The following is a 115,343-nucleotide window of genomic DNA, read 5'->3' on the forward strand; positions in this document are numbered from 1 at the left end:
TCTTGCGGATCAGATCGGTACGCATGGTGGCGTGCTCCTCTGCATCGGGGGTGCCCGCACGGCTCTCAACGGGGGGTCAGTGCGACCGTGCGGGGGGAAGTTCGTGGCGACGCCGGCGATCCGGGGGGACCTGCTCGGGCGTTGCGGGGGATGTAACCGGGGCGGCCTGGCGGATGTTCCCGGCGGCTGCCGCGCCCCACGACCCGAGAGTCGCGGTGGCATGCCAGGTACAACGACCCGGCCCGGCCGCCGATTCCGCCGTCGGGGTGGCCCGGACCACCCGACAGTCGGGGTCAAAACCGACAACCCTCCCACCCCCGCCCGGCCGGAGAAACGGACACGGCGGACGAGATGGCGTGATCGACTCGGGTTCACCGAAGTCGCGGGGTCCCGGTGCCGGGGATACCCCGACGTCAAGTACCTGGTCCACGACGCGCTGCCACCAGGCAACATCTAGGCTCTGACCGAGAGGGGTGGATCATGGACGCTGCAACGTGCCGGGCTCTGGCTCCTTCCCCGCCCGGGGTCGGCCGATGAGCGCAGTGGCATTCCTGAACATCACGATGAACGGGCACATCAACCCGACGCTGCCCGTTGTGGGTGAGCTTGTTCGACGTGGTCACTCCGTCACCTATCACACGACGCCGGCCTACGCCGAGCAGATCGGGGCCACCGGGGCGCGGGTGTTCCTCTACCCCGGGGACGACGTACCGCTCTCCGGCCCGCCGACGCCCGTCACGGTGATGGAGCAGCTTGCGCGTACCGCCGTACGCGTGCTGCCCGCCGTCCTCACCGACCTGCGGGGCGTCCGGCCCGATCTGATCGTGCACGACTCCCTCTGCCCGTGGGGGCCGGTGGTAGCCCGGGAACTCGGCGTGCCGCCGGCATCGTCGTTCACCACGTTCGCCTTCAACCGGCACGTGCCCAGCCCGACTCGCGGCTCCTGGGAGCTGTTCAGCGCGGCCGCGGCCCTTCCCCGCTCCACCGTCGGGTACCTGAGGTCGCGCTGGGAGCTGCGCCGCCGGTACGACACACGCGCCTTGCCCCTGATCGACCTGGCCAACATCCGTCAGCCGCTCAACCTGGTCTACACCTCGCGGGCGTTCCACCCCGATGCGGACAGTTTCGATCAGTCCTACCAGTTCGTCGGACCGAGCATCGGTGACCGCCCAGCGGACTCGTCGTTCCCGGTCGATCGATTGCGGGACCCGGTGATGTACGCCTCGATGGGCACGGTGTTCGACGCCCCGCAGTTGCTGCGCACCTTCGCCGACGCGCTGGCCCCGCTGGGTGGCACCGTGATCATTTCCACCGGACACACCGATCCCGCCGTGCTTGGCCCGCTACCGGGCAACGTGCTCGTCTACCGTTCCGTACCGCAGTTGGAGGTGCTGGCCAGCGCGGCGCTGTTCATCACCCACGGCGGGGTGAACAGCGTCAACGAGGCCCTGTACGCCGGCACCCCGATGCTGGTGGTCCCGCAGGGCGCTGACCAACTGCTGGTGGCTTCCCGCATCGTCGAGCTCGATGCCGGCCTGTCGATCCGCACCGAGGACGTCACGGCGGAGGTTGTGCGGGCCCTCGCTCAGCGTCTGCTCGACGAGCCTCGATTCCGGGCCGCCGCGAGCGCCCTGCAGGTCGCCCAGCGTCAGGCGGGCGGCTACGCGCGTGCCGCCGACGTACTCGAGCACTTCGTGCAGCAGACCGGCTCGGTCGCTCAGCCGGGCTCTGGCGATCTGCCGCCACCGGACTGACCGATGTCTCCCATTGTCGCCATCCTGCTGCTGGTCGCCGGGCTGTCCGAGGCCGCCGGGCGTCTCCTGCCGGTGGTGGCACGCCTGTCCGGCGTGTCGCACGCGAGGGTGGTTGGGTTGTTGTTCGCGGGCGCGATCGTCGACGGCGCGGTGTTCGCGCTTTGGCCGCTGTCCGCGTGGGCCGTCGCCGGTCTGGTGTTGCCCACCAGACCGTCCGACGCGCTGGTCTGGACGCCAGGCCTGGCCGTTCCGCTGGTGCTTGCCGGGGTCCTCGCGTTCCCGCTGCTCGGGCCACTGCTGCACCTGTTGCTCATGGTGGGAGTGGGGGCCGGCCTCGCCGGTGCTCTCGCCACGGTGGCCGGAGTTGGCTGGTGGGAGGCCGCCGGCTGCGTAGCGATCGCGGGAGTCGGGCTCGGTGTCTCCGTCGAGGCCGTCCGCCGCCTTGTCGTGAAGCTCAACACCAGACGAGCACCGGAGCCAGCCGCGTGATCGGACTGGCGCTCCTGCTGCTGCTCGGGGGGCTGGGACTGGTGCTGATCGCCGAGGCCCTGCTCGCCCGCTACGAGGTGCTGGTCTACGCCGCCGGCTGGCGCCCACCCGTCATCTCCCGCCCCGAGGGCATGTCCTACGCCCGGGGGGCCGATCCGGACCGCCCTCCGGACGCCTACCTGGTCTATCTGGACGGCATCGGGAAGCGCCGTTTCCACGACACCCGCGATGGTGGCCGACTGGTCAAGGCCCTGATCAACCGAGCGCCGGAGCTCCGGGTACTGGGCCAGGTGCAGCCCTACTCCCCGCTCGCCGTGCCGCTCGCCGATCGGCCGGTCTGGACCTGGGTACGCCGCCGCATCGGGCTACTGCTCTTCCTGCACAACGTGATGCAGATCTTCGTCGCCGCCGACCGCCGCTACCGTCCCCTGTACAACCGTGCCGTCGGTGCGCAGATCGCCACCGAACTCCAGGTCGCCGGTTACCGGCCGGACAGCGGCATACCCGTTGTGTTGCTCAGCTACAGCGGTGGCGCCCAGGTCGCCAGCGGTGCGGTGAACGAACTGTGGTCCCAACTGCGTACCCCGCTCTGGCTGATCACTCTCGGTGGGTTCCACAACGGTGCCAACGACATCACCCATGCTCAGCACCTCTACCAGCTCACCAGTGCCGGCGACTGGATCGAGCGAGTCGGCACCTGGATCTTCCCGCAGCGGTGGCGGCTGTTCCGCTGGAGCGGGTGGAACCGGGCCGACCGCGAAGGCAAGATCACCGTGCACCGGCTCGACCCTGCCACGCATATCGGCCCCCGCAGCTACATCGCCCCGGAGGCCCGCCTGCCCGATGGGCGCAGCCACCTCGACCGGACCACCGACACCGTGCTCGCGCTGATCCGGGATCGCCTCGACCTGACGGCGGAGACCGACGGCCCGCTGCCCTGAACGCTCACACGTCGGCGTTCAAACCGGCCTGCTGATTCGCCTCCTTCTGGGGAAGCCCGGAGATCTGGAGCAGTTGACTGACGACAACCCGCAGTTGCGAGACGACGACAGCCCCGGAGGACCCGACACCCTCGGCGCAAGCCTCGTTGATGTCACCGATCACCTGTAGCGCTCGCTCCCGCGCGCGGTCCGGCTCCCGTCCGGCCAGGAAGTCACGATGCAGGAGCCTGAACGCCTGGCCGAAGTGCTCGATCGCCGTGGAGAGGCCGGCCGGCAGCGTCTCCCCGGCGTGTAGTGCCGACACCGTCCACTGCACCATCTCGCGGCTGCTGGTGTAGGCGAGTTCCAGGTGTTCGGCCGCCCGCGCGTACCGACGCATGATGCCCAGCCGTCTCCTCCGCCACGGTGAGAGGATCGCGACTTCGCATGCTGCGGCGACCACGTCGGCCGTGTTTTGTCTTGACGCCTCCGTTGCTCGCAGTCGCTGTAGGGCATCCTCGGCCTGCCGCACGTCGCGGTGAGCCAGCGCATTGGCGATGGCGGTCATTTCCCGGGCGATGGAATCGACTGTCGGACCAGCGGCGCGGTGCACGATCCGCACCGGATTGAGCGGCAGAATCAGCAAGGCCACCACGATGGCCACCACTACACCGACCAGCGCATTCGCCGTCCGGGGCACGGCCAGGTCCGGCCGGTCCGGAGACACTGTGCCGAGCAGGACGGCGGTGCTTCCCGCCTGCACCATGACGGCTCCCGTGCCCCGAAAGACGGCTGCCGCCGAAATGGCCAGTGCCACGACCACACCGGTCTGTATTGGCCCCGCCCCGATGAACCGTATGATCCCGTTTCCGACCAGCACCCCCAGGAACACCCCGGCGAGAAGTTCGAGAGTTCGACGGGCCCGATTACCGATGGCCGCCGCGATGGTGCCGACCGCGGCGGCGGGTGCGAACAGCGGCTGCGGATTGTGCAGCACGTCGCTGGCAACAAACCAGGCCAATCCGGCGGCCAACCCCGCCTGCACCGCGAGAATGAGGTAGGTGCGAAGCCGTTCATAGGCCTCCCGGCCCTCGCGCAGCGCACTCTCCGCCGGTCGGGCACCCCGACGTCTGCCGCGCACCTCTCACCCCCCACCACCGATCGGCTCTCTGACGATCGTCGTACGGCGGCGAACGTCAGGGGCGAGAGATCCCCAATCTGATGCGGCACCGACGGAGGCCTGCGCATCCGCGCGCGGAGGGGTATTGGGCCGGCGGAGTCGGTCAGCCGGCGTCGAGCAGCTCCAGGACCGCTTCGCGGGCGGCCAGGACGGCCGCCTCCGACTGCGGGCCGTGGTTGAGAATGTCGAAGGAGTGCTGGCCGCCCGGCACCTCGATCACCCGCATCGGCCAGCCCTGCGCGGTCGCCGCAGGCAGGAACGCGTCGATGCCGGCCAGAACCGGTGGGATGTCCTGGCCGGCGCGGGTCAGGACCAGCGGCACGCCAGTGCCGGAGCTGAGGGCTTCGACCGGCAGGAACCGGGCGTCGACCTCCCAGCCGGGGAACACTGACGATCCACAGGGGACGGTGGGTCAGGCCGGGTCGCCGGATTTCACGGCGTCGCCGGCCTGGGCGTGCCGCTCCAGCAGCCGCTGCCGGATCTCCTCAGGGGTGTACGCGCGCCGCCGCCGTTCGGCTCGCGCGATGACCACACCGGAGGCCGCGACGCCGGCGAGCCCGGCCAGCCCGAGAACCTTCCACCACCGCATTCGTTGCCGCATCGGCCTAGGCTAGACCCTCATGAGCATCAGCCTGGATGAGGCCGTCGAGTTGACCCGTACCGGTGACGTGTGGGTGTTCCGGGGTCGCAGCGTGCCGGACCGGGCGATCCAGTTCACCACCAACAGCCCGGTGAACCACGTCGGGATGGCGGTGGTGCTGGACGACATGCCGCCGCTGATGTGGCATGCGGAGTTGGGCAGGTCGTTGCCGGACCTGTGGTCGGGCACCCACCAGCGCGGTGTCCAGCTGCACGACCTGCGGGACGCGGTCTGCGTGTGGGCCAACCGGTACGGCCAACGGGCCTGGCTGCGGCAGCTCGACCCGCCGGCCGACGCGGAGATGGAGCGGGCGGTGCTGCGGACGATCGCGCGGTTGGACGGTACGCCGTTCCCGTCGACCGCCCAGTTGGCGTGGCGCTGGGTGCGGGGTCGGGTGCCGACGCTGCCGCACCCCGGTCGGCTACCCGCGTTGCCGCACCTCGGTCGGCTGTCGGCGCTGTCACGCCTCGGCCAGCCGACACCTCGACCGACCCAGGCCGACCGCCCCAACCAGGCCGACCCGGCCGACCGCCCCAACCTGGCCGACCGCCCCAACCAGGCCGACCGTCCCAACCCGGCCGAACGCGCCACCCAGGGCGACCGCGCCAACCCCTCCGGCCCGGTCAACTCGGCCCGGTCAGCGGGGGAGCGGGACCGGGCGCTGGAGACGGCGTACTGCGCCGAGGTGGTGGCGGTGACCTATGAGGCCATGGGGTTGCTGCCGGCGGGCCGGCGTCCGAACTGGTATGACCCGGGGCGGTTCTGGAGTGGGGACGACCTGGGTCTGGCCGCCGACGCCCGGTTGGGTTCGGAGATCGAGGTGCGGGTAGCGCCGCGCTGAAGGTTTGACCTGGGCGGTGACCGGCAATTGCTGTGACCGTGAACGCCTCCACGGATCTTGACACGTTGGCCGACTTCTTCGACCGGTACGGCGTGGCGTTGACCTCCGGCGACCTGCCGGCCATCGCCGGCTGTTACGCCCTGCCGGGGTTGGTGGTGGCGGACACCTACAGCTTCTCGTTCACGTCCGCGGCAGCGGTGGCGCTCTCCTTCGTGGGCGCCGCGCCCGACTACCAGGACCGGGAACTGGTCGCGGCCCATGCCCTGATCGAGGACGTGCAGCAGGTGTCCGCGCTGTTGACGATGGTGGCGGTGGAGTGGGAATTCCTGGACAGTCGAGGGCAGGCGGTGCCGGGTGAGCGTTACCGCTACCTGCTTCGTATCTCGGATGACGGACCACTGATCTGCACGGTCGTCCGGACGGGCTGACCGACCGGGGCCGGTCGGCCCGATCCGTACCCGCCCGGTTCCCGGTCCGTGCGGCGCTGGCTACGCTGTCGCGTCGGTGGGGACGAGGGGAGACCTGATGGCGGTGCGGCCGGACGGTGCGGCAGATTCGCGGGCGGCGCGGGTGTTGGCATCGGTGCCGTGGATCGTGGTGCTGCTCGGTGTGTGCGCGCTGGTGGTGCTCCTGGTGATCGCGCTGCTGTCGTTCCGGACCAGGGAGCGGGAGGCGCCGCCGCAGGCCGCGCCTCCGGCGTTCCTGCCGACCGTGCCGGCCGCCGCGTCGGCCACCGGTGGGCCGACTCCGGCCGCTGTGGAGCGGCGCTCGGTGTCGCCGCGACCGTCGCGCAGTAGTCGGACGCCGTCGCCGCGGGCCACAGTGACCGGCTCGCCGACTCCGGGGCGGACGAACGTCCTGGCGGCGCCGCCGGCATCGGCGGACGACACGGTCAGCGCCCGCTACCAGGTCGGTACGAACGGCTGGGACGGGGACTCGGCGGTGCTGTCGCTCGACAACAAGTCGGGTCGGTCGGTTGACTGGCAGGTGGAGTTGGTGTTCGACGACGACACCTGGACTCTGCGGTTGAGTGATGACTCGGGCGTCTCGGTGCGGGGGCGCGGGCACGGGGAGTTCGTGTTGCGCGGCACCCGTTCGCTGGATGCGGGTGACTCTCGGACGCTGCGGCTGCGCGTCGGCTGGGGTCACTCGGCGCAGCGACCGCTCAGGTGCACGATCAACGGAGTCGACTGCCGGATCGGTTGAGCCGGAGCCGGTCGTGGTGCGGTGACGCTGCGCGGCCAAGGCTTTCCGGGCCGGGCCGCCGATCGCTACGCTGCGCGGACGGTCCGCTGAAGGAGGTACATGTCCGGCATGCGCCGTGTTCCGCGCCCGCCACACGGTCCGGTCGCGATCGCCACGTCGCCCTGGATCGTGGTGGGCGCCGGTGTCGTCGTGATGGTGGTCCTGCTCATCGTGGCCCTGGGCGCGTACCGGGGACGTAGCCCCGCGCCGGACGGCGCGCAGCCGCCCGCGCTGCCGGTGCCGTCCGCTGTGGTGGCGCCGAGCGTGCCCACGTCGGTGCCGTCTCCGGCGCCGGTGCTGCCGGGGATATCCGGGCGTGCGAGTGGGCTGCCGCCGAGCGCAGCGGCCGGGTCCGTCGCACCGTCCGCCGACCCGACGGTAGGTCCGACCGGAAAGCCGTCGGCGACACGGTCGCCGAGCCGGGCCGCTCCGGGGCAGCCGGCGATGACCGGCCGGTACCGGGTGGTCCAGAGCTTCGACGGCGGTTTCATCGGCGAGGTGGCGATGGTCAACACGTCCACCCGGAGCCGTGGTTGGACGGTGCGGTTGGAGTTCTCCGGTGGACGGCTGGTGACCACCTGGGTGGAGGGCGTCCCACAGGGGACGATTCGCCAGTCCGACGACGGCTTCACGTACGTCAGCGGGGTCGAGGTGTCGCCCGGCGGTTCGGTGTCGTTGCGGTTCCACATGGAGCGGGCGTCCCACACACCACGGGGGTGCACTGTGGACGGGGCGCGCTGCCTCGGGCTCTGACCGGCCCTTCTGCAAGGATGCTGCTTTGTTGCGACCATTTTTGCAAGGTATTGCAGAATGTTTCGGCAAGGGTTAGCGTGCGGCCAATCAGCGACCAGAGGAAGGCGTCGATGAAACCCCCGCCGATACCGCGCACCGCCCTGCTGGCCCTTGCCTCCCTGCTCACCGTCACGCTCGTCGGCGCTCCGGTCGCCGTGCAGCCCGCCGCCGCGGGCCCCCGCCCGTCCGACGGCGCCCCACTCTCGATCGGCGGTGCGACCCAGTGGCGTGCCGAACCCACCGCCGACGCGCTGTCGAAGGCCGGCGGCAACTCCGCCCGAGCCGAGCAGTTCTACTTCGTCCTGCCGGACCGGTTCGCCAACGGAGACCCCCGCAACGACCGGGGCGGCCTCACCGGCGACCGGCTGCGGACCGGCCTCGACCCGACCGACAAGGGCTTCTATCACGGCGGCGACCTCAAGGGCGTCATCGACAAGTTGGACTACATCCAGGGGATGGGCACCACTGCCATCTGGCTCGCCCCGATCTTCAAGAACCGGCCGGTGCAGGGTGCCGGCAACGACATCTCGGCCGGCTACCACGGCTACTGGATCACCGACTTCACCCAGGTGGACCCGCACTTCGGCACGATGGAAGAGATGAAGCGTCTGGTCAAGCTCGCCCACCAGCGCGGCCTCAAGATCTACCTCGATGTGATCGTCAACCACACCGCCGACGTGATCAAGTACGCCGAGGACAAGTACGCGTACGTGGACAAGGCGACCTCGCCGTACACCGACGCGCAGGGCCGGGCGTTCGAGGACCGCAACTACGCCGACGGCTCCCGGGCGTTCCCGCCGGTCGACAAGGAGTCCTTCCCGTACACGCCGACGTTCGCCGAACCGACTGACGCGAGCGTCAAGGTGCCGGCCTGGCTCAACGACGCCACCATGTACCACAACCGGGGTGACTCCACCTTCGCCGGCGAGAACAGCGAATACGGCGACTTCTTCGGCCTCGACGACCTGTGGACCGAGCGTCCCGAGGTGGTCCGGGGCCTGACCAAGGCGTACGGGGACTGGATCGGCGCGACCGGCGTCGACGGCTTCCGACTGGACACCGTGAAGCACGTCAACATGGACTTCTGGCCGCAGTTCAGCCAGGGCATCGAGCGGGCCGCCGAGAAGGCCGGCAAGAAGGACTTCTTCATGTTCGGCGAGGTGTACAGCGCCGACCCGGAGATCAGCTCCAGCTACGTCCGACAGGGTGGCCTGCCGGCCACCCTCGACTTCGCCTTCCAGGAGGCCGCGCGGGGCTTCACCGCCGGCGCCGGATCCGCGAAGGCGCTCGCCGACGTGTACGCCCGCGACGACCTCTACGCGGCCCGGGACACCGACGCGGGCCGGTTGACCACCTTTCTCGGCAACCACGACATGGGCCGGATCGGATCGTTCATCGCCGGTGGCGGCAGCGACCCGGCCAGCCACCTGCGTCGTGACCAACTCGCGCACCAGTTGATGTTCCTGACCCGTGGCCAGCCGGTGGTCTACTCCGGCGACGAACAGGGCTTCACCGGCCCGGGCGGGGACAAGGACGCCCGGCAGGACATGTTCGCGTCGAAGGTTCCCGACTACCTCGACGACGACCTGCTCGGCACCGACAGCACCCACGCCAGCGACCAGTTCGACAGGACCCACCCGCTGTACCGGACCATCGCGGACCTGGGCCGGCTGCGCCAGGCCCACCCGGCGTTGCGCGACGGTGTGCAGGTCACCCGGTACGCGGACGACGGGCCGGGCGTCTTCGCCGCCTCCCGGATCGCTACTGCCGACCGCACCGAGTACGTGGTGGCCGTGAACAACGCCGACACCGCGCAGACTGTCACGGTGGACACCTGGTCGGCCGGCGCCACCTTCACCGGCATCTACGGCGGCTCAGGCGCAGTGCCAGCCAGCGGTGACGGTGAGCTGACCCTCACCGTGCCGCCGCTGTCGGCGGCGGTGTACCGGGCCGGCAGCCCCATCGCACGGGCGGCCGACAAGCCGACCATCACCATCACCAGCCCGGTTCCGGACGCGCCGGTCGCCACCCGGGCGGCGGTCACCGCCCGGGTGACCGGCGACCCGCTGGCCACCGTCACCGTCGCGGCGCGGGTGGCCGGCGGCCGGTGGACGCTGCTGGGCAGCGCCGACCACGCCCCGTACACCGTTCAACACGACCTGACCGGCCTGGCCGGCGGTACCCCTGTCGAGTACAAGGCGGTGGTCCGCGACGGCCGGGGCCGTACCGCCACCGCCCGGTCCACAGCCGTCGTGGGGACCCCGGCACAGGGCAGCTCCCGGGAGTGGGCGGTGGTGCACTACCAGCGCCCGGCCGGGGGGTACGACGACTGGGGGCTGTACGCCTGGGGGGACATCGACCCGGCGTACGTCACCGAGTGGCCGAAGGGGCAGCCGTTCGCCGGGGAGGACTCCTACGGCCGGTTCGCCTGGGTGAAACTCAAGCCGGGCGCGACGTCGGTGAACTTCCTGGTTGTCGACAAGGCTGGTACGAAGGATGTCGCCCAGGACCGCAGCATCGACGTCAGCCAGACCGGCGAGATCTGGCTCAAGCAGGGCGACCCGGCGATCTACCCGAGCAGGCAGGCGGCAGCCGGTGAACCGGACCCGCCGGTCGAGGAGGGCACCGCCGTGCTGCACTACCGGCGGGCCGACGGCAACTACGACGGCTGGGGCCTGCACCTGTGGGACGGTGCGGCCAACCCGACCGAGTGGTCCGCCCCGCTGCGACCGACCTCCATCGACGCGTTCGGGGCGGTGTTCCGGGTGCCGCTGGCGGCCGGCGCCACCGGCCTGAACTACATCATCCACCAGGGCGACACCAAGGACCTGCCCGACGACCAGCGGCTCGACTTCGCCAGCGCCAGCCGGGAGGTGTGGCTCCTCGCCGCCACACCGGGCCGCCTGCTGCCGTCCACGGCCACCACCGCCAGCGGAGACACCGACATCAGCAAGCAGAAGGCGCACTGGATCGACAGGTCCACAGTGGCGTGGCAGACACCGCCGACCGACGGCAGGACGTACGCGCTGGTCACCGCGCCCACCGGCGGGGTCAGCGTGGTCGACGGCGAGCTGACCGGCACGTACACCACAGTGCCGCTGCGAGCGCAGCGCAACGGGCTCACCGAGGCCCAACGCGACAGGTTCCCGCACCTGTGGTCGTACCGTAGCTTCGCCCTGGAACGGGCGGACCTGGCCAGGGTCCCGGCGGCGCTGCGGGGGCAGCTGCTGGTCACCGAACGCGACGCCGAAGGTGCGCTGCTCGCCGCGACCGGCGTGCAGATCCCCGGCGTGCTCGACGACGTGTACCCCCGGGCGGCCGACGCCACCCTCGGGCCCACGTTCGCGGGCCGGACGCCGAGCCTCGCGCTGTGGGCGCCGACCGCCCACAGCGTGCGTCTGCACCTGTTCGACTCGCCCACCACGGCGCCGAAGACGGTGCCGATGCGCCGCGACGACCGCACCGGCGTCTGGTCGGTGCGCGGCGACCACACCTGGACCGGCAAGTTCTACCGGTACGAGGTGCGGGCGTGGCAGCCGGCGGCGCAGCGGGTGGTGACCGCGGCGGTCACCGACCCGTATTCGGTGGCCCTCGCCGCCGACTCCACGCACAGCCAGCTCGTCGACCTGTTCGACGGGGCGCTGGCACCCCCGGGGTGGCGCACGCTGCGCAAACCGGCACCGGTGCCGGCCGCGAAGGCGCAGATCACCGAGCTGTCCGTGCGGGACTTCTCCATCGCCGACGACACGGTGCCGGCCGAGCGCCGGGGAACCTTCCTCGCGTTCACCGACCCGAAAACCGCCGGCATGACCCACCTGCGGGCGCTCGGCGACGCCGGGGTCACCCACCTGCACCTGCTGCCGGCGTTCGACTTCGCGACGATCCCCGAGAAGCGGGCCGACCAGCGGCGGCCGGCCTGCGACCTGGCGGCGCTGCCGCCGGACTCGGCCGAGCAGCAGAAGTGCGTGGCGGCGGTCGCCGAAAACGACGGCTACAACTGGGGGTACGACCCGCTGCACTACACGGTGCCCGAGGGCGGCTACGCCGTCGACCCGGTCGGCGCGGCGCGGACCACCGAGTTCCGGCGGATGGTCGCCGGGGCGAACGACGCCGGGCTGCGAGTGGTCATGGACGTGGTCTACAACCACACGTCGGCGGCCGGCACCGACGCGAAGTCGGTGCTCGACCAGATCGTGCCCGGCTACTACCACCGGCTCCTGGAGGACGGCGCCGTGGCCAACTCCACCTGCTGCGCCAACACCGCCCCCGAGCACGCCATGATGGGCAAGCTGGTGGTCGACTCGCTGGTCACCTGGGCCCGGCAGTACAAGGTGGACGGCTTCCGCTTCGACCTGATGGGTCACCACCCGAAGGCGAACATCCTGGCCGTCCGGGCAGCCCTTGACCGGTTGACCGTCGCCCGCGACGGCGTGGACGGCAAGGCGATCATGCTCTACGGCGAGGGCTGGAACTTCGGCGAGGTCGCCAACGACGCCCGTTTCGTCCAGGCCACCCAGGCCAACATGGCCGGCACCGGCATCGGCACCTTCAACGACCGGCTGCGCGACGCGGTGCGCGGCGGCGGACCGTTCGACACCAACCCCCGGGTGCAGGGTTTCGCCTCCGGGCTCTACACCGACCCGAACGGCGACGCGGTCAACGGGTCACCGGCCGAGCAGAAAGCCCGGCTCCTGCACGCCCACGACCTGATCAAGGTGGGGCTCACCGGCAACCTGCGCGGGTACCGGTTCACCGACACGGCCGGGCGTGAGGTCACCGGGGCGCAGGTGGACTACAACGGCTCCCCGGCCGGCTACACCGCCGCGCCGGGGGAGGCCGTCACCTACGCCGACGCGCACGACAACGAGATCCTGTACGACGCGTTGGCGTACAAACTGCCGCAGGCCACGACGGCGGCGGACCGCTCACGGATGCAGGTGCTGGCGCTGGGCACCGTGGTGCTGGGACAGGGCACCGGGTTCGTCACCGCCGGCACCGAGAGGTTGCGGTCGAAGTCGCTGGACCGCAACTCGTACAACTCCGGTGACTGGTTCAACCAGATCCGCTGGGGCTGTGAACGGGGCAACGGGTTCGGCGCCGGTCTGCCGCCCGCGCCCGACAACGAGGACAAGTGGTCGTACGCGAAGCCGCTGCTGGCCGACCCGGCGCTCGTGCCGGACTGCGCGGCGATCACCACCACCGACGCCCGGTACGCCGAGCTGCTGCGCATCCGGGCGTCGTCGCCGGTGTTCGGGCTGGCCACCGCCGAGCAGGTACAGCGGCGGGTGGCATTCCCGCTGTCCGGTGCGCAGGAGACGCCGGGGGTGCTGACCATGACCCTGGACGCCCGGGGGTTGGGCGGGCCGTGGACGTCGCTGACAGTCGTCTTCAACAGCACCCCGTCGGCGGCCAACCAGACGGTGACCGGACTGCGCGGAGCGGACATGGCACTGCACCCGGTGCTTGTCGATTCGGCCGACCCGGTGCTGCGTACCGCCTCGTTCGACCGGGCGGCCGGCACGTTCGCCGTACCGGCGCGCAGCGTGGCGGTCTTCGTCCAGAAATGACGTGAACCGGCCCCCTTCCGCGTCTCGCGGAAGGGGGCCGGCCCGTTGTGCGGGTGCTCCGTGATCGATCAGGCGAAGCAGTTGTCGATCGTGCCGCCCGGGATGGCCAGGCAGTTGGTCGGACGGTTCGCGGTGATGGCGGACTTGTCGTCCAGGTTCACGTCTCCGAAGAAGCTGAAGACACCGCCCGGCTCGAAGGTGGAGAAGTTGTAGGCGACCTTCGTCTTCGACAGGTTGACCTCGCCGAAGATGTTGAAGATGCCGCCGCCGACTCCGATCGGGCCGATGGCTCGGTTGCCGACGACCTCGCTGTCGCGCAGCGTGGTGACGCTGTCGGCGTTGAAGAGCCCGCCGCCGAAGAAGCCGGCGGTGTTGTCCTTGATGCTGCTCTTCTCGAACGTGACCACGCTGTCGAAGGCGATGGCCACACCGCCACCGACACCGGCGGTGCTGTTGCGCTCCACGGTGACGTTGTGCAGGTTCAGCTGGCTGTCCGCCGCAGCGAGGCCGCCACCGGCGAGGACCGCGGTGTTCGAGACGAACTTGGTCTCGTACGCAGTGGTGTTGCCCTCGATGTCGAGGTAGCCACCACCGAAGCCGAGCGTCTCGTTGTCGGTGATCTCGGTCTTCTTGAGCTCGACCGTTCCGCCGTCGACGTCCTCGGTGAAGATCTCCGCGGCGCCGTTGGAGATACCGCCACCACCGATGATGGCGGTGTTGTCCTTGATCTTCGACTCCTCGACCTTGAGCAGTCCGGCGTTGAAGACGCCGCCACCGAAGAAGAAGGCGGTGTTACGGGTGACGGTGCTGTGCCAGATCTTCGTGGTGCCGAAGTTGGCCACACCACCACCGTTGCCGCCCGACTGGTTCAGAACGACCTCGGACTCCAGGATCTCGGCGGTGCCACCCGGCTGAACCAGGATTCCGGCACCGTCGTTCTCCTCCGGCTGCTCGACGAGCGGCGTGACGACGCCCGGCGTGGCCTTCGGAGTGACCTTCGGCGCCGCCTTCAGGCCCGCCTTCGGGTTGGCCTGCCGCGCGGTGAGCGCCTGGGCCAACGGGGTGCCCGCCTTCACCTGCGCGGCGAGCGCCTCGGAGTCCGAGTAGGCCGCCCAGACCGCGGCCGGCTCGACACCGTTCTCCAGTTCGAGGGTCTGGCCACCCTTGATGGTCAGGCCCTTGATGGTGAGGTGACCACCGGCGCCGACGTTGAGGATGCGGAAGTAGTCCGCCGTGGCTTCCCGAGAGATCGTGGTGTGCTCGCCCTTGAGCGTGATCCGCTCGGTGATGACCGGCAGGCCGTTGCCCTCGTAGTCGTTGCGGGTCAGGTTGTAGGTGCAGCCCTTGGCCAGCTCCAGCACACCGCCGTGCTTGTTGTTGGCGAACACGATCGCCTGAATCAGCTTGTCGGTGTCGCAGGGCACCTCCTTCCCGCGCTCGTGGTCCTTGTCCCGGTCCTTGTCCTTGTCCCGGTCCTTGTTCCGGTCCTCGTCCTTGTCCCAGTCGCGCGCCTCGTCACCCCGCTGGTCACCGTCCTTGCTGACCTGCGCGGTGTTCCAGTTCAAGCCGACCGCTCCGGCGCTGCCCGCGACGCCCACCGCCGCGAGACTGATCACGCCCGTCAAACCGGCCACGCCACTGGCGAGCCAGAGCTTGCGGCGGCTCTTGGCCGTCGCCCGCCCGGAGGCTTCGTTGTTCGTTCGGTAGTTGGACATCGGAGCTCTCTGCCCTCTCCTCGTACCAGACAGGGTCGCCGCCGTCAGACGGGTGTCCCCTGCTACAAATCGGTTGTAGCTCCCAAAACCACCGTATGAGAAGCTTCCTCGCCTCGCGGGCTTATCCGAGAGAAGCCCACATTAGGTTCATGTTGCCCCCAGCGGGGCCTGGACCGACACACCGTCGCCCAAGCCGGCCTGCACGCGCCTGACCTGCCCAAATGGGTACGCCCCTCCGAGCCGGTCACGGCTCGGAGGGGCGCGCCTCTTCTATGTGGTTCAGCCCCACCCGATCAGGCGAAGCAGTCCAGAACGTTGAAGCAGTTGGTCGGGCGGTTGGCAGTGACGGCAGACTCGTCGTCCAACGTCACGGTGCCGCCGATGCTGTTGAAGATGCCCCCCGGCTCAAGGGTGGAGAAGTTGTACGCCACCTTCGTCCGGTGGAGCGTGACCTCGCTCCCCTCGCCGTTGACGATGCCGCCGCCACGGCCGAACGGACCAACGGCCCGGTTGCCCACCACCTCGCTGTCGCGCAGCGTGGTGACGCTGTCGTCGTTGAAGAGGCCGGCGCCGGAGAAGCCCGCGGTGTTGTCAGTGATCCTGCTGTTCTCGATCGTCGCGACGCTGTCGGAGGTCACGGCCAGGCCGCCACCGTCGCGACCGGCGCTGTTCTTGACCACCGTGGCGTCCTTGAGGGTGAGCTGGCTGTCGGCCACCGCGACGCCACCACCGTCGAGCACCGCGGTGTTGTCACTGACAGTCGTCTGGTGCAACGTCGTGGTGCCCTCGACATCCAGGACGCCGCCGCCGAAGCCGAGCGTCTCGTTGTCGGTGATCTCGCTCTTGTAGACCCAGACCGAGCCGCCTTCGACGTCCTCGGTGAAGATGTCGGCAGCGCCGTTGGAGATGCCACCGCCGCCGATGATCCCGGTGTTGTCCTTGATCTTCGACTCGTCGACCTGGAGTACGCCGGCGTTGAAGATGCCGCCGCCGAAGAAGAAGGCGGTGTTGTGCGCAACCGTCGTCTTGCTGAGCCTGGTGCTGCCGAAGTTGGCCAGCCCGCCGCCGTTGCCGCCGGACTGGTTGTAGAGCACCTCGCTGTCCAGGATCTCCGCGCGACCACCGGGCTGCACCAGCACCCCGGCACCGTCGGTGAACCCGGGCTGCTCGACCAGCGGTACGACCGCCGTACCGGCACCCACCGGCTTCGCTGGCGCGGCTACCGGCTTGGCCGGGGCCGCCTTGGTCGCTGCCGCTGCTCTCGCGGCGGGCTTGGCGGGTGCCGCCTTCGCGGGTGCTGCCTTGGCGGGTGCTGCCTTCGCGGCGGCCTTCGCGGCGGGCTTGGCGGCGGTTGCTGCGGGCTTCGCTGCTGCTGCCGCCGCTGGCTTGGCGCCGGGTGCGGCTGCGGCCGCCGGCTTCGGGGCGGGCGCCGCCGCTGCCGGTGTGGCCACGGTCGGGCGGACCGGGGCCGAGTACGGCGCCCAGACCGTCGCCGGGTCGGCGGTTACCGGGGACTGAAGGGTCTGGCCACCCCTGATGCTCAGGCCCTTGAGAGTGAGGTGCCCGCCAGCGCCCACATTGAGGATGCGGAAGTAGTCGGCTGTGGCCTCGCGGCCGATGGTGGTGTGCTCACCCTTGAGGGTGATGTGTTCGGTGATCACCGGGAGGCCGTTGCCGCCCTGGTTGCGGGTCAGGTTGTAGGTGCAGCCCCTGGCCAGCTCCAGCACGCCGCCGTCCTCGTTGTTGGCGAACGTGATCGCCTGGATCAGCTTGTCGGAGTCGCACGGGACCTGCTTGGTGCGGTCCTTCTCGTCGTGCTCGCCGTCCTTGCCGTCCTTGCGCTCCTTGCCGTCCTTGCCGTCCTTGCCGGACTGGTCGTCGAAGCCGCTCCAGTCGTCGCCGCCCCACTCGTCGTCCTGACCGCCGGCGTCCTTGGCGCCGCCCTTGTCCGCGCCGCCGTCATCGCTGACGCTCTGCCGGTTGGTGGATGGCTGCGCGTCCGACACCTGGTCGGACTTCGGCTTGTCGTCCCGAGCGGCGACGCCGCCGAGGGCCGCCAGGCCGACCACGCCGGTCAGCCCGGCCACACCGGCGACCCAGAGCGCCCGCCTTCGCCGTGTCGGCGGAGCTGTCGAAGCCCCGCCGTCGGTACTCGTTACGTCGTTGGACATCAGAGCCTTCCGCCCTTTCCTGCTACCAGACGGGATCGCATCGCCCGAGGCGCCACGACCAGCTACAAATGGGTTGTAGCCTCTGATCCTCACCGTATGAGAACCATCTTCGCGATGCGGACTTATCCGAGATAACCACGCATTCAGCGCAGGTCAGGTGAGGGCGGCCGAGTGGTCCTGACCGGTAGGAAGCGGCCTGAGCAGGACGAACGCCGACGTATCGGCTGTCGGTGCGCGGGCGCGGGCGTCGGGGTGTGGCGATACCGAACGGTGCCCGCCCGCAAAGCGTGATCCACTCGACTTTCCTGGAAGCGCGGTGTCCGAGCGGCGGGGACAGCGCGATTTCACGGAAACCGAGTGGATCACGGCCGAAGGCCCCTGACCCGCCGGCCCTCAGAAAGGGCCGGCGGTTCAGGGGCGGGGCTCGATCCGCCAGCCCCAGCGGGGCAGGCGGGCTAGCTGGGCAGGCGTGCTAGCTGGGCAGGCGGGGGCCGGCTTCGCGCTGCTCGGCCAGCCAGGTCTCCACCTCGTCGGAGGTGCGGGGCAGCCCGGCCGACAGGTTGACCGCGCCGGTCGCGGTGACCAGCACGTCGTCCTCGATTCGAATGCCCACACCGCGCAGCTCGGCGGGGACCAGCTCGTCCTCCGGCTGGAAGTACAGACCGGGCTCGACGGTGAGCACGTAGCCCTCACCCAGCGCGCCGTCGCGGTACGTCTCCTTGCGGGCGTTGGAGCAGTCGTGCACGTCGATGCCGAGCATGTGGCCGAAGCCGTGCAGCGTCCACCGCCGGTAGACGGTCGACTTCTCGTCCATCGCCTCGTCCACGCTCACCGGCAGCAGACCCAGCTCGGCCAACCCTTCGGCGAGCACCCGCATGCAGGTCAGGTGGACGTCCTTGAACTTCACCCCGGGGCGGATGGCCTCGATGCCGGCCTGCTGCGAGGCGTACACGATGTCGTAGACCTGGCGTTGCAGCGCGGTGAACCGGCCGCTCACCGGCAGGACCCGGGTGACGTCGGCGGTGTAGAGGTTGCGGCCCTCGACGCCCATGTCCATCAGCAGCAGGTCACCCGGTCGGGTGGCGCCGTGGTTGTGCACCCAGTGCAGGATCGTGGCGTGCTCGCCGGCACCGACGATCGAGCTGTACCCGACGTCGTTGCCGTCGTGGCGGGCCCGCAGCGCGAAGACGCCCTCCAGCAGCCGCTCGGAGACCGCCCGGTCGGCCGGCAGGATCCGGGCCACGTCCTCGAAGCCGCGGACGGTGGCGTCGATCGCGTCCTGGAGTTGGCCGATCTCCCACTCGTCCTTGACCAGCTTCATCTCCGAGATGGCGATGGCCAGCTCCCGGTCCCGGGCCGGCTGGCCCTCGGCGCGGGGCCCGGCGTAGGGGCGCACGGCCGCGTCCACCTGGGCGTCGAAACCGCGCAACACCCGGGTACGCCCCGGAGCCAGGTCGGCGAGGGTCGCCTCCAGGCCGGTCAGGTCGGCGGTGGGCAGGCCCAGCTCGGTCGACTTCTCGCCGAGGGTGTGCCGCCGGCCCACCCACAGCTCGCCGTTGCGGCTGCGGAAGAACTCGTCGGTCTCCCGGGAGGAACGGGGACGCATGTACAACGTCGCGTCGTGCCCCGAGCCGTTCGGGCGCAGCACCAGCACGCTGTCGGCGTCGTGGTCGCCGGTCAGGTAGGCGAAGTCGCTGCCCGGCCGGAACGGGTGGTCGGTGTCGTTGGCCCGGACCTTCTCGGTGCCGGTGGGGATCACCAGCGTCTCACCGGGGAAGGCGGCCGAGAGGGCCGCCCGCCGCTTGGCGTAGTTGGGCGTCTCCGGGCGGGGCGTCACGGGGAGCGCCGTGTCGCTCCAGCCCTGCCGCATGAAGGACAGGAACGCCTCCGGGAAGTCCGGATCGTGCGATTCCGTACCGTCCGTCGGCGTACCGTCGGTCTGTCCCTCGGTCATTGCGCCGCTCCCTCCGCTACGTTGCTGGTCCCGACCGTACCGCGAGCCTGGTTGGCGGTAACGCCCCCCGGGAGTCGGGTGGATCGACGGACGGCTGCAAGGGCCGACAGCGCGCGTGGAAAGATGGCCACCATGTGCGGACTTCTGGCCTTCTTCAGCGCGAACGGCAACGCCGCGGCGCATCGCGACCACATCGCCGGAGCGTTGGAATGCCTGCACCACCGCGGCCCCGACGAGACCGGGGTCGAGGTGGTCGGCGACGCCTCCGGCCGGTACGCGGACGGCGTGTTCGCCCACAAGCGGCTGGCCATCATCGACGTCGCGTCGAGCCACGAGCCACTGCCCTACGCGAACGGCCGTTACCTGCTGACCTTCAACGGCGAGATCTACAACTACATCGAGCTGCGCGAGGAGTTGATCAGAAACTTCGGCGCCCAGTTCGCCACCGCCGGTGACGGCGAGGTGATCGTCGCGGGCTACCACTTCTGGGGCGAGCAGGTGCTCACCCGGCTGCGGGGCATGTTCGCCTTCGTCATCTGGGACCGGCAGGAACGCCGGGCCTTCGGTGCCCGCGACTACTTCGGCATCAAGCCGATGCACTACCTGGAGACCGCCGACGGCCTCTACCTGGCCTCGGAGAAGAAGGCACTGCTGCCCTTCGCGCACAGCAACTACCAGGGCGACGCGGGCGTCGACACGGCCAACCTGAGCCACTACCTGACCCTCCAGTACGTCCCCGAGCCCGGCACCCTGCACAAGGGCATCAGCCGGATCGGCTCCGGGGAGTACCTGAACTGGACCCCGGGCGGTCGGATCGACGTACGTCGGTGGTACCGGCCGGTGTTCCGGCCGGCGCCGGTCGACGACGAGCAGAAGCTCTACCACGAGATCCGCGAGACGCTGCGGGAGAGCGTGCGCATGCACATGCGCTCCGACGTGCCGGTCGGCTCGTTCCTGTCCAGTGGCATCGACTCCACAGCGGTGGTGGCGCTGGCACGGGAGTTCAACCCGAACATCCTGACCTTCACCGTCGGCTACGACGTGCCGGGTTACTCGGAGATCGACGTCGCCCAGGATTCGGCCCGGCACCTCGACGTCACCACGATCCCCACCAAGATCGGTCCGCAGGACATGATCGACGCGCTGCCGAAGATCGTCTGGCACCTGGACGACCCGGTGGCCGACCCGGCGCTGGTGCCGCTCTACTTCGTGGCCAAGAAGGCCGCCGAGCACGTCACCGTGGTGCTCTCCGGTGAGGGCGCGGACGAGTTCTTCGGCGGTTACACGATCTACCGGGAGCCGCTCTCGCTGGGCACCGTCAACGGCCTGCCCGGTGGGGTGCAGAAGGGGCTGCGCGCGGTCTCCAAGGCGATCCCGCAGGGGGTCAAGGGCAAGAGCTTCCTGGAGCGCGGCACCACCCCGATCGAGGAGCGCTACTACGGCAACGCCCGGATGTTCACCGAGGAGGAGAAGCAGCACCTGATGCGCCGCTACGACCCCTCGGTGCGCTACACGGACGTCACCGCCCCGATCTACGCCGAGTGCACGGAGCTCGACGACGTCACCAAGATGCAGTACGTCGACCTCTACACCTGGCTGCGCGGCGACATCCTGGTCAAGGCCGACCGGATCTCGATGTCGCACTCGCTGGAGGTGCGGGTGCCGTTCCTCGACCGTGAGGTCTTCGACGTCGCGGCGAAGATCCCGGTCGACCTGAAGCTGCCGCCGCGCTCCGACGCCACCAAGTACGCGATGCGTCAGGCGTTGCAGGGTGTCGTGCCGCCGGCCATCGTCAACCGCAAGAAGCTGGGCTTCCCGACCCCCACCCGGGTCTGGCTGCGCGGCGAGATGTACGAGTGGGCCCGGCACGTGCTCAGCACCTCGGGCGCGGGCGACCTGCTCGACCTGTCGTACGCGCTGCGGCTGCTCGACGAGCACAAGCGGGAGGAGGCCGACCACTCCCGCAAGGTGTGGACGGTGCTGATCTTCTGCATCTGGCACGCGATCTTCGTGGCCAAGACCCTCGACCCGGGTATCCAGCGCAACCAGTCCGCCCTGCTCACCAAGCCGGTGGTCGGCTCCATGGTCCACTGACCCTGCCCCACCCTGTTGATCAAGAGGTTTGCGTCATCCGGAGCGTTTCCGGTGACGCAAACCTCTTGATCATTTCAGGGTGGGGGTGGTGGTGGGGGTGGTGGGGGTGGTGGTGGTCGTTAGCGGCGGGCGCAGGTGACTGTGGGGAGCCCGTTGGTTCCTGTGGAACTCGCCAGGAAGCCGAACGTCGTGGTGCCTTCCGGTGCGACAGTGCCGTTGTAGGCGACGTTCGTCGCCGTCACTGTCGAGCCGGACGATGTCTGGGTGGCACCCCAGATCTGACTGATCGCCTGCCCGTTGGGCCAGGTCCAGCTCGCTGTCCAACCGGAGAACGGCGTACTGCCGTGGTTCATGATCGTGACCTCGCCCTGGAAGCCGCCCTGCCAGGCGCTGCTCACCTTGTAGGTGGCCATGCAGTCACCGCCGGTCGGCGGTGGGGTGGTCGGCGGTGGGGTGGTCGGCGGCGGGTCGGTCGGCGGTGGGGTGGTGGTCGGCGGCGGGTCGGTCGGCGTGCCACCCGGACCCACGCCGGTGACCTGGCCGCTGCCGCCGTCGAAGGTCACGTCGGAGCAGCCGAAGAAGTTCTCCTGCGAGTCCGAGCGGACCCAGCGGGAGTAGATGATGTGCCGGCCACTCTTACCCGACGGCAGGTTGCCGCTGAAGTAGTAGTGCCCGTCGTTGCTGCCGACGGACCCGCGCTGCGGCGGGTTGGTCACCGTCAGGAACGGCTCCTCCAGGTCACTCCAGGCCAGGGCCCGCGTCGGGCTCCAGCTGTTCTTCGTCACGTAGAAGTAGAACGTGCCCGGGTGGTGCGCCCAGTTGCTGTACTTGAAGTCCAACCGCGCCCCGGCGGTCAGGTGGGTCAGCGGCCAGTCGGTGCGGGGCAGGTCGTAGCCGCGGAAACCGGTCGCGCCGCCGCTGCACAGTTGCCCGTCCGGAATGAAGCCGGTGGTCCGGCCGCCGGCGTCGGAGCGCAGCACGCTGAACCAGTTGTAGAGCGAGTTCGCCCCGCTCTGGGCCACGGCGGCGGAGCACGCGGGGTTGTTCGGCCTGATCTCACCGGTCTGGCTGCGGCCGTCCTGCCAGCACAGGTAGGTGCGGCTGCCCGGCGTCATCGCCGCGCCGTGCGCGGCGGCCGGTTGCGGATTGGACGCCAGGGCGACAGCGCCCAGCGCGAGGGTCGTGGCCGCGGTGAGCAAGGCGGCCATACGGGAACGGTTCACGGGTTCTCCTGACTCGCGAGGGGCGCTGGCTGAGCCGCCCCGCCGCAATCGGGTGGGATGTGGCGTGATCGCCCCGCTGTCGTGAGCGGTGCGACGATCACGGCGACGTGCCCCGGCGGAAAACAGCCAGTGGACGTGCGCCGTCGACGGTCCTGTCCTGGACCGGTGCCCTCGCGTCCAACCAACCCGGCAACCGGCGGCGCCGTAGCCCTCGCACCGCCCGGTACGCGTCATCCCACCACGCCGCACGGGCCGAACGCAATAGGTCATCCTCGATGCATCAGAAGAACCGCCGGTCGCCGTTGAAGCCCATATCCTGCCTACGGGGAGCGGGAACGGAGAGGCGGCCGCCGGTGCCGGACGTGTTCGACGAGGTGCACCGTCGGTGCCGCGACGGCGAGCCGGTCGCGCTGGCCACCGTGGTGGCCACCTGGCACTCCGCCCCGCAGCCACCCGGCGCCGCCATGGTGGTCGCGACCGACGGCACTGTCATCGGCAGTGTCTCCGGCGGCTGCGTCGAGGCGGATCTCTACGAACGGGCCCGCCGTGTACTCGACACCGGCCAGCCCGAGCTGTGCCGCTACGGGATCAGCGACGACGACGCGTACACCGTGGGTCTGACCTGCGGCGGCATCCTCGACGTGTTCGTCGAGCGGGTCGCCGCGGACGCCCTGCCGGCGCTGGACGCGGTCGCCGCCGCCCGCCGCGGCGGCCACCCGGCGGCGATCGTCACCTGCGTGGCCGCCGACGCCGGCACTTCTCCGGGCACCGGCCCGATCGACCCGGCTCGGCGGCTTGGTCGGCGGCTGGTGCTGACCGGCCAGCGGTCCGTCGGCTCGCTCGGCGACGACCGGCTCGACGACGCCGCCAGCGCCGACGCCCTCGGGCTGCTCGCCGCCGGGCGCAGCGGGATGCTCCGGTACGGGTACCACGGGCAGCGCCGAGGCGGCGGCATCAGCCTCTTCGTGACCGCGTACGCCACCCCGCCCCGCATGATCGTCTTCGGGGCGATCGACTTCGCCGCCGCGGTGGCCAGGATCGGCGCGTTCCTCGGCTACCGGGTCACCGTCTGCGACGCCCGGCCGGTCTTCGCCACCGCGCGGCGCTTTCCCGAGGCGGACGAGGTGGTGGTGCAGTGGCCGCACCGCTACCTGCGTACCGAGTTGGCGGCCGATCGGCTCGACGAACGGACGGTGGTGTGCGTGCTCACCCACGACCCCAAGTTCGACGTGCCGTTGCTGGAGCTGGCGCTGCGCCACCCGCTGGCGTACGTCGGCGCGATGGGCTCACGGCGCACCCACGACGAACGACACAAGCTGTTGAGCGAGGCGGGGCTCAGCCCGGCGCAGCTCGCCCGGCTCGCCTCCCCGATCGGGTTGGACCTCGGTGGTCGTACCCCGGAGGAGACCGCGGTGAGTGTGGCCGCGCAGATCGTCGCGGCCCGGTGGGGCGGCACCGGCCGCCCCCTCGCGGCGCTCGACGGGCCGATCCACCAGCCGGGGTAGCGCGCACGTCGGTGCGTGGCCTTCGGCGCCCATCGGGCCGCGCGCTGTGCCAGCCTGGTGCCACGGAGATCGGCTCGGCGAGCGGCGGCCGGTGGCGACGACGAGAGGATCGGCATGGGATACGCGGTGGTGCTCGGCGAAGCGCTCGTCGACCTGCTCGACAGCGAAATCGACGGGGAGCGGGTCTATCGGCAGGCCATCGGCGGCGGGCCGCTCAACGTCGCCGTCGGGGTGGCCCGACTCGGCGGTGCGGCACAGTTCGTCGGCTCGCTCGGTGACGACGCGCTGGGTGGCCGGATCCGCGCCTTCCTCACCGCTGCCGACGTCGGGGTGGCCGGTGCGATCACGGTCCCGGCGCCGACCACGCTCGCGGTGGTCACCTACGCCGGGCCGGAGCCGGACTTCCGGTTCTACGGCGAGCCGGCCTCCTACGGACTGCTCGGCCCCGACGACCTGGACCTGGCGCTGCTGGAGGGCGCCGACGTGCTCTACTGCGGTTCGATAGTGCTGCTGCGACCCGACACGCTGGCCGCCGCCCGCCGTGCCTGGTCGCTCGCCCCCGGCCTGCGGGTCTTCGACCCGAACGTACGCCCCCGGCTGCTGAGCGGGCCGGCCGCGTTGGAAGGTCTGCGCGAGGTGGTGGCCGAGTTCGCCGCCGGCGCGCACCTGGTCAAGCTGAGCGCCGCCGACGCGGTGCTGCTCTATCCCGGTGAGCCGGTCGAGGGGGTGGCGGCGTACCTGCGTGAGTTGGGGGCGGCCACTGTGGTGGTGACGCTCGGCGCGGCCGGTGCGGTGCTGGCCGCCGCCGGCGCCGACCCGGTCCGGGTGCCGGCCCCCACTGTCGACGCGATCGACGCCACCGGCGCGGGTGACTCGGTGATGGCCGCGCTGATCGCCGACCTGCTCGTCGACGGCGAGCCGGAGAGCCCGTCGGGCTGGGCCGACCGGGTCGCCTTCGCGCTGCGGGTGGCCGGCCTGGTCTGCGAATCCCCGGGCGGCGCCACCGCCATGCCCACCCGCACCGCAGTCCAGAACCGCTTCAACATCTAACCCCCGCCCCGCCCCCCATCTGCGCCGATCTTGCGCTTTCGGTCGACGTTTGGTCCGCTTTGCTCGCCTTTGGCCCCGCACAAAGTGCAAGATCGCGGCAGGAGTGGCGGCGGGGCTGCGCCTGGGTGGTCAGGCCGTGCCGGTCAGTTCCAGATAGCCGCGGTGGGCGGCGACCAGGGCCGGGCGGGCACCGAAGGGTGCCTCGGCGGCCACCCGCTCCGGCGGGGCGCTGCCGGTGTGCGCGGCCCGGATCAGCCAGGCCAGCTTCGCCAGCTCCGCGTGCTGGGCCCGGACGAAGTCGACGTCCACCGGGTCGCCGTGGCCCGGGATGACCACAGTGCGCGCGGTGGTCAGCCGCAACAGGTCCGCGACCGCGTCGGGCCACCGCAAGGGGTACGAGTCCTCGAAGGCGGGCGGGCCGCTCTGCTCCACCAGGTCCCCGGCCACCAGCACGTCGGCGTCCGGCACGTGCACCACCAGGTCGGCCTCGGTGTGCCCCCGCCCCGGGTGGCGCAGCAGCACCCGCCGGCCGCCCAGGTCGAGGACCGTCTCGACGTGCACGGTGTGCGTGGGGGCGAGCAGCGGGGAGTCGGCCAGCTCGGCGGCGAGCGCCGGGTGCTCCGTGCGCAACTCCTCGTACGCCTCCCGGCGCAGCCGCTCCGGCTCCTCGCGCAGGGCGGTGGCGGCCAGTTCGTGCGCGTACACCGGGCGGGGTGGGTCGCCGGCCAGGACGGCGTTGCCGAAGCAGTGGTCGTAGTGGTGGTGGGTGTTGACCAGCGTCAACGGACGGTCGGTGACCGCCCGGACGGCCGCGGCCAGCTCGGTGGCCTGGGCGGCCGACGAGAGCGTGTCCACCAGTAGCGCCTCGTCGTCGCCGACGACCAGTGTGACGTTGACCCGCAGCAGCGGTTCGGCCAGCACGTGTACCCGGTCGGCGACCTCGACGAAGCCGGCGTTCACGACGCCCGCCCGGCCCGCTCGACGAAGCGTTGCCGGTCGACCAGGATCCGGTCCACCCGGCCCCGGGCCACCGTCTGGTCGCCGTCGCTGACAGTGACCTCGAACGACAACCGGCGGCCGTCGACGGTCGCCAACAGCGCCTGCGCGCGGACCGTCCGGCCGACCACTGTCGGCGCCAGGTGCTCCAACTCGACACGGGTGCCCACTGTCGTCGAGCCGGGCGGCATCCCGGTCGCCGTCGCCGCGACGGTGGCCGCCTCGGCCAGCGCCAGCACCCGGGGAGTGCCCAGCACCGGTACGTCCCCGGAACCGACCGCCTGGGCGGTGTCCGCGTCGGTGACCGTCAACTCGACCTGGGCGGTCAGGCCCGGCGCGAAGGCCGGCTCGGGCTGCTCCTGCATGGTCGTCAGCCTAGGTGCTCGCTGGACGCGTCGAGCACGCGCCCGACGATCCGGGCGCGGCAGCCCGACGACCAACGGGTGGTCCCCGTCGGTCGATGCCGTCCCCGTCGTTAACCTTGACCCCGATGGCCGTCGTGACTGACCCCCAGCCCCCCGCCCGGACCGACCCGCCCGCGTCCCCGGACGGGGGTCGTCGGCGTGTCGTCGCCATGACCGTCTGGGCGGTCGCCTTCGTCGCCGCGTGGCTGGGCATCGGGCTGCCCACCGACCCGGCGTACGCCTTCGTCTGGATCTGGCTGGCGACCATCGCCTGGAACAGCGAACGGCCGTGGCGTAGCCACCTGCGCTTCGCCCGCGACTGGGTGCCGGTGGTGCTGCTGTTCGTGATTTACAACCTCTCGCGCGGGTTCGCCGACAACGGGGCCACGCCGCACGCGATGGAGTTGATCGTCGCCGACCGGTTCATGTTCGGCTGGGCCACCGGCGGTGAGGTGCCCACCGTCTGGTTGCAGCAGCACCTCTACCACCCGCAGGTGCACTGGTGGGATGTCGCGGCGAGCTGGGTGTACTTCTCCCACTTCGTGGTGGCGCTGGCGGCCGCCGCGGTGCTCTGGCTGCGCGACCGGCACCGCTGGGCCGCGTACATGCGGCGCTGGGGTTTCCTCTGCGCGGCGGGCCTGGTCACCTACTTCATCTACCCGGCCGCCCCGCCCTGGTGGGCGGCGCAGAACGGCCTGCTCACCGAGGTCGCCCGGATCTCCACCCGGGGTTGGAAGGCGTTCGGCATGCACGGTGCCGGCAACGTCCTCAACGCTGGTCAGATCGCCTCCAACCCGGTCGCCGCGATGCCGTCGCTGCACACCGCGTGGGCGTTGTTCGTGGTGCTGTTCTTTCTGACCGCGACCCGTCGCCGCTGGTGGCCGCTGCTGCTCGCGTACCCGCTGGCGATGACCTTCACCCTGGTCTACTCGGGTGAGCACTACGTGATCGACGTGCTGGTCGGCTGGGCGTACGTGGGGTTGACCTTCCTGGTGGTCGGTCTGCTGGAGCGCGGCTGGGCGGCCTGGCGGGTCCGCCACCCGAGCGCCAAGGCGGCACCGCCCACGGAGCAGCCCAGCGACCCGGGCAACCCCCCGCCCGGCCAAACCGAGCCCCCCACACCACGCGACCCAGACACCACCACCCACCCCGCGATCTCCGCCGACCGCTAACCCCCACCCGGCCCCTCCGGGTCCGGCCTCCGGCCCTCCGGGCCCGGCCCGGTGATCATGAAGTTATTGTCCCGACACGCGCGCGGGAGGGCGATAACTTCATGATCAACCAGGTGGGAGCGAGGGGTGGGGTCAGGGTTGGGGTTGGGTGCGGGCCTGGTGGGCTCTCGTGGTCAGGTCGGCTGCGAGGGCCCAGGCCTCTGCCAGGTCGCGGTCCTGGGCGGTGGCGCCGGAGCCGCCAGCGGTGTCCGCGTGTACGGACGCCAACCCGAGGCGACGCTGGATGGGCCCCTGGACCACTCGCACGCTCTGGATCCGGGCGTACGGCACGATCACCAACTGCCGGGTGAGCCGCCCGGACCGGGTGGCGAACACCCGCTCGAACAGCCCCACGCCGAACGCGGCACGGCCCAGCGGGTGCAGCCAGCGGGTCCGGAGCGGCGGCGGGCTGAGCGTGAGCGCGTCGAGGCGTACTCCGGGAAGCACCTCGGCGACGATCATCGTCGCCGTCGGCAGGTCGCCGACCGGCAGCAGCCGGTCGGGCCGGTTGCGGTCGTCGGCCTCCGCGACGGAGTAACCGGCCACCTCCAGTCGTAGCCGCAGCCAGCCCTTCATCCGCCACAGCAGCGGCCAGGTGGCCCGCACGGTCTGCACCCGCTCCAGTGGCACTGTCTGCGCCCGGGTCTCCAGCAGGCCGTTGTGCACCCGCAGCGTGCCGCCGTCGCGGGCCAGCCGGAAGTTCCAGTCGTCGAGGACCCGGCGGATCGGTTGCAGCAGCACACCCGCCATCGCGGTCAGGGTGCTCGCCACCGCGACGAACGACCACGAGCCGGCGGTGAGGAACTGCACCACGACGAAGGCCACACCGAACGGGAGCAGGAACGCCTGCGGGGTGAGCAGTTGGCTGATCAGCAGGTTCTGGTTGCGTACCGCGTGCAGTGGCCGGCCCGGCGCGGCCGCCGGTGGCGCGGTCGCACCCGGGGCCACCGGGGCCGCCGCGTCGCCGGGCGCTGGCTGCTGGGCCACCCGCCCGGCCAGCGCCAGCAGACGCTCGCGCAGCTGGGCCGCGTCGGCCACCCCGAGGTACGCCAGTGGCGCCTCGGTCTTGCCTCCGCCGACCACTTCCAGCCGCAGCTCGGCCAGGCCGGTGAGCTGGGCGAGCAGCGGCCGGACCACCTCCACTGCCTGCAACCGTTCCAACGGGATGGCCCGGGTACGCCGCCAGAGCAGCCCCTCGTACACCCGGAGTTCCCGGCCGACGACGTGGTAGCCGGTGTTGTACCAGCTGATCACCGACAGCACTGTCGCGCCGAGCGCCAGCACCGCCACCATGGCGGCGAACCAGCCGAAGCCCACCCGGGACAGCGTCGACCAGGACAGCCCGGCGATCACCACGACCAGGGACTTGGCGCCGTGCAGCACCGGGCTGAGCGGGTGCAGTCGTTGTCGGGGTTCGCCCTCGCCGCCGCCCGGTGGTGCCGGCCACGGCACCGACCCCGACGGCACCGACCCCGACGGCACCGACCCCGACGGCACCGACCCCGACGGCACCGACCCCGACGGCACCGCCCCCGACGGCACCGACCCCGACGGCACCGCCCCCGACGGTGCTGCGACGGCGGGCAGCACCGGCCCCGGTGGGGTCGGGCCGGTGGGTGGCACGGTGCTCGGCTCGGCGGGCCCGTCGCTCATCGCAGCGGCCCTCGGCGCGGTCGGCCGCTGCCCGCGCGGGCGCTCACAGCCCCTCCGCCCGGTCCTCGCCGAGCGCGGTGAGCCGATCGCGCAGCCGGGACGCCTCCGCCGGACGCAGCCCGGGCACCCGGGCGTCGCTCGCCGCCGCCGCCGTGTGCAACTGCACGGTGGCCAGGTCGAAGGCGCGTTCCAACGGGCCGGCGCTCACGTCGACGAACTGCATCCGCGAGTACGGCACGATGGAGAGCCGGCGCACCAGCAGCCCGTGCCGGACCAGCAGGTCGTTCTCCCGTTCGGCGTACCCCCAGGCCCGGACCGCGCGGACGATCGCGACGGCCCGCCACGCGCCGAGCACCACCACGACGGCCACGGCGAGCCCGAACAACCAGTGGCCGCTGAACGCCCAGCCGACCCCGGTCGCCGCCAGCCCGATGGCGACCACGATCGCCAGGCGGATCAGCTCCACCCAGATCAGGTCGGTGGAGATCGGCTGCCAGTTGACAGTGTCCGGCCAGGGCTCCAGCGGGCCCCGGGCACCCGGCGCGGCCGTCAGCAGCGCGCCGGGCTCGGGCGGCAGGAGGCCCGGCGGCGGCAGGTCGGGCGCTCGCTGGTCGGCGGCGGGTGCCGGCCGGTGACCGGGCGGCGGCGCGCCCGGTGGCAGCGGCGCGGGCGTGGAGACGTCCGGCGCGGTGGGCTCCGGGCCGAGCGTGCCGGGCGCCGGGAACGCGCCGGGCGGCGGATCGACGCCGGGTGGTGCGGTGGCCGGGGTGGGCGGCCAGGACGGGGAGGTGGGGCCGGGGGAAGCCGGAGGGTCGCCGCTCACAGGTCGAGCGTAGGCGATCCGGGCACCGGAGTGACGGCACGCAGGAAGCCTCGAGCGTCGAGGAAGTCGCCGAGGCTGCCCCGGTGCTGAGCGCAGGCCAGCCAGGTCTTGCGCCGATCGGCGTCGTGCAGACGGGGATTGTTCCACTCCAGCGCCCAGACGGCGGCGGACCGGCAGCCCCGGGCCGAACAGACCGGGGCCTCGTCGGCGGGGGAGGGGATGCTCATCCCGGCCAGTCTAGGGCGGCGGGACGGAGAGGTTGAGCGCCGGGCGACCACGGGGGGAGCCGCCCGGCGACGGGGTGAATCGTACACGCGCCGGGCCGGTCCGCGCACACCCGCGATGCGTGATTCGGCCGCTGGGGACGGCGCGGTCAGAATCGGCTTCTCCCCACCTCGACACTCAGCAAGGCGTGCGAGTCTTGATACCGCACGAGCCGCGACGACCGACAAACGCTGTGGAGGACCGGTGGCCCAGCCGACCATGCCCGACGCCCCGACGCCGAACGGAGCGGCACCTGCCCCGGTGACCACGCCCGCGCAGGACGCCAGCCTGCTGGAGAAGGGCCTGTTCGAGATCAAACGTGTGATCGTCGGGCAGGACCGGATGGTGGAGCGGATGTTCGTGGCGCTGCTCGCGCGCGGTCACTGCCTGCTCGAAGGGGTGCCCGGGGTGGCCAAGACCCTGGCGGTGGAGACCCTCGCCAAGGTCGTCGGTGGGTCCTTCGCCCGAATCCAGTTCACTCCGGATCTGGTGCCGGCCGACATCATGGGCACCCGGATCTACCGGCAGTCGAGCGAGAAGTTCGACGTCGAGCTGGGCCCGGTCTTCGTCAACTTCCTGCTCGCCGACGAGATCAACCGGGCGCCGGCGAAGGTGCAGTCCGCGCTGCTGGAGGTGATGAGCGAGCGGCAGGTGTCCATCGGTGGGGAGAGCCACCGGGTGCCGGACCCGTTCCTGGTGATGGCCACCCAGAACCCGATCGAGCAGGAGGGCGTCTACCCGCTGCCGGAGGCGCAGCGGGACCGGTTCCTCATGAAGATCGTGGTGGGCTACCCGACCGACGCTGAGGAACGGGAGATCGTCTACCGGATGGGCGTGGCCGCGCCCGAGCCCACCGCGGTGTTCGACACCCCGGAGCTGATCGCCCTGCAACGCAAGGCGGACCAGGTCTTCGTCCACAACGCCCTGGTCGACTACGCGGTCCGGCTGGTGCTGGCCACCCGCGCCCCGGCCGAGCACGGCATGCCCGACGTCGCGCAACTGATCCAGTACGGGGCCAGCCCGCGCGCCTCGCTGGGTCTCGTCCGGGCCACCCGCGCCCTGGCGCTGCTGCGCGGGCGTGACTACGCGCTGCCGCAGGACGTGCAGGACATCGCGCCGGACATCCTGCGGCACCGGTTGGTGCTCAGCTACGACGCGCTCGCCGACGACGTGCCCGCCGACCACATCGTGCAGCGGGTGATGTCGACGATCCCGCTCCCGGCGGTCGCTCCCCGGCAGCAGGCCACCCCGCCGTCGATCGCGCCGCCGCCGGGCGCTGGCTGGCCCGGGCAGCGCCCGTGACCTCACCCACCCCTCGTCCGGCCCCCGACCGCAGCGAGGCCGTGCTGTCCCGGTTGCAGCTGCTCGTTACCCGCAAGCTCGACGGTCTGCTCCAGGGCGACTACGCCGGCCTGCTGCCCGGACCGGGCAGTGAGGCGGGAGAGTCCCGGGAGTACCGCCCCGGCGACGACGTGCGCCGGATGGACTGGCCGGTCACGGCCCGGACCACCACACCGCACGTGCGGCGTACGGTCGCCGATCGGGAGCTGGAGACCTGGCTCGCCCTGGACCTCTCCGCCAGCCTGGACTTCGGGACCGGGCAGTGGCTCAAACGGGAGGTGGTGGTGGCCGCAGCTGCCGCCATCACCCACCTGACAGTGCGCGGAGGCAACCGGATCGGCGCCGTGATCGGCACCGGCGGTGGGGCGTCCGCGCCGGCCCGGCGCTGGCGCGGCGGACCACCGCCGTCCGGGCCCGGGGTGCTCACCCGGCTGCCGGCACGCTCCGGCCGCAAGGAGGCGCAGGGCCTGCTGCGTGCCGTCGCCGGCACCGCCATCCAACCCGGCCGTGGTGATCTGGGCGCCCTGATCGAGATGCTCAACCGTCCGCCCCGCCGTCGCGGGGTGGCAGTGGTGGTCTCGGACTTCCTCGCCCCGGCCGAGCAGTGGGCGCGGCCGATGCGCAAGCTGCGCGTCCGCCACGACGTCCTGGCGATCGAGGTGGTCGACCCGCGTGAGCTGGAGCTGCCCGACGTGGGCGTGTTGCCGGTGGTCGACCCGGAGAGCGGCGAGTTGCACGAGGTGCAGACCGCCGACCCACGGCTGCGGCAGCGCTACGCCGAGGCCGCCGTCGCCCAACGGGCCACGATCGCCGCCGCCCTTCGCGGCGCCGGCGCGGCCCACCTGCGTCTGCGTACCGACCGAGACTGGCTGCTGGACATGGTGCGATTCGTGGCCGCGCAGCGGCACGCGCGTACCCGGGGGACGACACGATGATCCGTTTTCTGCAACCGTGGTGGCTGCTGGCTGTGCTGCCGGTGTTCGCCCTCGCCGCGTTCTACGTCTGGCGGCAGCTGCACCGCCGGGCGTACGCGATGCGGTTCACCAATGTGGACCTGCTGCGTACGGTGGCGCCGAAGGGCCTGGGCTGGCGTCGGCACGTCCCGGCGACCGCGTTCCTGCTCTGCCTGCTGGTGCTGGCCACCGCCCTGGCCCGTCCCGCTGTGGACACCAAGGAGCCGCTGGAGCGGGCCACCGTGATGCTCGCCATCGACGTGTCGTTGTCGATGCAGGCCGACGACGTGGCGCCGAACCGGCTGGAGGCTGCCCAGGAGGCGGCAAAGCAGTTCGTCAGCGAGCTGCCGGAGAGCTACAACCTGGGCCTCGTGTCGTTCGCCAAGGCGGCCAACGTGCTGGTGCCGCCGGGCAAGGACCGGGACGCGGTGACCAGCGCCATCGACGGGCTGGTGCTGGCCGAGGCGACCGCGACCGGTGAGGCGGTGTTCACCTGCCTGGAGGCGATCCGGTCGGTGCCGGCCGACGGCGCGGCGGGCATTCCGCCGGCACGGATCGTGCTGCTCTCCGACGGTTTCCGCACCTCCGGTCGGGCGGTGGAGGAGGCGGCGGCGGCCGCGCAGGCGGCCAATGTCCCGGTCTCCACCATCGCCTTCGGCACCGACACCGGTCAGGTCGACATCGGCGGGCAGTTGCAGCGGGTGCCGGTGGACCGGTTGGCCCTCGCGGAGCTGGCCGAGACCACCGAGGGTTACTTCTACGAGGCGGCGTCGGTGAGCGAGCTGAAGCGGGTCTATCAGGACATGGGCAGCTCGATCGGGTTCCGCACGGAACCGCGGGAGGTGACCCAGTGGTACGCCGGGGTGGCGTTGCTGCTGGCGCTCTGCGCGGGCGCGTTCAGTCTGCTCTGGTCGTCCCGGATGCTGTGAACGGCTGCGCCGGCGGCGGTCAGTGACCGCCGCCGGCGAGCACGAAGACGATGGCCACCCAGACGGCGGCGAGGGTGAAGCCCAGCGGGGCGACGTAGCGGCTCATGACGGCTCCGGGTGGCGGCTGGACGGTCCGCGTGCGGGGGCGGACCGCAGGGGGTGGGGACGCGCACACGAAGTCGTGACCGGGCGGCTCCCGGCGACCGCCCGGAACCGGGCGGTGCGGCACACTCACCTCGGCAGCTGCCGACGTGGTGGGGGAGCGGAGCGGGGTCAGCTCACCAGACTGAGTCGTGGCTCAGCGGGACTGACCATCGGCCCGGCCACGACTGGGAGGATCGCTATCTCGCACAGCGATCACCTCCTGCAAGTCGGGCGGGCCGGAACGTCGATGATCGTACACCTGCGGTGCCGACGGAACGCACTGGGCCGACCCACCCGTACGACAGTGACCAGCACCACGGCGAGCAGCGGCAGCCAGCAGCAGCGCGCCAGCACCCAGCCCGGGCCGGCCGGGGCGGTGTGCAGACCGGGCAGGGCCAGCCCGCCGCGTGCGGTGAGCGCGGTCACCGCCACCAGTACCGGCTGGTGCCACAGGTAGATCCGGACCGCGGACCGGTTCACCTCGGTCACCGCCCGGCCCGGCAGCGGCCGGGTCAGCAGCCGGTGCAGTGCCGGCCGGGCGAGCAGCCCCAGCCCAACCTGGGTCACCGCCAGTGCCACGACCAGCAGCGACGGCGGATTCAGGTTGGACACCCCGGCCCCCGGCACGCCGACAGCGCTCACCGGGTAGCCCAGCGCCAGCAGCGCCGCGAGGACCACCGCCCCACCGGCAGCCAACGTGCCGCCCGCCCGCCGGCCGTCCAGGCGCCCGTCGGCGTGCGCCACGCCCAGCAGGTACGGCACCGACCAGGCGGCCAGCACGGTGACCGGGGGCAGGTCGGTGCCGGCCGGCAGCAGCCGGACGGCCAGGTCGGCCGCGGCCACCACGGCCACCGCCGGCGACGCACAGCGGGCCACCCCCCACCGGCGCACGGCGACGCGCAGCGGGCCGGTCACCGCGACCAGGATCACCAGCGGTAGCAGGAACCACAGCGGGCTGACCGCGAGGCGCAGCGCGACGGCGAGCGTGTCGTCCGAGGTGCCGACGACGGTGGCGGCGAGCAGCACGGCGGCCCCCACTCCGAGCAGCGCCACAGTGGGCAGCAGCAGCCGCCGCAGCCGACCGGCCAACCAACCACCCGGGCCGCCCGGGTAGCGGGCCAGCGACCGGGTCGAGCCGAACCCGGCGGTGAAGAAGAACAACCCGAGCGTCTGCAACACCCAGGTGATCGGGGCCAGGTCGGGCAGGGCGGTCAGGGGACTGGCCTGGTGCAGCCCGCCGTCGCCGGTCAGCGCCAACCCGGTCACCAGCCAGTGCCCCAGCACCACCCCGCCGATGGCGTACGCCCGCAACGCGTCGACGGCACGGTCCCGGCTCACCGGGCGTCCCCGACCCGGTCGGCGTCGACGCCGCCCAGCACGACCGCCGCCACCGCGACCAGCGCGGCGCTGCCCGGCGCGAGGTAACCGTCGTGCCCCGCCACCCCGCCCACCGGCAGCGCTCGGGCGCCGAACGCCGGGTCACCGGGTCGCCGGCCGAAGCCCAGGCCGGGCAGCCGCACCTGCGGTACCCGACGGATCCAGTCGGTCGGCGCCTCGGCCGCCCAGAACCGCCGCCCGCCGGGCAGGTCGTCGGCGCGCTGCACCCCGGCGCCCACGCCGCCGAGGCTGACCACGTCGATGACCTGGTCAGGTGCGTCCGCCGCCGCCAGCGACACCACCAGCGCCCCGTAGCTGTGCCCGACCAGCGTGATCGTCGCCGCCGGACGCCGCCCGGCCAGCTCTCGCAGCAGCGTGGCCAGCCCGGCGGCGCCGCGCCGGGCGCTGACGCCACCGGCGGCGGTCAACACCCCGTCGGGCGGGTCGTAGCCGAGCCAGGCCAGCACCGCGACCCGTGCCGCCGGGTCGGTCGCCCGCAGCTCCCGGTAGAGCTGCCCGGCCTGCGCCGCCGGCGCCCGCCGGGCCACCCCGCCCAACCCCCTGTCGAAGTCGGCGAGCGTGCTGCCGACCCCCGGCACCAGCACGACGATCCGGTCCGCGTCGGCGAGGTCGCCGAGCACCTCGACCGCGCGGCCGTCACCGCGCTCGTCGAACAGCAGGAACCGGCGTCCGTCGGCCGCCCAGTCCGCGTACGGGGGGCCGGCGGCGCGCATCGCCGCCGCCATCACGGGGTACGCCTCGACGAACCCCGCCGCCGTGGCCGGCTCGGGTCGGGTCGGCAGAACCAGGTTCACGCCGAGCAGCGCGGCCATCGCCACCCGGCTGGCACCTCGTCGTCGCATCACGTTCTCCCTCCGGAATGTCGTCCGGAGGGAGATTGCGCCCAGGGGCGGGGCCCGGTCGTCGTCCCGCAGAGCCGTTCCCGGGCTGGCTCCACAGGGCTACTCGCCGGCGGCCACCAGACCCGTCTCGTACGCCAGCACCACGGCCTGGGCCCGGTCGCGCAGACCCAGCTTGGCCAGGATCCGCCCGACGTGCGTCTTCACTGTCTGCTCGGCCACCACCAGGTCTCCCGCGATCTCCGCGTTGTTGCGGCCCCGGGCGATCAATCGCAGCACCTCGGTCTCGCGGGGGGTGAGCCCGGCCAGGTCGGTGGGGCGCGGGCGGCGGCGGTCCGGACGGTTCGCGAACTCGGCGATCAGGCGGCGGGTGACCCCCGGGGCGAGCAGCGCGTCCCCGGCCGCCACCACCCGCACCGCCTGCACCAGATCGGCCGCCGGGGCGTCCTTGAGCAGGAACCCGCTGGCCCCGGCGCGCAGCGCCTCGTACACGTAGTCGTCCAGGTCGAAGGTGGTGAGGATGAGCACCCGGGGCCGCTGCGTCGACCGGTCACCGAGCAGCTTGCGGGTGGCCTCCAGCCCGTCCATGACCGGCATCCGCACGTCCATCAGCACCACGTCCGGGTCGAGGTGGCGGGCGGCGGCCACCGCCTGCGCGCCGTCGGCGGCGTCTCCCACCACCAGCAGATCCGGTTGGGCGGCGAGCAGCGCGCCGAAACCCTGCCGGACCATCGCCTGGTCGTCGGCGATCAGCACCCGGATCATCGGTCCCCGCTCTCCGCGTCGTACGGCAACTCGGCCGCCACCGCGTAACCCCCGTCGGGCAGCGGCCCGGCGGTGAACGTACCGCCCAGCGAGGTGGCCCGCTCCCGCATGCCGGTCAGCCCGTGCCCGGAGCCGCCGTCGGCGGTCGGTCGGACGTCGGCCGGGGAGTTTTCGACGCGTACCCCCAGACCGGACCGGCCGGCGCGGACGGTGACCCGCACCGCGGCGCCGGCCGCGTGGCGGGCCGCGTTGGCCAGGCCCTCCTGCACGATGCGGTACGCGGCCAGCCCGACCGGCGCGGGCACCCGGTCGGCGTTGACCGGCTCGGCGTCCAGGGTGACCCCCAGCCCGGCCCGGCGTGCCGCGTCGACCATCGCGCCCAGGTCGGTGAGGTCCGGCTGCGGCGCGGTCTGCGGCCCGCTCGTCTCGCTGCGCAGCACCCCCAACAGCCGCCGCATGTCGGTGAGCGCGTCGCGGGCCGACGCGGCGATGGCGACGAACTCCGCGGCTGCCGGGGCCGGCACGTCCGTCAGCCGGTACGGGGCGGTCTCCGCCTGCACCGCGATCAGCGACATGTGGTGTGCCACCACGTCGTGCAGTTCCCGGGCGATGCGGGTGCGTTCCTCCAGCACCGCGCGGCGCTCCTGCTCGCGTTCGCTCAGCTCGGCCTGCGCGGCCAGCGCGTGCCGGGACAGCCGGTTGCGGCGGATCAGGTCGCCGACGATCGCCAGCGCGCCGAGCAGCAGCAGGACGGGGACCCGGTTGTCGGGATGGACCAGGGTGAGCACCGGCACCGTGCTGATCGTCACCACCCAGGCCAGCACCGGCCGGTCGACCCGTGCGACGACCACCGCCAGCACCGCGATCGACCCGAGCGCCAGCGGCGGGGTCCACGGCCAGGCCTGGTCGGCCGGAGCGTTGAACGTGCAGATCAGCAGGGCCAGCACCGTCAGCCGCCAGGCCAGCAGCGGACGCCGGGGCAGCGCCAGCAGCGGCGCCACCGTCATCGCCGCGAACAGGAGCGCGATCGGCGGCGGCAGGCCCCAGTCGCTCTCCACCGTCAGCGTGATCAGGAAGAGGCCGAGCGCGGCGAGCAGGCCGACCGGGGCGGCGTAGCGGGCCGGCCCGGGCCAACGGGCCAGCAGCGGCCGTTCGGGCCGGGCGTCCGGGCCGAGCGCTGTCTGCCGCAGGGCCCGCAGGGCCACCGCGATCGGATGCCGGTTCACCACCCGGAGGCTACGGGCCGACCCCGCCACGAGGCGTGCCACCAGGGGTTGATACCGGTGTCGTACCCCAGTGTGACGCGACTCCCGTTAGCGCTTACCTACCGGTAACGCCTAGGCTCCGACGCGTCCGTGCTGACCATTCGCAAGGGGGAACAGTGGCCCGTACCGTGCTGGTGACCGGGGGCAACCGGGGAATCGGCCTGGCCATCGCGCAGGCCTTCGCCAAGCAGGGCGACCGGGTGGCGGTCACCCACCGAGGCGGCGGAGTGCCCGGTGCCGGCGCAGCCGAGCCGGGGTTTGGCGCAGGCGGAGCCGGCCAGCAGGGCAGCCTGTTCGGCGTCCGCGCCGACGTCACCGACGCCGCCTCGATCGACGCCGCGTTCGCCGCCGTGGAGGCCGAGCTGGGTCCGGTCGAGGTGCTGGTCGCCAACGCCGGGATGACCGCCGACACGCTGCTGCTGCGCATGACCGAGGAGCAGTTCACCGACGTGGTGGACACCAACCTCACCGGCGCGTTCCGGGTCGCCAAGCGGGCCTCCGGCAAGATGCTCCGCGCCAAGTGGGGCCGCATGATCTTCATCTCCTCGGTGGTCGGCCTCGCCGGCGGCGCCGGGCAGGTCAACTACGCCGCCAGCAAGGCCGGCCTCGTCGGCGTCGCCCGCTCGATCACCCGGGAGCTGGGCAGCCGCAACATCACCGCGAACGTGGTGGCGCCCGGCTTCATCGACACCGACATGACCGCCGGCCTCACCGGCGACCGCAAGGCGGAGATCCTCAAGTCCATCCCGGCCGGCCGGATGGCCAGCCCGGACGAGGTCGCCGCCGTGGTCACCTGGCTGGCCTCGGACAGCGCCGGGTACGTCTCCGGCGCCGTCATCCCGGTCGACGGCGGCCTCGGCATGGGCCACTAACCCTTTTGACTACGGAGGAAATCTGCGATGTCCGGACTGCTCGCCGGTAAGCGGCTGCTCGTCACCGGTGTCATCACCGACGCCTCGATCGCCTTCTCGGTGGCGAAGCTCGCTCAGGAGAACGGCGCGCAGGTCGTGCTCACCGGCTACGGCCGGCTCTCCCTGGTCGAGCGGATCGCCAAGCGGCTGCCCGAGCCGGCGCCGGTCATCGAGGTGGACGTCACCAACACCGAGCACCTGGCCGGCCTCGCCGACCGGGTACGCGAGCACGTCGACGGCCTCGACGGTGTCGTGCACTCGATCGGCTTCGCCCCGCAGAGCTGCCTGGGCGGCGGCTTCCTCGACGCGCCCTGGGAGGACGTGGCGACCGCCCTGCACGTCTCCACCTTCTCGTACAAGTCGCTGGCCATGGCGGCGCTGCCGCTGATGTCGCCCGGCGGCGCGGTGGTCGGTCTGACCTTCGACGCGACGAAGGCGTGGCCGGTCTACGACTGGATGGGCGTGGCCAAGGCCGGCCTGGAGTCCGCGTCCCGCTACCTGGCGCTGCACCTGGGCAAGCAGGGCATCCGCAGCAACCTGGTCGCCGCCGGGCCGCTGCGCACCATCGCCGCGAAGTCGATCCCCGGCTTCGACCAGTTCGAGGACGCCTGGGCCGAGCGCGCCCCGCTGGGCTGGAGCCTCACCGACCAGGAGCCCGCCGCGCGGGCCTGCCTGGCGCTGCTCTCCGACTGGTTCCCGGCCACCACCGGCGAGATCGTCCACGTCGACGGCGGCTACCACGCCATCGGTGCCTGACGCTGCACCGTGACGCTCCCTGGTCACCGTCCGCGTGATCCACGCGTCCGGACCAGGGGGCGTCGCCGGGACGTCCCGGCCGAGGGGCGAGAATGACCCCATGTCGTACGACGCGGTGGTGCTGGTGTCCTTCGGCGGGCCCGAGCGGCCCGAGGACGTGATGCCGTTTCTGCAGAACGTGACCCGGGGCCGGGGTGTGCCTCCCGAGCGACTGGCCGAGGTCGCCGAGCACTACCAGCACTTCGGTGGGGTGTCGCCGATCAACGAGCAGTGCCGGGACCTGCTGGCCGCCGTCCGCGCCGACTTCGCCGCGCACGGTCTCGACCTGCCCCTCTACTGGGGCAACCGCAACTGGGACCCGATGCTCGCCGACACCGTGACCCAGATGCGCGACGACGGGGTCACCCGGGCGTTGGCCTTCGTCACCAGCGCGTACGGCGGCTACTCGTCCTGCCGGCAGTACCAGGAGGACATCGCCGCCGCCCGTGCCGCCGTCGGCCAGGACGCCCCGGTGATCGAGAAGCTGCGTCAGTTCTGGGACCACCCCGGCTTCGTCGAGCCGCACGTCGACGCGGTCCGGGCGGCCCTGGGCCAGCTCGACCAGGCGTTGCGGGACACCACCCGGCTGGTCTTCACCGCCCACTCCATCCCCGGCTCGATGGCGGCCAACGCCGGCCCGCACGGCGGCCGGTACGAGGCGCAGCTGCACGAGACCGCCCGGCTCGTCGCCGCGGCCGCCGCACCCGACCTCGGGTACGACCTGGTCTGGCAGAGCCGCTCCGGCCCGCCGCAGGTGCCGTGGCTGGAGCCGGACATCAACGACCACCTGACCGCCCTCGCGCAGGCGGGCACCACAGCTGTGGTGGTCAGCCCGATCGGGTTCGTCTCCGATCACCTGGAGGTCGTGTGGGACCTGGACACCGAAGCGCTGGAGACGGCGAAGCAGCTCGGCCTGGACTTCGTCCGGGCCGGCACGCCGGGCACCGACCCGCGCTTCGTGACCATGGTGCGTGAGCTGGTCACCGAGCGGACCGACCCGGACGGCGCGCAGCTGCGCCGCCGCCTGGGCGAGCTGCCCATGTGGGACAGCTGCCCCACAGTCTGTTGCGTGCCGACCCGTCGCCCCTGACCTCTGAGGATCATCATGCATGACCGTAAGCCCGTGCAGAGTTGGCTGACCGACATGGACGGCGTGCTGGTGCACGAGGGCCAGCCGGTGCCCGGCGCCCCGGAGTTCATCAACCGGATGCGCGCCTCCGGCAAGCCGTTCCTGGTGCTGACCAACAACTCGATCTACACCCCACGGGACCTGACGGCCCGGCTCAGCCGGATGGGGCTGAACGTGCCGGAGGAGTCGATCTGGTCCTCCGCCCTGGCCACCGGCCAGTTCCTCGCCGACCAGCGGCCGGGTGGCACCGCGTACGTCATCGGTGAGGCCGGGCTGACCACGGCGCTGCACGCCGTCGGCTACGTGCTGACCGACTTCGCCCCCGACTACGTGGTGCTCGGCGAGACCCGCACCTACAGCTTCGAGGCGATCACCAAGGCCGTCCGCCTGATCAACGACGGCGCCCGGTTCATCTGCACCAACCCCGACGTGACCGGCCCGTCCGTGGAGGGCGCGCTACCCGCCGCCGGCTCGGTCGCCGCCATGATCTCCAAGGCGACCGGGGTCGAGCCGTACTTCGTCGGCAAGCCCAACCCGATGATGATGCGCTCGGCGCTCAACACCATCAACGCGCACTCGGAGAGCACCGCGATGATCGGTGACCGGATGGACACCGACATCCTGTGCGGCCTGGAGGCCGGGCTGGAGACCATCCTGGTGCTCACCGGGATCAGCAGCCGCACCGAGGCGGAGCGTTACCCGTACCGGCCGTCCCGGATCATCAACTCGGTCGCGGACCTGCTCGACGAGATCTGACCAGCCCTGGTCGCCCTCGGCCACCGCGCCGCCGTGTGGTGCCGGCGGTGGTCAGGGGCGCAGGGGGGCGTTGCACGCGGCCACCAGCGCCTGCCGGCAGGCAGCGGTGAGTGGCCGCAGTGCCGCGTCCCGTTGCTGCGCCTCGTAGTTGTTGATCGCACCACCCGGGGCGGCGTGCCCGGCCAACGCCAGCACCCGGTCGAGCACCGCGGCCCGGGCGAAGAGCCGGCGGGCTCGCGGGTCGAAGCCCGGTGGCAGATCGGTGGTGCCGTCCGGGCGGCGCAGCGCGGCCAGCGCGCCGGCCAGCTCGGGCCGCCACTGGGCCACGTCGAGGCGGGTCAGCACGGCGGTCGTCTCGGCCAGCGCGGCGGCCAACTCGGCCTCCGCCTCGGCGGCGCCCGGCAACGAGAGTGACGCGGCGGGGGCGTTGGCCGGCAGCGGGTAGACCCGCCAGAGCACCGTCTCGAAACAGTCTCCGGAGCCGGAGGTGTGCAGCCGCACCTGGGGAATCAACCCGAGCCCGCCGGCGACCACCGCCTCGCCCGTGACCAGCGCCGCACCGGCGAAGTCGCCGGGGCCGGGCAAGCCCCTCGGGTCGCCCGGCGCGGGCAGCACCAGGCGGATCTCGTCCGGGGAGAGCTTGGCCAGGGTGGGCAGCGCGGCACCCAACGGGACGTCGGTCCAGGTGCCCGGGGCGTCCGCGACGAGGTGTTCCTCGTCGCCGGCGATGGCGTCGGCGACCTCGTCGTACGGCACCAACCCGGCGCGCCACGCGCGCACCCAGGCAACGAACCGGCTGGACCGGCGCGGCGCGAGTGTGACCGCGCCCGTTGCGGGGGTGGACATGCCGAAAGGGTACGTGGTCACGACCGGCCCTGTCTCGGCTGCCGCTCCGGTCGCCCGGCCTGCCCCCAACTGCCCTGTTCGCCCTGATCCCCGCCCCTCGAAGCGGGTGTGCGGCCGACGGTCGGAGCGCGGGGCGGTGTGTCGGGGAGTGAGGTCGGCGCGGGCTGGGGTTAGCGTGATCGACATGGCGGGGCGATACGGCGAGGACGTGTTGGCGGGCGACTGGCGACGGCGCAAGGTCACCCCCGAGGTGGACGCCGAACCGGATCTCGTGGTCGAGGACGCCGACTCCGGGTTCTGCGGCGCTGTGGTGGGCTTCGAGGCCGGCGCTGTGGTGTTGGAGGACCGGCACGGTAAACGGCGCAACTTCCCGCTGCTGCCGGCGGCGTTCCTGCTCGACGGCAGCCCGGTGACGCTGCGCCGCCCGACCCGCGCCGCGGTGCCGGCGGCCCGTCGGCGGACCGCGTCCGGTTCGGTCGCCGTGGACAACGTCCGGGCCCAGGTGGCGAAGGCCAGCCGAATCTGGGTGGAGGGCATCCACGACGCCGCGCTGGTCGAGCGGATCTGGGGCGACGACCTACGGATCGAGGGCGTCGTGGTCGAGCCGTTGGACGGCATCGACGCTCTCGACGCGGAGGTACGCGACTTCGGCCCCGGCCCGACCCGACGACTCGGCGTGCTCGTCGACCACCTGGTGCCGGGCAGCAAGGAGAGCAGGATCGTCGCCCGGGTGAACTCGCCGCACGTGCTGGTGACCGGGCACCCCTACATCGACGTGTGGCAGGCGGTCAAGCCGGCCGCGCTGGGCATCGCGGCCTGGCCGGTGGTGCCGCCGGGACGGCCGTGGAAGAAGGGGGTCTGCGCGGCCCTCGGGGTGGCCGAGCCGGCCGACATGTGGCGGCACATCCTGTCCCGGGTGAACAGCTTCGCCGACGTGGAGACCCCTCTGATCAACGCCATGGAACGCCTCATCGACTTCGTCACCGAGCCGGCCTGACCGCCTGGTCCGCCAGATCCGCCCGGCGGCGGGTCAGGGAACCTCGTCCGGGTTGCGCGTGAAGACGAACGTGGCGATGTCGACCGCCCGCGCCCGTCCGCTGTCGTCGCGCAGCACCGACAGGATCTCGCCGTTCTCCGGGCCGGAACGTCCCCGCCAGCGGTCCGGCCCCTCGGCGGTGAACCGGCTGACCCGCTCACCGCGTACGTGCGCCACCAGGTCACCCGCGTCCCAGCTCAGGTCCAGCGAAGTGCCCATCCACCACCAGCGACCGGTCAGCTCGGCCAGCTCGGCCGCGGGCGCGGCGGTGGCCGGCCGCCACGGCTGCGGGAACGCCGGCTCGGCGTCCAGCACGGTGGTCAGCAGTTGGCGGCCGAGCCCGGTGATCGGGAAGCCGTACGAGTTGGCGAAGCCGACCACGGCGGTCCGGGTGGGTCGGTGCACCAGGAGGGCGGCCACGTACCCGGGCATCGAGCCGCCGTGCCCGACGTACACGCGCTCGCCGTCCCGGTAGAGCTCCAGCCCCAGGCCGTGCCCGCCGGTCCAGGAGTCGAGGTCGCTGATCACCACGGGGGCGCACATCTCGGTCAGGGTCTCGGCGGCCAGCACCGACGGGTCGGGGTCGGCCAGGAACGCGGCCCAGCGACCCAGGTCCTCGATCGTCGACCAGAGCTGCCCGGCGGGGGCCATGGCGCCGGTGTCGGTACGGGGTTCCTCGCGCACTGTGCCGTGCCAGGGGTGGACGACGTAGCCGCGGGCGTACGGCTCGGTGGCCGCGTAGGTGGTGCGGCGCAGGCCCAACGGGGTGAGGATCCGTTCGTCGAGCAGGTCGGCCCAGGATGTCCCGGTGAGCCGTTCGAGCAACCCGCCGAGCAGCCCGTACGCCAGGTTGGAGTAGTGGTACGCGCGGTGCGGCGGGTAAGCGATCTTGTCGGCGTCGACCTCGGCGAGCAGTGTGGTGAGGTCGACGCCCGCCGCCCGCTCCCACCAGTCGCCAGCGGGTTCGCGCTGGATGCCGCTGGCGTGGCCGAGCAGTTGGAGCACTGTGAGCGCGCCCACGCCGGTGCCCGGCAGGTGCTGCTCCAGCCGGTCGTTGAGGGCCAGCCGGCCGGCGTCGCGCAACTGCATGATCAGGGTGGCGGTCATCGTCTTGCTGATCGAGCCCACCCGGTACTGCAGGTCGACATCCGGGCGGGGGTGGTCGCCGGCGAGCGCCAGATGCGCCAGCGTGCCGTCGCGGACCACGCCCAGCACCAGCGACGGGGTGTGACCGTCGGCCTGCGCCTGGGCGACCCGGGTGTCGATCTGTCGGGCGGTCTCGGGTAGCAGGGTCAACGAAATCTCCTCGGGTCGGGCCGCCGATTCGTGGTGTTTTGGCGGGCCGGAAAGGGCCTCGCCGAGCTTACTGATCTTCGCGGGGAGGTCGCGCGTGCATTTGCGTGTCACGATCGGGGGGTGGACGCCGTCGTGTGGATCGTTGTGGGTGTGCTGCTGGCCGTCGCCGAGATTTTCACGACGACGCTATTTCTGATCATGTTCGGTGCCGGTGCGTTCGCCGCCGCCGGTGCGGCCGCTCTCGGCGCGCCGGTCGCCGTGCAGGCGCTGGTCTTCGCTGTGGTGTCGGCGTTGAGCCTGGTGGTGGTCCGACCGGTCATCCGGCGGCACAGCCGCTCCGCGCTGGAGAGCGGCGAGCAGCCGTTCGGCGTGGAGGCGATCGAGGGCTCCACGGCGCTGGTGCTGGAACGGGTGGACGCCGAGCAGGGTCTCGTCAAGATCGACGGTGAGTTGTGGAGCGCCCGGTCGTACGACACGACACAGGTCTACGACCCCGGTCAACGGGTTCGGGTGATAAAGGTCCGGGGCGCTACCGCCCTGGTGTGGCAGGACGATGTTTCTTCCGCCGGCGAGTTGCCGGAATCGAGAGGGTGAACGGGATGACCTTAATCGGGGTGGTGGTGATCGCGGTGGCGTTGATCGCCGTGATAACGCTGGCCAAGGCGGTGCGGATCGTGCCGCAGCAGCGCCAGGACGTGGTGGAACGGCTCGGCAAGTACAAGCGCACCCTCAGCCCCGGCCTCAACCTGCTGGTGCCGTTCATCGACGCGGTCCGCACGAAGGTCGACATGCGGGAGCAGGTGGTCAGCTTCCCGCCGCAGCCGGTGATCACCTCGGACAACCTGGTGGTGTCGATCGACACGGTTCTCTACTTCAAGGTGGTCGACTCGGTCCGGGCGACCTACGAGATCTCCAGCTTCCTCCAGGCCATCGAGCAGTTGACCGTGACCACGTTGCGTAACGTGATCGGTTCGCTCGATCTGGAGCGGGCGCTGACCAGCCGCGACGAGATCAACCGGCACCTCTCGGGTGTGCTGGACGAGACCACCGGCCGCTGGGGCATCAAGGTGACCCGGGTCGAGATCAAGGCGATCGAGCCGCCGGCCAGCATCCGCGACTCGATGGAGAAGCAGATGCGCGCCGAGCGGGACCGCCGTGCGGCGATCCTGACCGCCGAGGGGCACAAGCAGTCGGTGATCCTCACCGCCGAGGGTGACAAGCAGTCGGCGGTGCTGCGGGCCGACGGTGACCGGCAGGCCCGGATCCTGCAGGCCGAGGGTCAGGCGAAGGCGATCCGGACGGTCTTCGACGCGATCCACCAGGCCAACCCGAGCCAGAAGGTGCTCGCCTACCAGTACCTGCAGGCTCTGCCGCAGATCGCCCAGGGCAGCGCCAACAAGGTCTGGATCATCCCGGCCGAGCTGACCAAGGCCCTGGAGGGGATGGGTGGCGCGCTCGGCGGGCTGAGCCAGATGGTGGGGGATCTGCCCGCGCCGGAGGCGGCCGAACACGCGAGCCAGGTCGAGCGCGAGGCCGCCGAGGCGGCGCAGGCCGCGGCGGACGCCGCCCAGCAGATCCACGACGAGGTACGCGTCGCCGAGGCGCAGGCCACCGGCGGCCAGGGTCCGAAGGGGCTGCCCGCGCCGGAGCCGGTGTCGCCGACCAGCCTCGTCGAGGACCCGGCCGACCAGCGCGAGCGCGGCTAATCAGGCCTTAATACGAGAAAGACTCATGGGGCGCTCCGACGCCTGCCACGATCGGTCCTAGGACGGGTGGTGACCAGGCAATCGGGGCGCCCCGGCGCGTCGGTGCACCGCTCGACGACGAGCGAGGTGACGCATGAAGGATCCGGCGAATCGGATGTGGTCCTCGGCCCCGGTGCCCGGCGCGCACGACCCGGTCGCCCCGCTGGGCTCCCGGCGCAACGGTGGCGGGTTCGGCGTACTGCCCTTCGTCGGCGAGCCGACCCCGGGCGCCCCCGCCACGAACGCCAGTTGGGCCTGGTCGGTGCGTCGGTTCGCACGCGCGGCGGTCTGGCTGCTGCCCGCGTACGCCATCCTCTACGGCGCGGTGGCGATGGCCAGCGACGGAGGGGTGGGCAACGACCCCTACCCGGCCGACGGCCGGGCGGTGTACCTGATCGGTTGGGTGGCAGCGGTCTGGCTCGGCCTGCTCGCGCTGCTGGCGCTCACCGGGCTGCTGGCCGCGACCCGCAGCCGCCGGGTGGCCGCCGCCGGGCTGCTGGTGAGCATCGCCGGCACCGTGCTGATGCTGCCGTTCGCCGGGTTCGAGGAGCAGACGCCGGTCTTCGGCGCCACCGCGCGGTCGCTGGTCCTGCTCGGGGCGACGTTCTACAGCGCGGGCTGGTTCCTCACCGGGTGGGCGGTGGCCCGCTCGGGCACCTTCAGTCTCGGCGACGGCGTCATGCTGATCATCGCCGCGCCGCTGCTCGGCCTCGGCGGTGCCCTGATCGGCTCGTTGCAGACCTTCGGCGCGATCTTCGTGCTGATCGCCGGCATCGGCATCGGCTACCGCTCCGGCCGCCTGATGCCCCGCGAAACCGCCAGAGATGCCGCCACCGCCAGCCTGAGTAACCCCAACCCCTAACCCACCCCAATCTCATCCCATCCGCCCGCCCCATCCCACCCACCCCATCCCCCTCGGCCCCAGGCCCCCTCGCCCGTTGATCATGAAGTTATTGCTCTCGGCCTCGGCGTGTCATGGCAATAACTTCATGATCAACGCGGGCCGAGCGCCCGGCCCGTGCCCGGCCGTCGCCGGGGTGGGGGCCGGGGTGGGGGCGGGGCGCGGGGCGGGGTGGGGGCGGGGTGCGGGGTGGGGTGCGGGGTGGGAGTTGGCTGGTGGGTGGGCGTGAAGTTGCTGACAATCGCGGGGTGGGGGTGGTCTGTTGGCGGCTTTCATGGCAATCCTGGGGAGCATGGCCGCCCTCCGCTCGCCGCTGTCGCGGCTGTTCACAGTGCTGCTCGCCGGCGTGCTGGCCGGGCTTGTCCTCGCAGTCGCCGCGCTGCCGGGCAACCTGCTGCTCGGGCTCACCGCCCGCTCCGCGCTCGGGTCGTACGCCGCGTTGCCCGCCTCGCTGAAGACCCCGGCCACGCCGCAGCGTTCGTACCTCTACGCCAACGACGGCAAGACGCTGATCACCACGTTCTACGACGTGAACCGCACCGACGTCCCCCTGTCGGAGATCGCCCCGGTCATGCGGCAGGCGATCGTGGCGGCCGAGGACCGGCGCTTCTACGACCACGGTGGCGCGGACCTGCGCGGCCTGGCGCGGGCGCTGGTGGCCAACGTCAAGGGTGGCGGCACCGAGCAGGGCGGCTCGACGCTGACCATGCAGTACGTCCGTAACGTGCTCAAGACCGACCCCACCCGCACCGCCGAGGAGCGCGCCGCCGCCACCGACCCCACCGTCGGGCGCAAGATCCAGGAGATCCGGTACGCGAGCGCGCTGGACAAGAGCCTCGGCAAGGACGAGATCCTCGACCGGTACCTGAACATCGCCTACTTCGGCTCCGGCGCGTACGGGATCGCGGCGGCCAGCCAGCGGTACTTCGGCAAGCCACCGGCGCAGTTGACCCTCGGCGAGTCGGCCCTGCTGGCCGGTCTGGTGCAGTCCCCGGACGCGTACAGCCCGATCAGCGGCGACAAGGACGAGGCGGTGGCCCGCCGGTCGTACGTGCTGGACTCGATGGTCGCCACCAACGCGATCACCGCCGCGCAGGCCGCCCAGGCCAAGGCCGAACCGCTGGCCCTGCACCCCACCGCCCAGCCCAACGGCTGCACCGCCGTCTCCCAGGGCCACGACGACTGGGGCTACTTCTGCGACTACCTGCGCCAGTGGTGGCTGACCCAGCCGGCTTTCGGGGCCACCGTCGCGGAGCGCGAGCAGGCGCTGCGTTCGGGCGGCTACACGGTGGTCACCTCGCTGGACCCGAAGATCCAGGCGACCGCGCAGCAGCAGGCCACCAAGGTCTACTCCTACGACAACAAGCGCGCCCTGCCGATCGCGGCGGTCCAGCCGGGCACCGGGCGGGTGTTGGCGATGGCGGTCAACCGGCACTACAGCCTCGCCGATAACCCGCCCGGGCAGGCGAACTACCCCAACACCGTCAACCCGTTGATCTCCGGAGGAGCCAGCGTCGACGGGTACCAGGCGGGTTCGACGTTCAAGCTGTTCACCATGCTCGCCGCGCTGGAGTCGGGCCGTACCCTCTCCACCGGCTTCGACGCGCCCGCCAAGCTGCCCACCCGGTACCCCGCCGAGGGGCCGGGCAGCTGTGACGGCCACTGGTGCCCGGCGAACGCCAACCCGGACTGGATGGACGGGTACCGGATGATGTGGGACGGCTTCGGTCGCTCGGTGAACACCTACTTCGTCTGGCTGGCCGAGCAGGTCGGCCAGGACAAGGTGGTCCAGATGGCGCAGCGGCTCGGCATCACGTTCCGCGCCGACTCGGACGCCGCCTTCGCCAGGAACAACGCCGCGAACTGGGGTTCGTTCACCCTCGGCGTGGCGGCCACCACCCCGCTGGACCTCGCCAACGCGTACGCCACGGTGGCGGCCGAGGGCACCTACTGCACGCCGGTGCCGGTGGTCTCGGTGACCGGCGCGGACGGCACGAAGGTGCCGGTGGGGCAGCCCTCCTGCAAGCGGGTGCTCGACGTCGACGTCGCCCGTGCCGCTACCGACGCGGCGCGCTGCCCGGTGGGTCAGCAGTCGGCGTTCGGTCAGTGCAACGGCGGCACCGCCACCGGTGTGAACGACATCCTCGACGGCCGACCGGTGGCTGGTAAGACGGGTAGCTCGGAGCAGAACTCCACCGAGACGTTCGTCGGCTTCACCCCGCAGGTCGCGGTGGCCGGTATCGCCGCCAACCCGGACGACCCGGCCGACTCGGTGGGCTCGGCGGTGCAGACCAAGGTGATCGACGCGGTCGCCCGGGTCATCGCCACCGCCGTGAAGGGCCAGCCGCAGAAGGCGTTCGTCGCGCCGAGCCACGACTTGGCCGGCGACCCGCACCGCCCGGTGGAGCGCCCAACGGTCCCAAACCGCCAGCCGGACCCCAGCGACGACAACCCCCGCTCAGCCCTCCAACGCTGGCTAGACCGCCGAGGCTGACCGCCCCACCCTCCGCCCTCCCGCCCGCCCACCCTCACCCGCCCCACCCCCGAGACCCGCCCCACCCCCCCGCGACCCGCCCCGCCCAACCCCCGCGATCTTGCACTTTCGGTCGCCGAATAGCACCTTTTGCGGGGATTTGTCCGCGCAGAAAGTGCAAGATCGGCGCGGGGTGAGGTGGGGCGGAGCGGCGCGAGGTGGGGTGGGGCAAGATCGGCGTGGCGTGGCGTGGCGTGGCGTGGCGTGGCGTGGCGTGGGGTGGCGTGGGGTGGGGTGGGGTGGGTCAGGGTTGGCGGCGGCGGGGGCGGTAGCTGGCCAGGGTGGCGGGGAGGCCGCGGCGGATGATTCCGGCCCAGTCGGTGTCGCCGCGTAGCACCGCCGCCGCGGTCTTGCGGGCCTGCTCGACGGTGAAGTGCGGTGGCAGCATCAGCTCCGCGGGGTCGACCAGGGCGTTGATCACCACCGGCCGGTCGGCGGTGAGCGCCCGGTCCCAGACGTCCCGCACCTGGTCCGGTGAGTCGATCAGCTCGCCGTGCAGCCCGAGCACCTCCGCCCACTGGTGGTAGGCGATGTCCGGCAACTGCTGGCTGTCCGGGAACATCGGCGTCCCCTCGGTGGAGCGCTGTTCCCAGCTGACGAACGCCAGATCCCGGTTGTTGAGCACCAGCACCACGAAGCGCGGGTCGGCCCAACTGCGCCAGTACTTCGCCACGGTGATCAGCTCGTTGACGCCGTTCATCTGCATGGCGCCGTCGCCGATCAGCGCGACCAGCGGCCGGTCCGGGTGGGCGAACTTGGCGCTCAACGCGTACGGCATGGCGCCACCCATGGACAGCAGCGTGCCGGAGAGGCTGGCCAGCATGCTGGGGCGTACCTGGAGGTGTCGGGCGTACCAGGCGGTGGTGGTGCCGCAGTCGACAGCGAGCAGCACGTCGTCGGGCAGCCGCTCGTTCAGGGTGTGGAAGAGCAACTGCGGGTTGACCGGGTCGGCGGTCTGCTCGGCCAGGTCCTGTTGGACCCGGCGCCACGCCGAGGTGGCCTCGGTGATCTCGGCCCGCCAGGCGGTCGGTCCGGGGCCGGGGCCCAGTTCGTTCAGCAACGCCCGCAGCGTGGGGCGGGCGTCGCCGGTCAGGTTCACCTCGGTCGGGTACCGCAGCCCGAGTTGGGTGCCGTCCAGGTCGATCTGCACCGCGCGGGCCTGGCCGGGCGGCGGGTAGAACTCCGAGTACGGCATGTTGCTGCCCACGATCAGCAGCCGGTCGCAGCCGTTCATCAGCTGCCAGCTCGGTCGGGTGCCGAGCAGCCCGATCGCGCCGGTCACCCACGGTTCGCGGTGGTCGACGGCGGTGAAGCCGAGCAGCGCGGTGGCCACGCCCGCCCCGAGCCGATCGGCGATCTCGCGGACCTCGTCGCGCGCGCCGAGGGCACCCTGGCCGACCAGCATCGCCACCCGTTGTCCGCCGCGCAGCACCTCGGCGGCCCGGCGTACGTCAGCCTCCGGCGGGATCGTCGGTGTGCTGCTCGGCGCGTTGCTGGTCTGGTAGTAGCCGTGCGCGTGCGGCGGGTTCGGGACGGCCGGCTCGTCCTGGAGGTCCAGGGGCAGGATCAGGGCGGTGACGGTACGCCGGGCCAGCGCCGTCCGGCACGCCCGGTCGACCAGGTGACGTACCTGCGCCGGGTGGTCGAGCTGGGCCAGGAACGCCGCTGCCACGTCCTTGTAGAGGGCGAGCAGGTCGACCTCCTGGTAGTAGCCGCCGCCCTCGGCGGTGGTCGCGGTGTGACCGACGAGGGCGATGACCGGTTGATGGTCGAGCTTCGCGTCGTACAGGCCGTTGAGCAGGTGGATGGCGCCCGGCCCGCTGGTGACCATTGCGCAGCCCAGTGGCCCGCCGCCGTACTTGACGTGCGCGGAGGCGGCGAAGCCCGCGGTCTCCTCGTGCCGGACCTGGATGAACTGGGCCCGCCCGTTGGTGCGTTGCAGCGCGGAGGTCATGCCGTTGATGCCGTCGCCGGGATAGCCGAAGTACCGGTGTACGCCCCAGCTGAACAGCCGCGACACGATGTGGTCGGCGACGGTCGGACGCCGGGGCAGGGTGCCCGCTCCGCCCGGCGTGGTGTCGTCTGCGCTCACCTGGCTGGTCCTTCCCGTCACGTCCGATGCCTGCGGGCCATTCCCCTTCTTCTTCGGACAAAACACCCCGCCGGGCGGGCCTCGAAGCGTGCTGCTCCGCATCCGGCAGAATCGTCGGGTGCCCGTCCATCAGATCACCGACCCTGACGACGACCGGATCGCCGACTACCGTGCGCTCACCGACGTCGAGCTGCGCACCCGCTGGGAACCGCCGCACGGCCTGTTCATCGCCGAGGGGGAGCTGGTGCTGCGCCGGGCGCTGCGCGCGGGCTACCCGGCCCGGTCGTACCTGGTCGACGCCAAGCGGGTCGACCAGCTCGCCGACCTGGACACCGGCGACGCGCCGGTCTACGCCGCGACCCAGGACGTGCTGCAACGGGCCACCGGCTTCCACGTACACCGGGGGGTGCTGGCGTCGTTCCACCGCCGGCCGCTGCCGACGGCGGCCGAGGTGCTCGCCGCCGCGCGCCGGGTCGTGCTCCTGGAGGACGTGAACAACCACACCAACCTCGGTGCGGTCTTCCGGGGTGCCGCAGCGCTCGGCATCGACGCGGTGCTGCTGTCGCCGTCCTGCGCCGACCCGCTGTACCGGCGCAGTGTCCGGGTCAGCATGGGTGAGGTCTTCGCGATGCCGTACGCGAAGCTCGACAGCTGGCCCGAGGGCCTGGACCAGGTACGCGAGGCCGGCTTCACGGTGCTCGCCATGACGCCCGCGCCGGACGCCGTACCGATCCAGCGGCTGACCCCGGCGCAGCGCGAGCGGGCGGCGCTGCTGCTCGGCGCCGAGGGGCCCGGTCTCACCGTGGCGGCCCAGGCCGCCAGCGACGTGCGGGTGGTCCTTCCGATGCGGCGCGGCGTCGACTCGTTGAACGTGGCCGCCGCGGCGGCGGTGGCGTTCTGGGAGCTGGGCCGCGACGATCCGCCGTTCGGCGGCGAGTAGATCGCTTCAGCTTGCATGGCCATGCGTTCTATTGCATAATTTTCCCCGTGTCCAAGGTTCTCACCTCCCTGCCCACCGGCGAACGTGTCGGCATCGCCTTCTCCGGCGGCCTCGACACCTCGGTCGCGGTCGCGTGGATGCGCGACAAGGGCGCCATTCCCTGCGCCTACACCGCCGACATCGGCCAGTACGACGAGCCCGACATCGCCTCGGTGCCGGGCCGCGCGCTCAGCTACGGCGCCGAGGTCGGCCGTTTGGTCGACTGCCGCGCCGCCCTGGTCGAGGAGGGCCTTGCCGCGTTGACCTGCGGCGCCTTCCACATCCGCACCGGCGGGCGGGCGTACTTCAACACCACCCCGCTGGGCCGCGCCGTGACCGGCACCCTGCTGGTGCGGGCGATGGTCGCCGACGACGTCCAGATCTGGGGCGACGGCTCGACCTTCAAGGGCAACGACATCGAGCGGTTCTACCGGTACGGCCTGCTGGCCAACCCGATGCTGCGCATCTACAAGCCGTGGCTCGACACCGCCTTCGTCACCGAGCTGGGTGGGCGTAAGGAAATGTCCGAGTGGCTGCTCGAACGCGGCCTGCCCTACCGGGACAGCACCGAGAAGGCGTACTCGACCGACGCCAACATCTGGGGCGCCACGCACGAGGCGAAGACCCTGGAGCACCTCGACACCGGCATCGAGACGGTCAACCCGATCATGGGCGTCCGGTTCTGGGACCCGTCGGTGGAGATCCCGACCGAGGACGTCACCGTCGGCTTCGACCAGGGCCGCCCGGTCACGATCAACGGCAAGGAGTTCGGCAGCGCCGTCGACCTGGTGCTGGAGGCCAACGCCATCGGCGGCCGGCACGGCCTGGGCATGTCGGACCAGATCGAGAACCGGATCATCGAGGCCAAGAGTCGCGGCATCTACGAGGCGCCCGGGATGGCGCTGCTGCACTACGCGTACGAGCGGCTGGTCAACGCCATCCACAACGAGGACACCCTGGCGAACTACCACAACGAGGGTCGCCGCCTCGGTCGGCTGATGTACGAGGGCCGCTGGCTGGACCCGCAGGCGCTGATGCTGCGCGAGTCGTTGCAGCGGTGGGTCGGCACGGCGGTCACCGGCGAGGTGACGTTGCGGCTGCGCCGGGGCGAGGACTACTCGATCCTGGACACCACCGGCCCGTCGTTCAGCTACCACCCCGACAAGCTGTCGATGGAGCGTACCGAGGACTCGGCGTTCGGTCCGTCGGACCGGATCGGTCAGCTCACCATGCGCAACCTGGACATCGCCGACTCGCGGTCGAAGCTGGAGCAGTACGCCTCCCTCGGCCTGGTCGGCGGCGGGAACACGCAGCGGATGATCGGGGCCGCGCAGGCCGCCTCGACCGGGTTGATCGGCGCGATGCACGAGGGCGGCGCGGAGGCCATCGCGTCCCGGGGCGTCGCCTCGGCCGAGGATGAGGCCCTCGACCGCGCCGCGATGGAGTTCGGCGTCGACTGACCCCTCACGCCGGTGGCAAGTCGAGTTCCGGCGTCACGGACGGTAGCGTGGCGGCCGTGTTCCCTACCGTCCGTGAGGTCCTCGCCCTGGACCCGGTCCGCCACGGCGCGCCACGCGTCGTCGCCGGCGACGAGGGGCTGGACCGACCCGTCCGCTGGGTGCACGTCGCTGAGGTGCCGGACATCGCCACGCTGCTCGGCGGTGGTGAACTGGTGCTCACCACCGGCATCGGTCTGCCCGGGGACGACGCCGGGTTGCGCGCGTTCATCGGCGATCTCGCCGACGTCGGAGTCTCCGGGCTCGTCGTCGAGCTGGGCCGCCGGTACGTCAGCGGGGTGCCCCGGGTGATGGCCGCCGCCGCCGAACGGCGCGGGCTGCCCCTGGTGGAGCTGCGTCGGGCCACCCCGTTCGTCCGGATCACCGAGGCGGTGCACGCGCTGATCGTCGACGCGCAGCTCACCGAGCTGCGCGCCACCGAGGAGATCCACCAGCGGTTCAACGACCTCTCCGTGGAGGGTGCCGACGCCGCCGAGGTGATCCGACAGGCCGCCGAGCTGTCCGGTTGCCCGGTGGTGCTGGAGAACCTGTCCCGGCAGGTGCTCGGGTACGACCCGGCGGGCGAGAGCGCCGAGCTGCTGCTGGACGGCTGGGAGCAGCACTCCCGGCGGATCCGCCCGGCCGGGCGGACCGCGTACGACGCGGACAGCGGTTGGCTGGTGACCACCGTCGGCGCCCGAGGGCAGGACTGGGGTCGGCTGCTGCTGCGCTGGCCGGCCAGCGGGGACGTGCCCAGCGCCCAGGCCGTCGAACCGGGCTCGCCCACCCGGCTCACCATTCTGATCGAGCGGGCCGCGTCCACCCTCGCGCTGGGCCGGCTGATCCGCCGCGACGCCGAGGGCCTGGAACGGCAGATCCACCGCACCCTGCTCACCGCGCTGCTCGACCACTCCCGCCCGGTGGACGAGGTCGGGCTGCGGGCCAAGGCGCTCGGCGTGGTGCTCGACCGGCGGCACCTGGTCGGCGTCATGGTCCGGCACCGTGCCGACGACCCCGCCGGGGAGGTCGGCCCCGAGGCCGGCCAGGCCCGGCTACGCGATCTCTCCGAGGCGGTCGGCCAGGCCCTACGGGAGGCGAAGCTGACCGCGCTGACCAGCGCCGTCGACGACCACTCGGTGGGCGCGCTGCTGGCCCTACCGGACCCGGCCGCCGAGGACCGCGCGCTGTCCGCGTTCGCCAGCGCCCTTCGTCGGGTACGCCTCGACGCCGGCACCGGCCGGCCGGCACCCGGTGCCGAACCGGCTCGGGCCGCCTCCGGCGTCGACATGCCCCGTCCCGCATCCGACGCTTCCCGTGCGGCGGTCGGCGCCGATCCGGCCCGCGCGGTGTTCGGTGTCGAGGCCGCTCGAACGGGGGTCGGTGTCGATCCGTTCCGGGGTGCTGGCCCGGGTGGCGTGATCATTGCCGCCGGCTCCGGGGTGGGCACCCTGCGGGAGGCCCGACGGTCGCTGGTCGAGGCGCGGCAGATCGCCGAGGCGGCCCGGCGGGACCGGCGCGAGCTGCCGGTCTTCCGACTGCCGCACGTCGGCCTGGCCGGGCTGCTGCACCTGCTGCGCGACGAGCCCCGCCTCCAGACGTTCGTGGAGCGTGAACTCGGCGCGCTGCTGGAGTACGACGCCCGGCACCCCCGGGAACGGCTCCTCGACACCCTGCGCGCCTACCTGGAGCAGGGACGCAACAAGTCCGCAGGTGCCGCCGCGGCCCACCTGTCCCGGCCGGCCTTCTACGAACGCCTGGCCCGCATCGCCCGCATCCTCGACGTGGACCTCGATTCGGTAGAGGCAAGCCTCTCCCTACACGTAGCCCTACTGGCCCTGGAAGCAGTCCGCACCCCCTAACTCGAAAATCGAACCGCACGTAGACGCGCGGCAGCATCCCGCGGAGCGAAGCGGAGCGGGATGGTTCTTGCTGGGTGGGTGGTGGTTATGCGGCGAGGTCGAGGGTGACGCGGTAGCCGAGGGCTTCGAGTTGGTGGATGTGGTTGCGTTTGCGGCGTTCGGTGTCGGTGCGGGTGAGGTAGAAGTCGGCTCCGAGGTCGTGGAAGCGGGCTTCGGGGTTGGACAGCAGGTGCCAGATGATGGTCAGGACAGAGCGGCCGACTGCGACGATCGCGCGTTTGGCGCCGCGTCGTCGGGCGATGCGCCGATATCGTTCGCCGAGGAATGTGCTGGTCCGGGCGGCGGAAACCGCGATCTGTCCGAGGACGCGGGCGAGGTAGCGGTTCCCGTGCCCGGTTGATCCGTTGCCTTTGCGGCGGCCGGCTGACTCCTTGACGCCGGGGGCGAACTTGGCCCAGCCCGCTAGGTGGGCCGGGGTGGGGAAGCGGGTCATGTCCACGCCGATCTCGGCGATGATCGCGGCTGCGGCGGCCGGGCCGACCCCGGGGATGTCAAGCAGTCGGGCCGCCGCCGGGGCGAAAGGGGCCAGTTGCGCCTCGATCCGGGCGTCGAAGTCGCGGATGTCGGCCTCGACCTGCTCGACCCGGGCGATCATCTTGCCCAGCAGGAACGCGTGATGGTCGGTGAAGTGGCCGGTAAGGGCTTCCTGCAGCGCGGGGATCTTGCGGCGCAGGCTGGACCGGGCCAGTTCAGCCAACGTGCGAGGGTCGCGCTGACCGGCGATCAGCGCGGCCATCATCGCCCGCCCGGACGTGCCGAACAGGTCACTGACCACGACCGACAGCTTGATCTGCGCGTCTTCGAGCAGCTTCTCGGCCCGGTTACGTTCCGCCCCGGCCTCGGCGATCAGATCAACCCGGTAGCGGGTCAGGTCCCGCAGCATCCGGATCGGCGAGGGTGGCACGAAACTCGGCCGGATCATCTGCCGTTCGGCGACCTTGCACAACCACACCGCGTCCAGCTTGTCGGTCTTCGGCCGGCCCGGTAGATGCTTCACGTCGCGGGCGTTGACCAGCCACACCTCAAAACCGTGCGCTTCCAACAGGTAAAACACCGGCTTCCAGTAGTCACTGGTGGCTTCCATCACCACCCGAGTCACCCCGAGGGCGGCCAACCGTTCGGCCAGCCCGATCAACGATCGGGTCATCGTCGGGTAGGTCCGCACCTCCTGCAACCGCCGTCCCGCATGCGCCTCGTCCGGCACTCGCGCGCAGCACACCAGCGATGCCTTACCGATATCCACACCCGCGACATGCGTGATGATCTCGTCCTCATCCAGGGCCCGTTCCAGCACCACACCCTCCTAGCAGCACAAACAGCAAGGACGGTCGCCCGCGGCAGCCACAGAACGGGTGAATCTAACTCGCGTGCTCGCAGCAACAGTGAAGGGCCCATAACGCGACTACCAGCGTCCGACTAACCCACGACCTCACACGGACCAAGGAAGCACGACGTCAGCGGGCGACCAACACCGATTTTCAGCCCGGAACGGGCCACCTCGCCAGAGGCGACAGGGACTAACCCCATCCCGCTCCGCCCCCACCCCACCCCCGTCGATCAAGGAGTTGTGGTGGGGGGCAGAAGTCGCGAAAGCGTCTATTGCGCCCACCACAACACCATGATCGACGCGGGGTCGGGTCTGCCTGGCGTAGGGGTGGGCATAGTGGCCGGGACGCTATCGAGTTGATGTTGTGAACGAGTCGCTCGGCTCGGGTCAATTCGTGCCCTGATTCGTTTACGACATCAACTCCCAAGGAGCAGGGGCACACTCCCGCCGACCGGGGGCGGGGCCGACCGGGGCGGGGCCGACCGGGGACAGTGGGTCCGCTTCTGGGTTAGGTGAGGGCGTTCAGGGCTTTGGCGTAGGTGGGGGGGATGTGGTTGGGGCCGCCGGGGGTGAAGACGTCCGAGTTGGCCACCGCTGACCAGGCAGTCTCCGGGACGGCGTCGACCAGGGCCTGGATCACCGGGGCGTCGCGCCACTGGTCCTGCTCGGCGAGCAGGCCGAGCGCCACCACCGACTCCTCGACCTCGCCCACGCACTCAAACGGCTTGTGCCCGTCCACGCCCAGCAGCTCGCGGTAGCCGGGGATCTGCGACTCGTCGGCCAGCAGGTCACCCCCGAAGATGCCCACCACCCGCTCCCGTGGCATGAACGGCGCCATGGCCAGGAAGACGAAGCGGCACTTCGGGCAGTCGCGGCACCAGCGCTCACTCGCGTCGCGCAGCTTGAACGCCTGGTTGCAGCTGGTCACCACGTCGTCGTACCGGGTGAACTCGGCGAACAGCCGGGCGATGTGCAGCTCGGACAGCGAACGCAGCAGGGAGAAGTACGGGTCGGTCAGGCCGGCGTGCTCGGCCAGCGACGCCCGCAGCAGCCCCTCCGCCTCGACGCCCTTGGACCACTGGTGGTTGATCTCGTGGCCGTTCCAGGCCAGGTTCGGGTCGGACGCCGAACGCTCGTTGGACATCACCACCGGGCCCAGCCCGTGCAGGACGGCGGTGGCCACCGCGATCAGGGAGTTGATGGCGGTGACGGGGATGTGCCCGTTCAGCGCGCCGGCCGCGTTCAGGTCGAACAGCACCGGGTCGATGCGCCGCCGGGCGGCCAGCGGGACCAGCCCGGACGCCTCGTTGACGGCGACGATCACATGGTTCGGGTTGACCGAGAACGGCACCGGGTCCAGCTCGGCGCGGCGAAGCGCCTCCAGGCTGACGATCGAGTCCTTACCGCCGCCGACCGCCGAGAGCGGGCGACGGTCCGAGTCGTCGTACACCCGGGCCGGCGTCACCACACCGGCCGGCACCTCCGGGCGCAGCTCGAGCACGTGCGGCAGTTGGTTGCGGTACGCGTACTCCGCGAGGCCCCTGGTGTAGACGGCCGTGACGTAATCGATGGTGGCCGCGCCCAGCGGCGCCGGCAGCACGAGTCGCGGCGGCGCGGCGGCCTTGTAGTAGCTGACCCCGGCGACGAGGTGCAGCACCTCCAGCACCCGGCCGAGGGTCGCCACCGTCTCGTCGGAGGGCGGCGCAGCCGGCAGCGGAAGCGTGATCACCTCGGTGAACCGCTGCTCACCGGCCGGGCCGGTCAGGGCGTAGTCGAACAACACCTCGCCGGTGGCGAAGTCGATCGAGTAGGACGGGAAGGTGAAGGCGTCCATCCGCCGGAGCTGCTCGTTGGGCACACGCCATACTAGGCCCTGGTTCGTCCGGCCGTGTCCGGACCGGGCCCGCCCTGCCGCCGCCGTCTGCCCCGAGGAGAGCCCCGTGCGCCTGTCTGACCTGCGCGGACGTACCGTCGCCGTCTGGGGCACCGGTCGGGAGGGCCGGGCCGCTGTGACCGCCATCGCCGCGCACGGCCCGGCCGAGCTGGTCGCCGTGGACGACAGCGCGAACTTCCTGTCGCTGCCCTGGGAGGGCCCACTGGCCGAGGCGGCGCCGTTGGTCACCGGCGAGGCGGGCTTCGAGCGGCTCGCCGCAGCCGACGTGGTGGTCCGCTCCCCGGGGGTGCCCCAGACGCACCCGTGGCTCGTCGAGCTGCGGCGACGCGGGGTCCCGGTGACCCAGGGCACCGCGCTCTGGATGGCCGACCACGCCGCGCGCACCGTCGGGGTCACCGGCAGCAAGGGCAAGAGCACGACCTCCAGCCTGATCAGCCACCTGCTCACCGCGATGGGCCGGCCGAACGTCTTCGGCGGCAACATCGGTGTCCCGACCCTGGACCTGCCGGAGGCGGAGCTGTACGTGCTGGAGCTGTCCAGCTACCAGTGCAGCGACCTCACCGACTCGCCCCGGGTGGCGGTGGTCACCGCGCTCTTCCCCGAGCACCTGGACGCGCACGGTGGGGAACGGGAGTACTACCGGGACAAGCTCAACCTGCTCGCCCACGACCCGCAGACGATCGTGGTCAACGGCGGCGACCCCCGTCTCGCCGCCGAGCTGGGGGAGCTGCCGGCAGTCCGGGCCGGTCGCCCCGACACCACCCACGTCGGCACCGGCGCCGACGGCACACAGTGGTTCCACTTCGGTGACCAGCCGCTCTTCCCGCGTGCCGTGCTGCCACTCGTCGGCCGGCACAACGAGGGCAACCTCTGCGTCGCGCTCGCCGTGCTCGACGCGCTCGGCGTGGACGTGGTGGCCGGCAAGGACCACCTCGCCGTCGCGGTCGCCGAGTTCCAGGGGCTGGCCCACCGGCTCACCGAGATCACCGACCCGTCCGGGCTGACGTTCGTCGACGACACCCTGGCCACCAGCCCGTACGCGGCCATGCACGCCATCGACGCGTACGACGGGCGGCCGTTGACGGTGATCGTCGGGGGCAACGACCGGGGTCTGGACTACACGCCGTTGGCCGAGCATCTGGCCGAGCGGGAGCTGACAGTGATCGGGATTCCGGACAGCGGCACCCGCATCGTCGAGGTGCTCGCCGGCCTGCCGAAGGTGCGTACCGAACTGGTCGACGACCTGGTGGACGCGGTCCGGCTGTCCCGCGAGGTGACCCCGGCCGGCGGGGTGGTGCTGCTGTCCCCGGCCGCGCCCAGCTACGGCCGGTTCCGCAACTTCGAGCACCGCTCCGAGGTCTTCGCCCAGGCCGTCGCCGACACCGCACGTTGAGCCGGCAGCGCCTGCCGTCAGCGCGGGCGGAGCCGGTTGTGCAGGGCGCGCATCGAGCGGATCGCCGAGCGGATCTCCTGGAGGTAGCGCCCCGGCGTGAGGGTCTGCTCGGGCAGCACCGCCAGGTCGGCGAGCGTCGGGTCCACACCGACCGTGTCGATGGCGCACCCGTACGGCACGGCCAGCGTGCGGAGCGCGTCGCAGTGCTGGAACGGCACGTAGATCGGCGCGGTGACCATCAGGACCTTGTCGTCCGGCGCGAGCCGGACGTGACCGGCCCAGAACCGCTGGGTGTCGGCGGTGTGGGCCCGCCGCTGGCCCGGTTCGCTGGACGGCGCGGCCAGCACCCGGATCGGCGGCAGCCCGTCCGGTCGGTAGGTCCGCGACGACCAGGAGTAGTGCGGGTGACCGGCGTCGACGCCGTCCTGCTCCGCCGGGGCGGTCACCTCGAACACCCGGCGGACGGCCGTGTCCAGCACGTCCACCTCGGTCTCGTCGGCCGGCAGGCCCGCGTCGGCGAGCGTGCGGCGTTCCCAGTCCGACAGCGGCCGGAAGCTGCCCAGGACGGCGACCTCGCCGCTCAGCGGTAGGCCGGCGCGGAGCAGGTGCGCGGCGTAGGCGACGCGGCGTACGCAGGCGTGCGCCAGGCCGCCGAGCACCACCAGATGGGCGTACGCCGACCGGGCCGGTGGTACCGGGTGGATCAGCCCGAGCGCGGCGGCCGCGTCGAGCACCAGTGTCGCGGTGGCCGGGTCGAGGTCGGGCTCCCGGGCGTCGGGCCGCTCCCGGCCGCCCCGGAAGTCCCAGTGGTGGGCGGAGAAGTCGTCGAGGTAGCGGAGTACGTCGGTGAGGTCGCTGTCGGGCCAGGCGCCGCCGAAGTGGGTGACCAGGCCCTGGAGCGGGGTGGAGCAGACCCAGGCCTGGATCTCCGCCGTGATCCGCACGTCGTCAGTGCCGGTCGACGGCGCCGCGTCCGCTTTGTGCACAGCCGGATGCTACCGGCCCGCTGCGGCGGGGCCGGTGGTCGTGGTTGCTGTCTACGCTGGTTACACGGCGACAGACCAAGGATCCAGACTGCGGATCGAGTGGGTTTTTCCCATGATTACTGCGGAAATCATGGGTCAAGGCCAGCCCGTGCCGTGGAAACCGTTGACGTGCTGTCAGGTCGCGAGGTCCATGCGCTACAGGCTGACAGTTGTTCGCGTCGGCCGGCGGTGGGAGCGTGCGGTATCCACGAACGCCGCTGAAGGGTTGCCACGATGACCGACGACCTGCTGGCCCGGCACCGGGCCGTACTCCCGTCCTGGATGCCGTTGTACTACGCCGAGCCGATCGAGCTGGTCTCCGGCTCGGGCCGGCGGGTCACCGACGCGCAGGGCCGCAGCTACCTGGACTTCTTCGGCGGCGTGCTGACCAACATGATCGGGTACGACATCCCGGAGATCCGGGAGGCCGTCGAGCGGCAGCTCGCCACCGGCATCGCGCACACCTCGACGCTCTACCTGATCCGCCAACAGGTCGAGCTGGCCGAGAAGATCGCCCAGCGCTCCGGCATCCCAGACGCGCGGGTGTTCTTCACCAACTCCGGCACCGAGGCGAACGAGGCGGCGCTGCTGGTCGCCACCAACCACCGCCGCTCGCACCAGATCCTGGCCGTGCGCAACAGCTACCACGGCCGGTCGTACGCGGCGATGGGCGTCACCGGCAACCGCAACTGGTCGGCCAGCGGCCTCAACCCGCTCCAGGTCGCCTGGCTGCACTCCGGTGACCGGGTGCGCGGTCTGCTGGCGCGGCTCAACGCCGAGGAGCAGGTCGACGCGGCAATGGAGGACCTGCGCGAGGTGTTGGCCACCCAGACCGCCGGCGACGTGGCCGCGCTGATCGCCGAGCCGATCCAGGGCGTGGGCGGTTTCGTGCACCCGCCGGACGGGCTCTTCGCGGGCTGGAAGAAGGTCCTCGACGAGCACGGGATCCTGTTCATCGCCGACGAGGTGCAGACCGGTTGGGGGCGTACCGGGGAGCACTTCTGGGGTTACCAGGCCCACGGCGTCACCCCGGACCTGCTCACCTTCGCCAAGGGCATCGGCAACGGGTTCGCCCTCGCCGGGGTGGTCGGCCGGGCCGAGGTGCTGGAGTCGGTGCCGGCCATCAGCTTCTCCACCTTCGGCGGCAACCCGATCTCCACGGCGGCCGGCAACGCGGTGCTCGACTACCTGATCGCGCACGACCTCCAGGCGAACGCGGCCCGCGTCGGCGCGATCCTCGCCGACGGCCTGCGCTCCGCCGTGGGCGGGCTCGACTGCGTCGCCGAGGTACGCGGAAAGGGGCTGATGCTCGGCGTCGAGTTCGTCCGGCCGGGCAGCAGTGAGCCGGACCCGGCGCTGACCAACCGGGTCTTCGAAGCCGCCCGCGACGGTGGCCTGCTGACCGGCAAGGGCGGGCTCTACGGCAACGTGCTGCGGATGGGTCCACCGTTGACGCTGACCGAGGAGGAGGCCCGGGAGGGCCTGGCGATCCTCGTCGACGCGATCCGTTCGGCTGCGGGGGTGGCGGCATGAGCATCGGTCACTTCATCGACGGCAAGCGGGTCGGCGGCACCTCCGAGCGGCGCGGCGACGTGTTCGACCCGGCGACCGGTCGGCGTACCGCCGAGGTCGAGCTGGCCTCGACAGCGGACGTCGACGTCGCCGTGCAGGCCGCCGCCCGCGCGGCGCGGGCCTGGCGGGACGCGTCGCTGGCGCGGCGGTCCGCGGTGCTGTTCGCCTTCCGGGAGTTGGTGCACACCCGGCGGGACCGGCTCGCCGAGGTGATCACGGCCGAGCACGGCAAGGTGCTCGCCGACGCCGCCGGCGAGGTGCAGCGCGGTCTGGAGGTCATCGAGTACGCGTGCGGCCTGCCGTCGGCGCTGCGCGGCGCGTTCAGCGAGAACGTGTCCACCGAGGTCGACTCGTACACCATCCGGCAGCCGCTCGGGGTGGTCGCGGTGATCTCCCCGTTCAACTTCCCGGTGATGGTGCCGCTGTGGTTCGTGCCGGTGGCGGTGGCCTGCGGCAACGCGGTGGTGCTCAAGCCGAGCGAGAAGGATCCGAGCGCGGCGCTGCTGCTGGCCGAGTGGTTCGCCGAGGCGGGCCTGCCCGACGGGGTGCTCAACGTGGTCAACGGCGACAAGGAGGCTGTCGACGCGTTGCTGGAGCACCCGGAGGTGCGGGCCGTGTCGTTCGTCGGCTCCACCCCGATCGCCCGGTACGTCCACCAACGCGCAACGGCCGCCGGCAAGCGGGTGCAGGCGCTCGGTGGGGCGAAGAACCACATGGTGGTGCTCCCGGACGCCGACCTTGACCTGGCCGCCGACGCGGCGGTCAACGCCGGGTTCGGCTCGGCGGGGGAGCGGTGCATGGCCATCTCCGTGCTGGTGGCGGTGGAGCCGGTGGCGGACCCGCTGGTCGAGCGGATCGCCCAGCGGGTGACCGGTCTGCGCACCGGCGACGGCCGACGGGGCTGCGACATGGGCCCGCTGGTGACCGCCGCGCACGCGGCGAAGGTGCGCTCCTACGTGGACGCGGGTGTCGCCGTCGGCGCGGTGCCGGTGGTGGACGGGCGGGATGTGACGCCGGACGGCGACCCGGACGGTTTCTGGCTCGGCCCGACGCTGTTCGACCGGGTGACCCCTGACATGTCGATCTACACCGACGAGATCTTCGGGCCGGTGCTGAGCGTGGTCCGGGTCGGCTCGTACGACGAGGCGGTGGATCTGGTCAACGCCAGCCCGTACGGCAACGGCACGGCGATCTTCACCAACGACGGTGGTGCGGCCCGCCGTTACCAGCACGAGGTGGAGGTGGGAATGGTCGGGATCAACGTGCCGATTCCGGTGCCGATGGCGTACCACTCGTTCGGCGGTTGGAAGTCGTCCCTCTTCGGTGACCTGCACGCCCACGGCGAGGACGGGGTGCGCTTCTTCACCCGGGGCAAGGTCGTCACCAGCCGCTGGTTGGATCCGCGGCACGGTGGGGTCAACCTCGGGTTTCCCACCCAGACCTGACGTACGCCGCAGAAAACACCAGGCCGGCTCGCCGCGAGGTGAGCCGGCCTTCGTCGGCGTACCCCCGGATGGTCGGGATGCGACGGCCCGGCGGCGTCGGTCCCCGCGGGTGGTGGCCGATAACGGTTCGACAGTCAGGACTTGAAGTCCGAGCCCGGCTGTCGTAGAAATTCTTCAGCAACAGAGCATGAACTGAAGAGAACTACCGCCCCTCGCGCGGCGGACGCCTCCCCCACAGACCGGCGATCCGCCCGACCCGACCCGAGGAGAACCCATGAACAGGCGTGACATCCTGCGGCGCAGCGCCGCCGCCGGCCTCCTGGCCACCCCCGCCGCCGGCCTGCTGTCCGGCTGCGCCACCAGCGGTGGCGGTGACAAGACCGATGCCGAGACCTACCAGGGCACCAAGAGCGCGCAGAACCCGCTCGGCGTGAAGGAGGACGCCCCACTCGAGGTGGTGATCTTCGGCGGCGGCTTCGGCGAGGAGTACGCCAAGGCCCACGAGGCCATGTACACCGAGAAGTACCCGAAGGCGAAGATCAAGCACTCCTCCACCCAGGAGATCAGCAAGACCCTCCAGCCGCGCTTCGTCGACGGCACCCCGCCGGACGTGGTCAACAACTCCGGCTCCGGCCAGATCGACTTCAACGGCCTGGTCAGTCAGAACGCCCTCGCCGGCCTCGACGACCTGCTCGCCGCCCCGAGCCTCGACATCCCCGGCAAGACGGTCAAGGACACCCTGCTGCCCGGCGCTGTCGAGGTCGGCTCCTACGACGGCAAGTTCCTGGTGCTCAACTACACCTACACCGCCTACGGCATCTGGCACTCCGCCAAGCTCTTCGCCGACCGCGGCTGGTCGTACGCGAAGACCTGGGACGATCACATCGCGCTCTGCAAGCAGATCAAGGCCGCCGGCATCGCCCCCTGGACGTACGCCGGCCTGCACCCGCGCTACATGAGCTGGCCGCTGATCTCCACGGCCATCAAGCTCGGCGGCCCGTCCGTGGCGACCGCCATCGACAACCTGGAGCCGAACGCCTGGAAGTCCGACTCGATGCGGACCGCGGCCGACGCCTGGCACCAGATCGTCAAGGACAAGTACATCCTGGACGGCTCGCCGGGCCTGGACCACAAGCAGTCGCAGACCGCCTGGTGTCAGGGCAAGGCCGCCTTCATCTCCTGTGGCTCCTGGCTGGAGAGCGAGCAGAAGGACGTCACCCCGGCCGGGTTCCACATGACCATCGCGCCGACGCCGAGCCTGGGCAGCGGCGACAAGCTGCCGTTCGAGGCGATCCGGGGCACCGCCGGGGAGCCGTTCATGGTGCCCGCCAAGGCCCGCAACGTCGCTGGCGGCCTGGAGTACTTCCGAACCATGCTCTCCAAGAAGGGCGCCCAGGACTTCACGAAGAGGGTCGCCAGCCTCACTGTGGTCGCCGGAGCCACCGAGGGAGTCGAGCTGCCGTACGGGCTGAGCACAGTGGTCACGGCCCTCGACGCGTCCGGCGCCAACGGCTTCAACTGGGTCTACAACAACTTCTACCGCAAGTTGGAGCGCAACCTCATCGACGCCGCCTGCGGCGAGTTCTTCAGCGGCCGGATCGGCCCCGCCGAGTTCCTCGAACAGTGCCAGAAGGGCGCCGACTCGATCGCCCAGGACAGCTCGATCAAGAAGTACAAGCGAGCGGCCTGACCGCCCGGCCGGTGGGGGAGAGGTCCGCCCCCACCGGCCGTACCCCAACGGAGAGGTCCCTCTCGTGAAACATGGCAAGTGGCCGCTGATCGTCACGTTCCTGGTGCCACCGGTGCTGCTGTACGTGTTCTTCGTCGTCTCGCCGTACCTCCAGGCGTTCCAGATCTCCACCACCGACTGGCTCGGCTACTCGGCCGACGCCAACCCGGTCGGACTGGCCAACTTCAAGACCCTCTGGCACGACGACTACGTGTGGAACGCGCTGAAGAACAACGCGATCCTGCTGGGTCTCGTGCCGGTGCTGACCATCGTGCTCGGGCTCTTCTTCGCCACCATGCTCGCCATGGGCGGGCGCAAGGGCAGTGCCGGCGTCACCGGCGTACGCGGCGGCGCGCTCTACCGCACTGTCTACTTCTTCCCCCAGGTGCTCTCCGTGGTGATCATCGCGTTGCTGTGGAAGGAGGTGTACCACCCCAACCAGGGGCTGCTCACCAGCGCCGCACACGCGGTCGGCCTGCCCGCGCCGACCTGGCTCGGCGACCCGGCCACCGCCTTCTGGTGCGTGCTGGCGGTGATGGTCTGGAGCAACGTCGGCTTCTACGTGGTGCTGTTCGGCGCGGCGATGTCGGCAGTGCCGAAGGAGATCTACGAGGCGGTGCTGCTCGACGGCGCGTCCCGGTTCACCACACTGCGCCGGGTCACCCTGCCGCTGCTCTGGGACACCGTCCAGGTCGCCTGGGTCTACCTGGCCATCTTCGCTCTGGACGGGTTCATCCTCGTGCAGCTGATGACGAACGGCGGCCCGAACTTCTCCACCGACGTGATCGGCGTCCGCATGTACGACACCGCCTTCGGCAGCGAGACCAAGTTCGGCTACGCCTCGGCGATCGGCGTGGTGATGTTCTTCCTGACCCTCTCGGTGGCGGTGCTGTCGCTGCGCATCGGCCGGCGCGAACGGATCGAGTACTCGTGACCACTCTGGATCAGCCCACTGCCACCTCGGTTGTCAGCCAGGACCGTCCGCTGCGCCGCGAACTCGGCGTGGCCAACGCCCTCTCGCACGGCTTCCTGCTGCTCTGGGGCCTGCTCACCGTGCTGCCACTGCTGTGGATGTTCATCAGCTCGTTCAAGACCAACGGAGAGATCCTCGCGGACCCGTGGGGGCTCCCCGGCGCACTGCACCTGGACAACTGGGCACGGGCCTGGACCGGCGCGCACATCGGCAGGTACTTCCTCAACAGCCTGGTGGTGGTGACCGGCTCGGTGAGCCTCACCATGCTGATGGGCGCCACCGCCGCGTACGTCTTCGCCCGCTACGAGTTCCGCGGTCGCCAGGTCGTCTACTACCTGTTCGTCGGCGGGCTGATGTTCCCGGTGTTCCTCGCCCTGGTGCCGCTCTTCTTCGTGGTCCGCAACGCCGGCCTCTTCAACACCTGGCTCGGGCTGATCCTCGTGTACGCGGCCTACTCGCTGCCGTTCACCGTGTTCTTCCTGACCGCGTTCTTCCGGACTCTGCCGACCTCGGTGGCGGAGGCCGCGCTGGTCGACGGCTGCGGTCACTTCCGGCTGTTCCTCCGGGTGATGCTGCCGATGGCCCGTCCGGCAATGATCAGCGTAGCGATCTTCAACTTCCTCAGCCACTGGAACCAGTTCCTGCTACCGCAGGTGCTGTTGCAGGGCGACGAGTCCAAGTGGATGCTGGCGCAGGGGCTGTTCGCGCTGTCGGTCAGCCAGGGGTACGCCGGCGACTACGCTCGGCTCTTCGCCGGGTTGAGCATCGCGGTGCTTCCGGTGCTCGCGGTCTACGTGGCCTTTCAGCGGCAGGTGCAGGCGGGCCTCACCGCAGGACAGCTCAAGTAGAGCCCACCCACCGCTGACCGATATCGATCATCGCCTCCTGCGGCCCGGAATGGCCTTCCCGCCGCCTGGGTCGTGCTTGATCCTGGATGTGGTCCCCTCCTCGCGGCGTAGGGGCCACCACATCCTGGTTCGAGCACGATCATGAGTGGTCGCGGCGCGGCGGGTGCGGGGTGGCGGGTCAGGGGGTGGGGAAGAGGCGGGCGTGCAGGGCGCCCGGGTCGGTCACCTCGGGTAGGCCACGGGCGGCGAGCCAGGCTGCGGCGGCGGCCCCGTCTCCGGCGGTGCGCAGTGGCGCGTCCGGCCAGTGTCGCGTGATCTCGGCCCGGACGGCGGCGGCGAGCGGGGTGTCCGCGGTGAGCAGGCCGCCGCCGAGCACGATCGGCGTCACCGTCCCGGCGGGGCGGATGCGGCTCACGCTCTCGGTGAGGTGCGTGGCGGCGTCGCTGATCAGCTCGGTGGCGACCGGGTCGCCGTGGGTGGCGGCGTCGACGACCAGCGGCGCGAGCCGGGCCAGGTCGATGGGGGGTCGACGGGTCACCGTCTGGATGGTGGCGTCGACGGTGTCCCGGGGGCGGGCGGCGATGTCGGCGCTGCCCAGAATGTCGGTGAGCACGGCCGTGGTCAGCGCGCCAAGCCCACGGCCGGCGTCCAGGTCGGCGAGCAGTCGGCGCACGGCTTCCCGACCGAGCCAGAAGCCGGAGCCGGCGTCGCCGAGGAGCCAGCCGTGGCCGTCGGCGATCCGGTCGAGCCGCAGCTCGTGGACCTGGGCGGTGATCGCGCCGGTGCCGGCGATGAGGATGGTTCCGTCCGGGGCGGCGGTGCCGGAGGCGTACGCGACCAGGGCGTCGCCGTGCACCTCGTACGGGCAGCGCAGGCCGGCGTCGTGCCAGGCCTGGTCGAAGGCGGCCCGCCCGGCCGGGTCGGCGAGCAGCCGGCCGGCTCCGGCGAGCCCGATGGTGCCGGCGGCCGCCCGCGTCGGGTCGACGTCGGCGAGCGCCTCGCGGAGCGCGGTCAGCAGTTCGGCGGCGGCGCGCTCGGCGCCGTGACTGGTGGGGTTGCCGCCGCCGGCGCGGCCGGTGCCGACGCGTCGCCCGCTGAGGGTGAGGACGGTCGCCCGGGTGGACGTACCGCCGATATCGAGACCCACCACGACGGTGTCGGACATCGGCTCGAGTCTCCTTGCGCGGAACGGCGATCTGGCTTGTTCATGCTGGTCGGCGGGGTCGTGCGGGGCAAGTTGTGGCGGGCGTGGAGGGCCGTGCGTCAGGTAACAGTTTGAAAACCTCGCCCACAGTCTTGACACAGAGGGTCGTTCAGTAAGAACTTTTACCACTAACAGTTAACAGTCTTTTCGGAAAGCGGAGGCAGCTCATGGTTGATCACGAGGTGGACATCGCCGCGGGGACCGCGGTGGTCGACGCCGACGTGATCGACCGGCGAACCTCGGCCTCCGACGGGGTGTTGGCCCGGGTCCGCAACGGGCTCGGCGAGTTGACCGGCGCCCTGCACCGGGTCGCCGAGCACGTGCTCAGCGACCCGGAGGCCGCCGCCCGCTCGACGATCGTCGAGCTGGCCGAGCGCAGCGGCACCTCACCGGCGACCATCACCCGCTTCTGCCGGGCGATGGGCTTCGAGGGGTACGCCGACCTGCGACTGGGCATCGCCTCCGAGACGGGCCGGGCGCGCTCGGCCGGTTGGACCATCGACATCGGACGCGAGATCCAGCCGAGCGACCCGCTCGGCCGGGTGCTCGACCAGATCATGGCCGCCGACACCCGGGCCATGCACGACACCGCCACCCTGCTCGACCTCACCGAGGTGGAGCGGGCCGCGGTGGCGATCGCCGGCGCCAGCAGGGTGAACATCTTCGGTGCCAGCGGCAGCGCCCTGGTCGGTGAGGAGATGCAGTTCAGCCTGCACCGCATCGGTGTGGCGGCGTGGGCGTGGAACGACGTGCACGAGGGGCTGGCCAGCGCCGCGTTGCTGCGATCGGGGGACGTGGCGCTCGGCATCTCGCACACCGGGCAGACCCGGGAGACGATCGAGATGCTGGCCGAGGCGGGCAGCCGGGGCGCCACCACGCTCGCACTCACCGGCTTCCCCCGCTCGCCGTTGGCGGAGCTGGCCGACATCGTGCTGCTCACGGCCAGCCAGGCGACCACCTTTCGGCCGGACGCGCTCTCCGCCCGGCACCCCCAACTGGTGGTGCTCGACCTGCTCTACATCGCCGTCGCCCAACGCACGCACGACCGCGCGCACGCGGCCTTCCGGCGGACAGCGCAGGCCGTCGACGGGCACAAGGCGGCGAAGGGAGCCCACTCATGATCAGCGCCCAGGGGTACGCGGACGCCGTCCGCCCGGTGCTCGACCGGCTGATCGACTCGGAGGCCGACGGGATCACCCGGGCCGCCGACCTGATCGCCGACAGCCTGCGCGACGGCGGCGTGCTCCAGGCGTTCGGCGCCGGTCACTCGGAGGCGTTCGCCGCCGAGCTGGTCGCCCGGGCCGGCGGGTTGGTCCCCACCAACCGGCTCTCGGTACGGGACCTGGTGGTGCACGGTGACGCCCCGCGTGACGTGCTCGCCGACCCCAAGCTGGAACGTGATCCCTCCATCGCCCACCAGATCTACGCGCTCGCGGCGCCCCAGCCGCGCGACGTGTTCGTGGTGGCGTCCCAATCCGGCATCAACGGCTCGGTGGTCGAGCTGGCGGCGCTGGTCACCGAGCGCGGTCACCCGTTGATCGCGGTCACCTCGGTCGAGCACACCGCGCGGGTCGCCCCACGGCACCCGTCCGGGCACCGGCTCGCCGACCTCGCCGACGTCGTGCTGGACAATGGCGCGCCGTACGGCGATGCACTGCTGCCGCTCGAGGGCGGCGGCGCGGTCTGTGCGGTCTCCTCGGTCACCACGGCGCTGCTGGCGCAGTTGCTGACCGCGGAGGTCGTACGACGGTTCCACCAGGCCGGGGAGGTACCCCCTATCTACCTCTCCGCCAACGTCCCCGGCGGGGACGAGCACAACCTCGCCCTCGAGTCGCGGTACGCCGGGCGCCTCCGGCGCACCGCCTGACCCGAATTCCACAAGGAGACACGACGATGTCGATTACCCCCGAACACCCGGCCGCACTCGACCGTCGCACGGTGCTGCGTCGCGCCGCCGCCGTGGGCATGCTCGCCACTCCGGCCATCGGCCTGCTCGGCGCCTGCGCCACCAGCGGCAGCGACGGTGACAACGAGCAGGTCGCCGGCGGCACGAAGAGCGAGAAGAACCCGCTGGGCGTCAAGGAGGACGCCGCGATCGAGGTGGTCATCTTCAACGGTGGCTACGGCGAGAAGTACGCCACCGACGTGCACGAGCCGCTGTACAAGACGGCGTTCCCCAAGGCCGAGGTCAAGCACCAGGCCACTCAGGCCGTCTCGACAGTGCTCCAGCCGCGGTTCGCCTCCGGTAACCCGCCGGAGTTCGTGAACAACTCGGGCGAGAAGCTGATGGACTTCGGCGCGCTGGTGGCCGACGGTCAGCTTCAGGACCTCACCGAGCTGTGGGACGCGCCGTCGGTCGACGACCCGGCCAAGAAGGTCCGCGACACAGTGGTGCCCGGCACCATCGAGGCGGGCTCGTTCAACGGCAAGCCGTTCGTTCTGTACTACGTCTCCACCGTCTTCGGCATCTGGTACTCGGGCAAGCTGTTCAAGGACAACGGCTGGGCGCCGGCGAAGAACTGGGACGACTTCATCACCCTGCTCACGGCCATCAAGGGCAAGGGCATCACCCCGTACGGCTACGCCGGTGCGAACGCGGCCTACTACCAGTGGAACGTCATTCTCACCCACGCCGCCAAGATCGGTGGGACGGACGTTCTCAAGAACATCGACAACCTGGAGGATGGCGCCTGGAAGCAGGACGCGATCAAGCAGGCGGCCACGGCGTGGGCCGAGGTCGGCGCGAAGTTCAGCGACAAGAGCTTCGAGGGGCTCAAGCACACCGACGTGCAGCTGCGGCAGAACCAGTACAAGGTGGCCATGTACCCCAGTGGTGACTGGCTGGAGGGCGAGCAGAAGAAGGACACCCCGGCCGGCTTCGACTACCAGCTCATGCCGGTGCCGAGCATGTCCGCCTCGGACAAGCTGCCGGCGACGGCGCTGCGCGCCACCGCCGGTGAGGGCTACTTTGTCTCGGCAAAGAGCAAGAACCCCAAGGGCGGGCTGGAGTACATGCGTCAGATGCTGTCGAAGGCAGGCGCAAAGGGCTTCACCGAGGTGGTCAAGGCCCCGACCGTGGTCACCGCCGGTTCGGAGGGCTTCGCCTTCCCGCCCGGTGTGGCCAGCTCCCAGGCCGCGCTCAAGGCGGCCGGTCAGGACGTGTTCAACCTGTACTTCGACGGCTGGTACAAGGAGCTCGACACGGAGGCGCGTACCGCCACCAACGAGCTGATGTTCGGCCGGATCAACGCGGACGCCTTCGTGGAGCGGATCCAGAAGCGCGCCGACGCGATCAAGAAGGACAGCTCCGTCACCAAGTTCAAGCGCTGATCGATCGGAGCTAGGTCATGCGGCACGGCAAGTATCCATTCGTGATCGGGTTCCTGTTCGCCCCGGTCGCGCTGTACGTGACATTCGTGATCTGGCCGTACGCGCAGGCGTTCCAGATCTCGATGACCAACTGGCGGGGGCTGTCCGCCCCGCAGTGGGTGGGCTTCGACAACTACCGGAGGCTGCTTGACGACGGGGCCTTCTGGAAAGCGGTCCAGCACCACGGCGTACTGCTGCTTGCCCTGCCGCTGATCACCATTGCCATCGCGCTGTTCTTCGCCTTCCTGCTCAATGTGGGCGGCAAGAGCAGTGGTGGTCAACGCCAGGGGGTCTGGGGGGCGAAGTTCTACCGTGTGGTGTTCTTCTTCCCCCAGGTCCTGGCGGTGGCCATCATCGCGGTGTTGTTTCAGATGGTGTACCGGCCGAACGAGTCCGGCCTGATCAACGGCGTGCTGATGAAGTTCGGCCTGGAGCCGATCCTCTTCCTGGTCAAGCCGAACCTGGCCCTCTGGTCGATCCTCGCGGTGCTGGTCTGGCAGGCGGTCGGCTTCTACGTGGTGCTCTTCTCGGCCGGGATGGCCTCCATTCCCGGTGAGATCTACGAGGCCGCCGAGATGGACGGGGCGACGAAGGTGTCCCTGTTCTTCCGGGTCACGCTGCCGCTGCTGTGGGACACGCTCCAGGTGGCCTGGGTCTACCTGGGCATCGCGGCATTCGACTGCTTCGCCATCGTGGCGGTGCTGTCGGTGGACGGTGGCGGCCCGGACGGCGCCACCACAGTGCTGGCGATGGAGATCTATCGCAACGCGTTCGTCTACTCGAAGTACGGCTACGCCTCGGCGATGGGCGTGGCGCTGTTCTTCCTCACCCTCACATTCGCGGCGCTGACGCTGCGGCTCACCAAGCGGGAAAGCGTGGAGTACTGATGAATCCGCAGTCGACGCTGCCGCCGCCGGCGGCGCTACCGCCGAAGACCGGTGACCCGTCCGCCGCTACCGGGCGGGGCGGCAAGGGCCCTCGCTCGGAGGTACGTCTCTTCGCCAACCTGGGCCACGTCGCGCTCGCCGTGTGGGCGGTGATCGTGATCGTGCCGATCCTCTGGACCTTCCTCGCCGCGTTCAAGAACACCAGCGAGATCTTCAGCAGCCCCTGGACGCTCCCGGCGGAGCTGCGCTGGGAGAATTTCTCCCGGGCCTGGACCAAGGCGAACGTCGGCCGGTACTTCCTGAACAGCGTCATAGTGGTGTCGTGCAGCACGTTCCTCACCATGCTGTTCGGCTCGATGGCCGCGTACGTGTTGGCCCGCTACAAGTTCTGGGGCAACCGGGCGGTCTACTTCCTCTTCGTCTCGGGGTTGGCCTTCCCGGTCTTCCTGGCCCTGGTGCCGCTCTTCTTCGTGGTGAAGAACCTGGGTCTGTTGGACACCCACACCGGCGTGGTGCTGGTCTACACCGCGTACTCGTTGCCGTTCACTGTGTTCTTCCTGGCCGCTTTCTTCAAGACGCTGCCGTCGTCGGTGGCCGAGGCGGGGATGATCGACGGCTGCTCACACACCCGGCTGTTCTTCCAGGTGATGATGCCGATGGCGAAGCCGGGCCTGATCAGTGTGGCGATCTTCAACATCATCGGCCAGTGGGCGCAGTACCAGCTCCCGTTGGTGCTGCTCTCCAACGCCAAGGACAAGTGGGTGCTCACCCAGGGCATCGCCGACATCTCGGTCAACGCCGGCTATGAGGCGGACTGGTCCGGGTTGTTCGCCGCGCTGACCATCGCCATCCTCCCGATGATCATCGTGTACGCGGTCTTCCAGCGTCAGATCCAGGCCGGCCTCACCTCCGGAGCGGTGAAGTAGGACGCCTTACCGCTCGTCGACGCGGGTGTGCCAGGAGCGCCACAGGGCTGCGTACGCGCCACCGGCCGCGACCAGCTCGTCGTGGCTGCCGATCTCGGTGATCCGACCGTCGGCGAGCACGGCGACCCGGTCGGCGTCGTGGGCGGTGTTGAGCCGGTGCGCGATCGCGATGACGGTCCGCCCGACCAGCACGGCGGCCAGCGCGCGTTCGGTCCGGCGGGCGGTGGACGGATCGAGCGCGGCGGTGGCCTCGTCCAGGATCAGCGTGTGCGGGTCGGCGAGCACCAGCCGGGCCAGCGCGAGCTGTTGGGCCCCGGCCGCACCGAGTTGACGGGCCCCGTCGCCGAGCTGGGTGTCCAGGCCGTCGGGCAGCTCGGCGAACCACTCGGCGCCCACTGTGAGCAGCGCGGCGCGCATCTCGTCGTCGGAGGCGTCGGGCGCGGCGAAGGAGAGGTTGTCGCGTACCGAGCCGATGAAGACGTGGTGCTCCTGGGTGACCAGGGCGATCCGGCGGCGTCGCTCGGCCGGGTCGAGGTCGGTGACCGGGCAGCCGCCGATGCTGACGACGCCCTGCCGCGGCGCGTCGATCCCGGCCAGCAGCCGGGCCAGGGTGGACTTGCCGGCACCGGACGGGCCGACGACGGCCAGCCGCTCACCGGGCTGCACCTCCAGGTCGATGCCGTGCAGCACGTCCGGCCCGTCGGAGTAGGAGAACCGGGCGCCACTGACGACGAGCCGCTCGCCCCGTGACGAGGCGGCCGTGCCGGGTGCTTCCGGCGGGACCATGCCGACGCCGAGCAGCCGCGCGTACGACGCGAAGCCGCGTTGCGCCTGCTCGGTCCACTGCAACAGCCGGTCCAACGGGTCGATCGCCTGTTGCAGGTAGAGCGCGGCGGCGACCACCGCGCCGAGCGACACCATGTCCCGGGAGAGCAGGTAGCCCCCGACGAGCAGGACCATGGCCACCGGCAGCGGATAGCTGGCCTCGACCACCGAGAAGAACACGGTACGCAGCGCGAGGGTCGCCCGGCGGGCCCGCCACACCGACGTGACGCGGGTGGTGCCGTGCCGGATCCGGTCGTCGGCCAGCCGCAGCGCCTCCACGGTGCGCGCGCCCTCGGCGGTGGTGGTCAGCGTCTCGGTCAGCTCGGCCGCCGCCGCGCCCTCGGTGAGGTACGCGGAGCTGGCCCGGCGCAGGTACCAGCGGGTCACCGCCACGATCGACGGGAGCCCGGCCAGCGCGGCCAACCCGAGCAGCGGGTGCAACAGGAAGATGGCCCCGAACAGCAACGTCAACTGCACAGTGGCGATGACGATGGTGGGCACCACGTCGCGGACGGTGGTGCCGACCGTCGACACGTCGACCGAACTGCGGGTGGCCAGGTCCCCGGAGCCGGCGCGCTCGACGACCGAGACGGGCAGCCCGAGAGTCCGGGAGACGAACTCCTCGCGCAGCTCGGCGACGGCCCGTTCGCCGAAGCGGTGGCCGGCGTACTGGGCGTACCGGGAGAGCAGAGCGCTGACCAGGACGCAGCCGGCGATGGCCAGTGCCAGCCGGTCCACAGTGGCCGCACCCGCGCCCGCGGTGACCCGGTCGACGATGGTGCCCAGCAGCCACGGCGGGGCGAGCCCGGCGACCGCGGCCCCGCCGTGCAGCGCCAGCACGATCCCAACGGCACGCCGGTGCCGGCTGATCATGTGCCGCAGGGCCCGGCGGACGGTGCCACGGTCGGCGACCGGCAGCCGGCTCACCGGTACGCCTCCTCGCTGCCGCGGGCCACCAGGTGCCGGTAGGCCGGGTCGTCGTCGAGCAGGTCGGCGTGGCTGCCGGTGGCGGTGATCTGGCCGGCGCTCAGGAGCGCGACCAGGTCGGCCCGGCCGAGCAGCAGCGGCGACGTGGCGATCACCACTGTGGTCCGCCCGGCCCGCGCGGCCCGCAGCCGCTCGGCGACCCGCGCCTCGGTGTGCGCGTCCACTGCCGACGTCGGGTCGACGAGGATCAGCACCTCCGGTTCGCTGCTCAGCGCCCGGGCCAGACGCAGCCGTTGGCGTTGACCGCCGGAGAGCGTCCGGGCTCGGGCGTCGATCGGGGTGTCCAGCCCGGCGGGCAGGGCGTCGACGACGTCCTGCGCCGAGGCCGTCCGCAGGGCCGCGCCGATCCGTTCGTCGTCGCCGTCGGCCCCGGCACGCAGGATGTCGCGCAACGTGCCGGCGAAGAGGTAGGAGTCGTGGTCGGCGACGAGGATCCGCGCGCGGACCTCGTCCAGGGCGACCTCCCGCAGCGGCACGCCGCCCCAGGTGACGTCGCTGGCGACGTACCGGCCGAGCCGGTCGGCCAACGCCACGGCCGCCGTCGGGTCGTCTGCCGCCACAGCGGTCAGCTGGCCGGCGCGCACGGTCAGGCCGGTCGCCGGGTCGTGCAGGTCGGCCGGGCCGTCCGGCGCGGTCAGGTCGTCCGGCCGGCGTGCCTCGGGCACGGCGCCCGGCCACCGGCGACCCGGGCCACCGACGTCGTCCGGTGTCACGTTGAGCAGGTCGGTGATCCGTCGGGCGGCGACCCGACCGCGGATGAGCTGGTAACTGCCCTCCAGCAGGAACCAGACCGGCACGATCAGGGTAGCCACGTAGCCGTAGACGGCGACCAACTCGCCGATCGTGACGTCACCGGTCACCGCCATCCGGGCCGTCAGCCACACCACCGCCGCCAGGAACAACCCGGGGATGGCGACAGTCGCCGCGTCGATCCAGCTGTTGACCGCGCCGACCCGGTAGCCCTCGGCGCGTAGCTCCTGGGACCGGGCCGCGTACCGCCGGGCGAACAGGTCCCGGCCGCCCACGCCGGCGAGCACCCGCAGCCCGGCCACGATGTCACCGGATCGGGCGGTGAGCGCGCCCTGTTGCCGGCGGTAGACCGATTCGACCTGCTCCAGGCGGCGCAGCAGCGGCCCCACGATCAGACCGACGATCGGCACCCCCACCAGCACGCAGAGCGCGAGCATCGGGGAGATCGACCAGAGCACCACGGCGATCACCCCGTACGCGATGATCGCGCCCACGCCCGGCCCGGTCAGCGTCAGCACCTGCGCCGTCCAGTCGATGTCGGAGCCGCCGATGGTGGACACCTCGCCCGCCCCGACCCGGCGGGGCAGCACCGCGCCGATGCGGGACAGGTGGCGCAGCAGAACCTCCGCCGAGCGGGCCTTGGCGTCCTCCCGGAGGAAGGTCATCGTGCGGTGCCGCATGATGCCCAGGTAGGACAGGCCCACGCCCGCGACGACGATCGCCGCGACCCAGAGCGCCAGGGCCTGGGTGTCGTGTGCGCGCAGCCCGTCGTCGACGGCACGGTAGATCAGGTAGGGCCGCACCGAGAGCCCGATCATCCACGCCGTGCCGATCAGGCTGCCGCGCAGCACCCGCCAGGGTTGGCAGCGGGCCAGCCACCAGAGGTAGCGCATCGGACCGCGGGCGTCGGGGGTGCCAGGATCGGGATGCGGGATCTGCGGAGGCACCCGACAACGCTACCGACCGGCCCTGACACACCACCGCCCCGATCATGGTGAGGTGCGCCTCCGTTTCTGTCGGACGGGAGAGGCAGAATCACGTTCGTGCTGGTGGCGGTGGTGTCCGACGAGCGGGGTGGGGGAGTGCTGTGCCCGCTGGACGCCACCGGCCGGCCAACCGGTCCGCCCGAGGTCGTCACCGATCTGGTCGCCGCGGTCGCCGCCCGCGAGGCCGCCGAGCACCCACGCTGGGTCTGGTCGACAGCCACGGCGGTCTACCCGACGCTGCTGCGCGCCGGCGTCCGGGTCGACCGGTGTCACGACGTGGAGTTGACCGAGGCGTTGCTGCTCGGGCACGTGGGCCGTTGGGGCGAGCCCCGCTCGCTGGCCGCCGCCTGGGCCCGGCTGACCGGCACGGCGGTGCCGCCCGACCCGCCGCCGCGCGCCGCCGCGCCACCCGGGCACGGGCAGGGCGCGCTCTTCGACACGGTGCCCGGTCCGCCGGGCCCGGGCATCGAGGCACTGACCCAGGTGTACGCCGACCAGCTCACCCGCGTCGCGGCGACCGAGCACCCCGGCCGGTTCCGGTTGCTGGTGGCCGCGGAGTCGGCCGGCGCGCTGATCGCGGCGGAGATGGGCATTGTCGGGCTGCCCTGGCGTGCCGACGTGCACAACGAGATCCTGCACGAGCTGCTCGGCGAGGCGTCCCCGGTCGGTGGTCCGCCACGCCGACTCGCCGAGCTGGCCGCCCGGATCGCCGACGCGCTCGGCGTACGTCGCCTGCACACCGACTCCCCGGCGGAGCTGCTGAAGGCGTTCGCCCGGGTCGGGGTGGAGCTGCCCAACACCCGGGCCTGGGTGCTGCGCGGGGTGGACCATCCGGCGGTGCCGCTGGTGCTGGAATACAAGGAGCTCTACCGGATCTGGACGGCGCACGGCTGGTCCTGGCTCGATCAGTGGGCGCGGGGCGGCCGGTTCCAACCGGAGTACGTGCCGGCTGGTGTCGTCTCCGGCCGATGGGCCACCCGGGGTGGTGGCGCGTTGCAGATCCCGAAGGTGATCCGCCGGGCGGTGGTGGCCGATCCGGGCTGGCGTTTGGTGGTCGCCGACGCCGGCCAGTTGGAGCCTCGGGTGCTGGCCGCGGTGTCCGGCGACGCGCGGTTGGCGGCGGCGGGCGGTGCCGGCGACCTCTATGCGGCCCTGGCTCGGGACTCGTTCGGCGGCGACCGGGCCAAGGCCAAGGTGGCCCTGCTCGGTGCGATGTACGGGCAGACCGGCGGGGCCGCGGTGCCCGCGTTGGCGGTGCTGAAGCGCAGCTACCCGACGGCGTTCGGTTACGTCGAGGCGGCCGCGCGTACCGGCGAGACGGGTGGGTTGGTGCGGTCGTGGCTGGGGCGCACGTGCCCGCCCGGCTCGGCCGGGTTCGGTGATCTCGACGACGAGCCCTCCGACACGGAGGGGGCGGCCGATCCGCACAGTCCGCGGGCGCGTGCCGCCCGGTCCCGGGGGCGCTTCACCCGCAACTTCGTCATCCAGGCCACGGCGGCGGAGTGGGCCTCCACGTTGCTGGCCACGCTGCGGACGGAGCTGTCCGGCACCGACGCCGAGCTGGTCTTCTTCCAGCACGACGAGGTGGTCGTGCACGCTCCCGCCGATCAGGCGGACGCGGTCGCCGAGGCTGTCCACCGGTGCGGCGAGCGGGCCTCGGCGCTGCTCTTCGGTGCGACGCCGGTCCGGTTCCCACTGGACCTGTCCATCGTCGACTGCTACGCCGACGCCGCCTGACCGTCAGAGTGTCAGTGTCGGCGGGTGCCGGTCGTGTAACGGTTGTGCTATTTCTCCTTTTCGCCCCGCCACCCCCGGCTGGCCGTCCTCGTTGCAGTGTCCGTAGGAGGGGACGGATCGGTCACGGTCCGTCCCGTGCTGGAGGGGGCGCAGCTGAACCGGATCGCAGGAATGATCATCGCCGCAGGCGGGGGACGACGGATCGGTGGTCCCGAGGCGCTGCTGCACCAGGGTGACAAGCCCCTGGTGAACCAGATGATCGACACGATGACCGAGGCGGGCTGCGAGCAGATCGTGGTCGTCCTGGGTGCTGCCGCCGAGCAGGTCCAGGAGACCGCTGACCTGGGCAAGGCCACCGTTGTGATCAACAAGGCGTGGGGCACCGGAGTCGGCTCGTCGATCCGGGCCGGCCTGGCCGCGATGGACGACGAGGGGATCGAGGCGGTGGTGGTGGTGCCGGTCGACATGCCGGGCCTGACCGCCGAGGCGGTCGGCCGGGTGGCCGCGCTGCCGTACCCGGACGTGCTGGTCTGCGCCACCTACGACGGGTTGCGCGGCTACCCGATGCTGTTCGGCCGCCGGCACTGGCCCGGCATCGCCACCCTGGCCAGCGCCGACGTGGGCGCCCGGCCGTACCTGTTGGCGCACAAGGACCAGATCGTCGACATCGCCTGCGACTCGGTGGCCGACGGCAGCCGGGTCGACACTCCGGAGCTGATGGAGATGTACGGGCTCACCGTCCCGCCGCAGCGCGTCGGGGTCTAGGCGGTCGAGGGGGCGGGCCATGCCACGTGGTCGATCGCAAGCCACGGCGCGGCGGCCACCGCCGTGGGCGTCTGCCCGGCGAACTCCCACACGTCACGGTGCAGGTGTGACTGGTCGACGTAGCCGCTCTCGGTGGCAGCAGTGGCGGCGGGGTGACCTGCGGCGAGCAGGTGCGCGGCGTGGTCGAACCGCACCAGGCGGGCTGCGCGTTTGGGTGTGATGCCCAGCTGGGACCGAAAGCGGGACAGCAGGCGCTTGCGGCTCCAGCCGACCTCGTCGGCCAGGCTGTCGACCCGTATCCGGCCTCGGCTGCTGCGGGTCCGTCGCCAGGCGTGGGCGACCTCCGGATCGGGCGGTCGACGGGCGTCCAGCCGCCGGCCGAGCATTCCCGCGGCGATGGCGAACCGTTCGTCCCAGGACTCGGTGGCGCGCAGCCTGGCTTCGGCGCGTTCGGCGGCGCGGCCCCAGACGTCGTCGAGGGAAACCACAGCCCCGCAGATCTCCGTCGACGTGCCGAGCACGGCGGCCGCGGCGACCGGCTCCAGCCGGATCTGAAGGCATTCGCCGAACCCTCGGCCGGTCGCCCGGAGGTCACCGGGAAGCAGGCCTACGACGGCGCTGCCACTTCTGTGCTGGCCGTCCACGGCGTAGGTGAGGCCCGCTTCCTCGCTGAGGTCGACGATCACTGTGATCGACGGGTGCGCGACCATGGCGATGTCCACCGGCGCGCAGGCGCGATGTCGGAACCCGGCCATGCGGACCCCCGGCAACCGGGCCGACGGGCGCGGGACCACCACGTCCACCAACGACCAGTCGAGCGGGGTCGTCCCCATCGGCCGCATCTGCCGAGTCTAGGCAGTCGGGGTCGCCGGTGGGGTGCCCGCGGCCGTTGCGGTGAAGCCCAGCAGCAGCCTGCTGGTCGCCTCGGGCGCTTCCAGCAGGGGTACGTGTCCGACGCCGGGCAGCAGCTCGACCCGTGCCTTCGGGACCGCGTCGTACCGGTGCGCCGACTTCGGGTTCCAGCGGGGGTCGCCGCCGCCGAAGACCACCAGCACCGGGACGTCGAGGGCGGCAAGGCGCTCGGGCACGCTCCGCTCCTCGATGTACGCGGTGTAGGCGCGCAGCACCGACCTCAGCGTGCGGTACGTGAGGTGTCGGACGTCGCTGACCAGCTCGTCCGGAACGTCGACCGGACGGGCGCAGGTGACGTTGATTCCCCTGCGGATCATGGCGTCCGACCGCCGCGCCCAGAGAAGCGGGCCGAGCGGCGGAGCCAGCAGGGCCCGGAGCAGGGCCGGCTGTGGGAGCAGAGCGTCGGGACTCGGGCCGGTGCTGACCAGTGCGAGCGAGCGCACCAGGTCCGGGCGTCGTTCGGCGAGCGCGGTGGCGACGTAGCCGCCGCTGGAGTGCCCGAGCGCGACGACGGACCGGACGCCGAGGTCGTCGAGCACCGCCGCCACCCGGTCCGCCTGGTCGGGCACCGCGTACGACGACGAGGCCGGCGACCGGCCGCAGCCCGGGAGGTCCACCCGGATGACGTGGTGGTGGCCGGCGAGGGCCGGCACCACCAGATTCCAGGATGCGCCCGACATCCCCGATCCGTGGATCAGCACCAGCGGCGGCGCCTCCGGTGGACCGTCGTGCACCACGTGCATTCCCTGCGACCGCGCACCGTCGTACTCGCTCATGGGAACGACCATGCACGGGCCGCCGGTCGACTGTCTTGGACAAATGTCGTCGCTGAATTCCGCCGCAGCGGGTGGGCGTCTGGCCGCACGCCTGACGTCGGCGGGGGCAGCACCCACCCATCGCCCCCTTTGCTCTGCTTCAACCCGCGCAACAGCGCGCGTCCGTTATCCGGACACCAGCTGTTGCGTCCGTTGAAGCAGAGCAAAGGGGGCCGAACACACCCTCGCCATCGGCCGGGAGAACCGGTCCGATCTACTCCGAGATCCGGTCCAACTCACCTGTGGCGGCGAGCCGCTGGTACCAGTGGGCGCTGTCTTTCCAGGTGCGTACCTGGGTGTCGTAGTCGACCCGGATGATGCCAAAGCGACGGTCGTAGCCGTAGCCCCACTCGAAGTTGTCCAGCAACGACCAGACAAAGTAGCCGCGCACATCCGCGCCCTGCGCGCGGGCGTCGGCCATCGCGCCGATGTGCCGACGCAGGTAGTCGATCCGCCGCTCGTCGTGGATCCGACCGTCGGCCGACACCACATCGTCGAACGCCGCGCCGTTCTCGGTGATCATCATGGGCTGGCTGGGGTATTCGCGCTGGAGGCGCAGCAGCAGCTCGGTCAGCGCCGGCGGGTCGATGTTCCAACCCATCGCCGTGTACGGGCCGGGCTGCGGCAGGAAGTCGACGTTCCCGGCGGCGACCCACGGCGTCGACGTCGACGCGCCGTGCCCGTCGGCGTCGGAGCGGGCCGACACCCCGTCCCAGGCCCGGACCAGGGTGCTGGAGTAGTAGTTGACCCCGAGCACGTCCAGCGGCACCGCGATCAGCTTCTCGTCGCCCTCGCGGACGAACGACCAGTCGGTGACGGAGGCGGTGTCGGCCAGCAGGTCGGCCGGGTACTCCCCGTCCAGCATCGGGCCGAGGAACGCCCGGTTCGCCAACGCGTCGATCCGCCGGACCGCGTCCTGGTCGGCGGCCGAGTCGGACGCGCCCCGGATGACGTGCAGGTTCAGCGTCACCGACAGCTCGGCGGACGGAGCCAGCTCCCGGACCACCCGGCCGGCCAGGCCGTGCGCGAGGTTGAGGTGGTGCACCGCGGCCAGCGCCGCCGCCGGCTCGGTCCGACCCGGCGCGTGCACGCCGGAGGCGTAGCCCAGGTACGCGGAGCACCACGGCTCGTTGAGCGTCGTCCAGGTGTGCACCCGGTCGCCCAGCGCGCCGACGATGCCCGCCGCGTACTCCTGGAAGCGCAACGCGGTCTCCCGCGCCGCCCACCCGCCGGCGTCCTCCAACTCCTGCGGCAGGTCCCAGTGGTACATGGTGGCCACCGGGCGGACGCCCCGCTCCAGCAGCCCGTCCACCAGCCGCGAGTAGAAGTCGATGCCGGCCTGGTTGAACCGGCCCGAGCCGCCCGGCTGCACCCGGGGCCAGGAGATGGAGAACCGGTACGCGCCGAGCCCGAGGTCGGCGATGTGCCCGAGGTCGTCGGCCCACCGGTGGTAGTGGTCGGCGGCCACGTCACCGGTGTCGCCGTTGAGGGTGCGACCGGGTGTGCGGCTGTAGGTGTCCCAGATGGACGGTCCGCGCCCGTCCTCGGTCGCCGCGCCCTCGATCTGGTACGCGGCCGTCGCCGAGCCCCAGACGAAGCTCTCCGGGAAGTGGTGTTGCGTCATCGTTCCGTCCCCTGGATCTCGCAGATGTAGCCCGTCGAGGTGCCGGCGACCAGTTCGGCGCTGGCCGTCCCACCCTCGTAGCGCACGTCGAACTCGGCGCCCGGCCCGTTGCCGGGTGACGGTACCCGTACCCGGGTCCGCTGCCCCTCGGTCGGTGCGTACATCCGTAGCCGCACATCGTCGGCCCACTCGTAGTCCGGTCGGTCGGTGCGCGAGCCGAAGGGTATGACCGCGCCCGGTCGGGCCAGCACCGGCAGGCTGTCGAAACCGTGCTTCTCGGTCAACCAGGCCGGGCCGGTGACCTGCGTGCCGGTGACCAGGTGCGTCCAGGTGCCGGCGGGTACGTAGTACGTGACGTCGCCGTCGGCGCTGAGCACCGGGGCGACCAGCACGTCCGGGCCGAGCATGCACTGCCGGTCCAGGTGCGCCGTCGCCGGGTCGTCCGGGAACTCCAGGAACATCGGCCGCATCACCGGCGTCCCGTCGTACGCCCGCGGAGTTCAGCACAGTGCGAGCCGGACCTGCGTAACGAGCGGACCGCGCTGATCTTGCACTTCCTGTTGCCGACACGGATGGATATGCGCCTTGTGTCGGGACAGAAAGTGCAAGATCGCGGAGCCGAGCGGCGGGGCGGGGCGCGGCGCGGGGGTCAGGGCAGGTTGAGGAGGGTGGCGGCGCTGTTCCAGCAGACCGCGCGTAGCCAGTCGTCGCCCAGGTCCAGTCGGGCCAGCCCGGTCACCTGGTCGGCGTACGGGTACGGGATGTTCGGGAAGTCGCTGCCCAGCAGGACCTTGCCGGCCAGCCCCAACTCGCGCAACCGGGGCAACTCCTCGGCGGGGAAGGGGACGAACTGGTCGAAGAAGGGCGTGAAGGCCATCGTGGTGTCCAGCCGGACCTGCTCGTACGTCTCGGCGAGGTCCAGGAAGGCCCGGTAGTCCGGGGCGCCCATGTGCGCCACCACGGCGGTCAGCCGCGGGTGGCGGGCGAGCAGGGCGGCGAAAGGGTCGGGGCCGGTGTGCGCGGTTCCCACCGGGGCGTGCCCGGCGTGCACCACCACCGGCACACCCGCGTCGGACAGCATCCCCCACACCGGGTCCAGCGCCGGATCGGTGGGCGCGAAGCCGCCGACCTGTAGGTGCAGCTTGAACAGTCGGGCGCCTTCGGCGAGGGCCGCCTCGACGTACCCGGGGGCCTCCGGCTCGGGATAGAACGTGGCCGAGGCCAGGCACCCGGGGGTGTCACGGGCGAAATCCAGCGTCCAGCGGTTGAGTTCCGCCGCCATGCCCGGTCGGTGCGCGTACGCCAGGGCGCTGAACGCCAGCACCCCGAGCCGGCGCAGGTGCGCGACCCGGTCGGCGTCGCTCCACCGGTAGAGGATCGGCCACTCGGTGCCGACCAGCGGCCCGGCGGCGTCGAAGTAGGCCCACACCCGACGCAGCAGGCGTGGCGGCAGGAAGTGCACGTGCACGTCGGCGAGGCCGGGCAGCCCCAGGGCGCGGCAGAACTCCGGTACGCGTTCGTCCTCGGCCGGCGGGATCGCCGGCGCCTCATCGGTCATATCTCGATGTCGAAGCGGCTCAGCACCGAGGGCGCGATCAGGCCGACGGTGGCGAGCGCCGAGACGACTGTCAGTGCGACGCGCATCCCGACCACCTCGGCCTTGCTGCCGACGCGCAGGGCGATGCTGCTCGGCAGGCCGATCATCATCCACATGCGCCGCTTGATCGGGATCGGCCAGAGGATCGGTACGCCCGCTCTGGTGATCATGTCGCCGAGGATGTGCACGAAGCAGCCCACGCCCAGCGCGGTGCCGATCAGCGGATAGCCGCGTCCGCCCGGCAGGTTGGCGAAGGTGAACCAGGCTGCCCCGGCCGACGCGAGAGTGATGATCACCCACCCGGCCCGCTCGGCCCACTCGTCGAACAGCCCGCGCAGCGCGAGGCCGAACATGAAGAACAGGATGGTGATGACCGCCCACTTGCCGTACGCGGCGCAGAGCGCTGTGGTGCCCCAGCCGACCAGCAGTGTGAACGGCAGCGTGTGGGTCAGCGTCCGGTGCCCGTTGTTGCGGCGGGGGTCCCTGCTGAGCTTGGTGGCGTAGTAGACCCCGAGGGAGACTTTCTCCATCACCTCGGCGGCGAAGAGCGAGAAGACCCCGAAGGTACGGGCCACGGTGGCCCCACCCTGGTTCTTGGTCACCTTGCCCGACATGTCGAGGTCGGGAAAGAGCGCGCCACCGGCGCACACCGCGGTGCCCACCGCCAACGCGAGCGGCGACTGGTGGTAGTCGGCGAACTGCTCCAGTGCCCAGGAGCCAGCCAGCCACACCGCCGCGCCGGACAGCGCGTGTTGCGGTCCCATCATCTCGGCTCACCCTCCCCAGGGATCTTGAGCGCCCAAAACTACGCCACTGTAGTCAGCGTCGGCGCCGCAGGGGCATCACCCGCAACGTCCACATCGGACCTTGTTACAGGGTGGGGGTGAAGCTCTGCCGGATCATCGGCAAGTATGCCGCGTTGACCTGCCAGTCGAACTCTTCTGTCAACCACGAGACGGTGTACGAGCGGTCGGCCGAGGTGTTGGCCAACAGCCGGAAGCTGTGCACCGGAACGCCGACGGCGTTCTGCCAGCCGCACTCCCACACCGCGCCACCCTCGAAGATGTCCATCGCGGAGATGTCCACCTGGCGATAGTCCGGCAGCGCGGCACTCGCGGTCAGCCGAGCCTCCTCGGCCTTCCAGTGCGCCACCGGATCCGGACGGGCCGGCCCCACCTCGACGCTGAGCACCCGGGTCCCGCCGGATCTCCGGAAGCAGGTCACCGAGCCCTCGGTCCAGCGCGCCCAACCGACCGGCGCGGCGATCCGGAACCCGGTCGGGTCGTCGTACCAGGTCCAGCCCTCGCGCAGCCCGTACTTCACGTCGGGTGGCGGTGACACCGCCACCACCGGGGTCGCCGCTGGTGGCGGGGACGACGCGCAGGCGAACGCCGCCGGCCGGGAGGTCGGCGCGCCACCGCCCGAGCCGGACGGTGGGGTCCGATCGGCGTGCCGGTTGACCAGCGCCAGCGTGACGCCACCCGCGACGAGCACAGCGGTGGCCACACAGGCCAGGGCGATCAGGCGCCCTCGCCGGCCAGATGGGCGCCGCGGGCGCGGGCTCGGGGCTGGCGTGGCCGGCTCACCCGGCGGGGCCACCGGTTCGACCGGGTGCGGTGCGATGGCCCGTCCGGTGCTGCGGATCGCCGTGACCGCCGAGGAGCGGACCGACCCGGCGGGCTCGTCGTCGCTCGCCGCGGCGCTGCGCAACAGCGGCTCTGCCTCGGCGGCGGTCAACCGCCGCCAGGGGTCGCGCTGCAACAGGCCGATGAGGGCGGGACGCAACGGGCCGGCCCGACGCATCGGATCCGGTGGTTCGGTGGCCAGCGCGCTGAGCGTCGCCATCGCGCTCGACCGTGCGTACGGTGACTGCCCCTCGACCGTCGCGTAGAGCGTGGCGCCCAGCGACCACATGTCGGTGCGGGCGTCGGACACCCCTTCGCGAGCTCGCTCGGGGGCGACGAACTGCGGCGAGCCGAGCACAGTGCCGGGCCCGGTCATCACACCCTCGCCGCCGTCGAAGGTGGCCAGCCCGAAGTCGGTGAGCACCACCCGACCGTCGTCGGCCACCAGCACGTTGTGCGGCTTCACGTCGCGGTGCAGCACCCCCGCGGTGTGCGCGGCCCGCAACGCGGCGAGCACCGCCAGCCCGATCCGGGCGGTGCGCTGCGGGCTCAGCGGCCCCTCGGCGCTGATGATCTGCTGCACCGACCGCGACGGCACGTACTCCATCACGATCCAGGGGCTCTCCCGGTCGTGGACCACGTCGTAGAGGCGGACCACGTTGGGATGGTTGAGCCGGGCGGCGGTGCGTGCCTCACGCAGGGTTCGTAGCCGCAACTCCTCGCGCTCGGTCTCGGCCAGCCAGGACGGCGGCACGACCTCCTTCACCGCCACGTCGCGATGCAACATCTCGTCGCGAGCAAGCCACACGCGGCCCATTCCGCCGGTGCCGACCAGGTCGAGCAGCCGGTACCGACCCGCGATCAGCAACTGATGCACGGTCGCTCCCCCTCGGTCACCCCGGGATCCACGATAGCCACCAATGCCGGCTTTCTCATCCACTGAGCGGCCTCGATCCACGACGGACGGTGGTCCGGATCATGGCCATACGGTGCAGGTCAGCGGGGTGGTCGGAAACTCTCTCGCACCAGTTCCCAGTCGGCTGCGGCCCCGGCCCAGTCCTCATCCCGGGTGATCCAACCCAGCGTCCAGCGGTCGGCGCCGAGGACCTGCTGTCGGGCGTGCAGCCACGGGCCGTGCGGCGTCTGCCAGCGGAGCTCCCACTCGGCTCCGCCGTCGCCCGCGGCGAGCCGGATCTCGTCGTACCCCGGCAGGGAGCCCTCCCCGGCCGCCGCGTCGCGGGCGGTCCGCAGGAGTTGCAGGGGATCGACGGCGCCGCCTTCGGCGACGCTGAAGGCCCGCCCGGTCGCCGGGTCCTGGAAGCACGCCACAGTGCCGTCGCGGGAGGTCAGCCACGTCGCCGGTACGGAGACCCGGAAGCCTGCGGTGTCGGCGTGCCAGACCCAGCCGGGCGGCGGCCGGAGTTCTTCGCCCGCGGTCTGCGCGCCGGCCCGCACTGGTGTACCGGTGACGTCCGGGCGGACACAGGCGAACGGGGGCGGGGGGACGTTCCGCCCATTCGGCGGCGGGCCGGGCGGCGGCCCGGGACCGAACGGCCCGCCGTTGGGCGGACGGTTCGGCGGCGGGGAGGACCAGCCGGTGGGGTCGCTGGGCTTGTCGCCGACGACTGTCAGCGCGGTGCCGACGCCGGCCACGACGGCCACCAGCAGCGCCACGGCGACCACCGCCACCCGGCGCGCAGTGCGCCCGGCGGCCGCCGGATCCGGTGCCGGCGTGGGGGAGGCGCCACCGGCTGCGGCCGGGGTGGCCGGGTCGGGCAGCGGAACCCTGGGGTCCTGATCGTCGAAGCCGGTCGCGGCCGTGCTGAGCAACCGACGGGCCGTCTCGTGGTCGAGGCGCTCACGCGGCTCGCGGCGCAGCAACCCGTCCAGCACCGGCGCGAGCGCCCCGGCGTGTGGGGCAGGGTCCGGCGGGCCGGCGGCCAGCGCGCTCAGGGTGGCCATCGCGGTGCTGCGGGCGTACGGGGACTGCCCCTCCACGGCGGCGTGCAGGGTCGCCCCGAGCGACCACAGATCCGCGGCCACCGTTGACACCCCCTCGGCGGCCCGCTCGGGGGCCACGTACTGCGGGGAGCCGAAGACCATGCCGGGGCGGGTCATCGCGCCGTCGCCACCGTCGAAGGTGGCCAGCCCGAAGTCGGTGAGCATCACCCGCCCGTCGTGCGCCACGAGCACGTTCTGCGGTTTGATGTCGCGGTGCAGCACCCCGGCGGTGTGCGCGGCCTGGAGCGCGTCGAGCACGGCCAGCCCGATCCGGGCCGCGCGGGTCGGCTCCAGCGGCCCCTCGGCGTCCACCACGTCCTGGAGGGTGCGGGACGGGACGTACTCCATGACGATCCATGGGCTGCCGTCGACCGCGACGACGTCGTAGAGCCGGACCACGGCGGTGTGGTTGAGCCGGGCCGCGGCGCGCGCCTCCCGCATGGTGCGTGAGCGCACCTCGGCCCGTTCACCTTCGGCCAACCAACTCGGAGGAACGATCTCCTTGACCGCTACCTCGCGGTGCAGCATCTCGTCGCGGGCGCGCCACACCCGACCCATGCCCCCGCGACCCACCAGGTCGAGCAGCCGGTACCGACCGGCGATCAGCACCTGTGCACGCTCCTCCTCAGCCGCTGTCCGGGCTACACCCTAACCAGCGGATCGGAAGTCACCTATCGGTCGTCCGACTCGGCTCAGCAGGCGGCGTTCTCGGCAGCGGTGGCGAGCAGGTTCCCCTCCGGGATGGCGATGCGGGTCCGCCCGCCGCTCAGCCGGGCGGCGGCGCGTCGGGCCTGCACCGGGCCGTGTTCGCGACGGGCGGTGGCGTAGCTGGCGGCGGTGCGGGCCGCGATGGTGGCCCAGCCGTACCGCTCGCCGACCATCGTGCGGGCCCGGCGGGCCAGCCGCCGGGCGAAGACCTCGTCGCCGAGCAGTTGGCCGACCGCGCCGGCGAGCGCGTCCGGGTCGCTGTGCGGGAACGTCACCCCGGTCACGCCGGGTTCGACGATCTCGGCGAGGCCGCCGGTACGGGCCACGGCGAGAGGCGCTCCGGCGGCCGCCGCCTCCAGCGCCACCATGCCGAACGGCTCGTAGAGGCTGGGGACCACTGTCGCGTCGGTGGCGCCGAGCATCGCCGGTAGTTGGGTAGTGTCGAGGAACCCGGTGAACCGGACGGTCGAGCCGAGCGCCAGTCGCCGGGCCTCCGCCTCCAACTCGGTGCGGTACGGGCCGTCGCCGGCGATCACCACGCGCAGTCCTGGGTGTCGTTCGCGTAGCCGGGGTACTGCGTGCACCAGGTGCTGGACGCCCTTCTCGTAGACCAGCCGCCCGGCGTACCCGACCAACGGCCCGTCCCCGGCGAACCGTGCCCGGGCCGACGCGACCGCTCGGGGGCGGGCCCGCCAGGCTCGGTCGTCGACCCCGTTGGGCACCACGTCGACCTGGGCGGCCGGTACGTCGAACAGCGCGGTCACCTGGTCGCGCATGTACCCGGAGCAGACGATCACCCGGATGGATGAGTTGCTGAGCCACTGCTCGACGCCGTGGATGGTGCGGTTCATCTCCTCCGGCAGCCAGCCCTGGTGCCGGCCGGCCTCGGTGGCGTGCATGGTGGTGACCAGGGGCAGGTCCAGGTGCTCGGCGAGGGTGACGGCCGTGTGGGCGACGAGCCAGTCGTGGGCGTGGATGACGTCGTAGGAGCCGGCCTCGGTGGCGCGCAGGGCGGTGCGGGTGAGGGTGTGGTTGAAGGCCATCGTCCAGGCCAGCAGCGAGCCGGTGGCGAGGGGGAAGGTGACCGGGTCCTCGGGGGCGCGCAGGATGCGGACGCCGTCGGCGTACTCCTCCAGGGGCGCGCCGTCGCTGTGGCGGGTGACGACGGTGACCTCGTGGCCGGCGGCGGCGAGGGCGACGGAGAGGGCGTGCACGTGTCGACCGAGACCGCCGACGAGCACCGGCGGGTACTCCCAGGAGAGCATCAGCACCCGCAGTTGTCGGGCGGGGTTGATGTCGATCACGTGGGCATCGAGTGACATGCGGCCCCCTTTGAGTTGTCCCCGGGCGCGCGCCGACCGACACCGAATCGATGTCGCCGTCGCGTCTGGATCGAGGCCAATACTGCCGGGATCGCGATAACCAGCGGCGACACCACCGTTGCGGTCGTGTAAAGCGCTACTGGCTCTTTCGCCGCACCCGCAGCAGCTCGGCCACCGACCATGCCTGGAACGGGCACCCGGTAGCGGTGTGCGGCGCGAGGCCATCGGCCGTCTCGCTCACCGAGCCTATCCCATATTCCATCAAATGGGCCTCAATGCCAACGAACACGTCATCGACGGACATCTTTCCCCGACGCGCGGCGTCCACGTACGGGCCGAGCAACCACGGCCAGACCGTGCCCTGGTGGTAGCCCCCGTCCCGGTCGGCCGGGCCGCCCCGGTGCCGGCTGACGAACTCCGTGGAGTCCGGGGCCAGACTGCGCGGGCCGAGCGGGGTGAGCAGCCCGCCCGCGACCCGCCGCAGCGTGGCCTCGTCCGGCTCCATCGGCGCGTTCGGCAGCGACCAGGCCAGCAGCTGGTTGGGGCGCAACGCGTCGTCGTCGTGCAGGGCGGCGCCGCCCAACGGGTACGCCGGCGCCGGCGCGTCCAGCACGTCGTGCAGCCAGCCGGTCGGGGCCGGAAACCGCTCCCGGAACGAGGCGGTGGCCTGCCGGTGGCGTCGCCACAGCTCGTCGGCGTCCCGCCCGGCCAGCTCGGTCAGCTCCGCGATCCCGGCCAGCCCATTGATCCACAACGCGTTGACCTCGACCGGCTTGCCGGTGCGCGGGGTGACCGGCACCCCGTACACCCGGGCGTCCATCCAGGTCAGCGCGGTGCCGGCGGCGCCCTGGGTGAGCAGCCCGTCGGCCGGGTCGACCCGGATCCCATACCGGGTGCCGGCCGCGTGGGCGTCGATCACGGCGCGCAACGCGGGCAGCAGTTCGTCGCCGAGGTCGGTGTCGCCGGTGACTGTGACGTGCCGGCTCACCGCGTGCAGGAACCAGAGCGTGCCGTCGACGGTGTTGTACTCCACGCGACCGGTGTCGGCCGTGTTGGCGAGCATCCCCTCCGACAGTGTCGCCGCGTACGCCCGCAGCAGCTCCCGACCCTCATCGGCGCGACCCGTGCAGAGGAACAACCCCTCGTACGAGATCATCGTGTCCCGCGACCACGCCCCGAACCACGGGTAGCCGGCCACCACGTCCACGGCCGCCTGGTCGGTGCGCACCACGAACGCGTCGGCGGCCAGCGCCAGTGTGGCGTCCACGTCGTCGGCCGGCTTCGCCGTCGCCACCACCCGCCGGTTGCGCCGCCTCGCGGTCGCCACGATCTCCTCCTCCGGCGGCGGCTCCTCGTCGAGTCGACCGGCCCAGGCCCGCACCGACACCGTGTCGCCGGGGCGTTCCAGCTCACCGGAGAAGCGGCCCGCGTACCAGAGGTCCTCGTCGGCGTTGAGACCACGGTTGGCCTCCTCGCGGTGGTGCACGCCCAGCCACCACTGCCCCTCGGGCGACCAACCCGGGCCGGCGAGCCGGTACGCGCCCTCGACCACCGCGCCGTCGGCGACCGCCTCGACCTGCGGGACCGGGCCGTCGGCCCGCCGTTCGCCGTGCGCGTCCCGCCAGGTGCAGGCGGCCGACAGCTCCAGCCGGACCGGACCACCGGCGACCAGCCGGTGCACCACGGCGACGCAGGAGCGGCCGGGCAGCATGGCCAGCTCCCGTTCGATCACCACCGCGCCGATCCGCCACCGCCACCGGGGTAGCCCGTCGACCAGGTCGAAGCGTTCCAACAGCTCGAAGCCGCGCGGGTCCACGTCGCCGGAGGCCCACTCGTGCGCGCCGAGGCGTACCCGCGCCCCGGACGGCAGCGTGACCGCCGGATCGAGGCTGACCAGTCCCACTTGGCGGGACGCCGGCGTTTCGCCGGGAACCACCAACAGACCGTGGTAGCGACGTGTCCGCAGCCCGCCGACAGTGCCCATCGCGTAGCCGCCGAGGCCGTCGGGGACCAGCCACTCCCGGCTGGCCGCGCTGGTCAGATCGCCGCAGATCTGCGGGCCGAAGTGAATGTCGATCAACTTTCCTCCACCGGCGGCGGGGTGTAACACGCCACGACGAGAATGGCCGCTGTGGTCAAGTACCGCGGCGACGTCAAAGATGTGCACGTGATCACTGACCGATCGTCCTCCGACGCCTCGCCACCCGACGCTGAGCGGCTCCGGCTCGCCCAGGCCGACTCGGGGGAGCAGGACTGGCGTGCATGGGGTCCCTATCTGTCCGAACGGGCGTGGGGGACGGTACGGGAGGACTACAGCGAGCACGGTACGGCCTGGGACTACTTCCCGCATGACCACGCGCGGTCCAGAGCCTACCGGTGGAATGAAGACGGGATGGCCGGCGTCTGCGACGAACGACAGACCTTCGCGTTCGCCCTGGCCCTCTGGAACGGTAAGGATCCGATCCTCAAGGAGCGGATGTTCGGCCTCGGCGGTGACAGCGGCAACCACGGCGAGGACGTCAAGGAGTACTGGTGGTACGAGGACTCCACGCCCACCCACTCCTGGATGCGCTGGCGCTACCACTACCCGCAGGCCGCCTTCCCGTACGACGAACTCGTCGCGGTGAACGCGTTGCGCGGCCGCGACGACACCGAGTACGAGCTGGTGGACACCGGGATCTTCGACGACGACAGGTACTGGGCGGTGACCGTCGACTACGCCAAGGCGTCCCCGACCGACCTCTGCATGGTGGTGACCGTCGCCAACCGCGGCGACCAGGCGGCGACGCTGCACGTCCTGCCCACCCTGTGGTTCCGTAACACCTGGTCCTGGGGCCTGCCCGGCGGTGACCGGATCCCCCGGCTGACCGGCCAGGGCACCCGCCTCGTCGGCGAGCACCGGGTGCTCGGCCAACTGCTGCTGGAGGGCGACGGCGGCCCGTTGCCGCTGCTCTGCGACAACGACACCAACGCCGAACGGCTCTGGGGCCTGCCCGGCCGCTCCCCGTACCCGAAGGACGGCATCAACGACCACGTCGTCAACGGCGCCGGCACTGTCAACCCGGCGCGGGAGGGCACCAAGGGCGCGCTGCACTACGTGCTCGACGTGCCGGCCGGCGGGCAGCGCCAGATCCGACTGCGGCTGACCCGCACCGCGTCGCCGCCGGCCGCCGCTCCGCCGCCCCCGGCCGACCTCAGCGACGGCTTCGAGGCCGTGGTGTGGGCGCGGCGGGCCGAGGCGAACCGGTTCTTCGCCGGAGTGATCCCGCCGGCCGCCACACCCGACGAGGCGCTGGTCGCCCGGCAGGCCATCGCCGGGCTCATGTGGGGCAAGCAGTTCTACCACTTCGACGTCAAACGCTGGCTCGAAGGCGACCCGGGCTCGACACCGCCACCGGCCGGGCGTCGGCACGGGCGCAACAGCGCCTGGTGGCACATGACCAGCTTCGACGTCATCTCCATGCCCGACCCGTGGGAATACCCCTGGTACGCGGCCTGGGACCTGGCCTTCCACTGCGTGAGCATCGCCCGGGTCGACCCGGGCTTCGCCAAGGAGCAGATCCTGCTCCTGCTCCGCGAGTGGTACCTGCACCCCAACGGGCAGATCCCGGCGTACGAGTGGGCGTTCGGTGATGTGAACCCGCCGGTGCACGCCTGGGCGGCGCTGAAGGTGTTCGAGATCGACGGCGGCCGGGACTACGAGTTCCTGGCCCGGGTGATGCACAAGCTGCTGCTCAACTTCACCTGGTGGGTCAACCGCAAGGACACCGGCGGCAACAACGTCTTCGAGGGCGGCTTCCTCGGGCTCGACAACGTCGGGCCGTTCGACCGCTCGGCGGCACTGCCGGTCGCCGGAGTGCTGGAGCAGTCCGACGGCACCGGCTGGATGGGCATGTACGCGCTCAACCTGCTGGACATGGCAATCGTTCTCGCCGAACACGACCGGACCTGGGTGGACACCGCCACCAAGTTCTTCGAGCACTTCGCCTACATCGCCGCCGCCGCGTACGAGCAGGGGTTGTGGGACGACGAGGACGCCTTCTTCTACGACGTGCTGCGCCTCGCCGACGGCACGAAGGTGCCGCTGAAGGTCCGCTCCGTCGTCGGGCTGCTGCCGTTGGCCGCCACCACCCGCCTCACCGCCCGGACCCTGCACCACCTACCGGAGCTGGGCGCCCGGCTGCGCTGGTTCCTCACCAACCGCCCGGAGTACGCCCAGGTGATCGGCACCCGCCGACTGGGCCCCGACGGTCGGCAGCAGCGGCTGCTGTCCATGGTCGGCCCGGAGCAGGTGGTCCGCCTGCTCGCCCGGATGCTCGACCCCGACGAGTTCCTCTCCGACTTCGGCCTCCGTACGCTGTCCCGCGCGCACCTGGACAAGCCGTTCTCGGTCACCCTCGGCGGGCAGGAGTTCTCCGTCGGCTACGAGCCGGCCGAATCGACGAGCGGACTGTTCGGGGGCAACTCGAACTGGCGCGGCCCGATCTGGATGCCGACGAACTTCCTGCTGATCAGCGCGCTGCGCGACTACGCGGCGTTCTTCGGCGACGACCTCCAGGTGGAGTACCCGACCCGCTCCGGGGTGAAGCGCACCCTGGACGAGATCGCCGACGACCTCTCCGCCCGGCTGATCGCGCTCTTCACCCAGGACGACTGGGGTCGACGGCCGATCTACGGCGCCTGCCAGCTCTTCCAGACCCACCCGGACTGGCGGGACCTGATCGCCTTCCCCGAGTACTTCCACGGCGACAACGGGGCCGGCCTCGGCGCCTGGCACCAGACCGGCTGGACGGCCCTGGTAGCCGACCTGATCCTCACCCTGCGCCGCTGACCCCGTGTGGGCAACGACGTCCCGGGGCCCAACGTGTCCACCAATGTGGGGCGCATCTGGCGTCTGGGCCGTCGACGCTCCGCGGACCCCATGCCCGAGCTGCTCAAGGCCCATGGCATCAAGGGGCTGTTCGATCAGTGAGCCGCTGGCGAGGCTCACTGATAACCGACGTGGACGATCAACTCGCCGTCCTTGGGGCGGGCCCCCACGTAGACGGTCGCAGGGTCGAACACTGTCGGGGGCAGGCGCAGCTCCTCGGAGAGACCCATCTCGCGTGCCAGGTCCTCCGGAGACTGCCCTGCCGCCGGCACCAGTGTGATCGTTCGCCAGCATCCACCGGAGGCGCACTCCATGCTCTTGTCGGCGACAGTCGCTCCGGGCGGCACCCGCGGCATCCGTGACTCCGGTGGCAACGCGCCCTCGGTCTTGGACATCTGCAACCACAGGAACGACAGGCACCACAGGCACGACAGCAGGCCCAGCATGACGGACACGGCCACGAGGGTGCGCTTGGTGCGTCTGCGCAGCGCGGTCCGCGACGTCATCGCGCGAGGATAGCGGGTACCGTCGGCCAGCCGGGGCGGGAGTGTGCTCGGGTCAGCCGGTGAAGGGCTCGGGTCCGAGGCGACCCCAGGCCACGATCGCGGCCATCGCGAGGTAGACCAGATTCAGCACGATGAACCTCGCCTCGCCGTAGCGCAAGTGGGTGATCATCGCGCCGACCATGAGCAGGATCCAGCAGACGGCGCTCACCGGCACCAGCACCGGTGCGATGTCCAGCACGGCGGGCAGGATCAGGCCGACCGCGGCCAGGAGCTCAAGGACGCCGAGGGTCTTGACGAAACCCACGCTGGCGTCGCCGGTCCACCCGCCGCCGTTGGCCGCGGCCAACTTCGTCTTGGGTACGAATGTCTTGGTGATGCCGCCGGCCAGGGCGACTGCGGCCAGCAGTCCGGCCGCGATCCACAGTGCCAGGTTCATGAGTCATGCCTCCGTCTCGGGTCACACAGGAGACACCGCCGGCCGGTGCGCTGTGACGGCTCGTCGAGTGACGAGGAGCACGGGCGCCCGGCGTCACAGAAGGCCGGAGACCGGTGTCTGGTGGGCGACGCGGTCGAGTTCGGCGAGACTGGAGGAGGCATGGATGCGGGAGGCGGAATCATGAGTGCGGCCGGCCGGGGGGACCAAGCCGTCGACGTGTTCGTCACCCACCGGAACCTGCTCTTCACCGTCGCCTACGAGATGCTGGGCTCGGCCGCCGACGCGGAGGACGTACTCCAGGAGACCTGGCTGCGGTGGGCGGACGCCGATCTCGCCGCGGTGCGGGACCAGCGCGCCTACCTGGTCCGGATCACCACCCGACTGTCGCTCAACCGGCTCCGGACGGTCGGACGGCGCAGGGAGTCCTACGTCGGCTCGTGGTTACCCGAGCCGCTGTTGACCGCACCCGACGTCGCCGACGACGTCGAACTCGCCGAGAGCGTCTCGATGGCGATGCTGCTGGTGCTGGAGACGCTGGCGCCGACCGAGCGGGCGGTGTTCGTCCTCCGCGAGGTCTTCGACCTTGGATACGACGAGATCGCCGAGGCGGTCGACAAGAGGCCGGCCGCGGTCCGCCAGATCGCCCACCGCGCGCGGGCGCATGTCGCCGCGCGGCGGCCGCGCGGGATGGTCTCGCCGGCCGAAACCCGACGTGCGCTCAGCGCGTTCCGGCTCGCTGTCGAGACCGGCGACGTGCAGGGCCTGCTCGACGTCCTCGCGCCGGATGTCGTGCTCCTCGGCGATGGCGGCGGGATCAAGCAGGCGCTGCTGCGGCCGGTCGTCGGGGCCGACAAGGTGGCCCGCCTGCTGTGCAGCACCCACGCCAGGACGGCGACCATGTCGCTGCACCCCGCCCAGGTCAACGGTCACCCGGCGCTGGTTCTGCGCCTCGACGGCGCTGTCGACACGGTCCTCGCGCTGCGTATCGACGACGGTCTCATCAGCGGGGTCTACGCCGTGCGTAACCCCGAGAAGTTGTCGCACATGCGGAGCGAAACGGCCCTGCGCCGCTGACACGCCGTCGACGCGTTCCTGAAGAACGCTCTCTGCGGCTGACCAGCGCGTCGACACAGACCCTAGTACGGGGGCATGGGCGTCTCCGGCGACCGGTGGCGGGAGCGTCGGGTGTCCGCGCTGGCGACGCCGAGCAGCACCACGGCGACGGCGGCCCCGGCGGTGAGCGGCCGCAGGTGCAGTGCCGCCGGGATCAGCAGACCGAGGGCCAGCAGGCCGGCCAGTCGGGATCGGGAGACCCGGGCGAAGACCTGGTATTCGAGCGCCGCTCGTCCGGCGAGGAAGAGCGCCGGGCCGCCGAGGATGGCGATGAGCCAGGTCGCCGGGAGGTGCCCGAGCGGCTCGGTGATGAACAGTTCGAAGCCGACGCCCGTCAGGACGATCCCCGCGATCATGACCAGGTGGGCGAACGACATGTCGGTCGCGAGCCGGGCGGCGTCGCGGGAGCGGTCGATGGCCGCGTCCAACATTCCTCCCGCCACGTGAAAGTAGATCCGCCAGAGCAGGACGGTGCTCGCCAGCGCCAAGACGAACCCACCCGTCTGGTCGGCGTGAAACTCGCTGCCGCTGAAGGCGAGCCCGATGACGAAGATCGCCTCGCCGAGAGCGATGAGGAGGAACTGTTGGTACCGCTCGGCCAGGTGCTCGGCCGCGATCATCTGGACGCCGAGCCGTTGCGCGCCGAGCCGGGGGGTCGGCCAGCCGAGGAACAGTCCGGTGTAGTCGATCAGCACGGCGACAGTCCAGAGCGCCCCGCGAACCTTGCCGTCGTTGACCAGCCCACCGACGACCCAGAGCGGTGCGCTCAAGCCGAACCAGAACATGACCCGGATCGACTGCTGGGGGTCCGGCCGGCCGTGCCCGACGACGTGGAAGAACACCACTCGGCCGATCTGGAGGGTCACCAGGGTGATGGAGAAGAGTGAGGCCCGTGCGCCGAAGCCGTCGGGCACCGCGACGGCCATCGTCATGGCGCCGATCATCGTCATGACGATGACGGTCTGGACGATCGGCGTTTCCGGGTCCAGCCAACTGGTCGACCAGACGGTCAACGACCAGACCGCCCACAGGGCCAGGAACAGCAGCAGGGCCTGACCGAGCCCCGCGTACACGCCGTGTTGGCCGTCGGTGAAGTCGACGATCACCCGCGCCGAGATTCGGGTGAGGGCGAACACGAAGACCAGATCGAGGAAGAGTTCCAGGAAGGTTGCCCGCTGGAAGCTGGCCTCGCCACGTACCAGTCGGCCGCCGTGGGTCTCGCTCATCGGCTCGCCCCGCGCCGGTGCCGCCGAACGACCACGTACCCTCCCGTCGCGGTGATCTCCCCGCCTAACGAGCCAGGGGGCGGTTGTGGCACGTGGAGCGAGGGAGCCGGCGACCCACAACAGTCACCAATCCGTCACCCGACCGCTACGGCAGGTGTACGCCTCTACGCTCGTGGGCGTGCCCGGACCTGCCGAGAAGGCCACTGAACAGGACCGGCGTGACCTCATCGTCACGGTCGCGCGAGAGTTGGCCGAGACGGAGGGCTGGGCGGGGGTCACCACCCGACGGCTCGCCGAACGGACCGAGATCGACATGGGCGACATCTATCGGCACTTCGCCGATCTGGAGGCGCTGATCGCCGCCGTCGCGGTGTGCGCCTTCGCCGATCTGGCCGCCGATCTCGCCGAGGCGCACGCGGAGACCACCGGCAGCCCGGAGGGGGTCTGGCCGGCGGTCGCGACCGCGTACCTCGACTTCGCGTACACGAACCCCGAGGTCTATGACGCGATGCTCGCGCTGACCCCCGACCTTGCCCTCGGCGTGGATGGCGTGCCGGCGGCGCCGCGGGCGGTCTTCGCCGAGCTGCGGGCGGCCCTGACCCCGCTGGCCGAGGGGCGGGACCCGGACACCCTCGCCGAGGTGGGTTGGAGCCTGCTGCACGGCGTGGTGATGCTCACCCGCGGTGGCCGGCTGCGACCCGAGGGGCAGGAGGACCGCGAAGCGTTGATCGCGCAACGGTTGCTGCGGTGGCCCTGACCGGGCCGCCGCCGACGCCCCCGATCGTGGCAATTGATGCATCGATCTCGCGCCTATCCTGTCTCTCGGCCTTGAGGCCGGTGGCACGGGGAGGGGACGGCATGACGCTCGGCGTGGCGGCGCGACGGCAGGCACAGGTGTTGATCTTCGATGCGGACGACACGTTGTGGGAGAACAACGTCGTCTTCGAGCGGGTGATCGACGACTTCCTGGGCTGGCTGGACCACCCCACACTGGACCGGGCCGAGCTGCGGGCCGTCCTCGACGACATCGAGCGGGCCAACGCGGTGGCGCACGGGTACGGCAGCAAGGTTTTTCTGCGCAGCCTGGCGGAGTGCCTGGAGCGGCTGCGCGAGCGGCCGGCCACCGACTCCGAACGTCAGGAGATCAACCGGCTGGCGGTGGCCCTCGTCGAGCACCAGGTGGAGCTGATGCCCGGGGTGGCCGACGCGCTCGACGAGCTGGCCGGCCGGCACGAGTTGCTGCTGCTCACCAAGGGCGACCAGGAGGAGCAGCAGCGCAAGCTGGACGCCTGCGGCCTGCTGCACCACTTCGGGGCCGCGCACATCGTCGCGGAGAAGAACGTCGACACGTACCGGTGGCTCACTCGGGAGCACGGCTTCGCGCCGGACGACGCGTGGATGATCGGCAACTCCCCGAAGTCCGACATCCTGCCGGCGCGGGCGGCCGGGTTGAACGCGGTGTTCATTCCGAACGCGAACACCTGGGTGCTGGAGGACGACGAGCTGGACCCGACCGACGGCGGGGTGCTGCGGCTCGCCGCGTTCCGTGACCTGCTGCGCCACTTCTGACCGCGCCGACGCCAAACAGCGTCGGCGATCATGGTCGCGTTACGCCGACCTGCCCGATTTTCATCGTGGGATCAGTCCTGCCGTCGGTCGTCCAACGCGGCTTGTCCGGCCGGCCGGAGCCCGCCTAGCCTGTTCCGGCGCTCACGGCCCTTCGGGGTGTGTCGGGGCGCGTCGGCGTTCGGCGGGTGAGCACCGTGGAGCTGAGTGCGAAGTGGCTGGCTCACCCCGTTCTGGCGCGTGGCGTCGTGCCACGCCGGCGTCGCGGGGTGCCGGAGCTGTCCGCTTCCCTGTCGGACGGCCGAGGGTCAGGGCCGGGTAGTTGCGGACCCGGTCCTGACCCGCCCACGAATCGTCCGGCAGCGCGGTGCGGGGCAGACCGCGCGCCGGTCGACTGTCAGGATGGCGGCATGAAGCGCAGATCTCTCCTCCTCGGCGCGGCGGCGGGTCTGGCCGCCCCGGCCGTGCTCACCCCGGCCGCGCCCGCTCTCGCGGCGGACCGGCCGCTGCGGCCGGGCTGGGGCACGCCCCCGGGGCAGCGGCCCTGGTCGCTGCCGCAGCTGACGAACCGGGCCAGCGCGCTGACCACGCTGCCGACGGAGACGAAGCAGGTGATCATCGTCGGCGCCAGCAGCTACACCACCACCTACGCCACGCTGGAGGCGTACGTGCGGGTCCGGAACGGCTGGTTCCCGGCCTCCGCGTCGTTGCCCGCCCGGATCGGCTCGATGGGCTTCAGCGACAACCACGTGGAGGGTGTGCCGACCACGCCGACCGGCGTCTACTCGATCGGCCCCACCATGTACGGCATCGCCGCCAACCCGGGCGTGCTGTACCCCTACCACCGGCTGGTCAGCGGTGACTGGTGGAACGAGAATCCGTCGTCCGCGCGCTACAACACCTTCCAGCAGAGTGCGACCAACCCGGGCGTGCCCAGCGAGGCACTGTGGAAGGAGGTCCCCGCGTACACGCACTTCGCGGTGATCACCTACAACATGCCGCCGAACGTGCCGAAGCCGGTGCCGAACGCGGGAAGCGGGATCTTCCTGCACCAGTTCAGCACCAGCGCCGGCAACGCGACCGCTGGCTGCGTCTCCCTCGCCCACGCTCACCTGGTCGATGTGCTCAACTGGCTGGACCCGGCGCTGTCACCACGCATCGTGCTCAGCCCGTACGCCCAGCTGAGTCGATACTGAGAGCCGCCGCGGCTCAGTCGGCCTCGCGCCGGACGATCGCCACCGCCACCCGGCAGAACTCGTCCATGTCCGGGTTGAACCCGGCAGCGATGTCGGGATGCAACCCGGAGCGGGTCTCCTCCAACAGTCGCTGGCAGACCTGCTCGACCGGTTCGCCGGCGTAGCCGGAGCGGACTCGGTCGATGGCCGCCTGAAGCGCCGAGGTCAGCTGCTCCTCCAGCGGGCCGCGCAGCTTCTGCTGCACAGGATCGAGCCCGCGGGGGTCGAGCGTGACATGTGGCTCCGACATCGGTGCTCCCTTCGTCGGCGTCCGCGATACCCCACCGCGGACGTCGGTCAAACCCCTGTCGGTACGGCGGCGACCCGCACCTGGTACGAGAACTCCTCCGCCGGCTCCTCGTGGTACGACAGCCGGCGGATCTGCCGGTCGTCGTCGTAGAGGGCGACGTCCACCAGCACGCCGAGGTGGGCGAGGCCGATGCTCGACACCCGCTTCTTGTCCTGCAACACCGCGCAGACGCCGCCGAGCAGGGTGCTGGCGTCGGACGTACGGTGCCCGGGCGGGCAGCGCAACACCAGGTCCACCTCGATCGGCCCGGGCAACGGCGTCCAGCCGGTGCGCTGGGCCGCGACGAGGGCGGCCTGGAGCAGGGTGCGGACCCTCGCCGCCTGCCGGTGCCCGGCGGCGAAGATGGACAACGCTTCGGTCTTGACCGGTGGCAGGCCGCTCACCTCGAACGTCAGGGCGAGAGCGCGGGTGTCCTGCACGACGGCACCTCCTCGTTGGGACGATCCTGCCGAACCGGGGGAGCGGCGGTGGGATGTTCCCGCGATTACCAACCGATCGGGCAGGCATGGGTCGGCCGGAGGCGTGTCGACGGCGGCGGCGAACGCGCCGGCTACGGCGCTAGGAAAACGCTAGCCGACGATGCCCGCGCTCGGTAGTCGGTCGTTCACCCGGTGGGGCGTGGCGCGAAGGCGCAGAACTCGTTGCCCTCGGGGTCGGCCAGCACCCACCATCGGCTGTGGGCGCTCGGCTCGTGCAGCAGGGTCGCGCCCGCCGCGATCAGCGCGGTCGGCTCCGGGTCGGCCAGGTCGACGTCCCAGTGCAGCCGGTTCTTGACCGTCTTGGGCTCGGGCACCCCGACGAACACCCAGTAGTCCCAGGGGAACCCGGCCCCACCGACCACCGACGAGGTGGTCGAGTCGTGCTCGATGGTGCCGCCGACCACCCCGGACCACCAGGTTGCCTGGGCGGCCGGGTCGGCCGAGTCCACGACCAGCTCGAACGGACCCGGTCCGGTGCCCTCGCGGGCCGGAAACGCGCAGAACTCGTTGCCCTCCGGGTCGTCGAGCACCCACCAGGTCGCCTCGCCGTCCGGTTCGCGAACCAGCCGGGCGCCGTCCGCGAGCAGCGCCGCCGGGTCCGCGCCGGCCAACCGCAGATCCAGGTGTACGCGGGTCTTGCCGACCCGAGGCTCGGGCACCTTGTTCACCCAGATGGACTCGGCGTTGGAACGCGCCGAGCGGGGGTCCACCCGGGTGTCGTCGTCGCCGGCGTCGGCCACGTCGCCGTCGAGCATCCGGGCCCAGAAGGCGCCGAGTGCGAGCGGGTCGTTGGCGTCCAGACAGAGGTCCTTGAAGCGCGCGATCATGGCTCCAGCATGCCTGGTCCGGGTGGGCGTCCATGGAACAAGCGCCGCGTGCCGCTCGGCTGCCTCGTCGATCAAGGAGTTGTGGTGGGTGACAAAGTCCCCGCGTAACCGCAAAGCGCGCACCACAACTCCATGATCGACCGGCCTCACCGGAATTGCACGATCGGCGTGGGCGGGCGGTCTGGGGCCTGAAAGTCCCGGTCAGTGCTGCTTGGCGTACTCGACGAAGGTCTTCCAGGCCGTCGGGTCGACGTGCAGGGTGCCGCCGTCGCGGTCCTTGGTGTCGCGCACCAGCACCACGCTCGGCAGGTTGTCGGCGACCTCGACGCAGGATCCGCCGTTGCCGCCGGACCGGGTCGACTTTCGCCACTGTGGGGTCAGCATGCCCATGACTTCGCCACTTCCTTGATCAGCTCGGTTGACTGCCGGCGGGGGAGGGCCTCGTTCCGCACGATCTCCCACGTCTTCGCCAGCTTAGCGACGTCGGAGGATGCATCGACGAACTGCGCTGTGAGCTGGTTGTCGGCGTGAGCTACGCGCTCGCCGTCCGGCATCTCGGCGATGATGAACTGACCGGCCAGCCCCAGATACATCCCAGCATCCACCGGGACAATGTGCACCTGGATATGTTCCGCCGCCGCCAACTGGGCGAGGTGCTCGCACTGCTCGACCATGAGGCCCGGCTGGTCGAGCACCGGCCGGCGCAGCACCGCCTCGTCCAGCACGGCGATGAGCTGCGGCGGGCGCGGGCGGTGCAGGATCGTCTGCCGTTCCAGCCGGGAGGCGACGATCCGGTCCACGTCCTCGGCGTCGAACCGGCCACCGGCCAGCGTCGCGCGGGCGTACCGCTCGGTCTGGAGCAGGCCCGGCACGTACGCCAGCTCGAACCAGCGCAGCGTTGTCGCCTCCCGCTCGAACTCGATCCACTCGCGCAGCCAGGCCGGCTCGGCGTCGAGCCGGGCCAACCCGTCCAGCATGCGGAGGAAGCGTCCGCCGGTCTGGTGGTGGGTGTCGACCGCCTTCATGTACTCCTTCGTGGGCGGTCGCCCGCCGGTCTCCACCGAGCTGACGTGCGATCCCGAATAGCCGATGCCCCTGCCGAAGTCGTCCTGACTGAGCGCGAACCCCGTCCGGAACAGGCGCAGTTCCTCCAGCACGTAGTCGGTGACGGTCCCCATCGATTCCCCAACCTTCGCTCAGTCTGGCTCGGCGTGTCCCTCATGAGTGCTCACCTGGACCGCTGAGCTGCACGGATGGCGCGAGCACGTATCGACGGTAGTCGCCTCATCACCAGACTGTCACCAGTGGCGGGTCCGCTGGTGGCCGGATGGCGGCGGTGGGTCCCTGCCCTTGGGGTCGCTCCCGCCTCCCCCTTGCGGGAGCGGCCCCTTCCCCGTCCCGGAGGAGGTCGATGTGCTCACCCCGACAGCCCAGCAGCCCTCGGGGCGGTGGCGGTGATGGTGGTCCGGCCGCCCGTCCCGCACGTCGCCATGCGCCCGCTGTGGCGATGCCGCAACTGTGGCACCGAGTGGCCCTGCCAGCCGGCCAAGCTCGCCCTGTTGACGGAGTACCGGGCCAGCCGGACCGCGCTGCTGATCTACCTCGGCACGCTGATGCACGAGGCGACGAACCAGCTCACCCAACTCCACCCGGATCATCCACCGACCAGGATGACCGAGCGCTTCCTCTCCTGGGCCAGGGCCCGGAGCTGACGCTGGTGGCTTCCGGGTGCGAGGTGTCGGAGGCGGCCCGGCCCTCGCGCAGTGACAAGCGACGCGCCAGCACCGTGGCGCCCGCGAGCGCGGCCAGGACCATGGCGATCTCCGCGACCACCACCGGCGGTGCCAAGCTGTAGCCGGTGGACCAGGCGAAGCCGACGGTGATCGGCATGATGATGACGCCGGCCACCGGCACGAGGACTGCCATCATCCGCGCCGTCCGCCGGATCCTGGGCAGCTCGCGAAGCAGGGTCCGCACCGCGATGACCGCTCCCGCGGTGACCACGGCGCCCGGTACGCCGTAGTAGACGGCGATTGCGAGCTGGATCGGTACCTTGATCGAGCGAGGGATGTCGACAAGATTGACGAATATCGGGAAGGCCGCCATCAGGAGGCCGTAGCCGAGCACCGCACCGAGCAGCGCGCCGAGCAGCGCGGTGCCGAGAATGCGGCCGTAGTCGCCGCGCACTCGTCGGACGCCGGCCTCGTCGGCGAGCCGCCGCGCGAAGCCGGCAATGTCACCGCCGAGCAGCTGCACAGGATCGCCCCCGTCGGCGGCCGCGGCCCGCAGGTCGAGGCGCAGGTCCGCGGCGAGTGCCGCCCGATCGGCCGAGCCGACCCCGTACCCGCGCCACGCCTGGTCGGCTTCGCCCAGAAGGCGGTCGATGGTGTCCATGGGTCAACTCCTCGTGGGGTTGTGGTCGAGCGGGCAGAGAACGGCGTCGACGGTGTCGGTGAAGCGGTTCCACTGTTTCTGCCAGGCATCCAGGTGGGTCCGACCGGAACCGGTCAGCGCGTAGACCTTTCGGGGCGGGCCGGTCGGGCTGACCTGCTGTTCATGAGCGACAAGGCCAAGTCGGCGCATCCGGGTCAGCAGGGGATAGATGGTGCCGTAGCTGATGGCGCCGAAGCCGGCCGCCTCCATCCGCCGAACCAGCTCGTAGCCGTGCGCGGGCTCGCGTGCCAGCAGCGCCAGCAGACACATGTCGAGCGCGCCCCGCAGAAGTTGGGTCTGCCGGTCGTTGTCGTCGATGGACTGGCTCTCCGCCGCCGCTACCATGCGACACATATTACCTTGCTATTCGGCGTCGCGATATACCGAAGCGGACTTCCGCTGTGACAGCCAGGTTTCGTGGCTCCACGGGTGGGGCAGAGTAGCCGCTACAGAGCATCTGGGCCGGTGTTTCCGCAGCCTGCCGACTCGGAATCGGCTCGCCGTGCGCCGGGGCACGGATGCCCTCCCCGGTCTTTCGCCGAGGAGAGGGGGAGTGCGATGACGGACCCCGAAACGGCTCGACACCGACGCCGGCCGGTTGTTCGGCTGGGCGCGGCGGCTGCCGCGCTGGCACTCGTCGCGCCGCTGGCCGCGTGCGGCGCGGACGACGCTGGTGGCCCACCGACGATCAACCTGTACTACCCGCCCGAGCAGAACCTGCAGAAGGTCGTCGACGACTGCAACGCGCAGGCCCAGGGACGGTACGAGATCGCCTACCGGGTGCTGCCCCGGCAGGCCGACGACCAGCGGGTGCAGATGGTGCGCCGGCTGGCCGCCGAGGACAGCGGGATGGACCTGCTCGGGCTGGACGTCACCTGGACCCAGGAGTTCGCCAGCGCCGACTGGATCCGCGAGTGGACCGGCCAGGACAAGGCCGAGGTCGAGCAGGGCACCCTCGCCGGGCCGTTGGACACCGCCCGGTACGAGGACAAGGTGTACGCGGCGCCGAAGAACACCAACGTCCAGTTGCTCTGGTACCGCAAGGACCTGGTGCCGCAGCCGCCGACCACCTGGGACCAGATGATCAGCGCGGCCCAACAGCTCAAGGACCAGGGCAAGCCGTACCAGGTGCTCACCATGGGCGCTCAGTACGAGGGCCTGGTCGTCCTCTACAACACCCTGGCCGAGAGCGCCGGGGGGAAGATCCTCAACGACGACGGTACGCAGGCCGTGATGGACGAGGGCACGGTCCGGGCGTTGGAGCAGCTGAAGAAGTTCGCCACGTCGGGCGTGACCTCGCCGTCGTTCAGCAACGCCACAGAGGACCCGGTCCGGCTGGAGTTCCAGTCCGGCTCCGGTGCGTTCCAGGTGAACTGGCCGTTCGTCTACCCGGCCCTTCAGGAGGCGAACCCGGAGCTGGCCAAGCAGGTCGGCTGGGCTCGGATTCCGGGCATCGACGAGGGCACCCCCAGCAAGGTCACCATCGGTGGGGTCAACCTGGCGGTCAGCTCCTACTCCAAGCACCCGGAGCAGTCCTTCGAGGCGGCCCGGTGCATCCGCAGCGCCGAGCACCAGAAGTTCTCCGCCATCAACGACGGTGTGCCGCCGACCATCGAGGCGGTCTTCAACGACCCGGAGATGACCGAGGCGTACCCGATGAAGGACACCATCCTGGAGGAGTTGAAGGAGCCGGCGACGCGTCCGCTGACCCCCGCCTACCAGAGCATCTCCACAGTGATGTCGGCGATCCTGTCGCCGCCGTCCGGGATCCGTCCGCAGCAGACCGCCGACGAGCTGCGCGGCGCCATCGCCGACGCCCTCCAGTCCAAGGGGGTCCTGCCGTGAGCATCAACGCCACGCCGACCGGCGCCGATGTCGCCGCCGAGGAGACCCGCCGGCCCGCCGCCGTACCGAAGCAACGCGGCGGCCGTCGCAAGCCAGCACGGAGTGAGAACAAGAAGGCCGAACGCCGACTCGGTCTGCTGCTCTGCGCGCCGGCCGCGCTGGTCATGATCGCGGTGACCGCGTACCCGATCATCTACTCGGTCTGGCTGTCGTTGCAGCGCTTCGACCTGCGCTTCCCCGACCAGCGTGAGTTCATCGGGCTGGAGAACTACGTCACGGTGCTCACCAACGAGTTCTGGTGGACCGCGTTCGGGGTGACCATGCTGATCACTGTGGTCACCGTCGCCGTCGAGCTGGTGCTCGGCATGGGCCTGGCGATCATCATGCACCGCACCCTGGTCGGCCGCGGCCTGGTCCGGACCTCGGCGCTGATTCCGTACGGCATCGTCACGGTGGTCGCCGCGTTCTCCTGGCGGTACGCCTGGACGCCCGGCACCGGCTACCTGGCCGACCTGTTCAGCGACGGCGCGCCGCTCACCGAACGGGCCAGCTCCCTGGCGATCATCATGCTGGCGGAGATCTGGAAGACCACCCCGTTCATGGCGCTGCTGCTGATGGCCGGGCTGGCGCTGGTCCCGGAGGACCTGCTCAAGGCGGCCTCCACCGACGGCGCGACGGCCTGGCAGAAGTTCACCAAGGTGATGCTGCCGGTGATGAAGCCAGCGATCCTGGTCGCGTTGCTGTTCCGCACCCTGGACGCGTTCCGGGTCTTCGACAACATCTTCGTGTTGACCGCCGGAGGCAACGAGACGTCGTCGGTGTCGATGCTCGCCTACAACAACCTGATCCGGGGTCTCAACCTTGGCATCGGTTCGACGATGTCGGTGCTGATCTTCATCACCGTGGCGATCATCGCCTTCGTCTTCGTGAAGCTGTTCGGCACCGCTGCTCCGGGCAGCGACGACGGAGAGAGGCGCTGACATGGCTGTCGAAACCACTACCAGGGCAAAGCTGCGCTGGGGTCTGCTCGACGTCCTCGTGGTCGTCTTCGCGCTGGTCCCGGTGCTGTGGATCGCGTCGCTGTCGTTCAAGACACCGGCCACCCTCACCGACGGGAACTTCATCCCCCGGGAGTGGACGCTGGACAACTACCGGACCATCTTCGACACCGACCAGTTCGTCCGGGCACTGGTCAACTCGATCGGCGTCGCGCTGATCGCCACGCTGGTCGCGGTGGTGCTCGGCGCGATGGCCGCGTACGCGATCAGCCGGCTGGACTTCCCCGGTAAGAAGCTGCTGGTCGGCGTCTCCCTGCTGATCGCGATGTTCCCGCAGGTGTCACTGGTGTCGCCGCTGTTCGAGATCGAGCGTCAGCTCGGAATCTTCGACACCTGGCTCGGGCTGATCCTGCCGTACATCACCTTCGCGTTGCCGCTGGCGATCTACACGCTGTCGGCGTTCTTCAAGCAGATCCCGTGGGACCTGGAGAAGGCCGCGAAGATGGACGGCGCCACGCAGGGTCAGGCGTTCCGGCGGGTGATCGCGCCACTGGCCGCGCCCGGGCTGTTCACCACGGCGATCCTGGTCTTCATCTTCTGCTGGAACGACTTCCTGTTCGCGATCTCGCTGACCTCGACCGAGCGGTCCCGCACGGTGCCGGCCGCGTTGTCGTTCTTCACCGGCGCGTCGCAGTTCGAGGACCCCACCGGGGCGATCTGCGCCGCCGCCGTGGTCATCACCGTTCCGATCATCCTGTTCGTTCTCTTCTTCCAGCGTCGCATCGTGTCCGGTCTGACCTCCGGCGCGGTAAAGGGATAGGTGGGTAGTCATGGCTGACATCGTGCTGGACAAGGTGAGCAAGAGCTTCCCGGACGGGACCGTCGCCGTGCAGGACGTCGACCTGGAGATCGCCGACGGCGAGTTCGTGATCCTGGTCGGGCCCTCGGGCTGCGGTAAGTCCACCACCCTCAACATGATCGCCGGGCTGGAGGACATCAGCTCCGGTGAGCTGCGCATCGCCGGGCAGCGGGTCAACGACAAGGCCCCCCGGGACCGGGACATCGCCATGGTGTTCCAGTCGTACGCGCTGTACCCGAACATGACGGTGCGGGAGAACATGGCGTTCCCGTTGCGGCTGGCGAAGCTCGACAAGGAGACCATCGACCGCAAGGTCGACGAGGCGGCGAAGGTGCTGGAGCTGACCACGCTGCTGGACCGCAAGCCGGCCAACCTCTCCGGTGGCCAGCGTCAGCGGGTGGCGATGGGCCGGGCGATCGTCCGCCAGCCGAAGGCGTTCCTGATGGACGAGCCGTTGTCCAACCTCGACGCCAAGCTGCGGGTGCAGATGCGCACTGTGGTGTCCCGCCTGCAGAAGCAGCTCGGCACCACCACCGTGTACGTCACCCACGACCAGACCGAGGCGATGACCCTCGGCGACCGTGTGGTGATCATGCGCGGAGGCGCGGTGCAGCAGGTCGGGCCGCCACAGGAGCTGTACGACCACCCGAAGAACCTCTTCGTGGCCGGCTTCATCGGCTCGCCGTCGATGAACTTCCTGCACGCCGCCGTGCAGGAAGGCGAGCTGCACACCGCAGTGGGCACGGTGCCGCTCGGTGACCGGGTCCGCCGGGAGCTGGAGGCGGCCGACGCGCCCCGCGAGCTGATCCTCGGTATCCGGCCCGAGCACTTCGAGGACGCCGAACTGGTCGACGACGACACCCGTCGGCGGGGCATGGAGTTCGAGGCGCCGGTGGACATCGTCGAGTCGATGGGCTCGGACAAGTACGTCTACTTCACCGTCGAGGGTGAGAAGGCCAGCGCCGCCGAGTTGGAGGAGTTGGCCGCCGACGCGGGCGCCGCCGACTTCGCCGGGGCCGGCGGCAACCTGGTGACCCGGTTGTCCGCCGAGTCCCCGGTCGCCGAGGGGCAGACGCGCCGGGTCTGGTTCAACCTGGAGAAGATCCACCTGTTCGACCCGGCCAACGGCCGCAACCTGACCCTGCACGAGGGTCGGGCCGCCGGCGCGCTCGCCGACTGACAACCCGATCGCGCCGATCTTGCACTTTCGGTTGTCGATACAGGTGGAATGCCCCTTGTGTCGGGACAGCAAGTGCAAGATCGGCGCGGAGGGGGGCGTGTTCTGCGGCTTGGGGGTGGGCGTGGCAGGGTGGTTGCAGGTTGCGTTGTGAGGCGGGGGACGGATGAACCGACGATTGGCCGCGCTGGCCAACGCGCACGGTGTTTCCACCTGGTACGAGGATTGGCGGCACCGCCGCGTCGAGGTCGCACCGGAGACCGTGGTGGGTGTGCTGGGGCTGCTCGGCGTGGATGCCACCAGCCCGGCGGCGATCGCCGACGGGCTCACCGCCGCCCGTGCTGTCGACCGGAGCGCCCTGCCGGAGACGGTAGTGCTCACCCACGGTCGCGGCCGGGCGCTGCCCGGCCCGGGGGTGGTGACCCTGGAGGACGGTGGCCGCCGCGCGGTCGACGGTGAGTTGCCGGCGGACCTGCCGCTGGGGTGGCACCGGCTGGCCTGCGCCGATCGGGAGCTGACAGTGGTGGTGGTGCCGCGCCGGCTGCCCGTGCCGCCGTCGAGCTGGGGGTGGATGCTCCAGCTCTACGCGCTCTCCTCGGAGCGTTCCTGGGGCATGGGCGACCTCGGTGACCTTGCCGAGTTCACCGGTTGGGCCGGTGCCACCGGGGCGGGGCTGGTGCTGCTCAACCCGCTGCACGCGGTCGGGCCGGCGCACCCGGTGGCCACCTCACCGTATTCGCCGGCCAGTCGACGCTTCGTCAATCCGCTCTACCTGCGGGTCAGCGACACCGCCGCGTACCGGGCGGCGGACCCAGCGACCCGTGCGGTGGTCGACGCGTTGCGTCCCGACCGGGGGGCCCTGATCGACTACGACGAGGTGTGGGCCGCCAAGCGGCGGGCCCTGGAGTTGCTGCACCCGTACGCCCAGCCGGTGGATCTTGCCGCGGACCCGGCGCTGACCAGCTTCGCCACCTGGTGCGCGCTCGCCGAGCGGCACGGCAACGACTGGCGGGCCTGGCCGGCGGAGCTGCACCACCCGGACGCCCCGGCGGTCGCCGAGCAGCGTCGGCACCTCGCCGACCGGGTCGCCTTCCACGCCTGGCTGCAACACCTCTGCGACGAGCAGCTCGACGCCGTCACGGCGGCGGCCCGCTCGGCGGGGATGCCGGTCGGTGTCGTGCACGACCTGGCCGTGGGGATCGACCCGGGCGGCGCGGACGGGTGGCAGCTCGCCGACGTGCTGGCCCAGGGCGTGCGGGTCGGCGCGCCGCCGGACGACTTCAACCAGCTCGGCCAGGACTGGGGGCTCGCCGCGTGGCGCCCGGACCGGCTCGCCGCCACCGGCTACGCCGCGTACCGGGACATGCTGCGCCGCGTCCTGCGGCACGCGGGTGGCCTGCGGGTCGACCACGTCGCCGGTCTGTGGCGACTGTGGTGGGTGCCGCCGGGCGGCGGCGCCGCCGAGGGCACCTACGTGCGCTACGACGCCGAGGCGATGCTCGGCATCCTCGCGTTGGAGGCGCAGCGGGCGGGCGCTGTGGTGGTCGGTGAGGATCTCGGCACGGTCCAACCGGCGGTGACCCGAGGGTTGCGGGGGCGCAACATGCTCGGCTCGACAGTGCTGTGGTTCGCGCGTGACGAGCCCGGTGACTTCGTCCCACCGGCCCGGTGGCCGCAAAACGCCCTCGCCACCATCTCTACCCACGACCTGCCCACCGCGCCGGGCTTCCTGACCGGTGAGCACGTGCGGGTGCGCGACGAGTTGAAGCTGCTCGGCACCGACGTGGCGGTGGAGCGGGCCCGCGCCGCCGCCGACCGGGACCGGCTGCTCGCGATGCTGGCCGCCGAGAACCTGCTGCCCGAGTCGACGCCGGGGTCTGAGTCGGCTGAACCGGCGAAGACGCCCGACGACGGCGAGGTGGTGGTGGCGATGCACGCCGCGCTCGCGGCCAGCCCGACCCGGCTGCTCGGCGTCTCCCTCTACGACGTGCTGGGCGAGGTGCGCCAACCCAACATGCCGGGCACTGTGGACGAGTATCCGAACTGGCGGCTGCCGCTGCCGGCCAGCGTGGCGCAGATCAGCGCGGACCCTCGGGTGGCTCGGATCGTCGACCTGCTCAGCGCCGCCCGCCCACGACCGGCCGACCCGCCGCCAGCCGCCGAGGAGTGACGCGGCCCGGTCAGGTCAGCCAGTCGAAGCGGGCCGGCAGCCCGAGGAAGTCGGCGTAGCGCCCGAGCGCCTGCTCCACCCGGGCTCGCGCGGCGACGTCGAGCGTCGTGAGCGGCTGGATCGTCACGGTGACAGCGGTGCGGCCGACCTTGCGCTTCCACACGCCCACCACCCGACCGGCGCGGACCACCGTGGCCTGGAAGATGCCGTTGTTGCCCGGCACCACGGCCGCCTGGTGGGCGGGGTCGAGCATCAACGTGCGGTCCCGGAAGCCGAGCAGGTACTCGTCGAAGCCGGGCAGCGCCAGCACGTCGTCCGGCGCGGTGCGCGGCGCGTCGGCCACTGCCGCGTCGACGTACATCGGTGTGCCGTCGACGCGTACCGTGCTCAGCGCGTCGTCGGCCGCGGCCAGGCCGCGCCGGGCGTCGGTCAGTGTGAGGCCGCTCCACCCGGCGAACTCGCGGTCGGTGACCGGGCCGTGCCCGCGAACGTAGCGGTGGGCGAGCAGGGCCAGCGCCTCGTCGCGCTCCAGCCGGTGGGATGTTGGTGCCCACTCGTCGAGCAGGGCGAAGGTCTGGTCGGTGCCGACGTTCGGCGCCACGCAGGTCACGCCGCGAACGCTGGCATACCACAGCAGGTGGTAGCCACGTTGCCCGTCGGTGCCCAGGCCGGCCGCCCGCAGGGTGGCCAGGCACTGCGCGCGGGTGAGTCGACCGCCGCCGGCCAACGCGGCGCCGAGGACGTCCGCCGCCCGGTCCGCGTCGGCCTCGGTGAGCCCGAGCTGCGCCCGTCGGGTCGCCACGCCGGCCAGGGAGCGTACGCCGGTCAGCTCCAGCATCCAGCGGGCGTCGGCGGGCGGGACGAGGTGCACGGTGCCTCGCATCGGCCAGGTGCGCAGCGCCTCGCGTCGCTCCAACGCCGCCTGCACGTCGGTCATTCGGTGACCGGGCAGCCGGGCGCCGAGCGACCACAGCCCGCTGGCCAGATCCTGTGCCTGCATCGCGCCGAACCACTCGACCACCTCGGCGACGGTGCCGGGTCGGGTGCTCGGGTGTGGGCGCAGCAGCAGGCTGGTCATCCGCAGCGCCAGCGCGTCGGCCGCGCTGAGGTCGACAGGCATCGGCAGCCCTTCCCGAGGAGAAGGCCCAGTTTAGGAGCCGACCGCATCGCCAGGGCACCCCGGCCGGTACGCGGGCTCAGTTGACGAGGTCGAGGCCGGTCAGTTCCGCCGACAGAGCCCAGAGGCGGGCTGCCGCGCTGCCGTCGGTGGGGCTGCCGTCGGTGCGGCGGCAGTCCACGCAGTAATCGCCGCCGCTCGCGTCGAGGTGAGGTGACGTGGCGGCCCAGACCTGGGTGGCAGCGCCCTGCTCGACGGACTTGAACAGACCCGGAGCGGAATTCCCGTGCGCGTCGATCCAGCCCGCGGTGACCATCTCCTCGATGGCGAGGTGTCGTTGCAGAGGAGTGCGGATCCAGCCAGGGTTGACG

The 115,343-nt window shown here is 71.4% G+C and carries 98 protein-coding genes (1 of these 98 running past the window's edge); 50 read left to right on the plus strand and 48 right to left on the minus strand.

Features of this window, described 5'->3' with window-relative positions; all coding sequences use genetic code 11:
- The first annotated feature begins 533 nt into the window (after positions 1-533).
- From ABZS40_RS18725 to ABZS40_RS18735, 3 genes are read left to right on the plus strand one after another with little or no spacing between them, the layout of a single operon-like run.
- Positions 534-1,754 carry a macrolide family glycosyltransferase gene (locus tag ABZS40_RS18725; protein ID WP_354944467.1) on the plus strand — a complete coding sequence of 407 codons (1,221 nt, stop codon included), beginning with the start codon at positions 534-536 and terminating at the stop codon, positions 1,752-1,754.
- Between the two features lie 3 nt (positions 1,755-1,757).
- Positions 1,758-2,243, plus strand: coding sequence for a hypothetical protein (locus ABZS40_RS18730; RefSeq protein WP_354944468.1), 486 nt, complete (start codon positions 1,758-1,760; stop codon positions 2,241-2,243).
- The gene (locus ABZS40_RS18735; RefSeq protein WP_354944469.1) at positions 2,240-3,184 is read left to right on the plus strand and encodes a hypothetical protein; all 945 of its coding nucleotides are present in this window, start codon (positions 2,240-2,242) and stop codon (positions 3,182-3,184) included. The genes ABZS40_RS18730 and ABZS40_RS18735 overlap by 4 nt, the downstream gene beginning before the upstream one ends.
- A 4-nt stretch (positions 3,185-3,188) precedes the next feature.
- Here ABZS40_RS18735 and ABZS40_RS18740 read toward each other — a convergent pair whose 3' ends face one another.
- From ABZS40_RS18740 to ABZS40_RS18750, 3 genes are all read right to left on the minus strand, one after another.
- Positions 3,189-4,304 (minus strand): FUSC family protein, encoded by a 1,116-nt coding sequence (locus ABZS40_RS18740; RefSeq protein WP_354944470.1) that lies wholly within the window; start codon positions 4,302-4,304, stop codon positions 3,189-3,191.
- A gap of 142 nt (positions 4,305-4,446) precedes the next feature.
- Positions 4,447-4,731 (minus strand): hypothetical protein, encoded by a 285-nt coding sequence (locus ABZS40_RS18745; RefSeq protein WP_354944471.1) that lies wholly within the window; start codon positions 4,729-4,731, stop codon positions 4,447-4,449.
- A gap of 24 nt (positions 4,732-4,755) precedes the next feature.
- Positions 4,756-4,944 carry a hypothetical protein gene (locus tag ABZS40_RS18750; protein ID WP_354944589.1) on the minus strand — a complete coding sequence of 63 codons (189 nt, stop codon included), beginning with the start codon at positions 4,942-4,944 and terminating at the stop codon, positions 4,756-4,758.
- Positions 4,945-4,963: 19 nt separating this feature from the next.
- Between ABZS40_RS18750 and ABZS40_RS18755 the strand changes: the two genes are divergently transcribed.
- From ABZS40_RS18755 to pulA, 5 genes are all read left to right on the plus strand, one after another.
- On the plus strand, positions 4,964-5,824 hold the full coding sequence (locus tag ABZS40_RS18755) for a hypothetical protein (protein ID WP_354944472.1): 861 nt from the start codon (positions 4,964-4,966) through the stop codon (positions 5,822-5,824).
- Positions 5,825-5,862: 38 nt separating this feature from the next.
- The gene (locus tag ABZS40_RS18760; RefSeq protein ID WP_354944473.1) at positions 5,863-6,252 is read left to right on the plus strand and encodes a hypothetical protein; all 390 of its coding nucleotides are present in this window, start codon (positions 5,863-5,865) and stop codon (positions 6,250-6,252) included.
- 97 nt (positions 6,253-6,349) lie between these two features.
- Complete coding sequence (locus ABZS40_RS18765) at positions 6,350-7,030, plus strand: hypothetical protein (protein WP_354944474.1); 681 nt, start codon at positions 6,350-6,352, stop codon at positions 7,028-7,030.
- A 99-nt stretch (positions 7,031-7,129) separates the two neighbouring features.
- Entirely contained in the window at positions 7,130-7,822 is a 693-nt protein-coding gene (locus tag ABZS40_RS18770; RefSeq protein WP_354944475.1) for a cellulose binding domain-containing protein, read from the plus strand.
- A gap of 110 nt (positions 7,823-7,932) precedes the next feature.
- Positions 7,933-13,428, plus strand: coding sequence for a pullulanase-type alpha-1,6-glucosidase (gene pulA, locus ABZS40_RS18775; RefSeq protein ID WP_354944476.1), 5,496 nt, complete (start codon positions 7,933-7,935; stop codon positions 13,426-13,428).
- Positions 13,429-13,496: 68 nt separating this feature from the next.
- On the opposite strand, the gene ABZS40_RS18780 is transcribed toward pulA, so the two are convergent.
- From ABZS40_RS18780 to ABZS40_RS18790, 3 genes are all read right to left on the minus strand, one after another.
- Positions 13,497-15,143 carry a hypothetical protein gene (locus ABZS40_RS18780; RefSeq protein ID WP_354944477.1) on the minus strand — a complete coding sequence of 549 codons (1,647 nt, stop codon included), beginning with the start codon at positions 15,141-15,143 and terminating at the stop codon, positions 13,497-13,499.
- 293 nt (positions 15,144-15,436) lie between these two features.
- Positions 15,437-17,314 carry a right-handed parallel beta-helix repeat-containing protein gene (locus tag ABZS40_RS18785; RefSeq protein WP_354944478.1) on the minus strand — a complete coding sequence of 626 codons (1,878 nt, stop codon included), beginning with the start codon at positions 17,312-17,314 and terminating at the stop codon, positions 15,437-15,439.
- A 472-nt stretch (positions 17,315-17,786) separates the two neighbouring features.
- The gene (locus tag ABZS40_RS18790) at positions 17,787-19,268 is read right to left on the minus strand and encodes an aminopeptidase P family protein (protein WP_354944479.1); all 1,482 of its coding nucleotides are present in this window, start codon (positions 19,266-19,268) and stop codon (positions 17,787-17,789) included.
- Positions 19,269-19,400: 132 nt separating this feature from the next.
- Between ABZS40_RS18790 and asnB the strand changes: the two genes are divergently transcribed.
- On the plus strand, positions 19,401-21,362 hold the full coding sequence (gene asnB, locus ABZS40_RS18795) for an asparagine synthase (glutamine-hydrolyzing) (RefSeq protein ID WP_354944480.1): 1,962 nt from the start codon (positions 19,401-19,403) through the stop codon (positions 21,360-21,362).
- 119 nt (positions 21,363-21,481) lie between these two features.
- Here the strand turns inward: asnB and ABZS40_RS18800 are convergent, their stop codons facing one another.
- Complete coding sequence (locus ABZS40_RS18800; protein WP_354944580.1) at positions 21,482-22,570, minus strand: lytic polysaccharide monooxygenase; 1,089 nt, start codon at positions 22,568-22,570, stop codon at positions 21,482-21,484.
- Positions 22,571-22,938: 368 nt separating this feature from the next.
- On the opposite strand from ABZS40_RS18800, the gene ABZS40_RS18805 reads away from it, so the two are divergent.
- On the plus strand, positions 22,939-24,090 hold the full coding sequence (locus ABZS40_RS18805) for an XdhC/CoxI family protein (RefSeq protein WP_354944481.1): 1,152 nt from the start codon (positions 22,939-22,941) through the stop codon (positions 24,088-24,090).
- Positions 24,091-24,204: 114 nt separating this feature from the next.
- The gene (locus ABZS40_RS18810) at positions 24,205-25,140 is read left to right on the plus strand and encodes a carbohydrate kinase (protein ID WP_354944482.1); all 936 of its coding nucleotides are present in this window, start codon (positions 24,205-24,207) and stop codon (positions 25,138-25,140) included.
- Positions 25,141-25,269: 129 nt separating this feature from the next.
- Here ABZS40_RS18810 and ABZS40_RS18815 read toward each other — a convergent pair whose 3' ends face one another.
- Both ABZS40_RS18815 and ABZS40_RS18820 read right to left on the minus strand, forming a co-directional pair.
- Positions 25,270-26,100 (minus strand): MBL fold metallo-hydrolase, encoded by an 831-nt coding sequence (locus ABZS40_RS18815; RefSeq protein WP_354944483.1) that lies wholly within the window; start codon positions 26,098-26,100, stop codon positions 25,270-25,272.
- Positions 26,097-26,501, minus strand: coding sequence for a hotdog domain-containing protein (locus ABZS40_RS18820; protein ID WP_184176742.1), 405 nt, complete (start codon positions 26,499-26,501; stop codon positions 26,097-26,099). The genes ABZS40_RS18815 and ABZS40_RS18820 overlap by 4 nt, the downstream gene beginning before the upstream one ends.
- 125 nt (positions 26,502-26,626) lie before the next feature.
- On the opposite strand from ABZS40_RS18820, the gene ABZS40_RS18825 reads away from it, so the two are divergent.
- On the plus strand, positions 26,627-27,712 hold the full coding sequence (locus ABZS40_RS18825; protein ID WP_354944484.1) for a phosphatase PAP2 family protein: 1,086 nt from the start codon (positions 26,627-26,629) through the stop codon (positions 27,710-27,712).
- 132 nt (positions 27,713-27,844) lie between these two features.
- Here ABZS40_RS18825 and ABZS40_RS18830 read toward each other — a convergent pair whose 3' ends face one another.
- From ABZS40_RS18830 to ABZS40_RS18840, 3 genes are all read right to left on the minus strand, one after another.
- Positions 27,845-29,404, minus strand: coding sequence for a PH domain-containing protein (locus tag ABZS40_RS18830; RefSeq protein WP_354944485.1), 1,560 nt, complete (start codon positions 29,402-29,404; stop codon positions 27,845-27,847).
- 43 nt (positions 29,405-29,447) lie between these two features.
- Positions 29,448-29,981 carry a PH domain-containing protein gene (locus ABZS40_RS18835; RefSeq protein ID WP_354944581.1) on the minus strand — a complete coding sequence of 178 codons (534 nt, stop codon included), beginning with the start codon at positions 29,979-29,981 and terminating at the stop codon, positions 29,448-29,450.
- A 242-nt stretch (positions 29,982-30,223) separates the two neighbouring features.
- Complete coding sequence (locus ABZS40_RS18840; protein ID WP_354944486.1) at positions 30,224-30,454, minus strand: hypothetical protein; 231 nt, start codon at positions 30,452-30,454, stop codon at positions 30,224-30,226.
- Between the two features lie 241 nt (positions 30,455-30,695).
- Here ABZS40_RS18840 and ABZS40_RS18845 point away from each other — a divergent pair, with 241 nt between their 5' ends.
- The 3 genes from ABZS40_RS18845 to ABZS40_RS18855 are packed head-to-tail and all read left to right on the plus strand — an operon-like array spanning position 30,696 to position 33,714.
- The gene (locus ABZS40_RS18845; RefSeq protein ID WP_354944487.1) at positions 30,696-31,793 is read left to right on the plus strand and encodes a MoxR family ATPase; all 1,098 of its coding nucleotides are present in this window, start codon (positions 30,696-30,698) and stop codon (positions 31,791-31,793) included.
- Positions 31,772-32,767, plus strand: a complete 996-nt coding sequence (locus tag ABZS40_RS18850; protein WP_354944582.1) for a DUF58 domain-containing protein — start codon at positions 31,772-31,774, stop codon at positions 32,765-32,767. Before ABZS40_RS18845 ends, ABZS40_RS18850 begins: the two co-directional genes overlap by 22 nt.
- Positions 32,764-33,714 carry a VWA domain-containing protein gene (locus ABZS40_RS18855; protein ID WP_354944488.1) on the plus strand — a complete coding sequence of 317 codons (951 nt, stop codon included), beginning with the start codon at positions 32,764-32,766 and terminating at the stop codon, positions 33,712-33,714. Before ABZS40_RS18850 ends, ABZS40_RS18855 begins: the two co-directional genes overlap by 4 nt.
- A gap of 19 nt (positions 33,715-33,733) precedes the next feature.
- On the opposite strand, the gene ABZS40_RS18860 is transcribed toward ABZS40_RS18855, so the two are convergent.
- From ABZS40_RS18860 to ABZS40_RS18880, 5 genes are all read right to left on the minus strand, one after another.
- Positions 33,734-33,949, minus strand: coding sequence for a hypothetical protein (locus ABZS40_RS18860; RefSeq protein ID WP_354944489.1), 216 nt, complete (start codon positions 33,947-33,949; stop codon positions 33,734-33,736).
- 122 nt (positions 33,950-34,071) lie between these two features.
- Positions 34,072-35,196 carry an acyltransferase gene (locus tag ABZS40_RS18865; RefSeq protein WP_354944490.1) on the minus strand — a complete coding sequence of 375 codons (1,125 nt, stop codon included), beginning with the start codon at positions 35,194-35,196 and terminating at the stop codon, positions 34,072-34,074.
- Entirely contained in the window at positions 35,193-36,098 is a 906-nt protein-coding gene (locus tag ABZS40_RS18870) for an alpha/beta hydrolase (RefSeq protein ID WP_354944491.1), read from the minus strand. Before ABZS40_RS18870 ends, ABZS40_RS18865 begins: the two co-directional genes overlap by 4 nt.
- Positions 36,099-36,197: 99 nt before the next feature.
- Positions 36,198-36,860: a response regulator transcription factor gene (locus tag ABZS40_RS18875; RefSeq protein ID WP_238682145.1), complete on the minus strand. Its 663-nt coding sequence runs from the start codon at positions 36,858-36,860 to the stop codon at positions 36,198-36,200.
- The gene (locus tag ABZS40_RS18880; protein ID WP_354944492.1) at positions 36,857-38,086 is read right to left on the minus strand and encodes a histidine kinase; all 1,230 of its coding nucleotides are present in this window, start codon (positions 38,084-38,086) and stop codon (positions 36,857-36,859) included. The genes ABZS40_RS18875 and ABZS40_RS18880 overlap by 4 nt, the downstream gene beginning before the upstream one ends.
- 155 nt (positions 38,087-38,241) lie before the next feature.
- Here ABZS40_RS18880 and fabG point away from each other — a divergent pair, with 155 nt between their 5' ends.
- The 4 genes from fabG to ABZS40_RS18900 all read left to right on the plus strand — a co-directional run bounded on the left by fabG (position 38,242) and on the right by ABZS40_RS18900 (position 41,716).
- Positions 38,242-38,997: a 3-oxoacyl-ACP reductase FabG gene (gene fabG / locus ABZS40_RS18885; RefSeq protein ID WP_354944493.1), complete on the plus strand. Its 756-nt coding sequence runs from the start codon at positions 38,242-38,244 to the stop codon at positions 38,995-38,997.
- A gap of 27 nt (positions 38,998-39,024) precedes the next feature.
- Positions 39,025-39,792 (plus strand): enoyl-ACP reductase FabI, encoded by a 768-nt coding sequence (gene fabI, locus ABZS40_RS18890; protein WP_354944494.1) that lies wholly within the window; start codon positions 39,025-39,027, stop codon positions 39,790-39,792.
- Between the two features lie 100 nt (positions 39,793-39,892).
- Positions 39,893-40,921 carry a ferrochelatase gene (locus ABZS40_RS18895; RefSeq protein WP_354944495.1) on the plus strand — a complete coding sequence of 343 codons (1,029 nt, stop codon included), beginning with the start codon at positions 39,893-39,895 and terminating at the stop codon, positions 40,919-40,921.
- A gap of 15 nt (positions 40,922-40,936) precedes the next feature.
- Positions 40,937-41,716 (plus strand): HAD-IIA family hydrolase, encoded by a 780-nt coding sequence (locus ABZS40_RS18900; RefSeq protein WP_354944496.1) that lies wholly within the window; start codon positions 40,937-40,939, stop codon positions 41,714-41,716.
- Positions 41,717-41,767: 51 nt separating this feature from the next.
- Here ABZS40_RS18900 and ABZS40_RS18905 read toward each other — a convergent pair whose 3' ends face one another.
- Entirely contained in the window at positions 41,768-42,562 is a 795-nt protein-coding gene (locus ABZS40_RS18905; protein WP_354944497.1) for a hypothetical protein, read from the minus strand.
- Between the two features lie 184 nt (positions 42,563-42,746).
- On the opposite strand from ABZS40_RS18905, the gene ABZS40_RS18910 reads away from it, so the two are divergent.
- Positions 42,747-43,559: a DUF3097 domain-containing protein gene (locus ABZS40_RS18910; RefSeq protein WP_354944498.1), complete on the plus strand. Its 813-nt coding sequence runs from the start codon at positions 42,747-42,749 to the stop codon at positions 43,557-43,559.
- Between the two features lie 33 nt (positions 43,560-43,592).
- Here ABZS40_RS18910 and ABZS40_RS18915 read toward each other — a convergent pair whose 3' ends face one another.
- The gene (locus ABZS40_RS18915; protein ID WP_354944499.1) at positions 43,593-44,894 is read right to left on the minus strand and encodes a serine hydrolase domain-containing protein; all 1,302 of its coding nucleotides are present in this window, start codon (positions 44,892-44,894) and stop codon (positions 43,593-43,595) included.
- Positions 44,895-45,014: 120 nt separating this feature from the next.
- On the opposite strand from ABZS40_RS18915, the gene ABZS40_RS18920 reads away from it, so the two are divergent.
- The 4 genes from ABZS40_RS18920 to ABZS40_RS18935 all read left to right on the plus strand — a co-directional run bounded on the left by ABZS40_RS18920 (position 45,015) and on the right by ABZS40_RS18935 (position 50,034).
- Positions 45,015-45,488, plus strand: coding sequence for an NfeD family protein (locus ABZS40_RS18920; protein ID WP_354944500.1), 474 nt, complete (start codon positions 45,015-45,017; stop codon positions 45,486-45,488).
- Positions 45,489-45,493: 5 nt separating this feature from the next.
- Complete coding sequence (locus ABZS40_RS18925; RefSeq protein ID WP_354944501.1) at positions 45,494-46,600, plus strand: SPFH domain-containing protein; 1,107 nt, start codon at positions 45,494-45,496, stop codon at positions 46,598-46,600.
- A gap of 133 nt (positions 46,601-46,733) precedes the next feature.
- Entirely contained in the window at positions 46,734-47,501 is a 768-nt protein-coding gene (locus tag ABZS40_RS18930; protein ID WP_354944502.1) for a hypothetical protein, read from the plus strand.
- A 331-nt stretch (positions 47,502-47,832) separates the two neighbouring features.
- The gene (locus tag ABZS40_RS18935) at positions 47,833-50,034 is read left to right on the plus strand and encodes a transglycosylase domain-containing protein (protein WP_354944503.1); all 2,202 of its coding nucleotides are present in this window, start codon (positions 47,833-47,835) and stop codon (positions 50,032-50,034) included.
- Between the two features lie 283 nt (positions 50,035-50,317).
- Here ABZS40_RS18935 and ABZS40_RS18940 read toward each other — a convergent pair whose 3' ends face one another.
- Complete coding sequence (locus ABZS40_RS18940; RefSeq protein ID WP_354944504.1) at positions 50,318-52,165, minus strand: thiamine pyrophosphate-requiring protein; 1,848 nt, start codon at positions 52,163-52,165, stop codon at positions 50,318-50,320.
- An 88-nt stretch (positions 52,166-52,253) separates the two neighbouring features.
- On the opposite strand from ABZS40_RS18940, the gene ABZS40_RS18945 reads away from it, so the two are divergent.
- The 3 genes from ABZS40_RS18945 to ABZS40_RS18955 are packed head-to-tail and all read left to right on the plus strand — an operon-like array spanning position 52,254 to position 56,499.
- On the plus strand, positions 52,254-53,105 hold the full coding sequence (locus ABZS40_RS18945) for an RNA methyltransferase (RefSeq protein ID WP_354944505.1): 852 nt from the start codon (positions 52,254-52,256) through the stop codon (positions 53,103-53,105).
- A 47-nt stretch (positions 53,106-53,152) separates the two neighbouring features.
- On the plus strand, positions 53,153-54,604 hold the full coding sequence (gene argG / locus ABZS40_RS18950; protein ID WP_354944506.1) for an argininosuccinate synthase: 1,452 nt from the start codon (positions 53,153-53,155) through the stop codon (positions 54,602-54,604).
- Between the two features lie 47 nt (positions 54,605-54,651).
- The gene (locus ABZS40_RS18955; protein WP_354944507.1) at positions 54,652-56,499 is read left to right on the plus strand and encodes a PucR family transcriptional regulator ligand-binding domain-containing protein; all 1,848 of its coding nucleotides are present in this window, start codon (positions 54,652-54,654) and stop codon (positions 56,497-56,499) included.
- 85 nt (positions 56,500-56,584) lie between these two features.
- Here ABZS40_RS18955 and ABZS40_RS18960 read toward each other — a convergent pair whose 3' ends face one another.
- Both ABZS40_RS18960 and ABZS40_RS18965 read right to left on the minus strand, forming a co-directional pair.
- The gene (locus tag ABZS40_RS18960) at positions 56,585-57,853 is read right to left on the minus strand and encodes an IS110 family transposase (protein WP_354944508.1); all 1,269 of its coding nucleotides are present in this window, start codon (positions 57,851-57,853) and stop codon (positions 56,585-56,587) included.
- Between the two features lie 541 nt (positions 57,854-58,394).
- The gene (locus ABZS40_RS18965) at positions 58,395-59,744 is read right to left on the minus strand and encodes a hypothetical protein (protein ID WP_354944509.1); all 1,350 of its coding nucleotides are present in this window, start codon (positions 59,742-59,744) and stop codon (positions 58,395-58,397) included.
- An 82-nt stretch (positions 59,745-59,826) separates the two neighbouring features.
- On the opposite strand from ABZS40_RS18965, the gene murD reads away from it, so the two are divergent.
- Positions 59,827-61,173, plus strand: a complete 1,347-nt coding sequence (murD, locus tag ABZS40_RS18970; RefSeq protein WP_354944510.1) for a UDP-N-acetylmuramoyl-L-alanine--D-glutamate ligase — start codon at positions 59,827-59,829, stop codon at positions 61,171-61,173.
- Positions 61,174-61,190: 17 nt separating this feature from the next.
- Here the strand turns inward: murD and ABZS40_RS18975 are convergent, their stop codons facing one another.
- Positions 61,191-62,159: a hypothetical protein gene (locus ABZS40_RS18975; protein ID WP_354944511.1), complete on the minus strand. Its 969-nt coding sequence runs from the start codon at positions 62,157-62,159 to the stop codon at positions 61,191-61,193.
- Between the two features lie 273 nt (positions 62,160-62,432).
- Between ABZS40_RS18975 and ABZS40_RS18980 the strand changes: the two genes are divergently transcribed.
- The 5 genes from ABZS40_RS18980 to ABZS40_RS19000 all read left to right on the plus strand — a co-directional run bounded on the left by ABZS40_RS18980 (position 62,433) and on the right by ABZS40_RS19000 (position 68,765).
- A complete protein-coding gene (locus tag ABZS40_RS18980) occupies positions 62,433-63,731 on the plus strand; it encodes an aspartate aminotransferase family protein (protein WP_354944512.1) in 1,299 nt (432 codons plus the stop codon).
- Positions 63,728-65,215 (plus strand): CoA-acylating methylmalonate-semialdehyde dehydrogenase, encoded by a 1,488-nt coding sequence (locus tag ABZS40_RS18985; protein WP_354944513.1) that lies wholly within the window; start codon positions 63,728-63,730, stop codon positions 65,213-65,215. The genes ABZS40_RS18980 and ABZS40_RS18985 overlap by 4 nt, the downstream gene beginning before the upstream one ends.
- Positions 65,216-65,489: 274 nt before the next feature.
- Positions 65,490-66,905 (plus strand): N-acetylglucosamine/diacetylchitobiose ABC transporter substrate-binding protein, encoded by a 1,416-nt coding sequence (ngcE, locus tag ABZS40_RS18990; RefSeq protein ID WP_354944514.1) that lies wholly within the window; start codon positions 65,490-65,492, stop codon positions 66,903-66,905.
- 64 nt (positions 66,906-66,969) lie between these two features.
- Entirely contained in the window at positions 66,970-67,878 is a 909-nt protein-coding gene (locus ABZS40_RS18995; RefSeq protein ID WP_354944515.1) for a sugar ABC transporter permease, read from the plus strand.
- Entirely contained in the window at positions 67,875-68,765 is an 891-nt protein-coding gene (locus tag ABZS40_RS19000) for a carbohydrate ABC transporter permease (RefSeq protein WP_354944516.1), read from the plus strand. Before ABZS40_RS18995 ends, ABZS40_RS19000 begins: the two co-directional genes overlap by 4 nt.
- Positions 68,766-68,943: 178 nt before the next feature.
- Here ABZS40_RS19000 and ABZS40_RS19005 read toward each other — a convergent pair whose 3' ends face one another.
- Complete coding sequence (locus ABZS40_RS19005; protein WP_354944517.1) at positions 68,944-69,930, minus strand: BadF/BadG/BcrA/BcrD ATPase family protein; 987 nt, start codon at positions 69,928-69,930, stop codon at positions 68,944-68,946.
- A gap of 206 nt (positions 69,931-70,136) precedes the next feature.
- Here ABZS40_RS19005 and ABZS40_RS19010 point away from each other — a divergent pair, with 206 nt between their 5' ends.
- The 5 genes from ABZS40_RS19010 to ABZS40_RS19030 are packed head-to-tail and all read left to right on the plus strand — an operon-like array spanning position 70,137 to position 75,151.
- Entirely contained in the window at positions 70,137-71,090 is a 954-nt protein-coding gene (locus ABZS40_RS19010) for a MurR/RpiR family transcriptional regulator (protein ID WP_354944518.1), read from the plus strand.
- Entirely contained in the window at positions 71,087-71,836 is a 750-nt protein-coding gene (locus ABZS40_RS19015) for an SIS domain-containing protein (protein ID WP_354944519.1), read from the plus strand. The genes ABZS40_RS19010 and ABZS40_RS19015 overlap by 4 nt, the downstream gene beginning before the upstream one ends.
- Before the next feature lie 26 nt (positions 71,837-71,862).
- Entirely contained in the window at positions 71,863-73,299 is a 1,437-nt protein-coding gene (ngcE, locus tag ABZS40_RS19020; protein ID WP_354944520.1) for an N-acetylglucosamine/diacetylchitobiose ABC transporter substrate-binding protein, read from the plus strand.
- Between the two features lie 17 nt (positions 73,300-73,316).
- Positions 73,317-74,225, plus strand: coding sequence for a sugar ABC transporter permease (locus ABZS40_RS19025; protein ID WP_354944521.1), 909 nt, complete (start codon positions 73,317-73,319; stop codon positions 74,223-74,225).
- A complete protein-coding gene (locus ABZS40_RS19030; protein ID WP_354944522.1) occupies positions 74,225-75,151 on the plus strand; it encodes a carbohydrate ABC transporter permease in 927 nt (308 codons plus the stop codon). The genes ABZS40_RS19025 and ABZS40_RS19030 overlap by 1 nt, the downstream gene beginning before the upstream one ends.
- A 6-nt stretch (positions 75,152-75,157) precedes the next feature.
- Here ABZS40_RS19030 and ABZS40_RS19035 read toward each other — a convergent pair whose 3' ends face one another.
- Positions 75,158-76,849, minus strand: coding sequence for an ABC transporter ATP-binding protein (locus ABZS40_RS19035; protein WP_354944583.1), 1,692 nt, complete (start codon positions 76,847-76,849; stop codon positions 75,158-75,160).
- 50 nt (positions 76,850-76,899) lie between these two features.
- A complete protein-coding gene (locus ABZS40_RS19040) occupies positions 76,900-78,606 on the minus strand; it encodes an ABC transporter ATP-binding protein (protein WP_354944584.1) in 1,707 nt (568 codons plus the stop codon).
- Positions 78,607-78,726: 120 nt separating this feature from the next.
- Between ABZS40_RS19040 and ABZS40_RS19045 the strand changes: the two genes are divergently transcribed.
- A complete protein-coding gene (locus tag ABZS40_RS19045) occupies positions 78,727-80,436 on the plus strand; it encodes a bifunctional 3'-5' exonuclease/DNA polymerase (protein ID WP_354944585.1) in 1,710 nt (569 codons plus the stop codon).
- 171 nt (positions 80,437-80,607) lie between these two features.
- A complete protein-coding gene (locus ABZS40_RS19050) occupies positions 80,608-81,201 on the plus strand; it encodes a nucleotidyltransferase family protein (protein WP_354944586.1) in 594 nt (197 codons plus the stop codon).
- Here ABZS40_RS19050 and ABZS40_RS19055 read toward each other — a convergent pair.
- The 10 genes from ABZS40_RS19055 to ABZS40_RS19100 form a co-directional block, all read right to left on the minus strand.
- Positions 81,198-82,043, minus strand: a complete 846-nt coding sequence (locus tag ABZS40_RS19055; RefSeq protein WP_354944523.1) for a helix-turn-helix domain-containing protein — start codon at positions 82,041-82,043, stop codon at positions 81,198-81,200. The genes ABZS40_RS19050 and ABZS40_RS19055 overlap by 4 nt on opposite strands.
- 9 nt (positions 82,044-82,052) lie before the next feature.
- Positions 82,053-82,889, minus strand: a complete 837-nt coding sequence (locus ABZS40_RS19060; RefSeq protein ID WP_354944524.1) for an alpha/beta hydrolase — start codon at positions 82,887-82,889, stop codon at positions 82,053-82,055.
- 253 nt (positions 82,890-83,142) lie between these two features.
- Positions 83,143-84,552, minus strand: coding sequence for a GH1 family beta-glucosidase (locus tag ABZS40_RS19065; protein ID WP_354944525.1), 1,410 nt, complete (start codon positions 84,550-84,552; stop codon positions 83,143-83,145).
- Positions 84,549-85,022, minus strand: coding sequence for a hypothetical protein (locus ABZS40_RS19070; protein WP_354944526.1), 474 nt, complete (start codon positions 85,020-85,022; stop codon positions 84,549-84,551). The genes ABZS40_RS19065 and ABZS40_RS19070 overlap by 4 nt, the downstream gene beginning before the upstream one ends.
- A 179-nt stretch (positions 85,023-85,201) precedes the next feature.
- The gene (locus ABZS40_RS19075; RefSeq protein WP_354944527.1) at positions 85,202-86,110 is read right to left on the minus strand and encodes an amidohydrolase family protein; all 909 of its coding nucleotides are present in this window, start codon (positions 86,108-86,110) and stop codon (positions 85,202-85,204) included.
- Positions 86,107-86,916 carry a metal-dependent hydrolase gene (locus ABZS40_RS19080; RefSeq protein ID WP_354944528.1) on the minus strand — a complete coding sequence of 270 codons (810 nt, stop codon included), beginning with the start codon at positions 86,914-86,916 and terminating at the stop codon, positions 86,107-86,109. Before ABZS40_RS19080 ends, ABZS40_RS19075 begins: the two co-directional genes overlap by 4 nt.
- Positions 86,917-87,019: 103 nt before the next feature.
- Positions 87,020-88,651 (minus strand): protein kinase, encoded by a 1,632-nt coding sequence (locus ABZS40_RS19085; protein ID WP_354944529.1) that lies wholly within the window; start codon positions 88,649-88,651, stop codon positions 87,020-87,022.
- Between the two features lie 119 nt (positions 88,652-88,770).
- Positions 88,771-90,384, minus strand: coding sequence for a serine/threonine-protein kinase (locus ABZS40_RS19090; protein WP_354944530.1), 1,614 nt, complete (start codon positions 90,382-90,384; stop codon positions 88,771-88,773).
- 83 nt (positions 90,385-90,467) lie between these two features.
- Positions 90,468-91,805, minus strand: coding sequence for a glycosyltransferase family 4 protein (locus ABZS40_RS19095; protein ID WP_354944531.1), 1,338 nt, complete (start codon positions 91,803-91,805; stop codon positions 90,468-90,470).
- Between the two features lie 136 nt (positions 91,806-91,941).
- Complete coding sequence (locus tag ABZS40_RS19100) at positions 91,942-93,885, minus strand: amylo-alpha-1,6-glucosidase (protein ID WP_354944532.1); 1,944 nt, start codon at positions 93,883-93,885, stop codon at positions 91,942-91,944.
- Positions 93,886-93,927: 42 nt separating this feature from the next.
- On the opposite strand from ABZS40_RS19100, the gene ABZS40_RS19105 reads away from it, so the two are divergent.
- Complete coding sequence (locus ABZS40_RS19105) at positions 93,928-96,636, plus strand: glucosidase (RefSeq protein WP_354944533.1); 2,709 nt, start codon at positions 93,928-93,930, stop codon at positions 96,634-96,636.
- 155 nt (positions 96,637-96,791) lie between these two features.
- On the opposite strand, the gene ABZS40_RS19110 is transcribed toward ABZS40_RS19105, so the two are convergent.
- Positions 96,792-97,181, minus strand: a complete 390-nt coding sequence (locus ABZS40_RS19110; protein WP_354944534.1) for a hypothetical protein — start codon at positions 97,179-97,181, stop codon at positions 96,792-96,794.
- Positions 97,182-97,233: 52 nt separating this feature from the next.
- Entirely contained in the window at positions 97,234-97,617 is a 384-nt protein-coding gene (locus ABZS40_RS19115; protein ID WP_354944535.1) for a DoxX family protein, read from the minus strand.
- Between the two features lie 180 nt (positions 97,618-97,797).
- On the opposite strand from ABZS40_RS19115, the gene ABZS40_RS19120 reads away from it, so the two are divergent.
- Complete coding sequence (locus ABZS40_RS19120; RefSeq protein ID WP_354944536.1) at positions 97,798-98,691, plus strand: RNA polymerase sigma-70 factor; 894 nt, start codon at positions 97,798-97,800, stop codon at positions 98,689-98,691.
- A gap of 62 nt (positions 98,692-98,753) precedes the next feature.
- Here ABZS40_RS19120 and ABZS40_RS19125 read toward each other — a convergent pair whose 3' ends face one another.
- The gene (locus tag ABZS40_RS19125; protein ID WP_354944537.1) at positions 98,754-99,956 is read right to left on the minus strand and encodes a low temperature requirement protein A; all 1,203 of its coding nucleotides are present in this window, start codon (positions 99,954-99,956) and stop codon (positions 98,754-98,756) included.
- A 178-nt stretch (positions 99,957-100,134) separates the two neighbouring features.
- On the opposite strand from ABZS40_RS19125, the gene ABZS40_RS19130 reads away from it, so the two are divergent.
- The 3 genes from ABZS40_RS19130 (at position 100,135) to ABZS40_RS19140 (ending at position 102,718) form a co-directional block, all read left to right on the plus strand.
- On the plus strand, positions 100,135-100,713 hold the full coding sequence (locus tag ABZS40_RS19130) for a TetR/AcrR family transcriptional regulator (RefSeq protein ID WP_354944538.1): 579 nt from the start codon (positions 100,135-100,137) through the stop codon (positions 100,711-100,713).
- A gap of 101 nt (positions 100,714-100,814) precedes the next feature.
- Positions 100,815-101,525 (plus strand): HAD family hydrolase, encoded by a 711-nt coding sequence (locus ABZS40_RS19135; RefSeq protein WP_354944539.1) that lies wholly within the window; start codon positions 100,815-100,817, stop codon positions 101,523-101,525.
- A 407-nt stretch (positions 101,526-101,932) separates the two neighbouring features.
- Positions 101,933-102,718 (plus strand): L,D-transpeptidase family protein, encoded by a 786-nt coding sequence (locus ABZS40_RS19140; RefSeq protein WP_354944540.1) that lies wholly within the window; start codon positions 101,933-101,935, stop codon positions 102,716-102,718.
- Between the two features lie 13 nt (positions 102,719-102,731).
- Here the strand turns inward: ABZS40_RS19140 and ABZS40_RS19145 are convergent, their stop codons facing one another.
- The 7 genes from ABZS40_RS19145 to ABZS40_RS19175 all read right to left on the minus strand — a co-directional run bounded on the left by ABZS40_RS19145 (position 102,732) and on the right by ABZS40_RS19175 (position 107,151).
- Entirely contained in the window at positions 102,732-103,007 is a 276-nt protein-coding gene (locus tag ABZS40_RS19145) for a hypothetical protein (RefSeq protein ID WP_354944541.1), read from the minus strand.
- A 47-nt stretch (positions 103,008-103,054) separates the two neighbouring features.
- Positions 103,055-103,486 carry a hypothetical protein gene (locus ABZS40_RS19150; protein ID WP_354944542.1) on the minus strand — a complete coding sequence of 144 codons (432 nt, stop codon included), beginning with the start codon at positions 103,484-103,486 and terminating at the stop codon, positions 103,055-103,057.
- Between the two features lie 185 nt (positions 103,487-103,671).
- Positions 103,672-104,373 (minus strand): VOC family protein, encoded by a 702-nt coding sequence (locus ABZS40_RS19155; protein WP_354944543.1) that lies wholly within the window; start codon positions 104,371-104,373, stop codon positions 103,672-103,674.
- A gap of 201 nt (positions 104,374-104,574) precedes the next feature.
- Positions 104,575-104,757 carry a DUF397 domain-containing protein gene (locus ABZS40_RS19160; RefSeq protein ID WP_238672709.1) on the minus strand — a complete coding sequence of 61 codons (183 nt, stop codon included), beginning with the start codon at positions 104,755-104,757 and terminating at the stop codon, positions 104,575-104,577.
- Complete coding sequence (locus tag ABZS40_RS19165; protein WP_354944544.1) at positions 104,751-105,551, minus strand: helix-turn-helix transcriptional regulator; 801 nt, start codon at positions 105,549-105,551, stop codon at positions 104,751-104,753. The genes ABZS40_RS19160 and ABZS40_RS19165 overlap by 7 nt, the downstream gene beginning before the upstream one ends.
- 457 nt (positions 105,552-106,008) lie before the next feature.
- Positions 106,009-106,767, minus strand: coding sequence for a hypothetical protein (locus tag ABZS40_RS19170; protein WP_354944545.1), 759 nt, complete (start codon positions 106,765-106,767; stop codon positions 106,009-106,011).
- 3 nt (positions 106,768-106,770) lie between these two features.
- Entirely contained in the window at positions 106,771-107,151 is a 381-nt protein-coding gene (locus tag ABZS40_RS19175; RefSeq protein WP_354944546.1) for a PadR family transcriptional regulator, read from the minus strand.
- 213 nt (positions 107,152-107,364) lie between these two features.
- Between ABZS40_RS19175 and ABZS40_RS19180 the strand changes: the two genes are divergently transcribed.
- From ABZS40_RS19180 to malQ, 5 genes are all read left to right on the plus strand, one after another.
- Positions 107,365-108,651: an ABC transporter substrate-binding protein gene (locus ABZS40_RS19180; protein WP_354944547.1), complete on the plus strand. Its 1,287-nt coding sequence runs from the start codon at positions 107,365-107,367 to the stop codon at positions 108,649-108,651.
- Positions 108,648-109,631: a sugar ABC transporter permease gene (locus ABZS40_RS19185; RefSeq protein WP_354944548.1), complete on the plus strand. Its 984-nt coding sequence runs from the start codon at positions 108,648-108,650 to the stop codon at positions 109,629-109,631. Before ABZS40_RS19180 ends, ABZS40_RS19185 begins: the two co-directional genes overlap by 4 nt.
- A 1-nt stretch (position 109,632) precedes the next feature.
- Entirely contained in the window at positions 109,633-110,469 is an 837-nt protein-coding gene (locus ABZS40_RS19190; RefSeq protein ID WP_354944549.1) for a carbohydrate ABC transporter permease, read from the plus strand.
- A gap of 10 nt (positions 110,470-110,479) precedes the next feature.
- Positions 110,480-111,688: a sn-glycerol-3-phosphate ABC transporter ATP-binding protein UgpC gene (gene ugpC / locus ABZS40_RS19195; RefSeq protein WP_354944550.1), complete on the plus strand. Its 1,209-nt coding sequence runs from the start codon at positions 110,480-110,482 to the stop codon at positions 111,686-111,688.
- A gap of 163 nt (positions 111,689-111,851) precedes the next feature.
- Positions 111,852-113,855, plus strand: coding sequence for a 4-alpha-glucanotransferase (malQ, locus tag ABZS40_RS19200; protein ID WP_354944551.1), 2,004 nt, complete (start codon positions 111,852-111,854; stop codon positions 113,853-113,855).
- 10 nt (positions 113,856-113,865) lie between these two features.
- Here the strand turns inward: malQ and ABZS40_RS19205 are convergent, their stop codons facing one another.
- Complete coding sequence (locus ABZS40_RS19205) at positions 113,866-114,975, minus strand: winged helix DNA-binding domain-containing protein (RefSeq protein WP_354944552.1); 1,110 nt, start codon at positions 114,973-114,975, stop codon at positions 113,866-113,868.
- 76 nt (positions 114,976-115,051) lie between these two features.
- Positions 115,052-115,343, minus strand: the end of a protein-coding gene (locus tag ABZS40_RS19210) for an SDR family NAD(P)-dependent oxidoreductase (protein WP_354944553.1). The gene runs 620 nt beyond the window's last position; 292 of the gene's 912 nt are visible here — the last part of the coding sequence; the start codon falls outside the window, past its right edge; its stop codon occupies positions 115,052-115,054.

Origin of the sequence: Micromonospora sp. NPDC005324, assembly GCF_040607155.1 — a bacterium.
GTDB lineage: Bacteria > Actinomycetota > Actinomycetes > Mycobacteriales > Micromonosporaceae > Micromonospora > Micromonospora trifolii.

What these genes read in the sequence shown, in the direction of transcription:
- ABZS40_RS18725 (WP_354944467.1), top strand. Translation starts at nt 534, where the DNA reads ATGAGCGCAGTGGCATTCCTGAACATCACGATGAACGGGCACATCAAC.
- ABZS40_RS18730 (WP_354944468.1), top strand. Translation starts at nt 1,758, where the DNA reads ATGTCTCCCATTGTCGCCATCCTGCTGCTGGTCGCCGGGCTGTCCGAG.
- ABZS40_RS18750 (WP_354944589.1), bottom strand. Translation starts at nt 4,944, where the DNA reads ATGCGGCAACGAATGCGGTGGTGGAAGGTTCTCGGGCTGGCCGGGCTC.
- ABZS40_RS18755 (WP_354944472.1), top strand. Translation starts at nt 4,964, where the DNA reads ATGAGCATCAGCCTGGATGAGGCCGTCGAGTTGACCCGTACCGGTGAC.
- ABZS40_RS18765 (WP_354944474.1), top strand. Translation starts at nt 6,350, where the DNA reads ATGGCGGTGCGGCCGGACGGTGCGGCAGATTCGCGGGCGGCGCGGGTG.
- ABZS40_RS18770 (WP_354944475.1), top strand. Translation starts at nt 7,130, where the DNA reads ATGTCCGGCATGCGCCGTGTTCCGCGCCCGCCACACGGTCCGGTCGCG.
- pulA (WP_354944476.1), top strand. Translation starts at nt 7,933, where the DNA reads ATGAAACCCCCGCCGATACCGCGCACCGCCCTGCTGGCCCTTGCCTCC.
- ABZS40_RS18780 (WP_354944477.1), bottom strand. Translation starts at nt 15,143, where the DNA reads ATGTCCAACTACCGAACGAACAACGAAGCCTCCGGGCGGGCGACGGCC.
- ABZS40_RS18785 (WP_354944478.1), bottom strand. Translation starts at nt 17,314, where the DNA reads ATGTCCAACGACGTAACGAGTACCGACGGCGGGGCTTCGACAGCTCCG.
- ABZS40_RS18790 (WP_354944479.1), bottom strand. Translation starts at nt 19,268, where the DNA reads ATGACCGAGGGACAGACCGACGGTACGCCGACGGACGGTACGGAATCG.
- asnB (WP_354944480.1), top strand. Translation starts at nt 19,401, where the DNA reads ATGTGCGGACTTCTGGCCTTCTTCAGCGCGAACGGCAACGCCGCGGCG.
- ABZS40_RS18800 (WP_354944580.1), bottom strand. Translation starts at nt 22,570, where the DNA reads ATGGCCGCCTTGCTCACCGCGGCCACGACCCTCGCGCTGGGCGCTGTC.
- ABZS40_RS18810 (WP_354944482.1), top strand. Translation starts at nt 24,205, where the DNA reads ATGGGATACGCGGTGGTGCTCGGCGAAGCGCTCGTCGACCTGCTCGAC.
- ABZS40_RS18820 (WP_184176742.1), bottom strand. Translation starts at nt 26,501, where the DNA reads ATGCAGGAGCAGCCCGAGCCGGCCTTCGCGCCGGGCCTGACCGCCCAG.
- ABZS40_RS18825 (WP_354944484.1), top strand. Translation starts at nt 26,627, where the DNA reads ATGGCCGTCGTGACTGACCCCCAGCCCCCCGCCCGGACCGACCCGCCC.
- ABZS40_RS18830 (WP_354944485.1), bottom strand. Translation starts at nt 29,404, where the DNA reads ATGAGCGACGGGCCCGCCGAGCCGAGCACCGTGCCACCCACCGGCCCG.
- ABZS40_RS18840 (WP_354944486.1), bottom strand. Translation starts at nt 30,454, where the DNA reads ATGAGCATCCCCTCCCCCGCCGACGAGGCCCCGGTCTGTTCGGCCCGG.
- ABZS40_RS18855 (WP_354944488.1), top strand. Translation starts at nt 32,764, where the DNA reads ATGATCCGTTTTCTGCAACCGTGGTGGCTGCTGGCTGTGCTGCCGGTG.
- ABZS40_RS18870 (WP_354944491.1), bottom strand. Translation starts at nt 36,098, where the DNA reads ATGCGACGACGAGGTGCCAGCCGGGTGGCGATGGCCGCGCTGCTCGGC.
- ABZS40_RS18875 (WP_238682145.1), bottom strand. Translation starts at nt 36,860, where the DNA reads ATGATCCGGGTGCTGATCGCCGACGACCAGGCGATGGTCCGGCAGGGT.
- fabI (WP_354944494.1), top strand. Translation starts at nt 39,025, where the DNA reads ATGTCCGGACTGCTCGCCGGTAAGCGGCTGCTCGTCACCGGTGTCATC.
- ABZS40_RS18895 (WP_354944495.1), top strand. Translation starts at nt 39,893, where the DNA reads ATGTCGTACGACGCGGTGGTGCTGGTGTCCTTCGGCGGGCCCGAGCGG.
- ABZS40_RS18900 (WP_354944496.1), top strand. Translation starts at nt 40,937, where the DNA reads ATGCATGACCGTAAGCCCGTGCAGAGTTGGCTGACCGACATGGACGGC.
- ABZS40_RS18905 (WP_354944497.1), bottom strand. Translation starts at nt 42,562, where the DNA reads ATGTCCACCCCCGCAACGGGCGCGGTCACACTCGCGCCGCGCCGGTCC.
- ABZS40_RS18910 (WP_354944498.1), top strand. Translation starts at nt 42,747, where the DNA reads ATGGCGGGGCGATACGGCGAGGACGTGTTGGCGGGCGACTGGCGACGG.
- ABZS40_RS18925 (WP_354944501.1), top strand. Translation starts at nt 45,494, where the DNA reads ATGACCTTAATCGGGGTGGTGGTGATCGCGGTGGCGTTGATCGCCGTG.
- ABZS40_RS18930 (WP_354944502.1), top strand. Translation starts at nt 46,734, where the DNA reads ATGAAGGATCCGGCGAATCGGATGTGGTCCTCGGCCCCGGTGCCCGGC.
- ABZS40_RS18935 (WP_354944503.1), top strand. Translation starts at nt 47,833, where the DNA reads ATGGCCGCCCTCCGCTCGCCGCTGTCGCGGCTGTTCACAGTGCTGCTC.
- ABZS40_RS18980 (WP_354944512.1), top strand. Translation starts at nt 62,433, where the DNA reads ATGACCGACGACCTGCTGGCCCGGCACCGGGCCGTACTCCCGTCCTGG.
- ABZS40_RS18985 (WP_354944513.1), top strand. Translation starts at nt 63,728, where the DNA reads ATGAGCATCGGTCACTTCATCGACGGCAAGCGGGTCGGCGGCACCTCC.
- ngcE (WP_354944514.1), top strand. Translation starts at nt 65,490, where the DNA reads ATGAACAGGCGTGACATCCTGCGGCGCAGCGCCGCCGCCGGCCTCCTG.
- ABZS40_RS19005 (WP_354944517.1), bottom strand. Translation starts at nt 69,930, where the DNA reads ATGTCCGACACCGTCGTGGTGGGTCTCGATATCGGCGGTACGTCCACC.
- ABZS40_RS19010 (WP_354944518.1), top strand. Translation starts at nt 70,137, where the DNA reads ATGGTTGATCACGAGGTGGACATCGCCGCGGGGACCGCGGTGGTCGAC.
- ABZS40_RS19015 (WP_354944519.1), top strand. Translation starts at nt 71,087, where the DNA reads ATGATCAGCGCCCAGGGGTACGCGGACGCCGTCCGCCCGGTGCTCGAC.
- ngcE (WP_354944520.1), top strand. Translation starts at nt 71,863, where the DNA reads ATGTCGATTACCCCCGAACACCCGGCCGCACTCGACCGTCGCACGGTG.
- ABZS40_RS19025 (WP_354944521.1), top strand. Translation starts at nt 73,317, where the DNA reads ATGCGGCACGGCAAGTATCCATTCGTGATCGGGTTCCTGTTCGCCCCG.
- ABZS40_RS19030 (WP_354944522.1), top strand. Translation starts at nt 74,225, where the DNA reads ATGAATCCGCAGTCGACGCTGCCGCCGCCGGCGGCGCTACCGCCGAAG.
- ABZS40_RS19035 (WP_354944583.1), bottom strand. Translation starts at nt 76,849, where the DNA reads ATGATCAGCCGGCACCGGCGTGCCGTTGGGATCGTGCTGGCGCTGCAC.
- ABZS40_RS19040 (WP_354944584.1), bottom strand. Translation starts at nt 78,606, where the DNA reads ATGCGCTACCTCTGGTGGCTGGCCCGCTGCCAACCCTGGCGGGTGCTG.
- ABZS40_RS19050 (WP_354944586.1), top strand. Translation starts at nt 80,608, where the DNA reads ATGATCATCGCCGCAGGCGGGGGACGACGGATCGGTGGTCCCGAGGCG.
- ABZS40_RS19055 (WP_354944523.1), bottom strand. Translation starts at nt 82,043, where the DNA reads ATGCGGCCGATGGGGACGACCCCGCTCGACTGGTCGTTGGTGGACGTG.
- ABZS40_RS19060 (WP_354944524.1), bottom strand. Translation starts at nt 82,889, where the DNA reads ATGAGCGAGTACGACGGTGCGCGGTCGCAGGGAATGCACGTGGTGCAC.
- ABZS40_RS19065 (WP_354944525.1), bottom strand. Translation starts at nt 84,552, where the DNA reads ATGACGCAACACCACTTCCCGGAGAGCTTCGTCTGGGGCTCGGCGACG.
- ABZS40_RS19070 (WP_354944526.1), bottom strand. Translation starts at nt 85,022, where the DNA reads ATGCGGCCGATGTTCCTGGAGTTCCCGGACGACCCGGCGACGGCGCAC.
- ABZS40_RS19075 (WP_354944527.1), bottom strand. Translation starts at nt 86,110, where the DNA reads ATGACCGATGAGGCGCCGGCGATCCCGCCGGCCGAGGACGAACGCGTA.
- ABZS40_RS19080 (WP_354944528.1), bottom strand. Translation starts at nt 86,916, where the DNA reads ATGATGGGACCGCAACACGCGCTGTCCGGCGCGGCGGTGTGGCTGGCT.
- ABZS40_RS19095 (WP_354944531.1), bottom strand. Translation starts at nt 91,805, where the DNA reads ATGTCACTCGATGCCCACGTGATCGACATCAACCCCGCCCGACAACTG.
- ABZS40_RS19105 (WP_354944533.1), top strand. Translation starts at nt 93,928, where the DNA reads ATGGCCGCTGTGGTCAAGTACCGCGGCGACGTCAAAGATGTGCACGTG.
- ABZS40_RS19110 (WP_354944534.1), bottom strand. Translation starts at nt 97,181, where the DNA reads ATGACGTCGCGGACCGCGCTGCGCAGACGCACCAAGCGCACCCTCGTG.
- ABZS40_RS19115 (WP_354944535.1), bottom strand. Translation starts at nt 97,617, where the DNA reads ATGAACCTGGCACTGTGGATCGCGGCCGGACTGCTGGCCGCAGTCGCC.
- ABZS40_RS19120 (WP_354944536.1), top strand. Translation starts at nt 97,798, where the DNA reads ATGAGTGCGGCCGGCCGGGGGGACCAAGCCGTCGACGTGTTCGTCACC.
- ABZS40_RS19125 (WP_354944537.1), bottom strand. Translation starts at nt 99,956, where the DNA reads ATGAGCGAGACCCACGGCGGCCGACTGGTACGTGGCGAGGCCAGCTTC.
- ABZS40_RS19135 (WP_354944539.1), top strand. Translation starts at nt 100,815, where the DNA reads ATGACGCTCGGCGTGGCGGCGCGACGGCAGGCACAGGTGTTGATCTTC.
- ABZS40_RS19140 (WP_354944540.1), top strand. Translation starts at nt 101,933, where the DNA reads ATGAAGCGCAGATCTCTCCTCCTCGGCGCGGCGGCGGGTCTGGCCGCC.
- ABZS40_RS19145 (WP_354944541.1), bottom strand. Translation starts at nt 103,007, where the DNA reads ATGTCGGAGCCACATGTCACGCTCGACCCCCGCGGGCTCGATCCTGTG.
- ABZS40_RS19155 (WP_354944543.1), bottom strand. Translation starts at nt 104,373, where the DNA reads ATGATCGCGCGCTTCAAGGACCTCTGTCTGGACGCCAACGACCCGCTC.
- ABZS40_RS19160 (WP_238672709.1), bottom strand. Translation starts at nt 104,757, where the DNA reads ATGCTGACCCCACAGTGGCGAAAGTCGACCCGGTCCGGCGGCAACGGC.
- ABZS40_RS19165 (WP_354944544.1), bottom strand. Translation starts at nt 105,551, where the DNA reads ATGGGGACCGTCACCGACTACGTGCTGGAGGAACTGCGCCTGTTCCGG.
- ABZS40_RS19170 (WP_354944545.1), bottom strand. Translation starts at nt 106,767, where the DNA reads ATGGACACCATCGACCGCCTTCTGGGCGAAGCCGACCAGGCGTGGCGC.
- ABZS40_RS19175 (WP_354944546.1), bottom strand. Translation starts at nt 107,151, where the DNA reads ATGGTAGCGGCGGCGGAGAGCCAGTCCATCGACGACAACGACCGGCAG.
- ABZS40_RS19180 (WP_354944547.1), top strand. Translation starts at nt 107,365, where the DNA reads ATGACGGACCCCGAAACGGCTCGACACCGACGCCGGCCGGTTGTTCGG.
- ABZS40_RS19190 (WP_354944549.1), top strand. Translation starts at nt 109,633, where the DNA reads ATGGCTGTCGAAACCACTACCAGGGCAAAGCTGCGCTGGGGTCTGCTC.
- ugpC (WP_354944550.1), top strand. Translation starts at nt 110,480, where the DNA reads ATGGCTGACATCGTGCTGGACAAGGTGAGCAAGAGCTTCCCGGACGGG.
- malQ (WP_354944551.1), top strand. Translation starts at nt 111,852, where the DNA reads ATGAACCGACGATTGGCCGCGCTGGCCAACGCGCACGGTGTTTCCACC.
- ABZS40_RS19205 (WP_354944552.1), bottom strand. Translation starts at nt 114,975, where the DNA reads ATGCCTGTCGACCTCAGCGCGGCCGACGCGCTGGCGCTGCGGATGACC.